Source organism: Mycobacterium liflandii (assembly GCF_022354805.1).
Lineage (GTDB): Bacteria > Actinomycetota > Actinomycetes > Mycobacteriales > Mycobacteriaceae > Mycobacterium > Mycobacterium marinum.
The window spans coordinates 5303228-5418570 of the sequence record NZ_CP023138.1 but is presented as its reverse complement, the minus strand read 5'-3'; the positions used below and the strand labels follow the sequence as shown (position 1 = coordinate 5418570).

Annotated in this window: 75 protein-coding genes, 25 pseudogenes and 1 riboswitch (1 of these 101 cut by a window edge); of the genes and pseudogenes, 55 read left to right on the top strand and 45 right to left on the bottom strand. The window is 64.7% G+C overall.

The window, feature by feature from the left end; translation table 11 throughout:
- Positions 1–191, top strand: partial view of a VOC family protein gene (locus CKW46_RS24000; RefSeq protein ID WP_012395900.1) — the final stretch only. The gene continues 286 nt to the left of window position 1, outside the view; 191 of the gene's 477 nt are visible here — the last part of the coding sequence; the start codon falls outside the window, past its left edge; the stop codon is at positions 189–191.
- A 2-nt stretch (positions 192–193) separates the two neighbouring features.
- On the opposite strand, the gene CKW46_RS23995 is transcribed toward CKW46_RS24000, so the two are convergent.
- Positions 194–781 (bottom strand): TetR/AcrR family transcriptional regulator, encoded by a 588-nt coding sequence (locus CKW46_RS23995; RefSeq protein WP_482052492.1) that lies wholly within the window; start codon positions 779–781, stop codon positions 194–196.
- Between the two features lie 553 nt (positions 782–1334).
- On the opposite strand from CKW46_RS23995, the gene CKW46_RS23990 reads away from it, so the two are divergent.
- Both CKW46_RS23990 and CKW46_RS23985 read left to right on the top strand, forming a co-directional pair.
- Positions 1335–2240, top strand: a complete 906-nt coding sequence (locus tag CKW46_RS23990) for an alpha/beta fold hydrolase (protein WP_482052491.1) — start codon at positions 1335–1337, stop codon at positions 2238–2240.
- Between the two features lie 4 nt (positions 2241–2244).
- On the top strand, positions 2245–3486 hold the full coding sequence (locus CKW46_RS23985; RefSeq protein ID WP_020786265.1) for a WS/DGAT domain-containing protein: 1242 nt from the start codon (positions 2245–2247) through the stop codon (positions 3484–3486).
- A gap of 6 nt (positions 3487–3492) precedes the next feature.
- On the opposite strand, the gene CKW46_RS23980 is transcribed toward CKW46_RS23985, so the two are convergent.
- Both CKW46_RS23980 and CKW46_RS23975 read right to left on the bottom strand, forming a co-directional pair.
- Entirely contained in the window at positions 3493–4098 is a 606-nt protein-coding gene (locus tag CKW46_RS23980) for a MarR family transcriptional regulator (RefSeq protein WP_117436480.1), read from the bottom strand.
- Positions 4095–5660, bottom strand: coding sequence for a pyruvate, phosphate dikinase (locus CKW46_RS23975; RefSeq protein WP_015356874.1), 1566 nt, complete (start codon positions 5658–5660; stop codon positions 4095–4097). The genes CKW46_RS23980 and CKW46_RS23975 overlap by 4 nt, the downstream gene beginning before the upstream one ends.
- Before the next feature lie 172 nt (positions 5661–5832).
- Here CKW46_RS23975 and CKW46_RS23970 point away from each other — a divergent pair, with 172 nt between their 5' ends.
- A complete protein-coding gene (locus CKW46_RS23970; RefSeq protein WP_015356873.1) occupies positions 5833–6342 on the top strand; it encodes a DoxX family protein in 510 nt (169 codons plus the stop codon).
- Between the two features lie 71 nt (positions 6343–6413).
- Positions 6414–8135, top strand: a complete 1722-nt coding sequence (locus CKW46_RS23965) for a DUF3556 domain-containing protein (protein WP_117436478.1) — start codon at positions 6414–6416, stop codon at positions 8133–8135.
- A gap of 77 nt (positions 8136–8212) precedes the next feature.
- Here CKW46_RS23965 and metE read toward each other — a convergent pair whose 3' ends face one another.
- The 4 genes from metE to CKW46_RS23945 all read right to left on the bottom strand — a co-directional run bounded on the left by metE (position 8213) and on the right by CKW46_RS23945 (position 13809).
- On the bottom strand, positions 8213–10504 hold the full coding sequence (gene metE / locus CKW46_RS23960) for a 5-methyltetrahydropteroyltriglutamate--homocysteine S-methyltransferase (protein WP_015356872.1): 2292 nt from the start codon (positions 10502–10504) through the stop codon (positions 8213–8215).
- A 135-nt stretch (positions 10505–10639) separates the two neighbouring features.
- A riboswitch (cobalamin riboswitch) is annotated at positions 10640–10865 on the bottom strand.
- Between the two features lie 55 nt (positions 10866–10920).
- Positions 10921–11571, bottom strand: a complete 651-nt coding sequence (locus CKW46_RS23955) for an SDR family oxidoreductase (RefSeq protein WP_012395891.1) — start codon at positions 11569–11571, stop codon at positions 10921–10923.
- Between the two features lie 16 nt (positions 11572–11587).
- Positions 11588–12430: an SDR family oxidoreductase gene (locus tag CKW46_RS23950; RefSeq protein ID WP_117436476.1), complete on the bottom strand. Its 843-nt coding sequence runs from the start codon at positions 12428–12430 to the stop codon at positions 11588–11590.
- A gap of 104 nt (positions 12431–12534) precedes the next feature.
- Positions 12535–13809, bottom strand: coding sequence for a TetR/AcrR family transcriptional regulator (locus CKW46_RS23945; protein ID WP_041300567.1), 1275 nt, complete (start codon positions 13807–13809; stop codon positions 12535–12537).
- Between the two features lie 519 nt (positions 13810–14328).
- Between CKW46_RS23945 and CKW46_RS23940 the strand changes: the two genes are divergently transcribed.
- The 4 genes and pseudogenes from CKW46_RS23940 to CKW46_RS23925 all read left to right on the top strand — a co-directional run bounded on the left by CKW46_RS23940 (position 14329) and on the right by CKW46_RS23925 (position 21178).
- Positions 14329–15498, top strand: a complete 1170-nt coding sequence (locus CKW46_RS23940; protein WP_012395888.1) for a PPE family protein — start codon at positions 14329–14331, stop codon at positions 15496–15498.
- A 980-nt stretch (positions 15499–16478) separates the two neighbouring features.
- Positions 16479–17682 (top strand): annotated as a pseudogene (locus CKW46_RS23935) (ISAs1-like element IS2404/ISMul1 family transposase).
- A 718-nt stretch (positions 17683–18400) separates the two neighbouring features.
- Complete coding sequence (locus CKW46_RS23930; RefSeq protein ID WP_499018396.1) at positions 18401–19096, top strand: IS110 family transposase; 696 nt, start codon at positions 18401–18403, stop codon at positions 19094–19096.
- A gap of 633 nt (positions 19097–19729) precedes the next feature.
- A complete protein-coding gene (locus CKW46_RS23925) occupies positions 19730–21178 on the top strand; it encodes an aldehyde dehydrogenase family protein (RefSeq protein WP_036451074.1) in 1449 nt (482 codons plus the stop codon).
- A 389-nt stretch (positions 21179–21567) separates the two neighbouring features.
- On the opposite strand, the gene CKW46_RS23920 is transcribed toward CKW46_RS23925, so the two are convergent.
- Positions 21568–22770 carry an ISAs1-like element IS2404/ISMul1 family transposase gene (locus CKW46_RS23920; protein WP_482053470.1) on the bottom strand — a complete coding sequence of 401 codons (1203 nt, stop codon included), beginning with the start codon at positions 22768–22770 and terminating at the stop codon, positions 21568–21570.
- 282 nt (positions 22771–23052) lie between these two features.
- Between CKW46_RS23920 and CKW46_RS23915 the strand changes: the two genes are divergently transcribed.
- Complete coding sequence (locus tag CKW46_RS23915; protein WP_482052490.1) at positions 23053–24819, top strand: PE family protein; 1767 nt, start codon at positions 23053–23055, stop codon at positions 24817–24819.
- Positions 24820–24884: 65 nt separating this feature from the next.
- On the opposite strand, the gene CKW46_RS23910 is transcribed toward CKW46_RS23915, so the two are convergent.
- Positions 24885–27491, bottom strand: coding sequence for a beta strand repeat-containing protein (locus CKW46_RS23910; protein ID WP_482052489.1), 2607 nt, complete (start codon positions 27489–27491; stop codon positions 24885–24887).
- A gap of 65 nt (positions 27492–27556) precedes the next feature.
- Positions 27557–27979: pseudogene (locus CKW46_RS23905) on the bottom strand (PPE family protein); the annotation flags it as partial.
- A gap of 229 nt (positions 27980–28208) precedes the next feature.
- On the opposite strand from CKW46_RS23905, the pseudogene CKW46_RS23900 reads away from it, so the two are divergent.
- Positions 28209–29411: pseudogene (locus CKW46_RS23900) on the top strand (ISAs1-like element IS2404/ISMul1 family transposase).
- A gap of 423 nt (positions 29412–29834) precedes the next feature.
- Here CKW46_RS23900 and CKW46_RS23895 read toward each other — a convergent pair.
- The 3 pseudogenes from CKW46_RS23895 to CKW46_RS23885 all read right to left on the bottom strand — a co-directional run.
- Positions 29835–30284 (bottom strand): annotated as a pseudogene (locus tag CKW46_RS23895) (hypothetical protein); the annotation flags it as partial.
- Between the two features lie 19 nt (positions 30285–30303).
- Positions 30304–31506 (bottom strand): annotated as a pseudogene (locus CKW46_RS23890) (ISAs1-like element IS2404/ISMul1 family transposase).
- 144 nt (positions 31507–31650) lie between these two features.
- Positions 31651–32838 (bottom strand): annotated as a pseudogene (locus CKW46_RS23885) (PPE family protein); the annotation flags it as partial.
- Positions 32839–33377: 539 nt separating this feature from the next.
- Here CKW46_RS23885 and CKW46_RS23880 point away from each other — a divergent pair.
- From CKW46_RS23880 to CKW46_RS23860, 5 genes and pseudogenes are all read left to right on the top strand, one after another.
- A complete protein-coding gene (locus CKW46_RS23880; RefSeq protein ID WP_015356864.1) occupies positions 33378–34526 on the top strand; it encodes a thiolase family protein in 1149 nt (382 codons plus the stop codon).
- Positions 34527–34579: 53 nt separating this feature from the next.
- The gene (locus CKW46_RS23875) at positions 34580–35326 is read left to right on the top strand and encodes an enoyl-CoA hydratase-related protein (RefSeq protein ID WP_238559659.1); all 747 of its coding nucleotides are present in this window, start codon (positions 34580–34582) and stop codon (positions 35324–35326) included.
- Between the two features lie 427 nt (positions 35327–35753).
- A complete protein-coding gene (locus CKW46_RS23870; RefSeq protein ID WP_158420158.1) occupies positions 35754–36299 on the top strand; it encodes a PE family protein in 546 nt (181 codons plus the stop codon).
- Positions 36300–36360: 61 nt separating this feature from the next.
- Positions 36361–37564 (top strand): annotated as a pseudogene (locus CKW46_RS23865) (ISAs1-like element IS2404/ISMul1 family transposase).
- Positions 37533–38867: a hypothetical protein gene (locus tag CKW46_RS23860; protein WP_499019332.1), complete on the top strand. Its 1335-nt coding sequence runs from the start codon at positions 37533–37535 to the stop codon at positions 38865–38867. The pseudogene CKW46_RS23865 and the gene CKW46_RS23860 overlap by 32 nt, the downstream one beginning before the upstream one ends.
- Before the next feature lie 6 nt (positions 38868–38873).
- Here the strand turns inward: CKW46_RS23860 and CKW46_RS23855 are convergent, their stop codons facing one another.
- Positions 38874–39257, bottom strand: a complete 384-nt coding sequence (locus CKW46_RS23855; protein WP_499019365.1) for a hypothetical protein — start codon at positions 39255–39257, stop codon at positions 38874–38876.
- Positions 39258–39272: 15 nt separating this feature from the next.
- Here CKW46_RS23855 and CKW46_RS23850 point away from each other — a divergent pair, with 15 nt between their 5' ends.
- Both CKW46_RS23850 and CKW46_RS23845 read left to right on the top strand, forming a co-directional pair.
- The gene (locus CKW46_RS23850; protein WP_499019330.1) at positions 39273–41636 is read left to right on the top strand and encodes a hypothetical protein; all 2364 of its coding nucleotides are present in this window, start codon (positions 39273–39275) and stop codon (positions 41634–41636) included.
- Positions 41636–42337 carry a hypothetical protein gene (locus CKW46_RS23845; RefSeq protein WP_482052487.1) on the top strand — a complete coding sequence of 234 codons (702 nt, stop codon included), beginning with the start codon at positions 41636–41638 and terminating at the stop codon, positions 42335–42337. The genes CKW46_RS23850 and CKW46_RS23845 overlap by 1 nt, the downstream gene beginning before the upstream one ends.
- A gap of 123 nt (positions 42338–42460) precedes the next feature.
- On the opposite strand, the gene CKW46_RS23840 is transcribed toward CKW46_RS23845, so the two are convergent.
- The 3 genes and pseudogenes from CKW46_RS23840 to CKW46_RS23830 all read right to left on the bottom strand — a co-directional run bounded on the left by CKW46_RS23840 (position 42461) and on the right by CKW46_RS23830 (position 45144).
- Positions 42461–43477 carry an NAD(P)/FAD-dependent oxidoreductase gene (locus tag CKW46_RS23840; RefSeq protein WP_482052486.1) on the bottom strand — a complete coding sequence of 339 codons (1017 nt, stop codon included), beginning with the start codon at positions 43475–43477 and terminating at the stop codon, positions 42461–42463.
- Entirely contained in the window at positions 43474–43983 is a 510-nt protein-coding gene (locus CKW46_RS23835) for an isoprenylcysteine carboxyl methyltransferase family protein (protein WP_015356858.1), read from the bottom strand. The genes CKW46_RS23840 and CKW46_RS23835 overlap by 4 nt, the downstream gene beginning before the upstream one ends.
- Positions 43959–45144: pseudogene (locus CKW46_RS23830) on the bottom strand (type III polyketide synthase). Before CKW46_RS23830 ends, CKW46_RS23835 begins: the two are co-directional and overlap by 25 nt.
- Before the next feature lie 65 nt (positions 45145–45209).
- On the opposite strand from CKW46_RS23830, the gene CKW46_RS23825 reads away from it, so the two are divergent.
- On the top strand, positions 45210–46358 hold the full coding sequence (locus tag CKW46_RS23825) for an NAD(P)H-binding protein (RefSeq protein ID WP_482052485.1): 1149 nt from the start codon (positions 45210–45212) through the stop codon (positions 46356–46358).
- The gene (locus tag CKW46_RS23820) at positions 46355–47074 is read left to right on the top strand and encodes a CPBP family intramembrane glutamic endopeptidase (protein ID WP_015356855.1); all 720 of its coding nucleotides are present in this window, start codon (positions 46355–46357) and stop codon (positions 47072–47074) included. The genes CKW46_RS23825 and CKW46_RS23820 overlap by 4 nt, the downstream gene beginning before the upstream one ends.
- Positions 47075–47079: 5 nt before the next feature.
- Here CKW46_RS23820 and CKW46_RS23815 read toward each other — a convergent pair whose 3' ends face one another.
- Positions 47080–48471 (bottom strand): NAD(P)H-binding protein, encoded by a 1392-nt coding sequence (locus CKW46_RS23815; RefSeq protein WP_482052484.1) that lies wholly within the window; start codon positions 48469–48471, stop codon positions 47080–47082.
- A 72-nt stretch (positions 48472–48543) separates the two neighbouring features.
- Complete coding sequence (locus CKW46_RS23810; protein WP_117435478.1) at positions 48544–49347, bottom strand: enoyl-CoA hydratase; 804 nt, start codon at positions 49345–49347, stop codon at positions 48544–48546.
- 153 nt (positions 49348–49500) lie between these two features.
- Here CKW46_RS23810 and CKW46_RS23805 point away from each other — a divergent pair, with 153 nt between their 5' ends.
- Positions 49501–50598: a CaiB/BaiF CoA transferase family protein gene (locus CKW46_RS23805; RefSeq protein ID WP_011739222.1), complete on the top strand. Its 1098-nt coding sequence runs from the start codon at positions 49501–49503 to the stop codon at positions 50596–50598.
- 57 nt (positions 50599–50655) lie between these two features.
- Complete coding sequence (locus CKW46_RS23800; RefSeq protein ID WP_020726303.1) at positions 50656–51417, top strand: 3-hydroxyacyl-CoA dehydrogenase; 762 nt, start codon at positions 50656–50658, stop codon at positions 51415–51417.
- Between the two features lie 136 nt (positions 51418–51553).
- On the opposite strand, the gene CKW46_RS23795 is transcribed toward CKW46_RS23800, so the two are convergent.
- Positions 51554–51685 (bottom strand): hypothetical protein, encoded by a 132-nt coding sequence (locus CKW46_RS23795; protein WP_020726302.1) that lies wholly within the window; start codon positions 51683–51685, stop codon positions 51554–51556.
- Between the two features lie 381 nt (positions 51686–52066).
- On the opposite strand from CKW46_RS23795, the gene CKW46_RS23790 reads away from it, so the two are divergent.
- Genes CKW46_RS23790 through CKW46_RS23780 form a run of 3 tightly spaced genes read left to right on the top strand, consistent with a single transcriptional unit; the run spans position 52067 to position 55744 of the window.
- A complete protein-coding gene (locus CKW46_RS23790; RefSeq protein ID WP_482052483.1) occupies positions 52067–54409 on the top strand; it encodes an MMPL family transporter in 2343 nt (780 codons plus the stop codon).
- Positions 54410–54416: 7 nt separating this feature from the next.
- Entirely contained in the window at positions 54417–55109 is a 693-nt protein-coding gene (locus CKW46_RS23785; protein WP_117435484.1) for a TetR/AcrR family transcriptional regulator, read from the top strand.
- Positions 55106–55744: a class I SAM-dependent methyltransferase gene (locus CKW46_RS23780; protein WP_011739227.1), complete on the top strand. Its 639-nt coding sequence runs from the start codon at positions 55106–55108 to the stop codon at positions 55742–55744. The genes CKW46_RS23785 and CKW46_RS23780 overlap by 4 nt, the downstream gene beginning before the upstream one ends.
- A gap of 107 nt (positions 55745–55851) precedes the next feature.
- On the opposite strand, the gene CKW46_RS23775 is transcribed toward CKW46_RS23780, so the two are convergent.
- A complete protein-coding gene (locus tag CKW46_RS23775; RefSeq protein ID WP_012395867.1) occupies positions 55852–56568 on the bottom strand; it encodes an NAD-dependent deacylase in 717 nt (238 codons plus the stop codon).
- A gap of 58 nt (positions 56569–56626) precedes the next feature.
- On the opposite strand from CKW46_RS23775, the gene CKW46_RS23770 reads away from it, so the two are divergent.
- Positions 56627–56992 (top strand): Rv1152 family transcriptional regulator, encoded by a 366-nt coding sequence (locus CKW46_RS23770; protein ID WP_012395866.1) that lies wholly within the window; start codon positions 56627–56629, stop codon positions 56990–56992.
- A 9-nt stretch (positions 56993–57001) separates the two neighbouring features.
- On the opposite strand, the pseudogene CKW46_RS23765 reads toward CKW46_RS23770, so the two are convergent.
- Positions 57002–57839: pseudogene (locus tag CKW46_RS23765) on the bottom strand (class I SAM-dependent methyltransferase).
- 14 nt (positions 57840–57853) lie between these two features.
- On the bottom strand, positions 57854–58369 hold the full coding sequence (locus CKW46_RS23760; protein WP_117435483.1) for a DUF1697 domain-containing protein: 516 nt from the start codon (positions 58367–58369) through the stop codon (positions 57854–57856).
- A 147-nt stretch (positions 58370–58516) separates the two neighbouring features.
- On the opposite strand from CKW46_RS23760, the pseudogene CKW46_RS23755 reads away from it, so the two are divergent.
- From CKW46_RS23755 to CKW46_RS23735, 5 genes and pseudogenes are all read left to right on the top strand, one after another.
- Positions 58517–59720 (top strand): annotated as a pseudogene (locus CKW46_RS23755) (ISAs1-like element IS2404/ISMul1 family transposase).
- An 82-nt stretch (positions 59721–59802) separates the two neighbouring features.
- Positions 59803–60246 (top strand): PPOX class F420-dependent oxidoreductase, encoded by a 444-nt coding sequence (locus tag CKW46_RS23750; RefSeq protein WP_117436961.1) that lies wholly within the window; start codon positions 59803–59805, stop codon positions 60244–60246.
- A 22-nt stretch (positions 60247–60268) separates the two neighbouring features.
- Positions 60269–60457: a DUF5302 domain-containing protein gene (locus CKW46_RS23745; protein WP_011739232.1), complete on the top strand. Its 189-nt coding sequence runs from the start codon at positions 60269–60271 to the stop codon at positions 60455–60457.
- Positions 60458–60730: 273 nt separating this feature from the next.
- Positions 60731–60999, top strand: a pseudogene (locus tag CKW46_RS23740) (alpha/beta hydrolase); the annotation flags it as partial.
- 448 nt (positions 61000–61447) lie between these two features.
- Positions 61448–61576, top strand: coding sequence for a hypothetical protein (locus tag CKW46_RS23735; protein ID WP_482052482.1), 129 nt, complete (start codon positions 61448–61450; stop codon positions 61574–61576).
- A gap of 34 nt (positions 61577–61610) precedes the next feature.
- Here the strand turns inward: CKW46_RS23735 and CKW46_RS23730 are convergent, their stop codons facing one another.
- A complete protein-coding gene (locus tag CKW46_RS23730; protein WP_117436962.1) occupies positions 61611–62006 on the bottom strand; it encodes a DUF2510 domain-containing protein in 396 nt (131 codons plus the stop codon).
- A gap of 241 nt (positions 62007–62247) precedes the next feature.
- Between CKW46_RS23730 and CKW46_RS23725 the strand changes: the two genes are divergently transcribed.
- The 3 genes and pseudogenes from CKW46_RS23725 to CKW46_RS23715 all read left to right on the top strand — a co-directional run bounded on the left by CKW46_RS23725 (position 62248) and on the right by CKW46_RS23715 (position 64594).
- On the top strand, positions 62248–62526 hold the full coding sequence (locus CKW46_RS23725) for a transposase (protein ID WP_482052481.1): 279 nt from the start codon (positions 62248–62250) through the stop codon (positions 62524–62526).
- Positions 62412–63266: pseudogene (locus tag CKW46_RS23720) on the top strand (ISAs1 family transposase); the annotation flags it as partial. The gene CKW46_RS23725 and the pseudogene CKW46_RS23720, both read left to right, overlap by 115 nt.
- 125 nt (positions 63267–63391) lie before the next feature.
- Positions 63392–64594 (top strand): annotated as a pseudogene (locus CKW46_RS23715) (ISAs1-like element IS2404/ISMul1 family transposase).
- Between the two features lie 57 nt (positions 64595–64651).
- On the opposite strand, the gene CKW46_RS23710 reads toward CKW46_RS23715, so the two are convergent.
- The 3 genes and pseudogenes from CKW46_RS23710 to CKW46_RS23700 form a co-directional block, all read right to left on the bottom strand.
- A complete protein-coding gene (locus CKW46_RS23710) occupies positions 64652–65218 on the bottom strand; it encodes a hypothetical protein (RefSeq protein WP_142925529.1) in 567 nt (188 codons plus the stop codon).
- Positions 65219–65240: 22 nt separating this feature from the next.
- Positions 65241–65828, bottom strand: coding sequence for a hypothetical protein (locus tag CKW46_RS23705; protein ID WP_142925530.1), 588 nt, complete (start codon positions 65826–65828; stop codon positions 65241–65243).
- Positions 65829–65989: 161 nt separating this feature from the next.
- A pseudogene (locus tag CKW46_RS23700) lies at positions 65990–67192 on the bottom strand (ISAs1-like element IS2404/ISMul1 family transposase).
- 272 nt (positions 67193–67464) lie between these two features.
- Between CKW46_RS23700 and CKW46_RS23695 the strand changes: the two are divergent.
- Together CKW46_RS23695 and CKW46_RS23690 are read left to right on the top strand one after the other, a co-directional pair.
- Positions 67465–68040 (top strand): HhH-GPD-type base excision DNA repair protein, encoded by a 576-nt coding sequence (locus tag CKW46_RS23695; RefSeq protein ID WP_015356844.1) that lies wholly within the window; start codon positions 67465–67467, stop codon positions 68038–68040.
- A 24-nt stretch (positions 68041–68064) separates the two neighbouring features.
- Positions 68065–68211 carry a hypothetical protein gene (locus CKW46_RS23690; RefSeq protein ID WP_003875447.1) on the top strand — a complete coding sequence of 49 codons (147 nt, stop codon included), beginning with the start codon at positions 68065–68067 and terminating at the stop codon, positions 68209–68211.
- A 31-nt stretch (positions 68212–68242) separates the two neighbouring features.
- Here CKW46_RS23690 and CKW46_RS23685 read toward each other — a convergent pair whose 3' ends face one another.
- Entirely contained in the window at positions 68243–69538 is a 1296-nt protein-coding gene (locus CKW46_RS23685) for an Rv1157c family protein (RefSeq protein ID WP_482053468.1), read from the bottom strand.
- On the bottom strand, positions 69498–70124 hold the full coding sequence (locus tag CKW46_RS23680) for a hypothetical protein (protein WP_015356842.1): 627 nt from the start codon (positions 70122–70124) through the stop codon (positions 69498–69500). The genes CKW46_RS23685 and CKW46_RS23680 overlap by 41 nt, the downstream gene beginning before the upstream one ends.
- Positions 70125–70265: 141 nt before the next feature.
- Here CKW46_RS23680 and CKW46_RS23675 point away from each other — a divergent pair, with 141 nt between their 5' ends.
- Complete coding sequence (locus CKW46_RS23675) at positions 70266–71534, top strand: mannosyltransferase (protein ID WP_015356841.1); 1269 nt, start codon at positions 70266–70268, stop codon at positions 71532–71534.
- A gap of 25 nt (positions 71535–71559) precedes the next feature.
- On the opposite strand, the gene CKW46_RS23670 is transcribed toward CKW46_RS23675, so the two are convergent.
- Positions 71560–71844 carry a 4a-hydroxytetrahydrobiopterin dehydratase gene (locus CKW46_RS23670; protein WP_020786298.1) on the bottom strand — a complete coding sequence of 95 codons (285 nt, stop codon included), beginning with the start codon at positions 71842–71844 and terminating at the stop codon, positions 71560–71562.
- 253 nt (positions 71845–72097) lie between these two features.
- On the opposite strand from CKW46_RS23670, the gene CKW46_RS23665 reads away from it, so the two are divergent.
- From CKW46_RS23665 to CKW46_RS23645, 5 genes are all read left to right on the top strand, one after another.
- Positions 72098–72520, top strand: coding sequence for a (deoxy)nucleoside triphosphate pyrophosphohydrolase (locus CKW46_RS23665; RefSeq protein WP_482053467.1), 423 nt, complete (start codon positions 72098–72100; stop codon positions 72518–72520).
- Between the two features lie 251 nt (positions 72521–72771).
- Positions 72772–74658: a translational GTPase TypA gene (typA, locus tag CKW46_RS23660; protein WP_482052480.1), complete on the top strand. Its 1887-nt coding sequence runs from the start codon at positions 72772–72774 to the stop codon at positions 74656–74658.
- Between the two features lie 97 nt (positions 74659–74755).
- Complete coding sequence (locus CKW46_RS23655) at positions 74756–76660, top strand: ABC transporter family substrate-binding protein (RefSeq protein WP_482052479.1); 1905 nt, start codon at positions 74756–74758, stop codon at positions 76658–76660.
- A 210-nt stretch (positions 76661–76870) separates the two neighbouring features.
- Positions 76871–79072 (top strand): PE family protein, encoded by a 2202-nt coding sequence (locus CKW46_RS23650; protein WP_482052478.1) that lies wholly within the window; start codon positions 76871–76873, stop codon positions 79070–79072.
- 187 nt (positions 79073–79259) lie between these two features.
- Positions 79260–80390 (top strand): PE family protein, encoded by a 1131-nt coding sequence (locus CKW46_RS23645; RefSeq protein WP_041299528.1) that lies wholly within the window; start codon positions 79260–79262, stop codon positions 80388–80390.
- Between the two features lie 28 nt (positions 80391–80418).
- Here the strand turns inward: CKW46_RS23645 and CKW46_RS23640 are convergent, their stop codons facing one another.
- Complete coding sequence (locus tag CKW46_RS23640) at positions 80419–81033, bottom strand: TetR/AcrR family transcriptional regulator (protein ID WP_499018375.1); 615 nt, start codon at positions 81031–81033, stop codon at positions 80419–80421.
- Between the two features lie 172 nt (positions 81034–81205).
- Between CKW46_RS23640 and mshB the strand changes: the two genes are divergently transcribed.
- Together mshB and CKW46_RS23630 are read left to right on the top strand one after the other, a co-directional pair.
- Positions 81206–82111: an N-acetyl-1-D-myo-inositol-2-amino-2-deoxy-alpha-D-glucopyranoside deacetylase gene (gene mshB, locus CKW46_RS23635; RefSeq protein ID WP_482052477.1), complete on the top strand. Its 906-nt coding sequence runs from the start codon at positions 81206–81208 to the stop codon at positions 82109–82111.
- 138 nt (positions 82112–82249) lie between these two features.
- Entirely contained in the window at positions 82250–82681 is a 432-nt protein-coding gene (locus tag CKW46_RS23630) for a hypothetical protein (RefSeq protein ID WP_117436694.1), read from the top strand.
- A 29-nt stretch (positions 82682–82710) separates the two neighbouring features.
- Here the strand turns inward: CKW46_RS23630 and CKW46_RS23625 are convergent, their stop codons facing one another.
- A complete protein-coding gene (locus tag CKW46_RS23625; RefSeq protein WP_086085474.1) occupies positions 82711–83577 on the bottom strand; it encodes a PE family protein in 867 nt (288 codons plus the stop codon).
- Between the two features lie 204 nt (positions 83578–83781).
- Here CKW46_RS23625 and CKW46_RS23620 point away from each other — a divergent pair, with 204 nt between their 5' ends.
- The 3 genes and pseudogenes from CKW46_RS23620 (at position 83782) to CKW46_RS23610 (ending at position 89456) form a co-directional block, all read left to right on the top strand.
- Positions 83782–86352 carry a bifunctional FO biosynthesis protein CofGH gene (locus tag CKW46_RS23620; RefSeq protein ID WP_482052476.1) on the top strand — a complete coding sequence of 857 codons (2571 nt, stop codon included), beginning with the start codon at positions 83782–83784 and terminating at the stop codon, positions 86350–86352.
- Positions 86353–86923: 571 nt separating this feature from the next.
- Positions 86924–87142: pseudogene (locus CKW46_RS23615) on the top strand (PE family protein); the annotation flags it as partial.
- A 463-nt stretch (positions 87143–87605) separates the two neighbouring features.
- Positions 87606–89456 (top strand): cellulose binding domain-containing protein, encoded by a 1851-nt coding sequence (locus CKW46_RS23610; protein ID WP_482053466.1) that lies wholly within the window; start codon positions 87606–87608, stop codon positions 89454–89456.
- Between the two features lie 209 nt (positions 89457–89665).
- On the opposite strand, the gene CKW46_RS23605 is transcribed toward CKW46_RS23610, so the two are convergent.
- The 3 genes from CKW46_RS23605 to CKW46_RS23595 form a co-directional block, all read right to left on the bottom strand.
- Complete coding sequence (locus CKW46_RS23605) at positions 89666–89998, bottom strand: hemophore-related protein (protein WP_015356831.1); 333 nt, start codon at positions 89996–89998, stop codon at positions 89666–89668.
- Positions 89999–90209: 211 nt separating this feature from the next.
- Positions 90210–92234, bottom strand: coding sequence for an NADPH-dependent 2,4-dienoyl-CoA reductase (locus tag CKW46_RS23600; RefSeq protein WP_482052475.1), 2025 nt, complete (start codon positions 92232–92234; stop codon positions 90210–90212).
- Positions 92234–92800, bottom strand: a complete 567-nt coding sequence (locus tag CKW46_RS23595) for a PadR family transcriptional regulator (RefSeq protein ID WP_117436696.1) — start codon at positions 92798–92800, stop codon at positions 92234–92236. Before CKW46_RS23595 ends, CKW46_RS23600 begins: the two co-directional genes overlap by 1 nt.
- A gap of 213 nt (positions 92801–93013) precedes the next feature.
- On the opposite strand from CKW46_RS23595, the pseudogene fdxA reads away from it, so the two are divergent.
- Positions 93014–93334, top strand: a pseudogene (fdxA, locus tag CKW46_RS23590) (ferredoxin); the annotation flags it as partial.
- Positions 93335–93376: 42 nt separating this feature from the next.
- On the top strand, positions 93377–94474 hold the full coding sequence (gene dapC, locus CKW46_RS23585) for a succinyldiaminopimelate transaminase (protein ID WP_482053465.1): 1098 nt from the start codon (positions 93377–93379) through the stop codon (positions 94472–94474).
- Between the two features lie 63 nt (positions 94475–94537).
- On the opposite strand, the pseudogene CKW46_RS23580 reads toward dapC, so the two are convergent.
- Positions 94538–97355: pseudogene (locus tag CKW46_RS23580) on the bottom strand (DEAD/DEAH box helicase family protein).
- A 320-nt stretch (positions 97356–97675) separates the two neighbouring features.
- Between CKW46_RS23580 and CKW46_RS23575 the strand changes: the two are divergent.
- The 3 pseudogenes from CKW46_RS23575 to CKW46_RS23565 form a co-directional block, all read left to right on the top strand.
- Positions 97676–98008, top strand: a pseudogene (locus tag CKW46_RS23575) (FAD-dependent oxidoreductase); the annotation flags it as partial.
- A 138-nt stretch (positions 98009–98146) separates the two neighbouring features.
- Positions 98147–99350 (top strand): annotated as a pseudogene (locus CKW46_RS23570) (ISAs1-like element IS2404/ISMul1 family transposase).
- A 17-nt stretch (positions 99351–99367) separates the two neighbouring features.
- Positions 99368–100564: pseudogene (locus CKW46_RS23565) on the top strand (FAD-dependent monooxygenase); the annotation flags it as partial.
- A 34-nt stretch (positions 100565–100598) separates the two neighbouring features.
- On the opposite strand, the gene CKW46_RS23560 reads toward CKW46_RS23565, so the two are convergent.
- From CKW46_RS23560 to CKW46_RS23540, 5 genes and pseudogenes are all read right to left on the bottom strand, one after another.
- Positions 100599–102491, bottom strand: a complete 1893-nt coding sequence (locus CKW46_RS23560) for a PE family protein (protein WP_482052474.1) — start codon at positions 102489–102491, stop codon at positions 100599–100601.
- Between the two features lie 603 nt (positions 102492–103094).
- Positions 103095–104297, bottom strand: a pseudogene (locus CKW46_RS23555) (ISAs1-like element IS2404/ISMul1 family transposase).
- Between the two features lie 119 nt (positions 104298–104416).
- Positions 104417–104590: a PE/PPE C-terminal domain-containing protein gene (locus CKW46_RS23550; RefSeq protein ID WP_499018371.1), complete on the bottom strand. Its 174-nt coding sequence runs from the start codon at positions 104588–104590 to the stop codon at positions 104417–104419.
- 508 nt (positions 104591–105098) lie between these two features.
- A pseudogene (locus CKW46_RS23545) lies at positions 105099–105449 on the bottom strand (PPE family protein); the annotation flags it as partial.
- 126 nt (positions 105450–105575) lie between these two features.
- Entirely contained in the window at positions 105576–106769 is a 1194-nt protein-coding gene (locus CKW46_RS23540) for a PPE family protein (protein WP_482052472.1), read from the bottom strand.
- A gap of 542 nt (positions 106770–107311) precedes the next feature.
- On the opposite strand from CKW46_RS23540, the pseudogene CKW46_RS23535 reads away from it, so the two are divergent.
- From CKW46_RS23535 to CKW46_RS23525, 3 genes and pseudogenes are all read left to right on the top strand, one after another.
- Positions 107312–107635: pseudogene (locus CKW46_RS23535) on the top strand (MFS transporter); the annotation flags it as partial.
- A gap of 735 nt (positions 107636–108370) precedes the next feature.
- Positions 108371–109700 (top strand): annotated as a pseudogene (locus CKW46_RS23530) (PPE domain-containing protein).
- Positions 109701–110654: 954 nt separating this feature from the next.
- Positions 110655–112067: an MFS transporter gene (locus CKW46_RS23525; RefSeq protein WP_252872275.1), complete on the top strand. Its 1413-nt coding sequence runs from the start codon at positions 110655–110657 to the stop codon at positions 112065–112067.
- A 163-nt stretch (positions 112068–112230) separates the two neighbouring features.
- Here CKW46_RS23525 and CKW46_RS23520 read toward each other — a convergent pair whose 3' ends face one another.
- From CKW46_RS23520 to CKW46_RS23505, 4 genes and pseudogenes are all read right to left on the bottom strand, one after another.
- Positions 112231–112503, bottom strand: a complete 273-nt coding sequence (locus CKW46_RS23520) for a DUF6955 family protein (RefSeq protein ID WP_252872276.1) — start codon at positions 112501–112503, stop codon at positions 112231–112233.
- A 35-nt stretch (positions 112504–112538) separates the two neighbouring features.
- Positions 112539–112988 (bottom strand): annotated as a pseudogene (locus CKW46_RS23515) (sulfate adenylyltransferase); the annotation flags it as partial.
- 15 nt (positions 112989–113003) lie between these two features.
- On the bottom strand, positions 113004–113138 hold the full coding sequence (locus CKW46_RS23510) for a hypothetical protein (RefSeq protein WP_265339387.1): 135 nt from the start codon (positions 113136–113138) through the stop codon (positions 113004–113006).
- Between the two features lie 71 nt (positions 113139–113209).
- The gene (locus tag CKW46_RS23505; RefSeq protein ID WP_482052471.1) at positions 113210–114679 is read right to left on the bottom strand and encodes an MFS transporter; all 1470 of its coding nucleotides are present in this window, start codon (positions 114677–114679) and stop codon (positions 113210–113212) included.
- Between the last annotated feature and the right edge of the window lie 664 nt (positions 114680–115343).

Sequence of the window (115343 nt, the reverse complement as noted above, 5' to 3'; positions counted from 1 at the left end):
GCGGTACGGAATCGCAGTGCGGTTGGTGCAAGGACCGGTTCGGCCTGAGCTGGCAGATCGTTCCCGACCGGCTGTATGAGCTGCTGAGCGATCCGGACCCGGCACGGGCGGCAGCCGCAACCACCGCGATGCTCGGCATGCACAAGATTGTGGTCGCCGAGCTGGAAGAGGCGGTGAACGCCGCGGGGTGAGCTCACTCGGTGAGTCGGCCAATCCATTCGATCGTGGCGTCGATGACCGGTTTGACTTGTTCGGGCTCCTCGCATGCCGCAACCATCAGTGACGATTCCTCCATGATCGCCAGCAGAGCGCGGCTGAGGAATTGTCCATGCAGCGACGAGTCGAGTTCTAGCACCGCCATCCAGCTGCGAAAAGCAGACGTCATGCGATCGCGACGAGTGATTCCGAAGTCGGTCGGTCGATCTCCGGAGGCGAGCAATCTGGCTACCCGCCGATGCTCCCAGAGCCCATCGAGGTAAGCCCGTACACCCAGTTCGAAGATGCGACGCCGGTCGGTTTCGTCGCCGGCCTGCTGAAGTGCTTCCTCGATCTTGCCTTCGACGGCGCTGGCCATCTGCTCGAAGATCGCCAGAAACAGTTCGGTCTTACCGCCGAAGTGGTGATAGATGCTGCCGATACTGGCCCCGGAGCTAGCCACCACTTTGGCCATGGTGGCCGCATTGAAGCCTCTGGTGGCGAACACCTCGGTCGCTGCGTCGAGGATCCGGCGCTGGGTGGCGTCTGTTTTGGCCCAGCGGCGCCCGTGCGAGTCGGTCGACATATCTAGAAATTAGCCGCTGGATCATCGTCGTGCGAAGAAATTCATCGCATGTCAGCCCGGCGGTTTGGGATGCAGGCGGGCTCGGTGTGGGCTCGAATGCGCATGCCCAGCGAGTTCGGCCCCAAACGGCCCCCGGATAGGTACCAGACAATCTGGCTGTATCGCGGCCGGCGCGTCGCGCAGCGCCACCCCGGCCAGACCCGGTATCGGAGCGGCCTGGCGTGCCTTTGGGCGGTCACGGACATGCATCCGGTTCGCGCCGTCCCCTGGGGTAACGTGGCGAACACCATCGACTTGGATCCGCCTGCGGGCCGCGATCTCGCCGTCGCGTCGGGCAAGTGCGTAGGCTCAGCGACCGTGCCGGGAGACGACGGCGGTGTCTCCGATCGGTGGTGTTGTCCTCATTCGGCGCCAGTTACGTTGGTGCATACGGGTTGCACGTGGCGAACAGGAGTCAACATGCAAGACGATGCCGCTCGGTGGGTCAGCGGGCCCATCGAGCCAGCCCTCGAAGGTTGTGCCGGCGCCGCGGATGACCACGACAAGGCCCGTGATGCCTGAGCCGCGCTGGATCGATGTGCCCGGGCCCAACGGTGATCTGAAAGCCTTGACCTGGGGTCGCCCCGAGGCGCCGATGGCGTTGTGCCTGCACGGCTTTCCCGACACGGCCTACGGCTGGCGCAAGCTCGCCCCGATTCTGGTCGACTCGGGGTGGCGGGTCGTTGCACTGTTCATGCGGGGCTATGCGCCGTCGGCGATTCCCGCCGACGGGAGCTATCACGTTGGTGCGCTGATGGATGACGCACTGCGGGTGCGATCCGCTGCTGGCGCTACCGAGGGTGACGTGCTGATCGGCCACGACTGGGGCGCCATCGCCGCGGCCGGCTTGGCGGCAATGCCCGACAGCCCGTTTTCCCGGGCCGTCATCATGTCGGTGCCACCGGCGGCCGCGTTTCGCCCGCTGGGCCGGGTGCCCGACCGCGGCCGTCTGGCCCGCGAACTGCCCCACCAGCTCTTACGGAGCTGGTACATCCTCTACTTCCAGCTGCCCTGGTTGCCCGAGCGGTCGGCGTCGTGGGTGCCCCGGCTGCTGTGGCGACGATGGTCGCCCACCTATTACGCCGAGGAGGATCTGCGCCACGTCGACGCTGCCATCGGGACGGCGGAGGGGTGGCGCGCGGCGTTGGGTCCCTACCGGGCAACCATTCGCAACACCCGGCCGCCGGCCCGCTACGCGGAATTGAACCGTTGGTGGACCGAGGCGCCTCAATTGCCGGTGCTCTACCTACACGGTCGTGACGATGGCTGTGCCGCAGTGGCTTTCACGCACTGGACGGAAAGGGTGCTGCCGCCGGGCAGTGAGGTGGCGGTCGTCGAACAAGCCGGTCACTTCCTGCAGCTCGAACAGCCCGAAGCGGTGGCCAAGCTGATCCTGCCGTTCATTGCCCCGCCGGGCTGAACCGGTGGCGGCGCACCCGATGGCGGCCGTCGATGCGCAGTTCTATTGGATGTCGGCGAAAATGCCCAACGATCAATTCCTGTTGTATGCATTCGACGGTCGACCGGCCGAACCAGAGTGCGCCATCGATCAGCTCGTCCGCCGGGCCCGCGCGTGTCCGGAGCTGCGGATGCGCGTCCACGACGGCGCTGTGTTGACCTATCCGCGGTGGCTAGCCACCGACGTCGGGTCCGAACAGGTGGTCCGGCACAACCTTGACGACGACAGCTGGCACGGTTGCCTCGCGGCGGTGGTCGGGCTGGCGCGCGAGCAGCTGGATATTCGGCTGATGTCGTGGCGGGCACATGTATTTGCCCCCGTTAGCGGGATTCCGGGCGTCCAGGCACCGGGCACCGTTGTCGTCGTGCAGGTCGCCCACGCCCTCGGCGACGGCGTGCGCGCCTCGGCATTGGCGGCCCGGCTGTTTGGGCGCCGCGCTCCCATCCCCTCGGCGGAGCCCCGGCGGCGGGGCTTTCTGCCCAGGGTGGCCGCCGATGCGGTCTGTACGCACCGCCGTCTGGTACGTGACACCGAAGCCGGATTGTTGGCACCCGGCGCCGGATCGCGGCCGCTGCGCAGCACCAACGCCAGGCCCGAGGGCGCCCGCGAGCTGCGCACATTGGTGCGACATCGCTCCCAGATCTGCGGTCCGACAGTCACGGTCGCGGTGCTGGCCGCGGTTTCGGCCGCACTGTCACGGCTACCCGACGGGAACGCCGAACAGTTGGGCGCCGAAGTCCCGATGGCCAAACCGGGACTGCGGCAAGCAAACAACCACTTCGGCAACATCGTTGTCGGGTTGTATCCGCAGCTCGAACGCGGCGAGCGGATGCATCGAATCGCCGCCGATCTGGCCAACGCCCGTCGTCGCATGCAGCATCCGGCGGCCAGCGCGTCCGATCTCGCCTTTGCGAGGGTCCCCGCCGCATTGTTGCGCTGGGGGGTAAGCCAATTCGATGCGGACATGCGGCCGGATCAGGTGGCCGGAAACACGGTGGTGTCCAGCGTGCACCGCGGCGCTGCCGATCTGAGCTTCGGGGAAGCTGCGGTGGTGCTCACGGCCGGGTATCCGGCGCTGTCACCGGTGATGGGGCTGACCCATGGCGTGCACGGCATCGGCGACACCATTGCGGTCAGCGTCCACGCGGCACAGTCAGCGGTGGCCGACATCGACTCCTACCTGGAACTCCTTGACCAGGCCTTGTAGCGAAAACTACTGGGCGTCACCGGATCTAGCCGCCTGCTCGCGGGTCAGCCCGACGGCCAGGATTAATTCTTCGTGCAATTCGAACCACACCGAGTGGTAGGAGTCGATGAGCGGGCGGGTCAACCAGGCGGTCTCGCCGGCCTTGACCCTGCCCAGCGCCGCACTCAACTTTCTCGAGTAAGCATGCAGCCGCGGCAGCTGTGTCGCCGCGGTCGCAATGATCGGCTCCACCCGCTGGTGCACATCATCAAGCTGGGCCAGGATTGCGGCGTCATAGTCGGCGTCGTCATGGCTGTTCGGTTTGCCGCCTCGGAGCTGCCACTCTGTCACCAGAGCCTTGAAATCGGCATTCACGGAACGAAAGTCGCTGTAGACGTTGGCCAGTGTGGTCGCGTCCGCCGCGTTGCGTTCCTCGGTCAGCAATTCGCTGAGCCGGACCCGGCCCTCGGGACTGATGCGCAATGTGGTGTCGCCGACCAACAGGTTTGCCGCGGTCAGCCGCGCGACCGTGTCCGCGACTTCGGCCAGGTCCAGGCTCACCGTCTCGGCAAGGTCGGGCGGGCTCACCCGCCCCTTCAACCTGATTGCTTGCAGTATCGCCAATTCCGTCATAGACCGTCCTGCACACGTAGCGCGTTCAACATGGTGATCAGCGGTGCGTCCGAGACGACATCGGTGTAGCCGGCGGCCATCGCGGTCAGCACCCCAGCCTCGGAAGGATCGTCGAGCTTGGGGTAGTCGCCGCTCGCATGCGCGCGCAGCGGGCTGATCTTCAGCGCGATCGTCGTGAGATCGCGTAGCTCGGGTGTGTCGTCCTCCGACCACGCGGACGGCGCCAAAATGCCCTCGCGCACTTCGCCCGTGTAGCCGTCGACGGTAATCCGCTTGCCGGCCAACGAGGCCGCAACCCCGTCACCACAACCGACCACCGCCACCCGGCCGAGCTCACGGCTGACCACCGCAGCGTGGCTGGCAGCGCCACCGATCTCGGTGACGATGCCCTGCGCGGCAAGCATCCCCGAGACGTCTTCGGGCCTGGTGTGGTCACGCACCAGGATCACCTGCTCGCCCCGGTCGGCGGCGTCCAGCGCCTCGTCCACGTCGGTGTAGGCCAGGCCCGCGGCCACTCCCGGGCACGCCGGCAGGCCCTTTGCCAAAAGCGATGCGGCCAAACGCTCTTCCGGCTGCAGCGTGGGCAGCAAGAGGGTCTCCACTTGGGTGGGGGTGATTCTGCGCAGCGTCTCGGCATCGTCGATCAGGCCGGCACCGCGCAGTTGCAGCGCCAATCGCACCGCAGCCTGCGCGGACCGCTCGGCGGATCGCGTCTGCAGCAGCCACAGCTTTCCGCTTTCGACGGTGAACTCGACTTCTTGCACCTCGGCCGCGAGCCGTTCCAGGCCGCGCGCGGCATCCAACAATTCGAGGTAGATCTTCGGCAGTCGGTCGCGCAGGGCGGTGATCGGTTCTACCTTGAGCAGACCCGAGACGACGTCATCACCCTGACCGCCGGGTAGCCATTCGCCGAACGGTTCGCTGGCGCCGGTGATCGGATTGCGCGACGACAGCACCCCGGCGCCGGAATCGGCGCTGCGGTTGCCGAACACCATCGCCTGAACCACGACAGCGGTGCCGCCCTGGTCGTCGAGACTGTTGTGGTTGCGGTAGGCGATGGCGCGCGGAGAGTTCCAGGAGGCGAACACGGCGCCGATGCCAGCACGTAGCTGCTCGTAGGGGTCGTCGGGGGGATCACTTCCCGCCACGATTCGCCGATACATGCGGGTGAACCGGCGCCTGGTGTCGCGCGCGAAGTCGCCGGTGCCGGGGGAGGCCAGGGCCTGCTCGACGGTGTCGTTCATGCCCAGGTCCAAAATTGTGTCCATCATGCCGGGCATCGACTGGTTGGCTCCCGAGCGCACACTGACCAGCAGCGGATGCGGCCCGCTGCCGAAGGTGCGTCCCGTCTCGGCCTCCAGCCATCTGATCCGGTCCACGACGTCGTCCCAGATCGCGTCCAGTGTTGGTGCTGGATCCGCCAGGTAGCGCACGCCCACTTCGCTGGTGATGCAGAAGGCAGGCGGCACCGGCAGATTGTTCCGGCGCATTGAGTCGATACCGTGGCCCTTGTTGCCCAGGACCTCCCGAGGCTGATGTGCGCGGCCGTCCAGTAACACCACGGCGGGGCCGGTGAACGGGATGCCCCCGGCTCGTGAGAAACGAGTCGTGGTGCACCCCCTTGTGGTCTTCGGCAAACTCCCAGAACGCTCGCTATGTTTCCACACGGTTCAGTAGCGTCCGCGGCTCGGCGCTGCTGTTGTGGGATGCGCCGAATGATCTAGGTTTGCACTCATGGCTCCCTACGATGTCGGATTACTGATCCTTCGGCTGGTGCTGGGCCTCACAATGGCCGCGCACGGATTCAACAAGTTCTTCGGCGGCGGCCGGATTCCGGGCACGGCACGATGGTTTGAAAGCATCGGCATGAAGCCCGGAAAGTTTCACGCCACGGTGGCCGCGATCACCGAGGTATCCGCGGGCTTGGGACTTGCGGCCGGCCTGCTCACTCCGATCCCGGCGGCGGGCTTTGTCTCGCTGATGTTCGTCGCGGCCTGGACCGTGCACCGAGCCAACGGATTTTTCATCGTCAAAGAGGGCTGGGAGTACAACCTGGTGCTCGCCCTCAGCGCCGTCGCGGTGGCCACGATCGGTGCTGGAAAACTGAGCCTGGACTGGGTGATATTCGGGAACAACTGGCTCAATGGCTGGCCGGGTTTGGTGGCATCGCTTGGGCTTGGGCTGGCCGGGGCCTTCGGCCAGTTGCTGATCTTTTACCGGCCGCCGGCTCGGCAGGCCGGATAGCCGACGGGCGCAAACCCGGCTTGCCGTGGCTGCGCGGCGAAACACTAGAACACGTTCTAGTGTGTGAAACCATGGGATTTCTCAAGCCCGTGCTGCCGCAGGTCGACATTGTCGAATGGGGCAAGGGCACCCGCAGTGAAAAGATCCGCCCGATGGCCCGCCATTGGGCCGAGGTCGGCTTTGGCACTCCGGTCGTGATGCACCTTTTCTACGTCGGCAAGATCCTGCTCTACATCCTGGTGGGCTGGCTGATCGTGTTCAGCACCAAAGGAATCGAAGGATTCACCGACGTCAAGTCGTGGTACACCGAGCCGATCGTGTTCCAGAAGGTCGTGCTCTACACGATGCTGTTCGAGGTCGTCGGGCTGGGCTGCGGGTTCGGCCCGCTGAACAACCGGTTCTTCCCGCCCATGGGCTCGAGCTTGTACTGGCTACGATTCGGCACCATCCGGCTGCCACCCTGGCCCGAGCGCGTCCCGTGGACCGCGGGGACCAAACGCAAGCCGGTGGATGTCGCGCTCTATGCGCTGTTGTTGATCATGTTGGTGACGGCGCTGTTCACCGATGGCTCCGGCCCGATGCCGGAGCTGGGCAGCAAGGTGGGGCTGCTGCCGATGTGGGAGATCGTGATGATCCTGCTGCTCCTGGCGATGGTGGGGCTGCGCGACAAGGTGATCTTCCTGGCCGCCCGCGGTGAGGTCTACGGGACGCTGACGGTCACCTTTCTGCTCGGCGGGATAGACATGATCGTGGCCGCCAAGCTGGTGTTCCTGGTGATCTGGATGGGTGCGGCGACCTCCAAGCTCAACTGGCACTTCCCATTCGTGATCTCCACGATGATGTCCAACAACCCCTTGTTCCGGCCGCGCTTCATCAAGCGGATGTTCTTTGCAAAGTTTCCCGACGATCTGCGGCCCGGATTGCTGTCACGCATGCTCGCGCACCTCAGCACTTTCATCGAAATGTTCGTTCCCGTGGCGTTGTTCCTGTCGCACGGCGGCTGGCCGACCACCGCGGCGGCGATCGCGATGGTCTGCTTCCACCTGGGAATTCTGACGGCGATTCCGATGGGGGTACCGCTGGAGTGGAACGTATTCATGATCTTCGGCGTGTTGGCGCTGTTCGTCGGCCATGCTGACCTCGGCCTAACCGATGTGAAAAGCCCTGTGCCGGTAGCGATTCTGTTTGCCGTGGTGGCAGGAATTGTCATCTTGGGCAACTTGTTCCCGCGCAAGATCTCGTTTCTGCCCGGGATGCGTTATTACGCCGGCAACTGGGACACCACGTTGTGGTGCATCAAACCCTCGGCTGACGCCAAGATCAAGCGGGGGATCGTCGCAATCGCCAGCATGCCGCAGGCTCAGCTGGAGCGCTTCTACGGCAAGGACCGGGCGCAGATCCCGATGTATCTCGGATACGCGTTCCGCGCCATGAACACTCACGGCAGGGCGCTGTTCACCTTGGCCCACCGGGCAATGGCCGGCCAGGACGAAGACGACTATGTCATCACCGACGGGGAGCGGATCTGCAGCACCGCCGTCGGCTGGAATTTCGGCGACGGACACATGCATAACGAGCAACTCATCGCCGCGATGCAGCAGCGCTGCAACTTCGAGCCGGGGGAGGTGCGTATCGTGCTGCTCGACGCGCAACCGATCCACAAGCAGACTCAGGCCTACCGCCTGGTGGATGCGGCCACCGGCGAATTCGAGCGGGGATGGGTGCGGGTCTCGGACATGGTGACGCGACAGCCCTGGGCCGACGACGTACCAGTCCAGGTGCAGTCGGAGTAAGGCCGTCGAGCGTCGAGTGTGACGCCACTGCGAGATTTCATCGCGAAACTCGCAGTGGCGTCACACTCGACAGACCCCTACGCCTCGGGTCGTACTTTCTGTGCGGCGGCGACCATGTTCTGCAGGGACGCCGTCACCTCATCAACGTTGCGGGTCTTGAGCCCGCAGTCGGGATTGGCCCAGAGCCGCCCAGCCGGAACGGCTTTCAAGGCGGCACGTAGCGAATCCGCCATCTCCTCGGCGCTGGGCACTCGTGGTGAGTGAATGTCGTAGACGCCGGGGCCCACACTGTTGGCAAAACCGATCGCATTCAGATCGTCGAGCACCTCCATGTGGGAGCGTGCCGCCTCGATGGAGGTGACGTCGGCATCAAGGTCCGCGATGGCCCCGATCACCTCACCAAATTCCGAGTAGCACAGGTGAGTGTGGATCTGGGTCGAGTCGGCAACTCCGGACGTCGCCAAGCGGAAAGCGGCTACCGCCCAACGCAAGTACACATCCTGCTCGCTGCGCCGCAGTGGCAACAATTCGCGCAGCGCCGGCTCGTCGACCTGGATCACCGCGATGCCGGCCGACTGCAGGTCCACGGTCTCATCACGAATGGCCAGCGCCACCTGATTGGCGGTATCGGGCAGCGCCTGATCGTCACGCACGAAAGACCACGCCAGGATGGTGACCGGGCCGGTCAGCATGCCCTTGACCGGCTTGGCGGTCAGCGACTGCGCGTAGCTGATCCAGTCGACCGTCATCGGATGGGAGCGCGCGACGTCACCGTAGAGAATCGGCGGACGCACGCAGCGGCTGCCGTAGGACTGGACCCAGCCATTCTGAGTGGCGAAGAAGCCGTCCAACTGCTCGGCGAAGTACTGCACCATGTCGTTTCGTTCCGGCTCACCGTGTACCAGCACGTCGAGTCCCAGCTCTTCCTGTAGGGCGATGACGTCGGCGATCTCTTTCTCCATCCGGCGCGCGTACTCCGCCTCGTCGATCTCGTCGGCGCGCAGTGCCGCACGGGCGGTTCGGATCGCCGTGGTCTGCGGATAGGAGCCGATCGTCGTGGTGGGTAGCGGCGGCAGCTGTAGCCGTGCCTCCTGGCTGAGTCGGCGTGTGGCGGCATCGCCCCGATGCACACCCGAGGCGAGGATGGCATGGATGCGGGCCCGCACCTGCCCGTTGTGCAGCCGTGGATCCTTCTTGCGGGAGGCCACCGCTTCGTTGGACGCCGCGATCTCAGCGGCGACCGCCTCGCGCCCCTCGCGCAGAGCGCGGGCCAGAACCGCGACCTCGGCCACCTTCTCCGCGCCAAATGCCAGCCAGCTGCGCAGGCTAGCGTCCAGGTCGGTCTCGGGCTCCAACGAGTACGGCACATGCAGGGTCGAACACGACGTGGACACCGCGATGCTGGCTGCCGAACCAAGCAGGGTCGCCAGCCGGCTCAACGCCGCCTGCAAGTCGGTGCGCCAGATGTTGCGACCGTCGACGATGCCGGCTACCAGCGTTTTGTCGGCCAGCTCAGGAGCCGCGACGATGGACGCGATCGCGGTGTGCGCACCGGCAACCAGGTCGACGCCGATCGCCTCGATGGGGGTACGGGCCAGCGCCCCCAGCGCGGCGCCCGGGTCGCCGAAGTAGGTAGCGACATGAATGGCCGGCCGGTTGGCCAGTGACCCCAGCGCGGTGTACATCCGTTCGGCAAGCGCGGGCGCGTCGGGGCAGATGTCGGTCACCAGCGCCGGTTCATCCAGCTGTACCCATTGGGCACCGCTATCGGCGAGCAGTGACAATAGCTCCGAATAGATCGGCATCAGCTCCTCGAGCCGCCCTATCGGCGCGGATGCGCCGTCGACGGCCTTGCTGAGCAGCAGGAAGGTGACCGGGCCGATGACCACGGGCCGTGCCGGGATGCCGAGCTCCTGCGCCTCTTTCAATTCGGCGAGCACCTTGTCGGGATGCAGCCCAAACCGGGTGTCCGGCCCGATCTCGGGGACCAGGTAGTGGTAGTTGGTGTCGAACCACTTGGTCATCTCCAAGGGCGAGACCTCAGCATTGCCCCGCGCCGCGGCGAAGTAGCGGTCCAGGTCGTCGCAGATCCCGGCTACTCGGGTGGGCAAGGCGCCCAACAGAACTGCGGTGTCAAGCATCTGGTCGTAGTAGGAGAAGGTGTTCACCGGAACTGAGTCCAGACCGGCCGCGGCCAGGTCGGTCCAGGTGTCGCGACGCAGGGTGGCGGCGACGGACTCCAACTCTGCTCGGTTGGTGCGTCCCGCCCAATAGCCCTCGGTTGCGCGCTTGAGTTCGCGGCGCGGACCAATACGGGGAGAGCCGGTAATGGTTGCGAAAAATGGTTGCTGGCTTACTAGCTGAGTCACAGCGCGTCCTTCAATTGACGGGGTGATCACCGCCCTCGGACGCACAACCGACCCGACTGCGCCATGCTTTGACCGCACGAGCACAACCGCTTCGGCCGAACGCCCATTCCACGAGGCGATGAGCCGCCGGGCGCGGCGCGCCCGGCACAACTGGCAGGTCTTCGGACTCGCAGGCGCGCACCCGGTGGTGCTCCTAGTGGCCGTCGCTTCCCAGTCGTGAAGGACCAGTGCTTGTTTCGTTCATGACGGCGGTCGTTCCCGCATACCGCTGCGGGACAGTTCCGGATTCTCACCGGATTCCCTCTTACGACGCATCGTTGATGCCTCGCTCGATGCCGACACCGCGTGGGGCGATGACGGCAGACCAGCTGCGTGGTCCAGGTTACTCTGCCGCCCCGCGGTCGCGTACTGGCCGGTTAGTCTGCCAATGCCGTGGCGATGGGCACATCGCCGTTGTTGAAGTCGATGGTCCGGCCGATGGTTGAGTCGTCGTTGAGCGTGGCGGCGATCACCCGCGCGACATCGGCGCGCGAGACCGTGGCTTTGCCGCTCTTGCCCGTGCCAATTGAGATCCGCCCGGTCGCCGGTTCCATGGTGAGCCGGCTCGGCCCCAGCACGGTCCAGTCCAGGTTGCTGGCACGCAAATGGGCGTCCGCGGCCGCCTTCGCCTGCGCATACGGGAAGAACGAATCATCAACCGATACACCATGATTAGGGCCGGCGCCGAAATAGGAGACCATCACAAACCGCTGCACACCCGCCCGCGTCGCGGCATCGATGACTCTGATGGCGGCGTCGCGGTCGACGGCATAGGTGCGCGCTGGATTGCCGCCGCCCGCGCCGGCGGAGAACACCACCGCATCGTGCCCGGTCAGCAGTCCGGCCAGCGCGGCGGTATCTAGCCCTTCGATATCGGCTTGCACCGGTGTGGCGCCCGTTGCGGCGATGTCATCGCGGTGGTCGGGGTTGCGGAAGACCGAGCTCACCTGGTCGCCCCGGTCGGCCAGGATGTGCCCCAGTAGCAGAGCGACCTTGCCGTGGCCACCAAAGACAACAACACGCGTCATAGCAGCGACGCTACCGCTAGGGCATCGGGACGCGGCCCATGATGAGGTCGATGATGGGCTTGCCTGGCGGGTAGGCGCCGGTCAGTGACGATATGGTGTGCCCGTAGTCCACCAATAGCGTGATCCCGCTGATCCCGAAGGCGGCCGCGCTGTTGAGGAACACCATCACGTCGCCCATCTGCTCCGGGGTGTGCACTTTGGAGCCGGTCTCGTCGCGGTAGTCCTGCGCGAAGGTGAGCCACAGGTCGGCATTGGCTTGCGCCAACGGGGTATCGGTGGGGCCTGGGCAGATGGCGTTGATGCGGATCCCCCTTTTCAGCAGGGGATAGGCCCTGGTCGCCACGTAGGCATTGATGGCTTTCTTGCTGAAGCCGTAGTGAATGATGCCCTCGGCTTCATGCGCCGATACCCAGTCCTGGGCCGCTCCATAGTCAGGAGTGGCCAGGAACTCGGTCAGCCGCGGCAGGTCGTTCTCCCAGCCCATGCCCGCGACCGACGAGATGAAACAGACCGCCGATCCCGAAGGAAGCTGGTCATTGGCCAGCAGGCGGTCGATCAGATGGCGGTGGCCGATGAAATTGATCTTCATCAGGTCTGGTCCGTCTGCGACACCGGCCGCGGAGAACACCGCATGGACCGGCCCGCCCAGCCGCTCGACAGCGGAGTCGATGGATGCCGGGTCGCGCAGATCAACGCTCAGCGTCTGGGCGGCGTCATAACCCACCGGCGCGTAGTCCATCACGATGACTTCGGCGCCGAGTTCGGCCGCTGACTTGGCGGCCGCGGCGCCCATCCCGGTGGCGCCGCCGACGATCAGCGCTCGTTTGCCGTCGTACCGCAACCGATCCACAACTGTCATCAAGGTCCCTTTCCCCGGCCCCGGTTACCCGCCTCACTCTAAGGGGAACATATATTTGGTTCAATAGCGCAGTTGGTTCAATCGCGCCGGAGAAAGCGGTGCCGCTACTGGCCGCGCACGGCGACGCCACGCAACACCGTGTCACGGGCGTGAATGAGCGCCGCACGGGTGCCGACGAAGTGCAAGATGTTCTCCGGTATCCACTGCAAACCGATGACGCATCGGGCCAGCATCGTGATGGACGGCGGTTCGATCTGTATTTCTTCGGACCGCAGACCTTCGGACAGAAGCGATTTCATCTGTCGCAGCCGCGCGGCGTAGAGCCACCCCGGGTTGGGAGTATCCGGTGGCGACTGTCTCATCCACGCAAGCTGAATCCGGAACTCGTCGGAAAACTGATCCAGCGCATTGATATTCACCCAGCTAAGCGCGTCCAGCTTCTCGATCGGCGTCGCGTTCGAGCGCAGCACGGCGACCCAGCCCGCTTCGACCTTGTGTCCGAACGAACGCATGATTGACGCCAGCAGCTTGTCTTTGGATCCGATCACCCGGTACACAGTCCCGGTGCCAAGTCCGGACGCAGATGCGATGTCTCTGATCGTGGTGACTTCGTAACCCTTGCGCCCGAACTCCATTCGTGCCACCGCCCGAACGTGGGCGGCCTTGTCACTGGGATCGGCGTCCTTTTCGTCGATCCATGTCGCGATCACGTCGTTTGCTGCGGACAGCGCATTGGAACCGTCCAGATCCACGTCGGTTGGTGCGTGGCTTGCCAAGCCTTGCAGAATGGTTCGGCACATCAACCCGGAGACCTGGTCGGCGGATGCGTTGCGACGCATCATGTCCAGACCTACTTGCAGCATTGTTTGACAGATCCGGTCGGCCAACGTGGGGAGGTCGATTTCGGTCCTGATGTAGCCGCTCCACCGCCCCGCGCGCAGCGTTTGCAGCATGGCTTCTTGTATCGCTAGCGGACGTTGCGACGTCAGCTTCATCAGTTCGGGATCCGCGCTGGGGCCCTCGTAGAACGACATCTGAAGCGCGGCCCGATGCGCTACCGCACAGTTGGCGATCGCGGCTCCCAGTTGGGTGATCTTCTCGGCCACGGTTCGCGAATCGGGTTGGTCCAGCTTCGCTTGCCAGCTTTGCCCGATCTGATGTAAGTCGTCCTGATAGCGGCGGATCAGTTCGATCAGGATCGCCTCTTTGGACTCGAAATGGTGATAGAGGCTGCCCGGCAGAATGCCTGCGGCGTCAGCGATTTCCTGCAGCGACGTCCGCAAACCCGACGAGGCTATCAACGCCGCTGCGGTCTGGAGAATCTCGGTCCGGCGCGTCCCGGAGTCGTCCGTCCCGGCCTGATCTCGGTGATCAGCCATCCACCGGCTTTTCGCCGCTGCATTGACCTTCGCCATAGGCTACCGGTGTATGGGTCGGCAGAATTGCGACCTAGCAAACATATGCCTTCGTCCCTCCTGCCAACCAAATTTTTGTTAAATCTAGCAGACTGGGTGCTCGGGCAGTGGTCACGAGCGTGCCGGTGCGGGCCGGCTGCCCGGTCCTGTCGAACTGCCGGTTGGCTGCGCGATCGGCTTGCAGCGACGTGCGCCAGGGGCGGCCCGGCCCGTGGTTCGATCTTGCTGACTGCGCTGGCGCGGCGTAGCCGGCGCACGCCCGGTGAGAGGGCCCCGGCCGAGCTGACAGCGGCTTGGCGGGCTATTGACAGCAGGGTCCCATGTGAAAGCCCGGACGCCGGCGCCGACCCCGTCCTAGCATCTGGCCGTATTGGCAATTGTCGCCGAATGGCGACTGTTGCCTCGGGGGTCAAACGCAGTTGCGGAGGTTGTCGACAGGCGAGTTGTCCGGGGCGTTGGGGCGGCTGAACGGTTTGGGGTGTGATGATGTTGGACTTTGCTTGGTTACCGCCAGAGATAAATTCGACTCGGATATTCTCCGGCGCGGGCTCGGGGCCGTTGTTCGCCGCGGCGTCGGCCTGGGAAGGGTTGGCGCAGGATCTGTATGCGTCGGCGTCATCATTTGATTCGGTCGTCTCGGGGCTGTCCAGTGGGTCTTGGTCTGGTCCGGCGTCGGTGTCGATGGCGGCCGCCGCGGCGCCGTATGTGGGCTGGCTGAGCGCAGCGGCGGGCCAGGCCGAGTCGGCGGCCAATCAGGCTCGGACGGCGGCGACGGCGTTTGAAGCCGCACTGTCGGCGACCGTGCACCCGGCTGCCGTCACCGCCAACCGGATGTCGTTGGTGTCGTTGGTGGCAACCAATATTTTGGGCCAGAACACACCCGCGATTGCGGCCAACGAATTCGACTACCTGGAGATGTGGGCCCAGGATGTTGCGGCCATGGTGGGTTATCACGGTGGGGCGTCGTCGGTGGCCGCCGCCCTGGTGCCGTTCAGTCTGCCGCCCGTGGACCTGGCTGGATTGGCATCCCAGATCGGAACGCAGGCGTTCGGGATGGTCACATCCGCGTCCTCGGCGCTCGCCACACCGGTGCAAAGCGTCATGGCGGCCGTTCCGACGGCGCTGACGACGCTGCAGTCATTGCCACTGCAGGATGCGTCGATGCTGATGTACCCGTTCAGCATGGCGATGTCACCGCTGATGAACCTGATGAGTAGTTCGCTGCGCGGGTCGACCGCCGGGGTGGCCGGCGCAACCGCCGCCGGAATCCCCGCGAGCGCAGCGAAGTTGGTGGACGCACCGGTTAGTGGCGTGAAGGCGATGGGCGGGGCGGGGCTGGGTTCATCGATTTCGGCCGGGTTGGGCAAAGCGCGGATGGTCGGCGCGGTATCGGTTCCGCCGACCTGGGAGGGATCGATGCCCACGCGGATGGCTAGCTCGGCGATGTCGGGGTTGGGCGCGGCCGGTGTCGCCAATGAGGCTGAGATGGCCGCGGCGGGACGACCCGCCGGAATGCCGATGATGCCGATGCCGATGGGTGCGGGTGCCGGTGCCGGTGGCGGGATGCCCGGTGGAATGCTGGGCCGAGGCGGTGCCAGCCCGAACCCAATACAGTCCCGGCCTAGCGTGGTGCCGAGGACGGGAATCGGATAGCGCGCCGATCCAATCGGAGTCCTCGGAGTCGAGGTCTGGCCTCAATTTTTCGTCGAGGGTGATGTCGGTCGAACTCGGCGATCTCGATGCGTTCGGTCTCGGACACAAACCGTGAAGAGATGACCGTGGTGGTCAGGGGCCAGGGGCCAGGGGGCACGACCCGTACCTGCCGTCTTTTCGGTGCACCCTGATGCCGTTGCGCCAGTTCCGGCTCGTCGAGCGACTGATGCCAACTTCACATGCGACCTTGTGTCGCTCCACCTGTGAAGTGCCTTCCTGTCAGGATCTTTGAAGCGTAGAGAATTTCATCATCCCTTGCACGACAGGAACTTTCGCAAATCTACACTCCGAAACTCGCAACGTTTCACGAAAAATCCAGGCTAGGCGTGGTCGCAACACTTTTCTAGGTTCTAGAGGTTGTGCCGGCATCATCGCGTCGGGTGAAAATGGGGCCGGAACGTCGTCCGCAGTCGGTCAAGCATCAGCGGTTCATGGAGTTGGGGGCTCGCGGCTGGAGCGTGCGTGCTGCGGCCCGCGTAGTCGGTGTTTCCCGGTCCGCAGCGACGAACCGGACGCGGGGTTGCAAGACTTGCCGCAACGGCGTCGCTGTCGGGTTCGTCCCGCCGCTGGATCGTCTGCCGGTCCGGCAAGTCAGCTCGCGATACCTGTCTCGGGACGAGCGGATCGAGATGGCCGATCTGCGCCAGTCGGGGCTGAGTCTGCGGGCGATCACGGGGCGGGCATGCAGTGATCGGCGTAGGTCTTGTGGCGGGTGCCGGCCGGTGTCATGGTGACGCCACACCATGCGGCCGAGGTGTGATCCACTATGGTCCGCCCCAGGGCTCCGGCGTTGTTGATTAGCAGGCTTGTGAGCTGGGTTGATGATCTTTGGTGCCGCGCTATTGGGGCCGGAGTGTAGGCACGGGCTATCTGGAGAACGATCGAGTTGGTTACTGTTCGTCGTTGGTCTGGAGTTGCCCGTGCCTACCGTTTCAGTATTGCCTGTGTCGTCGGTTCCAGAGGTGTTCGACCGCTGGAGTCCTGGTGAGCGCAGTGAGCTCATCGGATCGGAGTTTCTCGGTGTGTTGGCCTCGGTGCTAGACCCGAGGGACCCACGCGGTCGGAGGTATTCGCTGGTGGCTTTGTTGGCGATCGCGGTTCTGGCCACTGCCGCGGGGATGCGCGGCTATGCTGGTTTTGCCACATGGGCGGCCACCGCTCCCGATGATGTGTTGGCCTAATTAGGGGTCCGGTTCCGGCGGCCCAGTGAGAAGACCTTTCGCGCTGTTTTGTCTCGGCTAGACCCCGCCGACCTCAACGCCAGGATGGGCAGTTACTTCACTGCACACGTGGCCAGCAGCGACCCCAGTGGATTGGTGCCGATCGCGTTGGACGGCAAGATGCTGCGTGGTGCCTTTACGCGCCAAAGCGACAGCCACGCATCTCGTGTCGGTGTTCGCCCACCGTGCCCGATTGGTGCTCGGTCAACTCGCTGTCGCCGAGAAAAGCAATGAAATTCCCTGCGTACGTGCCCTGCTCACGCTGCTGCCGGGTAGCTTGCGGTGGCTGGTCACCGTGGATGCGATGCATACCCAGGTCGTCACCGCGAAGTTGATCTGCGCCACCTTGAAGTCGCACTACCTGATGATCGTCAAGTCCAACCAAGCCAAAATACTTGCGCGTATCACCGCGCTGCCCTGGGCCGAGGTGCCCGCAGCCGCTACCGACGACTCCCGCGGCCACGGCCGTGTCGAGACCCGCACCCTGCAAATCATCACCGCTGTACGAGGAATCGGCTTCCCCTACGCAAAACAAATCATCCGGATCACTCGTGAACGCTTGATCACCGCCACCGACCAGCGCAGCGTGGAGGTGGTCTATGCCATCTGCAGCCTGCCGTTCGAGCACGCCCGCCCTACCGCGATCATGACCTGGATGCGTCAACACTGGGGAATCGAGAACAGCCTGCACTGGATACGCGACGTCACCTTCGACGAAGACCGTCAAAGGGCACATACCGGAAACGGCGCACAGGTCCTAGCAACGCTACGCAACACCGCGATCAATCTGCACCGCCTCAACGGCGCCGACAACATCGCCGAAGCCTGCCGGATCACCGCTTTGACCGCCAACCGCCGCCTAGACCTCCTCAATCCACAATTCCCCAGCTCACAAGCCTGCTAATCAACAACGCCGGAGCCCTGGGGTCCGCCCCAGGCTGATGGCGCTGGTCTCGCCGGGAATCAGCCAATGACTTTGCTCCGTCGCTTGGTCTCCGCAAAAGGAGCAATCAACAAGATTCGAATGTCGAACGCGACCCTTGCGTTCGACCGGAACTTTAACCAACGATCAATATCGCAATTCTCAATCAGCGGTCGATTCGCCAGCGGGCGGCCATTCCGAGGGAGCCGTCCCAGCGTGGCGCAGGGATATCCATACCCGCCGATTGGGGTGATCAGGGCCTTACGACAGCCCTCGAAACACCTCGCAAACAACTTGCGAAGGGCTATCTGTTGATAGGGCTGCAACGTTTCGCCTTTGGCGCCGACGTCGAGCGTAAGACATGTTTAACCATGCTCGTGCACCTATTCCCGTGACCACGGCCACCGCCGGAAGCGCACGGTCAAGAACGGCTCGGTCCTGGCCGGCTATGGCACACTCATGATGAAGAACGCACTGGCCAACACGATGCCAACCCTGACTGTTCAGCTCGTCCAGTCGCTGAACTGGAATGCATAGTCATAAAGGATTTCCCTGTGCCTGAAATTCGTTCATATGATAGCGCGCACTCGTATTGTGGAATCGTTTGGGGCGCGGAAGTTCACGACGTTGGGGCGGTCGATGACGTTGGACGAATAGTGCTGCGGAAACGAGTTCAGAGCGACCTGCGGGACTCACCCATTTGTTGACGCTGCTAGCTCGAGCCGGTGACAGTCCACACCATCCGATACCCCTAGCGGCCGAAGTCGACCGCAGGTTATGGGTGATAGCTCTGCGCTCCGCCGGCCGTCCCATCTACTCCATCGATGCGCTGGCGTCCGCGCGATATCACACAAGTCACGCAGTGTCGGCAGCCAAATCCGCCAACAGCGGCCCGGTGCTGCTCGCGAACATTGTGCGCACCAACCAGGCCGCCCTCCGGCCGCTACCGCCTTATACCGGGCCGCCTGATGCTCTTGGAGCGCTGGCTCGAGACCTACAAAACGCGGTATGGCTGCGTCAGCAGCTTGAGAATCGGATCGTCGACCTGCTCATGGACTTCTACCCAGCCGCCATCGCCGCCTTCGCTGACCCCCTCCAAGGCGGGCTGGTCCGTCGCGATGCTCGTATGCTCCTATCCGTCGCACCGAACCCGAACCGGGCCGCCGCGCTGACAACAAGCAGGCTGCGCCACCTGCTCCGCAATGCCGGCCGTCAACGTCATGTCGACCGCGACGCAGAGCGGCTGCGGCAGGTCTTCACCGCAACCTACCCACAGCAGCCGACCCATGCCGAGACGGCGATGGGAATTCGGCTGGCAGGGCAATTGGCGCAGCTAGAAGCCGCGTGCATCACCGTTGATCGACTCATCGAGCAGGCCACCGCCCAGTTTGGCTGACTGCCAGGACGCCTTGTTGTGCAGGTGTCCCAGCAGATGCCGTTCCCGAGCAATGAACTTCGCTCCGATATGGCCGCTTCTTCGTTTCTGTCGGCGGCCACGGAGAAGTCCCGATGGGTAGCCGGCCGAACGTGGACTGGGCCGGTCTCGATCGCGGTTTCCCCAACGGAGTCCCCAGTAGCTCCGCCGTTTCTGGCCGTGCATTGAATACGCCCGGACTGGATGCCTACCTCGGAACAGATATTTGGTCAATCAGGACGTCGGGCTGGAAACGACGACGAGCGACCAATTGATTGGCGACCCCATTGAGTTCGGATCGTCTGACGCGCTTGGGCCTGCTGGCCTCGGCTATCGCGGCTCGTAGGCTGCGAGTATGCCCGGCCGTCACGGGGATTTGATCTGGAGAAATAGCGGTCCGGTTTCATCGATGCCGGTCTGCGGGACACGCGGTAGGCCCGGACGCCCGCATGTTCGTGGTTGCCAACCGGCTGCTTTGCGGTAAGGCTTTCTATAGGGTGGCTCGGCTATTGCTGAGCATCCCGCCTCCCGGCGCTTCGCGGAGCGCCCCACCTATAGAGAGCGACAAACATGGCTGACACCACCGAGGCTGTCGAAGTTCGGTTCGAGTCCAAGATGATGATCGACGGCAAGCTCGTCGATGGCCAGGCCGGCACCTTCACCAACATCAACCCGGCCACCGAGGAGCCGCTAGGGGAAGTCGCCGACGCGTCGAAGACCGATATGCACCGGGCCATCGATGCCGCCCGGCGGGCGTTCGATGAGACCGACTGGTCAACCAACCGTGCGTTGCGCAAGCGCTGTCTCGAACAACTCCAGGAGGCCATCGAGGCCGAACGGGAAGAGCTACGTGAAGAACTCATCCTCGAGGCCGGGGCGCCTCGCGCGATTACCTTCGGACCTCAGCTGGATGCGCCGCTAGCCGACGCGCTGCGCTATCCCGTCAAGCTGATCGACGAATACCCGTGGGAAACCGACCTGGGTGACGTGCTGGTCAGTATCACGGGCCAAATGACCACCCGCAAAGTCTGGCGGGAGCCGGTCGGGGTGGTCGGTGCGATTGTGCCGTGGAATTTCCCGTTCGAGGTCACCATCAACAAACTCGGCCAGGCGCTGGGCACCGGTAACACCGTGGTACTCAAACCGGCGCCCGACACCCCGTTCAACGCGACCCGCCTGGGCCGACTGATCGCCGAGAAGACCGACATACCACCGGGAGTCGTCAGCGTGGTTACCGCCTCGGACCACCTGGTGGGGGAGGAGCTCACCCTCTCGCCCAAGGTGGACCTGATCTCGTTCACCGGCTCGACCGGCGTCGGGAAACGGATCATGGAAAAGGGCGCGGCCACCATGAAGCGGCTGTTCTTGGAGCTGGGCGGTAAGTCGGCCACCATCGTTTTGGAAGACGCCGAATTCGGCTTGGCATGCGCGATCGGTATCGCACCCTGCATGCACGCCGGGCAGGGCTGTGCCAACCCGACCCGGATGCTGCTGCCGCGATCGCGCTACGACGAGGGGGTGGCGATCCTCAAGAGCATCTACGACAACGTTATGCCGGGAGATCCGCAGGACCCCGCCACGCTGTGCGGCCCGGTGATCTCGGACAAGCAACGCAAACGCGTGCTTGGATACCTCAACAAAGGTGTCGAGGAAGGAGCCACCTGCCTGGTCGGCGGGCCGGATGCCCCGACCGGATTCGACCGGGGATTTTATGTGAGGCCAACGCTTTTCGTCGACGTCGACAACTCTATGACCATCGCCCAGGAGGAGATCTTCGGCCCGGTGCTGTCGGTGATCCCGTTCGACACCGAAGAGGACGCGATCCGGATCGCCAACGACAGCGTGTACGGATTGGCCGGCAACGTGATGTCGGGTTCGTTGGAGCATTCGCTGGCGGTAGCCCGGCGGCTGCGGGCCGGCTTCATCGGCGTCAACGGTGGCGCCCCCTACGGGGCCGATACACCGTTCGGCGGATACAAAGACAGTGGCGTGGGTCGTCAAAACGGTGTCGCTGGATTCGACCAGTACACCCAGATCAAATCGCTGGGCTACCCGGCCGGATAGGGAGGAGCGATTGCGGTCCGTTCTAGAGGATCGCATCGGCCGGCAGCTCTCCAGGCCACGGGTGGCCGGTCTCGCGCCAATAGCCGCGGCATCTAGGCCAATTCAAGCAGTGTTGAGAATTCATAGAGGGCTTGGCTGTTTAATCGATGCACGGTGCCCCGCCATGACCACGGAAAGGACGAACCGACTGACGGCGATGGACGTCGATCGGGTCGGTCCGGTTGTCGACGCGAGAACGACAACCAAACCCTGACATCGGCCGGGGAGGGACACCGGCGGAAGACGGATCAGTACCCACAACGAGAACTCTTGAATATTGATGTTCGACTGCGAGTCAAGGCTTTTGGCCAAGGACGTAACCACGTATGCCAGGGCTCCGGCGTTGTTGATTAGCAGGCTTGTGAGCTGGGGAATTGTGGATTGAGGAGGTCTAGGCGGCGGTTGGCGGTCAAAGCGGTGATCCGGCAGGCTTCGGCGATGTTGTCGGCGCCGTTGAGGCGGTGCAGATTGATGGCGGTGTTGCGTAGCGTTGCTAGGACCTGTGCGCCGTTTCCGGTATGTGCCCTTTGACGGTCTTCGTCGAAGGTGACGTCGCGTATCCAGTGCAGGCTGTTCTCGATTCCCCAGTGTTGACGCATCCAGGTCATGATCGCGGTAGGGCGGGCGTGCTCGAACGGCAGGCTGTAGATGGCATAGACCACCTCCACGCTGCGCTGGTCGGTGGCGGTGATCAAGCGTTCACGAGTGATCCGGATGATTTGTTTTGCGTAGGGGAAGCCGATTCCTCGTGCAGCGGTGATGATTTGCAGGGTGCGGGTCTCGACACGGCCGTGGCCGCGGGAGTCGTCGGTAGCGGCTGTGGGCACCTCGGCCCAGGGCAGCGCGGTGATACGCGCAAGTATTTTGGCTTGGTTGGACTTGACGATCATCAGGTAGTGCGACTTCAAGGTGGCGCAGATCAACTTCGCGGTGACGACCTGGGTATGCATCGCATCCACGGTGACCAGCCACCGCAAGCTACCCGGCAGCAGCGTGAGCAGGGCACGTACGCAGGGAATTTCATTGCTTTTCTCGGCGACAGCGAGTTGACCGAGCACCAATCGGGCACGGTGGGCGAACACCGACACGAGATGCGTGGCTGTCGCTTTGGCGCGTAAAGCACCACGCAGCATCTTGCCGTCCAACGCGATCGGCACCAATCCACTGGGGTCGCTGCTGGCCACGTGTGCAGTGAAGTAACTGCCCATCCTGGCGTTGAGGTCGGCGGGGTCTAGCCGAGACAAAACATCGCGGAAGGTCTTCTCACTGGGCCGCCGGAACCGGACCCCTAATTGGGCCAACACATCATCGGGAGCGGTGGCCGCCCATGTGGCAAAACCAGCATAGCCGCGCATCCCCGCGGCAGTGGCCAGAACCGCGATCGCCAACAAAGCCATCAGCGAATACCTCCGACCGCGTGGGTCCCTCGGGTCTGGCACCGAGGCCAACACATCGAGAAACTCCGATCCGATGAGCTCGCTGCGCTCACCAGGACTCCAGCGGTCGAACACCTCTGGAACCGACGACACAGGCAATACTGAAACGGTAGGCACGGGCAACTCCAGACCAACGACGAACAGTAACCAACTCGATCGTTCTCCAGAGAGCCCGTGCCTACACTCCGGCCCCAATAGCGCGGCACCAAAGATCATCAACCCAGCTCACAAGCCTGCTAATCAACAACGCCGGAGCCCTGCCACGTATGCGGACCTGCATGCGGGGCGGGGCGTTCGTGGTCTCGTGGCGCCGGAAGAAGTTGAGATCCGCAGCGCTGCTCAGCTTGTGACCGTGTCCGGCGTGCTATGCCCAGTTCCAGAGTTACGGAAGGATTGGCAGTGATCGATCTGCTCGCGAGCCCACAGGCGATGACCGCAACGGCTACGGAAGTGGCTGAAATAGGTTTGGCGATCAATCAAGCTGATCTGGCGGTGGCAGGGCCAACAACCGGCCTGGCTGCGGCGGCCGCCGACGAGGTGTCTGAGGCCATAGCGACGCTGTTCGACAACTACGCCCAGGGGTACCAGGCGGTCAGCCGGCAAGCGGCGGCGTTTCACGATGCGTTTGCGCAGACGTTGTTCGCGGCCAGCGACTCCTATGTGCGCGCCGAGGCGGCGGCCGTGAAGGCGCTTGCGGGGCTCACCGAACCAGTCGCGAACCTGTTCGCGCCGGTGCTCAGCGGCCCGGAAAGTGTGGCGGCATCAGCGACGGCGTTGCTGTCAGGGGCTCCTCTGAAATCCGTTGAGGCCGCGTTGATCCTGAGTGAAAGTGGTGTGCCGACACCTTCGGCAAGCTACATCAGCGACGTCTACACCAAGTACGTCGAGCCGAATTTCCCCTCTGCGACCGCTCCGCAAGGCGTATCCACCCCCAACGGGCTATACCCGTTTACTGGCATCAAGGATTTGACCCTGGACATATCGCTGGCCCGGGGTGCAACGATACTCAACGACGCGATCCTGCAGCAGCTCGCTGCCCTGCCCGCCGGGAGTTCCGTCGCTGTTTTGGGCTACTCCCAAAGCGCGGTGCTGTCCTCGCTCGTGATGCCGAAGCTCTTGGCCGAAGGCGTCACGAGTTCACAAGTCAATTTCGTATTGCTCGGCAACCCAATGAATCCCAACGGCGGCGTGCTTGCTCGGTTCCCCGACCTCACGTTGCCGAGCTTGGGTTTCACGTTCTACGGTGCGACTCCAGACAATGCTTTTCCGACCGTCAGTTACACGCTCGAATACGACGGCTTCGCCGACTTCCCGCGCTACCCGATCAACTTGCTTGCCGACATCAACGCAGTTATGGGTATCCCGTTCGTGCACGCTGACTATCAGCATCTTACGCAGGCGCAGCTCGACTCAGCCGTTCAGTTGCCCACCGAGGGCCCAACCCAGGGCACGTACTACATGATTCCAACTGAGCACCTGCCGTTGCTGGCGCCGCTGCGCTTCATCCCCTACGTCGGCGACCCGCTGGCTGAACTGCTGGAGCCAAATCTGAGGGTGCTGGTGAACTTGGGTTATGGCGACCCGGCCTACGGCTACGACACCGGGCCAGCTAATGTGCCCACACCGTTTGGCTTGTTCCCGCCGGTCAGCCCGCTCACGGTGGCCGAGCACCTAGCCGCGGGGACGCAGCAGGGAATCGTCAACTCGGGCGCTGCGCTCCAAGCCCAGAGGCCGCCCAGCATTCCGCTATCGGACATAGCGCACACATTGACGGCGAATCCGCCATGGGCAGGTACGCCGGCGTTGCCGCCTTCGACATCTCCGGCCTCATCAATCGAGGACTTCATCTTGGCGGTGCAGCCGGCGAATAGCTCGATCTCGCGTGGCTTCGTCAAGACGCTCTCGACGGCCTACGCGACATTGCTGCCGACCACGGATATCGCCAGTGAGCTTGTATTCACTCTGCCCAGCTACAACCTCAACCTGTTCCTGGACGGAGTGATCCAGGCAATCAACGGCCAGCCCATAGAGGGACTGATCAACGCGATCGGCAATCCGATCGCCGCCAGCACGGGACTGATCACACTTGCCGGCGGATTCCAGTTGATAGTCATCTCGTACGCACTCGACACGATCCTGTTCGGCACACCACATCCGCTTCCCTGACCCGCGGGAGATCCCGCACCATCGCAGGGTTGCCGTGGCGTAGCGGCGGCGCGCGGCCCGGGGGGCTAGTTGAAGAACCCCGATTGGTCGGGGTTGGCATTGAATCCTCCGGAGCTGTTGTTGCCCGAGTTGGCCACGCCCGAAGTCGCGGTAAGGAGGCCGTTTGTGGCCGAGTTGGCGATGCCCGCGGTCCGGAAACCGGTGTTGAACAGGCCGGTGTTGAAGCTGCCGGTGTTGTTGATTCCCACGCTTTGGCTGCCGCCAGCGTTGAGCAGACCCGAGTGACCGCTGAACAGCGCGCTCGTGTTGGCGTTGTGGAAACCGGAGTTCGTGTCGCCGGTGTTGTTGAATCCTGAATTGCCGCTTCCGTTGTTTCCGAAACCGGAGTTTGTGACGGCCTGGTCGGCCGAGCTGCCGAACCCCGTGTTGAGGTCGCCCGAGTTGATCCCGCCGGTGTTGGTGTTGCCGGAGTTGCCCCACCCGGTGTTGTGGTCGCCCCCGTTGAAGTCGCCGGTGTTCAGGGTGCCTGAGTTGAAGCTGCCGGTGTTGTAGGAGCCGGAGTTTCCGGCGCCCATGTTTGCCGCGCCCGCGTTTCCGAAGCCCATGTTGCGGTCGCCGGCGTTGCCAAAGCCGAAGTCGGCGCTGCCGGCATTGCCAAAGCCGGTATTCGTGGATCCGGCGTTCCACAAACCGGTGTTGGTGTCACCGGAGTTCGCCAGGCCGAAGTTGGCGTCGCCGGAGTTGAAGAAGCCAACATTGTTGTCGCCCGAGTTGAACAACCCGATGTTGTTGTCACCGGTATTGCCGAAACCGAGGTTTCCGGCACCCGAGTTCAGCGCGCCGATGCCGACCAGGTTGTCGCCGGTGAGCCCGAAGCCGATGTTGTTGCTGCCGTTGTTGCCCAGGCCAAGATTGTTGTTACCGAAATTGCTCAACCCGACATTTGAGTTGCCGTGGTTGCCGCTACCGAAGTTGGTGGAGCCGGCGTTGCCGCTGCCCAGGTTCGTGTTTCCGGCGTTGCCGCTGCCCAGGTTGGCCTGTCCGATATTGCCGAATCCGAAGTTGGCGTCGCCGGTGTTGCCACTGCCCAGGTTGTAATCGCCGATGTTGCCCAAACCGAGGTTGCCTACGCCGGCATTGCCGATGCCCAAGTTGGGAGCCGGTAGGTCTAATGCGGGCAACCCTGACGTCGTCGCGGCGGCCAGGCCGTCCGTGCCGGTGAGCACAAGACCAGAGGTGCCGAAGAAGCCGGACTGCTCGTCGCCGGCGTTGAATACACCCGAGCTGCCGTTGCCGGAGTTGAACAGTCCCGAGGTGTAGGGGAACACGGCGTCGCCGCTGGAGTTCCCCGCTCCGGTGTTGAATGTCCCGTTGTTGAACAGACCGAAGTTGTCGTCGCCCAAGTTGCCGATGCCCGCATTGGTATTGCCTGAATTGTTGATACCGGAGTTAACGGTCCCGCCCGCGTTCAGGAATCCGGAATTGCTGTTGGTGCTGTTGAAGAACCCGGAACTGAAGCTGCCGGTATTATTGAAGCCCGAATTTCCGGAACCGGCATTCCGGAATCCAGAGTTCGCTACGGACTGGTCCTCCGGACTTCCCATTCCTGTATTGAGGTCACCAGAGTTGAAGAAACCCGTATTGGTGAAACGCGAGTTGCCCAGTCCGGTGTTGTGGCCGCTCGAGTTAAAGTATCCGGTATTCATGCTGCCGGAATTGAAGTCGCCAGTATTGAAGTTGCCCGAATTGAAACTTCCCGTATTGAGCAGGCCCGCGTTGCCGAGGCCCACATTCGAAGAGCCGCCGTTTCCGGCGCCCACGTTGTTGACGCCAGAATTGCCGAAACCAAAGTTGCTCAGGCCGGAGTTCCCGAAACCGGTGTTGGTATCGCGCCCGTTCCAGAAGCCGGTATTGATATCGCCAGCGTTCTCGAACCCGAAATTTCCGCTTCCGGAGTTGAAAAATCCGATGTTGTTGTCGCCGGAGTTGAAGAAGCCAATGTTGTTGGTGCCGGAGTTTCCAAAACCGAGGTTCCCGGCACCCGAGTTGAGTGCGCCGATGCCGATCAGATCATCGCCGTTGAGGCCGATGCCGATGTTGTTGTTCCCGTTATTGCCGAGTCCAACGTTGTTGCTGCCGAAGTTGCCGAAGCCCACATTGGAGTCGCCCGCGTTTCCGCTGCCCAGGTTCAGTGAGCCAGTGTTGCCGCTGCCGAAGTTCGTGCTGCCGTTGTTCCCGCTACCCCAGTTGAGGGAGCCGAAGTTTCCGAGGCCCAGGCTTGAACTACCGGCGTTGCCCCAGCCGAAGTTCGCGTCGCCCACTGCATTGCCGAAGCCAAAGTTGAGGCTGCCCAAGCGGTTTCCGCTGCCGAAGTTGATGTTGCCGGTGTTGCCGCTGCCCAGGTTTGCGTTGCCCGCATTTCCGCTGCCCAGGCTGGCGTCGCCGATATTTCCGCTGCCCAGGTTGAACGATCCGGTGTTGCCGCTGCCCAGGTTGTAGTCGCCGATGTTGCCGACACTTAGGTTCGCGAAACCGATGTTGCCGATGTGCAGAACCGGGAACCCAACCGCGGCCGCGCCGGGCAGCGCTGCGGCGGCCGCGGGCCCGGGCGGAGGCAGTGCCGTCGTGGCCCCGCCACCCGGTTCTGCAGGGTGCGCAATGCCTGCTGCCACGGTGCCAGCTGCGCGGCCACCGCTGAGGCTCCACTGTGATAGCCCGCCATCGCTGCCACGTCCTGGGCCCACAGCTGATCGTATGCGGCCTCGGTCGAGGCGATGGCAGGGGCGTTCTGGCCGAACAGGTTTGACACGACCAGCGAGACCAACTGATTGCGGTTGGCCGCCACTAGCTCGGGATGTGCCGTCGCCGCTTGCGCCGCTTCAAAGACGGCAGCGGCCGCGTTAGCCTGGGCGGCCGTCACCGCGGCGCGCGCCGCTGCGGTACCCAGCCAGCTCGCATAAGGTCTGGCCGCAGCGGCCATCGCCGTCGCCGCTGCGCCCTGCCACGCCTCGCCCACGAGTCCCACGGTGATCGCGGAGAATGACTGGGCTGCTGAAGCCAGGTCGGCGGCCAGCGCGTCCCACGCCGCCGCGGCGGCCAGTGTTGGGCCGACCCCGGCGCCGGCGAATATTCGTGCCGAATTGATCTCGGGCGGCAACATCATAAAGTTCATCACGACACCCCTTCGGTGTTGATCCAGGCCGACGTCGGCAACGGAAACCAGCAGCGGCCGGCCCTGCGTCTCCCCAGGGCTCCGGCGTTGTTGATTAGCAGGCTTGTGAGCTGGGTTGATGATCTTTGGTGCCGCGCTATTGGGGCCGGAGTGTAGGCACGGGCTCTCTGGAGAACGATCGAGTTGGTTACTGTTCGTCGTTGGTCTGGAGTTGCCCGTGCCTACCGTTTCAGTATTGCCTGTGTCGTCGGTTCCAGAGGTGTTCGACCGCTGGAGTCCTGGTGAGCGCAGCGAGCTCATCGGATCGGAGTTTCTCGGTGTGTTGGCCTCGGTGCCAGACCCGAGGGACCCACGCGGTCGGAGGTATTCGCTGATGGCTTTGTTGGCGATCGCGGTTCTGGCCACTGCCGCGGGGATGCGCGGCTATGCTGGTTTTGCCACATGGGCGGCCACCGCTCCCGATGATGTGTTGGCCTAATTAGGGGTCCGGTTCCGGCGGCCCAGTGAGAAGACCTTCCGCGCTGTTTTGTCTCGGCTAGACCCCGCCGACCTCAACGCCAGGATGGGCAGTTACTTCACTGCACACGTGGCCAGCAGCGACCCCAGTGGATTGGTGCCGATCGCGTTGGACGGCAAGATGCTGCGTGGTGCTTTACGCGCCAAAGCGACAGCCACGCATCTCGTGTCGGTGTTCGCCCACCGTGCCCGATTGGTGCTCGGTCAACTCGCTGTCGCCGAGAAAAGCAATGAAATTCCCTGCGTACGTGCCCTGCTCACGCTGCTGCCGGGTAGCTTGCGGTGGCTGGTCACCGTGGATGCGATGCATACCCAGGTCGTCACCGCGAAGTTGATCTGCGCCACCTTGAAGTCGCACTACCTGATGATCGTCAAGTCCAACCAAGCCAAAATACTTGCGCGTATCACCGCGCTGCCCTGGGCCGAGGTGCCCGCAGCCGCTACCGACGACTCCCGCGGCCACGGCCGTGTCGAGACCCGCACCCTGCAAATCATCACCGCTGCACGAGGAATCGGCTTCCCCTACGCAAAACAAATCATCCGGATCACTCGTGAACGCTTGATCACCGCCACCGACCAGCGCAGCGTGGAGGTGGTCTATGCCATCTGCAGCCTGCCGTTCGAGCACGCCCGCCCTACCGCGATCATGACCTGGATGCGTCAACACTGGGGAATCGAGAACAGCCTGCACTGGATACGCGACGTCACCTTCGACGAAGACCGTCAAAGGGCACATACCGGAAACGGCGCACAGGTCCTAGCAACGCTACGCAACACCGCGATCAATCTGCACCGCCTCAACGGCGCCGACAACATCGCCGAAGCCTGCCGGATCACCGCTTTGACCGCCAACCGCCGCCTAGACCTCCTCAATCCACAATTCCCCAGCTCACAAGCCTGCTAATCAACAACGCCGGAGCCCTGTGCGTCTCCCCAACCGTCCACAGCCCGGAATGCGGCTATCCGGCGTGCCTTCTGCCAATAGCGCTGTGCTCGTAGCCCCGTGTGTAAGCCACGCGGTATTGGCAACGTAATACGAAGTCCGTCGTGATTTTTGGCTTTTCGCCGATTTCTTACTGTTTAAGTGAGGGGTGCAATTAATGGAAAGTAATTCTAGTTTCGATAAACTAATAAACTAGAGTTCTATTCTAGCTTTATGTTCGAGGCCTTCGATGGGGTGTGCGGAGATCCCGCACGCAGTCTGGGCAGGGGTAATGGCGTCGTTGCGCGTAAGTCCGGCGCGCCCGGTGTGGTGCCGAGTAGGCGGGCGGATCTCTCGGTGGCAAATACTGGAATTGGAATCTGATTTAGGGCGAAGTGACGATGGCTAGTTGTTGAAACCGGACTGATCGTCTCCAGAGTTCAGGGCGCCCGAGCTGTTGGTGCCCGAAATCAGTAGGCCCGAGCTGTCGCTGCCCGAGTTGGCTATCCCCGTGTTGAAGGTCCCGGTATTGAATATTCCTGTGTTATTGCTGCCTGAGTTGCTGAACCCGACGTTGGTAGCGTCACCGGAATTGCGCACTCCAGAGTGGCCGTTCGCAGAGACGCCGGTGTTGCTGTTCTGGAAGCCGGAGTTGCCGTCACCAGAGTTGAAGAAGCCGGAGTTGCCGCTTCTGGAGTGGCCAAAGCCGGAGTTCGGTCCGGCTTGTGTGTCGGGACTGCCGATGCCGGTGTTCAAGCCGCCCGAGTTGTAGCCACCCGTGTTGACGTTGCCCGAGTTTTCCCAGCCCGTATTGGTCTCACCCGCGTTGGAGAAGCCCGTGTTGTAGGTGCCCGCAGGGCTCCGGCGTTGTTGATTAGCAGGCTTGTGAGCTGGGGAATTGTGGATTGAGGAGGTCTAGGCGGCGGTTGGCGGTCAAAGCGGTGATCCGGCAGGCTTCGGCGATGTTGTCGGCGCCGTTGAGGCGGTGCAGATTGATCGCGGTGTTGCGTAGCGTTGCTAGGACCTGTGCGCCGTTTCCGGTATGTGCCCTTTGACGGTCTTCGTCGAAGGTGACGTCGCGTATCCAGTGCAGGCTGTTCTCGATTCCCCAGTGTTGACGCATCCAGGTCATGATCGCGGTAGGGCGGGCGTGCTCGAACGGCAGGCTGCAGATGGCATAGACCACCTCCACGCTGCGCTGGTCGGTGGCGGTGATCAAGCGTTCACGAGTGATCCGGATGATTTGTTTTGCGTAGGGGAAGCCGATTCCTCGTGCAGCGGTGATGATTTGCAGGGTGCGGGTCTCGACACGGCCGTGGCCGCGGGAGTCGTCGGTAGCGGCTGCGGGCACCTCGGCCCAGGGCAGCGCGGTGATACGCGCAAGTATTTTGGCTTGGTTGGACTTGACGATCATCAGGTAGTGCGACTTCAAGGTGGCGCAGATCAACTTCGCGGTGACGACCTGGGTATGCATCGCATCCACGGTGACCAGCCACCGCAAGCTACCCGGCAGCAGCGTGAGCAGGGCACGTACGCAGGGAATTTCATTGCTTTTCTCGGCGACAGCGAGTTGACCGAGCACCAATCGGGCACGGTGGGCGAACACCGACACGAGATGCGTGGCTGTCGCTTTGGCGCGTAAAGCACCACGCAGCATCTTGCCGTCCAACGCGATCGGCACCAATCCACTGGGGTCGCTGCTGGCCACGTGTGCAGTGAAGTAACTGCCCATCCTGGCGTTGAGGTCGGCGGGGTCTAGCCGAGACAAAACAGCGCGGAAGGTCTTCTCACTGGGCCGCCGGAACCGGACCCCTAATTAGGCCAACACATCATCGGGAGCGGTGGCCGCCCATGTGGCAAAACCAGCATAGCCGCGCATCCCCGCGGCAGTGGCCAGAACCGCGATCGCCAACAAAGCCATCAGCGAATACCTCCGACCGCGTGGGTCCCTCGGGTCTGGCACCGAGGCCAACACACCGAGAAACTCCGATCCGATGAGCTCGCTGCGCTCACCAGGACTCCAGCGGTCGAACACCTCTGGAACCGACGACACAGGCAATACTGAAACGGTAGGCACGGGCAACTCCAGACCAACGACGAACAGTAACCAACTCGATCGTTCTCCAGAGAGCCCGTGCCTACACTCCGGCCCCAATAGCGCGGCACCAAAGATCATCAACCCAGCTCACAAGCCTGCTAATCAACAACGCCGGAGCCCTGTATTGCTGCCCGAGTTGAAGAAGCCGACGTTGTTGTCGCCCGCGTTCCCGAAGCCCATGTTGCCTATGCCGGCGTTCAGGCCGCCGATGCCGATCTGATTGCTGCCGCTGAGCCCAAACCCGATGTTGTTGCTGCCGTTGTTGCCGAAGCCCAGGTTGTTGGTGCCGAAGTTGCCGAAGCCGATGTTGGAGTCACCGTTGTTGCCGCTGCCGATATTGAAGGAACCGTTGTTCCCGGTGCCGAAGTTGTAGCTGCCGGCGTTGCCGCTACCGAAGTTCCCATCGCCGAAGCGGTTCCCGAAACCGATGTTTCCACTGCCGAAGCGGTTGCCGCTACCGAGGTTGAGATTTCCTGAGTTTCCCGAACCGAAGTTGGTATCGCCCAAGTTCCCGTTACCGAAATTGAAGAAACCGTTGTTTCCGTTACCCAGATTTACGTTGCCGGTGTTGCCGCTGCCCAGGTTCCCGTTGCCGATATTCCCGCCGCCCAGGTTGGCTGAGCCAGTGTTTCCGCTGCCCAAGTTGTTGTTGCCGATATTGCCGATGCTCAAGAAGTTCCCGCTGCCGTTGTTGCCAATGCCCAGCGCCGCGGCCGGGCCGGACGCGAGTGCAGCTGCCGCTGACGCGGCCGGTCCAGTTGTGGCCATTGCGGCGACCCGGCCCGGTAGGGCCTGTATTGCCTGCTGCCACGGTGCCAGTTGCGCGGCCACGGCCGACGCACCGCCGTGGTAGCCCACCATCGCTGCCACGTCCTGGGCCCATAGCTCTTCATAGGTAGATTCGGTGGCGGCGATCGCCGGCGCGTTCTGGCCAAACAGGTTGGAGAGCACCAGCGACACCAGCTGATTGCGGTTGGCCAGCACCAACTCCGGGTGCACGGTGGCCGCTTGCGCCGACTCAAATACCGCCGCGGCCGCCTTGGCCTGCGTGGCAGCGCCCAGCGCCCGAGTTGCTGCCGCGCTCAGCCAACCGGCATACGGTGCGGCCGCTGCCGCCATCGCGGCGGCAGCGGGCCCCTGCCAGGATCCGCTCGCTAACCCCGAGGTGACCGACGAAAATGCCTCAGCTGCCTCGCCCAGCTCGGCGGCCAGTCCGTCCCAGGCCGTGGCGGCCGCCAGCGTTGGGGCTGATCCGGCGCCGGTGAACATCAGCGCCGAGTTGACCTCCGGAGGCAACATCATGAAGTTCATCAGGTCTTCCCTTCTCCGCTGGCCGCACACTCGGAGACGGCCGCTATATTCGCGAAATCACAAACCCCGCAAGCTGCCTCGCGTGCATCTGAATCGTCCGTCCCCTGTCTGCCAAGCACACCGCGACCTCCCATAGCCGGATTAGGTTGCGGCTGGCGGCCATTGCGGGTGCGGCCGCAGAAACTGCAGTTTCGCCCGCATACGACATCGGGCCAATCCCGTCACACCTTATGCGCGTTGGCAGACAAGACACTATGATAATTGCGGGACGACATTTGCGTTTTCGCCAAAGCGCCTATCTTTGTGTCGCCGCGGGCGAAGCCTGTGAAATTTTGCGCGACTCGACGCGCGCGTCCGAGACCAATTGCCCCAGGGGCTGCTCGCCCGACGGCGTGGTGCAAGGGAGTTCGGTGCCGTCGCGGTGCGCCGGCTGAACTACCCCGGTCGGGCGCCGTCCACCCGCCTGGGCTTCAATAGATTGAAGATCAATGTGTTCCTGAAGTGCCTGACGTACGGAAAATGTCAAAGGAGACATCATCATGGCTGAAGCCGTCATCGTAGAAGCGGTGCGCTCACCGGTCGGCAAGCGCAATGGCGCGCTATCCGGCGTACACCCCGCGGATCTATCTGCGCAGGTTCTCAACGGACTGGCTGACAAGGCCGGCATCGACCCGGAGATCGTGGATGACGTCATCTGGGGCTGCGTCATGCAAGCTGGGGAGCAGGCGCTCGATATCGCCCGCACCTCGCTGCTGACGGCCGGCTGGCCCGAAACGGTCCCGGGCGTGACGGTCGACCGCCAGTGCGGTTCGAGTCAGCAGTCGGTGCACTTCGCCGCGGCTGGCGTGGTGGCCGGGCACTATGACGTCGTCGTCGCCGGCGGGGTGGAGTCGATGTCGCGAACCCCTATGGGTTCTTCGCTGGCCAATGGTGGGCGGCCGTATTCGCAGACCTTCCTGGAACGCTATGACGGCCGCATCCCTAACCAGGGCCTTGGTGCCGAGATGATTGCCGAGCAGTGGGGATTGAGCCGAACCATGCTCGACGAGTTCTCCTTGATGTCGCACGAAAAGGCAGCTGCCGCGCAAGATTCCGGGGCATTCGATGATCAGATCGTCGGCATCAAGGACCAGGATGGCAACCCCGTACTCAAGGATGAAGGTATCCGGCGCGGAACGCCGATGGAAAAGATGGCGGCGCTGAAGCCGGCGTTCAAGGAAGACGGCGTGATCCATGCCGGTAACTCGTCGCAGATTTCCGATGGTTCGGCGGCACTGTTGTTCATGTCCGCCGAAAAGGCTAAGTCGCTGGGGATGAAGCCGATTGCCAAGGTACACACCGCGGTACTTGCGGGGGCCGACCCGGTGATCATGCTGACCGCGCCGATCCCGGCAACCCAGAAGGTGCTCAAGCGATCCGGGCTCAGTATTGGCGACATCGGGGCATACGAGGTCAACGAGGCATTCGCTCCGGTTCCGCTGGCCTGGCTGCGTGACATCGGCGCCGACGAGAACCGGCTCAACCCCAACGGGGGTGCGATTGCGTTGGGTCACCCGCTGGGAGGATCGGGTGCTCGGCTGATGACCACGCTGCTGTACCACATGCGGGACAACGGAATTCGCTATGGTTTACAGACGATGTGCGAGGGTGGTGGTCAAGCCAACGCCACTGTCTTGGAGCTCTTGTGACAGACGCCGGTGACGACCAGCCCGCCGGGCTGGTCGAACACCGCGGCAATGTCATGGTCATAACGATCAACCGGCCCGAAGCCCGTAACGCCATCAACGGGGCGGTCAGCGTCGCGGTCGGAGATGCGCTGGAATCGGCGCAAAATGACCCCGAGGTCCGCGCCGTGGTGATCACCGGCGCCGGCGATAAGTCGTTTTGTGCCGGAGCTGACTTGTTGGCCATCTCGCGGCGGGAGAACATCTACCACCCCGACCACAACGAGTGGGGTTTCGCGGGCTACGTCCATCATTTCATCGACAAGCCCACCATCGCGGCAGTCAACGGCACCGCCCTATGCGGCGGCACCGAGCTGGCGCTTGCCAGCGACCTGGTGGTGGCCGACGAACGCGCCAAGTTCGGACTGCCCGAGGTCAAACGGGGGTTGATCGCGGCCGCCGGGGGAGTCTTTCGGATCGTGAACCAGCTGCCCCGCAAGGTGGCGATGGAGATGTTGTTGACCGGCGAGCCGATCACGGCATCCGACGCCTATGAGTGGGGCCTGATCAACCAGGTCGTCAAGCAGGGGGCGGTGCTGGATGCGGCCCTGGCATTGGCCGCCCGGGTCACCGTGAACGCGCCGCTGTCGGTGCGGGCGAGCAAGCGCATCGCCTACGGGGTCGACGACGGAGTTGTCGCCGATGAAGAACGGGGTTGGGAACGCACTATGCGCGAGATGCGATCCCTGATTCGATCCGAAGACGCCAAAGAGGGGCCGCTGGCGTTTGCGCAGAAGCGGGAGCCGGTCTGGAAGGCGCGCTGAAGCGCGCGACGACATCGGATGCGGCCGGACGGGTTTGGCTGGGCCGCTTTGGGTCCGTGTGTCGAGTGAATCTCTACGGGGTGGGCTAGTCGTGGCGCCCCGTTTGCCCGGGCGCACCGCCATGGCTTGATCGGGATTTCGTCTCAGCCCTGGCGGTGTGACTTCTACAGGTGAAGCGGCCCCGGTTTGATGTTCTGGTGCGTTCGGTACCTCGGTGTGTGCGATCTGTGTGACGGCAGACCGGTTGTCCTGTTTGGTGTTTCGGCTCGGACTTTGTCGGTGGGTGGGCGGTTGGGGGTCCGCTAGTCGTCTGCGGGTCCCTGCGGCTTGTGGCGGGTGATCGCGCGGTTTTGTTGTGAATGTATTGAGGTCGCGGTTGTTGGATCGCCTTGCTGGGTCTCTGTCGCTTGGGGAAGGCGGTTGTGAGGTGTCGTTTGTGTGGGTGAGTCCGGAGTTGGTGAGTGCGGCTGCGGCCGATGTGGCCGGTATCGGGTCGGCGGTGGGTGCGGCGAACACTGCTGCGGCGGCGGCCACTACCGAGTTACTGGCTGCTGGTGGTGACGAGGTGTCGGCGGCGATCGCGGAGTTGTTCGGCATGTACGGGCGTGACTATCAGCGGATCGCTGTTGGGGCGGCGGGATTTCACGCTCGGGTCGCGGCGCTGTTGGGTGCGGGGGCAGATTCCTATGGGTGGGCTGAGTCCTCAGGTGTGCTGTCGTTGCAGGGTTTGCAGCGCGATGTCTGGGGGATGGTCAACGCTCCTACGCAGATGTTGTTGGGGCGACCGCTGATTGGTGATGGTGCCGACGGGGGCACTGTGGGTGGGGTGGGGCAGTCGGGTGGGGCTGGTGGGTTGTTGTGGGGCAATGGTGGCGTGGGTGGGGTGAGTACCAGGGCTCCGGCGTTGTTGATTAGCAGGCTTGTGAGCTGGGTTGATGATCTTTGGTGCCGCGCTATTGGGGCCGGAGTGTAGGCACGGGCTCTCTGGAGAACGATCGAGTTGGTTACTGTTCGTCGTTGGTCTGGAGTTGCCCGTGCCTACCGTTTCAGTATTGCCTGTGTCGTCGGTTCCAGAGGTGTTCGACCGCTGGAGTCCTGGTGAGCGTAGCGAGCTCATCGGATCGGAGTTTCTCGGTGTGTTGGTCTCGGTGCCGGACCCGAGGGACCCACGCGGTCGGAGGTATTCGCTGATGGCTTTGTTGGCGATCGCGGTTCTGGCCACTGCCGCGGGGATGCGCGGCTATGCTGGTTTTGCCACATGGGCGGCCACCGCTCCCGATGATGTGTTGGCCTAATTAGGGGTCCGGTTCCGGCGGCCCAGTGAGAAGACCTTCCGCGCTGTTTTGTCTCGGCTAGACCCCGCCGACCTCAACGCCAGGATGGGCAGTTACTTCACTGCACACGTGGCCAGCAGCGACCCCAGTGGATTGGTGCCGATCGCGTTGGACGGCAAGATGCTGCGTGGTGCCTTTACGCGCCAAAGCGACAGCCACGCATTTCGTGTCGGTGTTCGCCCACCGTGCCCGATTGGTGCTCGGTCAACTCGCTGTCGCCGAGAAAAGCAATGAAATTCCCTGCGTACGTGCCCTGCTCACGCTGCTGCCGGGTAGCTTGCGGTGGCTGGTCACCGTGGATGCGATGCATACCCAGGTCGTCACCGCGAAGTTGATCTGCGCCACCTTGAAGTCGCACTACCTGATGATCGTCAAGTCCAACCAAGCCAAAATACTTGCGCGTATCACCGCGCTGCCCTGGGCCGAGGTGCCCGCAGCCGCTACCGACGACTCCCGCGGCCACGGCCGTGTCGAGACCCGCACCCTGCAAATCATCACCGCTGCACGAGGAATCGGCTTCTCCTACGCAAAACAAATCATCCGGATCACTCGTGAACGCTTGATCACCGCCACCGACCAGCGCAGCGTGGAGGTGGTCTATGCCATCTGCAGCCTGCCGTTCGAGCACGCCCGCCCTACCGCGATCATGACCTGGATGCGTCAACACTGGGGAATCGAGAACAGCCTGCACTGGATACGCGACGTCACCTTCGACGAAGACCGTCAAAGGGCACATACCGGAAACGGCGCACAGGTCCTAGCAACGCTACGCAACACCGCGATCAATCTGCACCGCCTCAACGGCGCCGACAACATCGCCGAAGCCTGCCGGATCACCGCTTTGACCGCCAACCGCCGCCTAGACCTCCTCAATCCACAATTCCCAAGCTCACAAGCCTGCTAATCAACAACGCCGGAGCCCTGGGGTGAGTACTAATCCCGGTGCTGTGGGTGGTGCGGGCGGCTCGGCGGGTCTGATCGGTGCTGGTGGCGCTGGTGGCGCTGGTGGCCGTGGTGGTGCGGGTGGGGCTGGTGGTGTGGGAGGTCGTGGTGGCTGGGTGTTCGGAGATGGTGGGTCCGGGGGTGTTGGTGGTTCCGGTGGTGTGGGTGTTGTTGGGGGTGTTGGTGGTGGTACGGGTGTGTTTGGCGGTGGTGGTGCGGGCGGTGCTGGTGGTGTTGGCGGTGGGACGGGCGGGTCCGGTGGCAATGGTGGGTGGTTGATCGGTGCGGGTGGAATTGGTGGCGATGGTGGGGCGGGTTTTGCTGGTTTGCCGGGTGGCTTTGCTGGCGGTGACGGTGGTGCTGGTGGCTTCGGTGGTGGCGGTGGCTTGTTTGGGGAGGGTGGCGCAGGAGGCGCCGGTGGTGTGGGCGGCGCGGGTACTAGCGGTGGGGATGCGGTTGTTCCCGGTGGTGTCGGCGGTGTCGGTGGATCTGGTGGGGCTGGCGGGGCCGGAGGCTCTGGTGGTGGCGCTGGCGGGCTGGGTACCGCCGGTGATGGTGGTGTTGGAGGTGTTGGTGGCGTTGGTGGTGGCGGTGGTGTCGGGGCTAGTGGTGTGGGCCATCAGCTTGCTGGCGGTGCGGGTGGCGCGGGTGGCGCGGGTGGCGCGGGTGGCGCGGGTGGCGCGGGTGGCGCGGGTGGTGCCGGTAGTGCGGCCGGTGCTGGAGGTGCAGCCGGCCAGGGACGTGGCGGCACGGTTGGCGCTGCAGGTGTTGGTGGCACTGGTGGTGTAGGTGGTGATGGTGGTGCCGGGGACTCCGGTGCGGCTGCGAGCGTTCCGGGCGGTGCCGGGGGCACCGGGTGGGCCGGTGGCGCCGGCGGTGCTGGCGGCGCCGGGGGTGCGGCCGCAGCTGGTGGTACTGCGGGTGTTGGCGGCGCCGGTGGTGATGGTGGCGCCGGTGGTGTGGGTGCCGAAGGGGCTGCAGGTGCAGGTGTTGTCGGTGGTGGTGCTGGCGGTGATGGCGGGGCCGGGGGTGCGGCCGGAGCCGGTGGCAGCGGCGGCGGGGGCATTGGGGGTGGAAAAGCCGGAACCGGCGGCGGCGGTAACGGCGACACCTACAGCACTGGCGGTGCCGGCGGGATCGGCGGGGCCGGTGGCGCGGCCGGTTCAGCCGGTGGCGCGGGGGCCGGTTCAGGCGGCGCCGCCGGTAGTGCCGGTAGTGCCGGTAGCGGCGGCGATGGCGGTGCTGGTGGCGCCTCGGGTCCTTAATTGGGCTCAAACCTTGGTTACGCCGGCGGTGTTGGTGGTGACGGTGGTCAAGGTGGCCAGGGTGGGGCCGCCGTCGGCGGGCTTGCCGGAGCCGCCGGTAGCGGTGGTAACGGAGGCGCCGGCGGCGCCAGCGCAGTCGCCCTCGTAGGCGGTGCGGGCGGCGCGGGCGGCCAGGGTGGCACGGCCGGCGACGGCCCAGGCGGGGTGGGAGGTCATGGCGGTAGCGGCGGCTCCGGGGGTATCGGCGGGACCGGCGGCGACGGGTACCAGTCGGGTGACGTCGGCGGCCAAGGTGGCGAAGGCGGCGCCGGAGGGGCAGCCGGGGCTGGCGGTGAGGCCGGGGCCCAGGGACTGGCTGGCGCCGGCGGTACTGGCGGCACCGGTGGGCAAGGCGGAACCGGGGGCATCGGAGCTCAAGGCAGCAACGGGCACGGGGTCGGAGGGCGCCCGGGTACGGCCGGCGCTGTCGGGGGTGCTGGTGGTGCAGGCGGCCAAGGTGGTGCGGCCGGGTTGGATGGCACAGCTGGTGATGGTGGTGTTGGTGGCACCGGTGGGCGTGGTGGTGCTGGTGGTGCTGGTGGTGACGGGGCTGGCGGTGTGGGCCATCAGCTTGCCGGTGGTGCGGGTGGTGATGGTGGTGCCGGTGGTGCGGCCGGAGTCGGAGGTGCCGCCGGCGCCGGCAGTGGCGGCGTGGTTGGTGCGGCGGGTACCGGTGGTATCGGTGGCGCCGGGGGCGCCGGGGGTAATGGCGGGGCCGGGGATACCGGTGTGGCTGCGAGCACCCCGGGCGATCCCGGGGGCGTTGGTTTTGCCGGGGGTGCTGGTGGTGCTGGGGGCGCTTCGGGCGTGGGGGGTGTCAACGGTGTTGGTGGTGCCGGTGGCGACGGCGGGACCGGTGGTGCTGGTGGCGCCGGCGCTGGTGGGGATCGCACCGACGGTGGTCGAGGTGGTGTGGGTGGCGCCGGAGGCGATGCCGGGGCTGGGGGCGTGACCGGTGCCGGTGGTAGCGGCGGCGGGGTGGGCAATGCCGGAGTTGGTGGCGCGGGTGGCGTTGGCGGGGCTGGCGGTGCGGGCGGTGCGGCTGATGGGCCGGGCTTGTTCGGCTATGACGGCGGCGCCGGCGGTGCCGGCGGGATCGGTGGCGCGGCTGGCGTTGGTGGGAGCAACGGTGCCGGCGGTACTGGCGGTGCCGGTGGTGTTGGCGGTGTGGGTGCTGATAGTGGGTTGGCGTCGAGGCCCGGCGGGGCCGGTGGCGCTGGTGGCACCGGCGGTGCCGGGGGTGGGGCTGGATCCGGTGCTGGTGGCCTGGGTGCCGGTGGTGACGGCGGGACCGGCGGTGCCGGTGGTCTGGGCGGTCGCGGTGGCGCTGGTGGTTCGAGCACGACCGTGGCTGGTGCCGGTGGTGGCGGCGGCCGGGGCGGGGATGGCGGGAGTGCCGGTGGCGGCGTAGGCGGCGGCGGTGTGGGCGGTGCGGCCGGGTCTGGTGGTGCCGGCGGTGCTGGTGGCAGGGGGATCGATAGCTACGCGGCGGCCGGTGGGCGTGGTGGTGATGGCGGTGCGGGCGGTATCGGTGGAGGTGGGGGCCTCTCCGGGATCGGTGGTGCGGCGCCCAGGGCGGTAGCGGTGGTGCGGCCGGTACTGGTGGGGATGTTGGTGGTAGTCCCGGCGAGGTGGGCGGGGCCGGCGGCGGTGGCGGCTTCGGAGGTGCCGGTGGTGCGGGTGGTGTCGGTGGCGGTGCTGGCGGTAGCGGTGGTGTCGGTGGTAGCGGTGGCAACGGTGGTTTGGGCGTGGCTACCGGTGGTGCTGGTGGTGTCGGTGGCCAGGGCGGGGCTGCCGGGGCCGGCGGGGCGGCCGGTGCCGGGGCCACCGCGGCCGGTGCCGGCGGGGTCGGTGGTCTTGGTGGCGACGGCGGTAACGGTGGCAACGGAGTCAGGGGCGCCGCTGGTGTCGCCGGTGGTGATGGCGCCGTTGGCGGTGGCGGCGGTGCAGGCGGTGCGGGCGGTCAAGGCGGGGCCGGCGTCACCGGCGGCAGCGCCGGCGCCGGCGGCCAAGGCGGCAACGGAGGACTCGGCGGTCCAGGTGGCGACGGGGGTAGCGCGGTGCGCTATCAGAGGGTCGGGGGTGCCGGAGGTGTCGGCGGTGTCGCCGGGGCCGACGGCGGCGGGGCAGGAGGCTCCGGGTGGGCTGGCGGCGCGGGCGGTGCTGGCGGGCAGGGCGGGGCCGCCAACGGTGGTGTGGCCGGTGACGGCGGTAACGGTGGTGTCGGTGGTGTCGGTGGCAGAGGCGGGGACGGGGCCAACGGCGCCCCCGGCGGCGGGATCGACGGCACCGGTCGCCCCGGTGGCGCAGGGGGGCAAGGGGGTTCCGGTGGCAGGGCTGGCTTTGGGGGAGCCGCCGGCGCGGGCGAAGGCGGCGAGTACGGCGCTGCGGGTGTTGGCGGAAACGGGGGCGACGGTGGTGCTGGCGGCCGCGGCGGCTACGGGACCACTGGTTCGGGCGGTCTCTTCGGTGGCAGCGGCGGTCACGGGGGCGTCGGCGGAATCGGCGGCAACGGTGGTTCCGCCGCGGCCGGGGGCGTCAACGGTAACGGCGGCAACGGCGGTATCGGCGGGAACGCTGGCGATGCCGGCAGTGGCGCCAATGGCAGCCTGCTATATCACGCTGGGGACGGCGGGAATGGCGGCAGTGGCGCCATCGGTGCGGCAGCCGGCGGGGCAGGAGGTGCCGGCGGCAATGGTGGGACCGGCGGCAATGCTGGCATTGGCGTAATGCGCGGCGCGTCTACACCCGCGTTGGCCGGCGACGGCGGGGTCGGAGGTCCCGGCGGCTTGGGTGGCGTCGCCCGCTCCGTCGGTGGCGTGGGTGGCGTCGGCGGCGACGGTGGCAGCGGCGGAACCGGCGGCATCGGCACCACCGGCAACTCTGCAACCAATGGCTATGGCGGTGCTGGCGGTGCTGGCGGCGCTGGCGGAGTTGGCGGCAATGGCGCCTTTGCTGCATTGGGCACGGGCGGTGCCGCCGGTAGTGGCGGTGGCGGCGGCACCGGTGGCGCCGGAGGCGTGAGCGATTCTCCCACCACATCGAGATCTGTCGGCGGTGCCGGAGGCGTAGGTGGCGTCGGCGGCAATGGCGGTATTGGTGGCAACGGGCAGATCGGCGGCGACGGTGGTAGCGGAGGGGCTGCCGGTGCGGGCGGCGCAGGTGCACAGAATCTGACCCGCAGCATCCAGTCGGCCAACTTCGGTGGTGCCGGCGGCGCCGGCGGTGTCGGTGGTTTCGGAGGGGGCGGCGGCGATTGCAGTGTGCCTCTTTCGCCTGGAAACGGTGGCGACGGCGGGAACGGTCAGCCTGGCGGGCCCGGAGGCGCCGGCGGTGGGGCTGCCTCCGGCGGCGCGGGCGGATATGGCCAATTAGGTAATGGGGCCGCCGGCGCCGATGGCAATAACGGCACCCCCGGCGCGGACGGCTGACAGTGAGCTGCCGAGGAGATCGGCCCGATCTGGATTCGGGCGGGCAACGATGGCTTTGGTGGCGCCGGAATGACCGGTGGCCGGGGTGCGCAGCGTCGGCCTGGTGTCCGCCTGACTGGGCCGTCAGCTTGCCAGGATGTTTACCCCATACCGGAACACCAGGGGTAACAGTGCGCATGCTGGCACGATGGCACGGCGCGCCGGGCGTGGCGCACTGGCCAGCACCAGCCCGCGCGTGAGCCAGCGGTAGCTGCGCGTAACCCCATGCCACGCAGCCTCATACGACGCCGGGTCATTGTCGGCGATGGCGCGCACCGCGGCGGCCGCTTGCTTGACGGCCAGGCTGATGCCCTCACCGGTCAGCGCGTCTTCGTAGCCGGCGGCATCGCCGACCAGCAGCACGCGTCCGGCGACGCGGCGCGAGACTACCTGTCGCAGCGGGCCGCAGCCCCTCGCGGCCCCGGGACTGGCGCCCCGTAGCTGCTGTGCAAGCCATGGGAACCAATCGATTTCAGGTCGCTGACGGGACAAGATCGCCACCCCGACCAGATCCGGTTCTACCGGGGTGACGTACGCCTCGCCCCACGGAGACCAGTGCACTTCGACGAACTCCGACCAAGCCGGCACACGGTAGTGCCGGCGCACGCCGTAGCGTCGTGGAGTACCGGCCGTCGCCGTTATTCCGACCGCGCGTCGTACCGCGGAATGCAGGCCATCGGCTGCCACCAACCATTTGGCGCGCACACCCGCGGCGGTCACGCCGTGCGCGTCTTGGACGACATCGGTTACCCGCGTTCTGATCCATTCCGCATCTTGCTCTTTGGCGCGGGCCGCCAGCGTTGCGTGCAATGTGGTGCGGCGCACGCCCCGGCCCGGCCCGGTGCGAAACCGCGCCTCGGCCCGGCGCTGCTGGCTTACATACGCGATGCCCTGGAACGGGACGCCGGCTGGGTCCACATCGAGGGACTTCAGCTCCGCCAGACCACCCGGCATCAGTCCCTCGCCGCACGCCTTGTCGATCGGGCTCTCCCGCGGGTCTCCGACGATGACCGAGAGCCCCCGTTTTCGTGCGTTCAATGCGGTGGCGAGTCCGCCGGGGCCACCGCCGACGACCAGCACGTCGGCGTCGTAGGTCGTCATGAGTAGCCCAGCACGGAGTTCTCCACCCGCAACCGCACGGTCAGCAAGATGGCGTTGGCCACGGTGAAGCTCAGCGCGGTCACCCACGCGGTGTGCACCAGCGGCAGGGCAAACCCTTCGGCCACCACTGCAACATAGTTCGGGTGGTGCAGGAACCGGTAGGGCCCTTTTTGCACCAGCGGTTCGTCGGGCAGCACGATCACCCGGGTGTTCCAGCGTCGCCCCAGCGACGTCACACACCACCAGCGCAGACCCTGGCTGAGCACCAGCACGGCCACCATCGGCCAGCCGAGCCATGGGATGAACGGGCGATGCAGGGCCCAGGGTTCGATGACGCAGCCCACCAGCAGCAGCGAGTGCAAGACAACCATCACCACGTAGTGTGGTTGGCCAAACTCCTTGCCGCCCTGGGCAAAAGACCAGCGCGCATTGCGCTGGGCTATCACCAGCTCGGCCAAGCGTTCGACGACGATCGCCAGAATCAGCAGGTAATACGGACTTGCCACGTCAGCAACACTAGTTCAGAACAGAACGCGGGGCCCATCGCGATCATCAGTCCGATCGAACCGGCCGGCGGCGGGTCGGCCAGGTTGGCCCGCAATACATCCAAAATGGACACCGAAGAAAGATTTCCGTTGTTGCGTAGCGCGTTTCGTGTGTGAGCGAGGGCATCTTCGGGTAGCCCCAGCACGGTCTCAACGGCCTCGATCACGCGGGGCCCGCCAGGATGGCAGACCCACGTCGTCACATCCTCGGGGTCAACCCGTGGTCGGCCAGGAAACTGCGGACGTCCTCGCCCAGGTACTTCTCGGTGACAGTGGCGACGTCGACCGACAAAACGATTTGAAAGCCGCTGGTGCCGATCTTCCAGCCCATGACGTTCTCGGTGTTGGGGTAGATCCGGCTGCGGGTGGCCAGCACTCGAGGGCCGGCATATCCGTTTGACGCCGCACCGGCCCCCGAACTCGGTGCGCCCCCTTGGTGACCACGGCCGCGGCGGCGTCGCCGAACAGGCTGGAGGCAACCAGATTTGCCACCGAGTTGTCGTGGCGCTGAATCGTCAGTGAACAGAGTTCCACCGCGAGCAGAGCGCCCACCTGATCGGGGAATCCGCGCAGGTAGTCATGCATGCGGGCCACCCCGGCGGCACCGGCCACACAGCCCAGACCGAACAACGGGATGCGTTTGACGTCTTCGCGCAACCCCACTCGGTGAGCCAGTCGCGCCTCCAGGGTGGGTACGGCAAGACCAGTGACGGTGGTGGAGAAAATGACATCGACTTCGGAGGGCCTGAACTTTGCTTCGTCCAGCGCCGCCCGCAGGGCCTGCTCGCCCAAGTCGAGAGCGACGTCGACGAAGGCGTCGTTGGCCTCGGTAAAACCGCTGAGCTCGGCATAGCGTTCCAGCGGCAATGCGGTGTGGCGGGCCTCAACCCCGCTGCTGAGCGCGAACCGGCGAAACTCCGGACCGGCGAACTCGGTGAGCGCCCCGATCGCCTCGGCCTGGTGGTAGCGGTTCGGCGGGAACTTCACGGCCACCCCCGCCACATGCGGATCTGTCTTCGAGGTTTGCGTGCCCGCTGGCCGCTGCAAGTTGAAGCACGATGATCTACCCCCGGTGAATGTGTTCATGTGGTCAGTCACGTTGTCGCTTCCGGATCGGTTCAGACCGGCTCCTGCCGGATGGCCCGGCTTCCCCGCGGCCCCACCGTCTCGGGTCTAGTGTCGAAACCATGCGGATTCTGGTGACCGGCGCCACCGGCTACGTGGGATCCCGCTTGGTTACCGCGCTGCTGGCCGACGGCCATGAAGTGTTGGCGGCCACCCGAAACATGGCGCGACTCAGTCGCTTAGCTTGGTTCGACGACGTCACCCCGGTAATCCTCGACGCGACGGACCGGGCCTCGGCGCAAGCCGCGATGAATGCCGCGGGTGAGATCGACGTGGTCTACTACCTGGTCCACGGCATAGGCCAACCGGATTTTCGCGACCGGGACAAAACCGCCGCCGCCAACCTGGCCGTCGCTGCCCGTGACACCGGGGTGCGGCGCATCGTTTACCTGGGCGGATTCGTCCCCGAATGTGAAGCGCTATCCCAACACCTGTCCAGTCGGGCCGAGGTCGCCGAGGCACTGGCCGTCGACGATGGCGCGGAACTGGTGTGGCTGGGCGCGGCAATGATCATCGGAGCCGGCTCCACGTCGTTTGAGATGCTGCGCTACGTCGGGGATCGATTCCCCGTCCTGCCGATGCCGGACTGGATGTACAACCCGATCGATCCGATCTCCATCCGAGACGTTCTGCACTATCTGGTGGCCGCCGCCGACGTCGACCAGGTACCTGCCGGTGCCTACGACATCTGCGGCCCCGACACCACGTCGTACCGCGAGCTACTCAAGACGTATGCGCGCATCCGCGGCAGATGGCATGCCGCATTGCCGGTCGGCAGGCTCGATACCGCGGTAGCGTCCCGGATCACGGCGGTCACCCTGCCGGTCCCGCATGGTCTGGTCGCAGACCTGGTGGAATCGCTGGATCACCCGATGCGGGCATCCGGGGCCGGCCTGCAAGACAAGGTCCCCGAGCCACCAGGAGGACTACTGAGTATCGAAGATGCCATTACGTTGGCGCTGGCCGGCCACGCGAACGGGCCCCCGTTGCCCGTCGACGCCCTGACAGATCCCCACCAACTCGCAGCCACCGATCCGGTGTGGGCCGGCGGTGACGCGCTGCGAATTCGCCGGATCGCCGAGACGATGACGCCGCCCATCGCACGTCCCACTCTGCGATGGGTGAACATCGTCCCGGGTCCACTGGCCGGTGCGTTACGAAGCAGCCTCGACATCCTGATCGCCCTGACTCCGAAAGTTCTGTTCGCATGAGCCAATCAACAGCGCCCCAATTCAGCGCCATCGACGACATTCGCCGCGCCATCACGAATGTGGCCGTGCCACACCATGAGGCGCCTTCGGTGGTGCTACGGCGCCGCATCGTCGTCGGTGTCGTCCTGGTGATCGGCGCGGTGGTGATGGGACTGTCGATGAGGCGCCAGCCGGGGGAGTCGACCTTCTACTGGCTGACGCTGACCCTGGCCGCGGTATGGGCGCTGGGCGCGCTGGCCTCCGGCCCCCTGCATCTGGGTGGCATTCGCTGGCGCGGTCGCAACCAGCGCCCGGTGATCACCGGGACCACCATCGGTCTGCTGCTGGGCGGCATCTTTGTGTTGGGTGCCTTGGTTGTCCGTAAGATTCCGGCCGCCACCGAGCTGATAGTCCGCGTGCTGCAGTTTGCCAGCCAGGGATCGTTGTTCCTGGTCGTGGTGATCACCCTGATCAACGGGATCGCCGAAGAGATGTTCTTTCGCGGCGCGCTCTACACCGCGTTGGGTCGGTTCTATCCGGTGGCCGTTTCGACCGTCGTATACATCGGGGCCATCATGGCCAGCGCCAACCTGATGCTCGGCTTTGCCGCTGTCATCCTCGGCGGTGTGTGTGCGTGGGAACGGCGCTCTACCGGCGGAGTGCTGGCACCGATCCTCACCCACCTGGTCTGGGGGCTCATCATGGTGCTCGCGCTGCCACCGTTGTTTGGGGTCTGACCCCGTTATCGGTCGGCGGCGGTGACGTCGCGTGCCAGTGCGCGCAGCGCGGCGGCGTGGAGGTGGCGCAGCACCAGCCAGGACAGCCGGCCGGGAATCCCGCGGGGAAAGAAGATCGCCCGCTGGTGGTAGCTGCTGCCGGCGGTGCCTCGCGGTGTGAGCGTCACCTCCAACCACGTTGGCCCAGGCACGCGGGTGCCCGCGCCCAGTCGCAGTGTGGTTGGCGTGCGCTGCGCGACCCGCCACCGCGGTGCGCGGTGCCGACGCCGTGGTGCGAGCGCCAGCGAGTACCACCTCCGGCTATTGATGGCGCGCTCGGTCGCTTTCCAAACAGCTTCGGGTGCAGCAGTTGTCGTCGCGTCGCGGACATCGGTGTACACGATTTCGCCGGCCCACCGCGGGTCGCTGGGCAGTGGCTCGGCCGGTTCAGACTGCAGGGAGGCCCATGTGGCGTCGGGAAGCCCGTGCGCGGCACGGTTCAGTGCCAATTCGACCGCACGACGGTAATTGGTCAGGCCCCCCGCCGGTGGCGCGATGATGGTGTCGATGTCGGAGTTGCGCATCACCGCGTCACATTCGAGCGATTCGATCAGCGGCCGGGCCAGGCCCGGAGGAATGGGGGTCACCGTGCCAACCCACAAGCTAGCGATCGTCGGCGTCAGAAACGGCAGCACGATCAGGTAGCGCCGATGCAGCCCGGCGACCTCCGCGTACACCCGCATCATGTCGCCGTACTCGAGCACGTCGGGGCCGCCGACGTCCCACGTTCGGGCCCTGGCGGTGTCGGGCACCGTGGCCGTGGCCGCGGCGACCAGGTAGTGCAGCACGTCACGAATGGCGATCGGCTGAATCCGGTTGTGCACCCACTTGGGTGTGGTCATCACCGGCAACCGGTCGGTGAGGTGCCGGATCATTTCGAAGGATGCCAATCCGGATCCGACCACCACCCCGGCTTGCAGCACGATTGTCTCGATGCCGGAACCAATCAGCGCATCGCCAACGGCCTTGCGTGATTGAAGGTGCGGCGAAAGCTTGCTCTGCTCTGGATGTAGCCCGCTCAGGTACACCACCCGGCGCACTCCGCTGCGCCGCGCGGCGAGTACCACGTTGTGGGCAGCGCGGGCTTCCTCGTCGGCGAAATGCTTTGCCGAGCCCATCGAATGGACCAGATAGTAGACAACGTCCATCCCGGCGAAGGCCGCCTCCAGCGAGTCGGTGTCGCCCAGATCGCCGCGCACCACCTCTGCCCGGTCCCGCCACGGAACGTCCGCCAACTTGCCCGGATCGCGGGCCAACGCTCGCACCCGGTGGCCCTCGTCGAGCAGTCGTGGAACCAGCCGGGCGCCGATGTAGCCGGTCGCCCCGGTTACCAGGCAGTTCACCTGTCCAGCCGACATCGGATCTCCATTCTGTCCCCATGTCTTATTCGGATCCGGTGTTGCTGAGGATTGCCGATTCAGCTCAACGGATCAGGAGTCGGTGAAGGTTGGGGTGCGGCGCTGCTGGAATGCGCGGGCGCCCTCGGCGAAGTCGGGTGATCGCAGCAGCGCCGACTGGCCCTGGAATTCGCGATCGAGGGTGCGATCCAACTCGGTGAGTGTGGCCGCGTTGATGGAGTCCTTGGTCTTGGCAAACGCCACCGCCGGGCCGGACAGCAATCTCGAGATCACCGCATCCATTTCGTTTTGGAAGTCCGCGACGGGATAGACCGCGCTGACCAGGCCGTAGGACAGCGCCTCGGTGGCCGGCAACCGCTCGGGCAGCAGGGCCATCCGCATCGCCCGAATCCGGCCGATCGCAGCGGCGATCAATGCCGAGGCTCCGCCGTCGGGCATCAATCCGATCTTGGTGAACGCGAGCAGAAAATAGGCGCTCTCGGAGGCCAGCACCAGATCGCACGCCAGGGCTAGTGAGACACCGACCCCGGCGGCGGGTCCGTGGACCACGGCGACAACCGGATGCGGCAACGCCGTGATTGCCCGCACCGCCCGGTTGATCTCGGTGAGGCTGGAAGTGCTGGTCTTGCGGCCCATATCCTGGGCGCTCATCCCGGCCCCGGAGCTGAACCCGCGACCCGTTCCACCCAGGCGCACCACTCGCACTCGCGAATCGGTAGCCGCGGCCTCCATCGCGTCAGCGATCCCGGCCATCACCTCAGGTGTCAACGAATTCAGGCTTTCGGGACGGTCGATCGTCACCGACAGCACCCCGCCGCGCAGCTTGACCTCGAGGCCGGCGACTGGCGCCAGGGTTTCGATCCTGGTATCCGGCATGGGGCTCACCCTAGGTCACCGGGGGCGTGGCCGAGACGGCGTTGGTGGGCGAGGTGGGCCGGACGGGGTGGATTTCCGCGGCCTGCGAAGATGCCATTTGTCGGGTGTTCGGCCCGGGCGAGATCGTCAGAGTGGACGAAAGGTCGGTACATCATGTCGGGACCGCTGAACGGATTGCGGGTCGTTGAACTGGCTGGGATCGGACCGGGCCCACACGCCGCGATGATTCTCGGGGATCTCGGCGCCGACGTGGTGCGCATCGACCGTCCATCGTCCTCTGCCGGGGGGCGCGGGGGCGGCGTGAAGGACGCCATGCTGCGCAACCGACGGATCGTGACCGCCGACCTGAAGTCCGACCAGGGGCGCGAACTTGTCTTGAAGCTCGTCGCCAAGGCCGATGTCTTGATCGAGGGCTACCGGCCCGGGGTCACCGAGCGGCTGGGCCTCGGCCCGCAAGACTGCGCCAAGGTGAATGACCGGCTGATCTATGCCCGGATGACGGGTTGGGGTCAAGCCGGTCCGCGCAGCCAGCAAGCCGGTCACGACATCAACTACATCTCGCTCAACGGCATCCTGCACGCGATCGGCCGGGTCGGCGAGCGGCCGGTGCCACCGCTGAACCTGGTCGGCGACTTCGGGGGCGGTTCGATGTTCTTGCTGGTCGGCATCTTGGCGGCACTGTGGGAGCGGCACAACTCGGGCAAGGGCCAGGTGATCGACGCCGCGATGGTCGATGGGTCCAGCGTGCTGGTGCAGATGATGTGGGCGATGCGGGGGATCGGCATATGGAGCGACGTGCGGGGCACCAACATGCTCGACGGCGGCGCGCCCTACTACGACACCTATGAATGCGCCGACGGCGGCTATGTCGCCGTCGGCGCCATCGAGCCGCAGTTCTACGCGGCGATGCTGGCCGGGCTGGGTTTGGATGCGGTGAACCTGCCCCCGCAAAACGACGTCGCCCGCTGGCCGGAACTGCGGGCGGTGCTGACCGAGGCGTTCGGCAGGTACGACCGCGATCATTGGGCCAAGGTGTTCGCCGATTCGGACGCCTGCGTGACCCCGGTGCTGTCGTTCGGCGAGGTGCACACCGAACCGCATATCGCCGAGCGGAACACCTTCTACGAAGGCGATGACGGCGGGCCGCAGCCGATGCCGGCGCCGCGGTTCTCACGCACCGTGCCGAGCCGGCCGCGCCCACCGGCCGCACCGCTGACGGACGTCGAAGCCGTCTTGAGCGACTGGGCATAGTCCCAACCAACCAGTAGGTTGGTTGATTTTGAGCGGAGAAATCGAGGAAGGATTCGCATGGAGATCAGGGACGCCGTTGCCGTCGTCACCGGGGGCGCGTCGGGGCTGGGCCTGGCGACCACCAAGCGGCTGCTGGACGCCGGGGCTCAGGTTGTGGTGCTCGACATCCGGGGTGAAGACGTGGTTGCTGATTTGGGCGACCGGGCACGGTTCGCGGCGGCGGATGTGACCGACGAGGCCGCCGTCGCCAGTGCGCTGGATCTGGCCGAAACGATGGGCACGCTGCGCATCGTCGTCAATTGCGCCGGGACCGGTAACGCGATACGCGTGCTGAGCCGCGACGGCGTCTTCCCGTTGGCGGCGTTCCGCAAGATTGTGGACATCAACCTGGTCGGGAGTTTTAACGTGCTGCGGCTGGCCGCCGAGCGAATCGCCAAAACCGAACCCGTCGGCCCCAATGCGGAAGAGCGCGGCGTCATCATCAACACCGCCTCGGTGGCTGCATTCGATGGCCAGATCGGCCAGGCTGCGTATTCGGCGTCCAAGGGCGGCGTGGTTGGTATGACCCTGCCGATCGCCCGCGATCTGGCCAGTCATCGCATCCGGGTGATGACCATCGCGCCCGGACTGTTCGATACCCCGCTGCTGGCGTCTTTGCCCGAGGAGGCCAGGGCGTCGCTGGGTAAGCAGGTGCCGCACCCGTCCCGGCTGGGAAACCCCGACGAATACGGGGCGCTGGCTGTGCACATCATTGAAAACCCGATGCTCAACGGGGAGGTCATTCGTTTGGATGGCGCGATCCGGATGGCGCCGCGCTAAGGGCCGTTAATAACGATGAAAGCCCCCCGCACAGGCGGGGGGCTTTCATCAATAGACGCGAATTGGTTATCGACGGAACCAACGGCTGACGGCTGGTTCGGCAATTAGTAACCGTGCAAGCATGCCCATGGTGTGCTCAGCTCGCCGTAGGGAGGGGGTGCCACTCTTCAACCTGCTCCGAGGTCTCGCCTTCCACCAGCATGTCGCCGTGGTAGAGAGCCTCGAAGTCGGCCTTAATGACATCGGCACTCGAGTCGTCGATCCACATGACACTGAGCGTAGAAGTCGCCATTAAGGAATCATTGAGTCACGATTCGGAAAATCGTGGCAATTCTTACCGGTGGGTAGGGTGCCGATGCCGAAGTGCTCGCCAGCCGCTTTGGGCAGGCCCGACGGTATGCCGTAACTCGGGGGCCTGGCCAGCGGTCGAGAAACATCGGGAAGCAAATGTGTCGCTACCGGTGGCGTCGCCGGGCGTATCGCGGTTTGTCCGCATCTCGGTTTGTCCGCGGCGCGGTGAACCGTCGGGGCGTCGGGCCTCGTGACTACGGCAGGTGTTGTTTGACGCCCTTAAGTTATCGCTGATAAGTTACCGCGGATATGGTGCAGCCGCCCGGGACGGCTGCACTCGCGGTGGAGGGGACGCACGATGTTGCAGGGGATCGCTCGACTTGCCATAGCAGCGCCGCGTCGAATCATCGGGGTGGCGCTGCTGGTTTTTATCGCAGCAGCGGTCTTCGGCATCCCAGTCGCCAACAGTCTGTCTCCCGGCGGTTTCCAAGATCCCAACGCCGAGTCGGCTCGCGCCATCAAGGTGCTCGCCGACAAGTTCGGCCAGAGCGGTCAGCAAATGCTGATTCTGGTGACCGCTCCCGGCGGCGTCGGCACGGAGCGGGCGCGCGCGGTGGGCACCGACATTGTCGCCGAGTTGAACCACTCCCCACTGGTATTCAACGTGTCCTCGCCCTGGACGGGGCCGTCGGCTGATCCCAAGAGTGCTCCCGACTTGGTGAGCAAGGACGGCAAGTCCGGGCTGATTGTGGTCAACATCAAAGGCGGCGAAAGCAACGCGCAGAAAAATGCGCAGACCCTCGCCGACGAGATCGTTCACGATCGCGACGGCGTCACCGTCCGCGCCGGTGGTTCGGCGATGGAGAACGCGCAGATCAACAAGCAGAATCAGGACGACCTGCTGGTCATGGAGTTGATCGCGATTCCGCTCAGCTTCCTGGTGCTGGTCTGGGTATTCGGCGGGCTGCTGGCGGCCGCGTCGCCGATGGCGCTGGGTGCGCTGGCCGTCGTCGGTTCGATGTCGGTCTTGAGGCTGGTGACGTTCACGACGGACGTCTCGATCTTTGCCCTCAACCTCAGCACGGCGCTGGGGTTGGCGTTGGCCATCGACTACACGCTGCTGATCATCAGTCGCTATCGTGACGAGCTCGCCGAGGGCAGCTCACGCGAGGAAGCTCTGGTCCGGACCATGGCGACTTCCGGCCGCACGGTGTTGTTCTCGGCGGTCACCGTCGCGCTGTCGATGTCGGCGACCGTGGCTTTTCCCATGTACTTCTTGAAATCGTTCGCCTACGCCGGCGTGGCCACGGTGGCCTTTGTCGCGACGGCGTCGATCGTGGTGACACCGGCCGCGATCGTGTTGCTGGGGCCGCGGCTGGATGCCTTGAATGTGCGCCGGCTGGCGCGCCGGATGTTGGGCCGTCCGGAACCCCAGCACAAGCCGGTAGATCAACTGTTCTGGTATCGGTCGACCAAATTCGTGATGCGCCGGGCGCTTCCGGTCGGCTTGGCTGTTGTTGCGGTGCTGGTGATATTGGGACTTCCGTTCTTCTCGGTGAAGTGGGGCTTCCCGGATGATCGGGTGCTGCCTGCCACGGCGTCCTCGCATCAGGTCGGTTACGAGTTGCGCACCAACTTCGCACACGATCTCGCGATGGCCGTTCCGGTGGTCGTGCCTGACGTGCACGGTCTGGTCCCAGCCGACCTGGACGGCTACGCCGCCGACCTGTCGCGAGTGCCCGACGTGGCATCTGTGACCGCCCCCAGCGGGACGTTCGTCAACGGAAGTCGGGTGGGGCCGCCGGCGGGTGCTACCGGATTTTCCGATGGCAGTGCCTTTCTGACCGTGGACAGCACCGCGCCGCTGTTTTCCCACGCCTCAGACATCCAGCTCAAACGGTTGCACCAGGTGACCGGCCCGGCCGGCCGGACCGTCGAGATGGCCGGTGTGGCGCAGGTCAACCGGGACAGCGTGGACGCGGTGACCGAACGACTGCCGCTGGTGCTGGGTCTGATGGCCGCCATCACCTTTGTCCTGTTATTCCTGCTCACCGGCAGTGTCGTGCTGCCCGCCAAGGCGCTGATCTGCAACGTGCTCTCGCTGACCGCGGCGTTCGGTGCGCTGGTCTGGATCTTCCAAGACGGTCATCTGGGGGCACTGGGCACGACCCCGAGCGGGACCCTGGTGGCCAACATGCCCGTGTTGTTGTTCTGCATCGCGTTCGGGCTGTCCATGGACTACGAGGTGTTCCTGGTCGCGCGAATTCGGGAGTACTGGCTGGCTTCGGGGGCCGCACGTCCGGCGACCCCGAGCCCGGCCCAAGCCCACGCCGCCAACGACGAGAGTGTGGCGCTTGGATTGGCACGCACCGGGCGGGTGATCACCGCGGCCGCGTTGGTCATGTCGATGTCGTTCGCCGCGCTGATCGCCGCGCACGTGTCCTTCATGCGAATGTTCGGCTTGGGACTGACGCTCGCCGTGGCTGCCGACGCGACGCTGGTCCGGATGGTTCTGGTGCCCGCGTTCATGCATGTGATGGGCAGGTGGAATTGGTGGGCTCCCAAACCCCTGGTGTGGCTGCACCAGCGATTCGGTATCAGCGAGACCGGCGCGGTTGGGGATGCTGACGCCGCCGCCACCGAGGCTGCGGACCGCCGCGACCGGCCGACCATCCCGGCGGCGCTGAGTGGTCGTGGATAGCGTGTCGATGGCACGCTTGCGACGTGCACGTGCGCCGCGTGGATCAGGTGACCTGCTGCGCCACGAGATCCTGGATGCGGCCACCGAGTTATTGCTGCAGACGCGCCAGTCCAGGGCCGTGTCCATCCGGTCTGTAGCCGAGCGGGTCGGGGTCACACCGCCGTCCATTTACCTGCATTTTCAAGACAAAGATGCGCTGTTGGATGCGGTGTGCGCCCGCTATCTGGCACGACTCGATGAGGAAATGGAGCGGGCGGCGATGGGCCACACCTGCGTGGTGGAGGTGCTGCGAGCCCAGGGCCTGGCCTATGTGCGGTTCGCTCTGCAGACCCCGGAGTTGTATCGGTTGGCCACCATCGGTGAGTGGCGCTCGGGCAGCAACGTGGATAGCGCCCTGGACAGCTCGGCTTTCCGGCATATGTGCGCCTCGGTGCAGGCGATGATGGACGAAGGCATCTACCGCGCCGACGACCCCACCACCATCGCGCTGGAATTGTGGACGGCCGCGCACGGGGTGGCGGCCCTGTTGATTGCCAAGCCACACCTGCCGTTCGGCGATGTCGCGGCCTTTACCGACCGCGTGCTGGGCGCAGTCCTGTGTGGCCACATGGTGGCGGGTCTAGTCGGCCCGCAGGCCACGTCTCGCGACCTCATGGATTGGGTCGTGCAGCATCGCCCGTCGGAGGAGTCACGCGTATGACATCGCTCGCCAAGAACATAGATCACCCATTTTTCGCCCGGATTTGGCCGTTCATCGTCGCGCACGAGGCCGAGCCGGTGCGTGCGTTACGCCGAGAGAATCTGGCCGGCCTATCTGGGCGGGTCCTCGAGATCGGCGCCGGTATGGGGACAAACTTTGCGTTCTACCCGCAGACGGTGACCGAGGTGGTTGCCGTGGAGCCGGAGCCCCACCTGGCGCTTAGGGCCCGCGCGGCCGGCGAAGATGCGCCTATTCCGGTTACCGTGACCGCTGATACGGCCGAGCAGTTCAGCGATCAGGACCCGTTTGACGCGGTGGTTTGCTCGCTGGTGCTGTGCTCGGTCACCGACCAGCTCGGGGTGTTGCAGCACCTGCGTTCGCTGCTGCGCCCGGGCGGGGAGTTGCGCTACCTCGAACACATTGCCAGTGCCGGCGCCCGTGGGCGGCTGCAGCAATTTGTCGACGCGACCTTCTGGCCCCGGATTGCCGGAAACTGCCACACGCATCGTGACACCGAGCGCGTGATCAAGGCTGCTGGATTCGACGTGGAGAGCACGCGACGGGAGTGGACATTGCCGACGTGGGCGCCGGTCCCGGTGGCCGAGTTGGTGTTGGGCCGGGCCCGCCGTCCCTGATCGGGTGCCGTGACTGCGCCTTGCCATGTGTGAGGGCGCACTGGCTCAACAGGCCGATTCAGCGGCTATGGCGTGAATTTGTGAACCGACCGCGCTGCGGGTGTAGCTCAATCGCGCAGCAGCGCGGGCAGCCGCTCCAGCAGTCCGGGCAACGCTTGACTCGCCGACTCGCGTACACAAAGCGTCGCGCTTCGCGACAGCGGCGTGGGCTCTGGGTTGACCTCGATCACGATCTTGCCGCGCGCCAAAGCCAACTCCGGTAGACCGGCCGCGGGGTAGACGATCGCAGACGTGCCCACCACCACCATCACATCGGCAGCCTCGGTTGCCTCGACGGCGCAGTGCCACGGCCCCTCCGGCAGCGGCTCGCCGAACCACACGATGTCGGGGCGGATCAGTCCGCCGCAGCCGCAGACCGGCGGTTCGACTTCCAGTGCGGGCTCAGGCATCTGGGGCAACGAGTCCGTGTAAGGCTTATTGCAACGGGCGCAACGGAATTCAAAAAGACTGCCGTGCAGGTGGTGTACCGGTGTGCTGCCGGCGCGTTCATGCAGATCGTCGACATTTTGCGTGACAACACTGACTTCGGCGTGATCTTGCCACTCGGCGATCGCTTGGTGGCCGGGGTTGGGTGCGACGTCGGCTACCAGATAATGCCGCCACAGATACCAGCCCCACACCCGCTCGGGGTTGCGTTCCCAGCCCTGTGTGCTGGACAGCTCGTACGGGTCGAAGCGGGCCCACAACCCGTTCTTGTCGTCACGGAACGTCGGTACTCCGCTTTCCGCGGAGATGCCCGCGCCGCTGAGCACCGTCACTCGCATCCCACAAAGATAGCCGTGCTTGACCGGATACTGGGCAATACTGGGTGATACTGGGATTGTGGAGCTTCGGGATTGGCTACGGGTCGACGTGAAGGCGGGCAAACCGCTATTCGATCAACTCAGAACCCAGGTTATCGACGGTGTGCGAGCGGGCGCGCTGCCGCCCGGCACCCGCCTCCCGACGGTGCGCGATCTGGCCGGGCAGCTTGGTGTTGCCGCCAACACGGTGGCCCGCGCGTATCGAGAGCTCGAGTCGGCCGCAATTGTCGAAACACGGGGCCGCTTCGGCACCTTCATCTCTCGGTTCGACCCGACCGACGCGGCGATGGCGGCCGCGGCCAAGGAATACGTGGAAGTGGCCCGCGCGCTGGGGCTGACCAAGTCCGATGCGATTCGCTACCTCACCGCCGTGCCCGACGACTAACGGCGTTCGCTAGCCGAACTCCAGCAGAGTCAGGCACGGGCGCAACGAGTCCAGGGCCGGCAACCGGTAGACCGTCGACAGCGCGGCGTTGAACATCAGGCCGCGCCCAGCAGGCAGCTGCACGTCCCGGACCGCCCGAATGCCTGGAATCGTGTTCACCAGGTCCGCGGCTTGAGCCACGGACAGGCTGAACGGCATTGGCGGGATCTTGTAGCGGATCGAGGTCCGCATGCCCAGGCGGGTGAACAAGGAGAACCAGCGCGGCGGCAGATCAAAGAGCATCTGAGCGCCGGGAAATCTGCTTGGCGCACTGGGCGATCAGATCCAGCGCCTGATCCGGCTCCAGATACATCAGCAGTCCCTCGGCGGTGATGAACACCCCACCGGAGGTGTCGACGGAGTCCATCCAGCCGTAGTCCAACGCGGACTGCGCGCACACCGATACCCGTGGTGAATTGGGTAGCAACCGCTTTCGGATGTCGATGATCGGCGGCAAATCGACTGTCAGCCAACGGAATTTCTTGCCGGGAAGGGCTGAATCCAAACGCCAGAAACTGGTCTGCAGGCCCTCGGCCAGCGCCACCACGGTGGCCGAGGGGTGCTTATTCAGGTAGGCCAGCGCTCGAGTATCGAAGGCCAGGGCCCGCAGTGCGATGTCTTGGCGGGTAGGGCCGAATTTCGCGAAGTCAAAGTCGATGGAGTCGACCAGCCTGACTGCCATCGGATCCTCGATGATCGGGTCACGGCGGCGCGCCTCTGCGGCCCTGGCGTTGAGCGTCAGCAGGGCGGTCTCCGAGACGCCGGTGAGGGCGACCTTTTGTTGGGCGAATTCGTCGGCAGGGGTCATTGGAGCAAACCTACCTACCGCAAGACCTTGTCCAGCGTGCGCAGGTTGCGGGTGATGGTCGAGGCCTTGTAGCGCTTCTTGCCCATGGTGCGGCCGATGGTGCTGTCCAGCATGGCGCCCTTGGGCACCTGCCAGTAGATGACGCCATCGCCGCGGTGGATCTTCTCATTGGCGCCGGCGGTCAGCGCGGCCAGTTCATCAAGCACCGAGTCGTCGGACACGAACGTCACGTAGGACTGCAACCCGTCGACTTCTCGTTCGAACGGATACGCCTCGTTGATGGTGCGTACCGTCTCGATGTCGTAGACAAGCACCCAGGCGTCGTAGCCGAACTTGTTGCGCAGCGTGCTCTCCGCGCTCTGCCGCACCGTCGTGGCATCACCGGGTGCCTCCAATAGCACATTGCCGCTGGCCAGGGTGGTGCGCACATTCGTAAATCCGGTATCGGTCAGGGCGGCGGTCACCTCGGCCATTTTCAGGTTGACGCCCCCGAAGTTGACGCCGCGCAGGAAGGCCGCGAATTGGGTCATGATTCAGGGCTCCGGCGTTGTTGATTAGCAGGCTTGTGAGCTGGGTTGATGATCTTTGGTGCCGCGCTATTGGGGCCGGAGTGTAGGCACGGGCTCTCTGGAGAACGATCGAGTTGGTTACTGTTCGTCGTTGGTCTGGAGTTGCCCGTGCCTACCGTTTCAGTATTGCCTGTGTCGTCGGTTCCAGAGGTGTTCGACCGCTGGAGTCCTGGTGAGCGCAGTGAGCTCATCGGATCGGAGTTTCTCGGTGTGTTGGCCTCGGTGCCAGACCCGAGGGACCCACGCGGTCGGAGGTATTCGCTGATGGCTTTGTTGGCGATCGCGGTTCTGGCCACTGCCGCGGGGATGCGCGGCTATGCTGGTTTTGCCACATGGGCGGCCACCGCTCCCGATGATGTGTTGGCCTAATTAGGGGTCCGGTTCCGGCGGCCCAGTGAGAAGACCTTCCGCGCTGTTTTGTCTCGGCTAGACCCCGCCGACCTCAACGCCAGGATGGGCAGTTACTTCACTGCACACGTGGCCAGCAGCGACCCCAGTGGATTGGTGCCGATCGCGTTGGACGGCAAGATGCTGCGTGGTGCCTTTACGCGCCAAAGCGACAGCCACGCATCTCGTGTCGGTGTTCGCCCACCGTGCCCGATTGGTGCTCGGTCAACTCGCTGTCGCCGAGAAAAGCAATGAAATTCCCTGCGTACGTGCCCTGCTCACGCTGCTGCCGGGTAGCTTGCGGTGGCTGGTCACCGTGGATGCGATGCATACCCAGGTCGTCACCGCGAAGTTGATCTGCGCCACCTTGAAGTCGCACTACCTGATGATCGTCAAGTCCAACCAAGCCAAAATACTTGCGCGTATCACCGCGCTGCCCTGGGCCGAGGTGCCCACAGCCGCTACCGACGACTCCCGCGGCCACGGCCGTGTCGAGACCCGCACCCTGCAAATCATCACCGCTGCACGAGGAATCGGCTTCCCCTACGCAAAACAAATCATCCGGATCACTCGTGAACGCTTGATCACCGCCACCGACCAGCGCAGCGTGGAGGTGGTCTATGCCATCTGCAGCCTGCCGTTCGAGCACGCCCGCCCTACCGCGATCATGATCTGGATGCGTCAACACTGGGGAATCGAGAACAGCCTGCACTGGATACGCGACGTCACCTTCGACGAAGACCATCAAAGGGCACATACCGGAAACGGCGCACAGGTCCTAGCAACGCTACGCAACACCGCGATCAATCTGCACCGCCTCAACGGCGCCGACAACATCGCCGAAGCCTGCCGGATCACCGCTTTGACCGCCAACCGCCGCCTAGACCTCCTCAATCCACAATTCCCCAGCTCACAAGCCTGCTAATCAACAACGCCGGAGCCCTGGGTCATGATTCGATTGCACCAGGCCGTTAGGGAACCGCGCACGGCAACGTAGGCTTTCGGGCATGGGACGCCAGGTCTTCGACGACAAGCTGTTGGCTGTAATCAGCGGTAACTCCATCGGAGTGCTGGCCACCATCAAACATGACGGACGTCCGCAGCTGTCCAACGTGCAGTACTACTTCGACGCCCGCAAGTTGGTGGTGCAGGTATCGATCACCGAGCCGCGGGCCAAGACCCGTAACCTGCGTCGCGACCCACGTGCCTCGATCCTGGTGGACGCCGATGACGGGCGGTCCTACGCGGTCGCGGAAGGCACCGCAGGGCTGACGCCTCCCGCCGCGGCACCCGATGACGAAACCGTTGAAGCGCTAATTGCCTTGTACCGCAACATCGCTGGGGAGTATCCGGATTGGGACGAGTACCGCGAAGCGATGGTCACCGATCGACGGGTGCTGCTGACGCTACCCATCTCGCACGTATATGGCCTGCCCCCAGGTAAGCGGTAACCGGCCGGGATAAGCTGCCGGTATGGCTGCATCGAAGTCCCCGGAAAGCTCCGCCCCGGACGACGACAACAAACGCAAGTTCCGGGAAGCCCTCGAACGCAAGATGGCGAAGTCCTCGGGGGCGACCGACCACAAAGACGGCGGTGGCAAGAAGCCGCGGGTGCATGGGCCCGTGGAGAACCGCCGGGAATTTCGGCGCAAGAGCGGATAGCCGCAGCCCCGGCAAACTGGCACCAAATGCCGGACTTGGGCGCCTCGCCGCGACCCAGTCGTAGACTGGCCGGGTGCCGAAGCTGTAGCTTGTCCAAGATCCGGCCGCCGACGCGCTGTTGGAATCGAATCCATTCGAGTTGCTCGTGGGGATGCTGCTCGACCAGCAGTAGACCTTGACAACTGCGCTACGCATTCTGCTCAGCACCTGTGACCAGGACACGCGTAGCGTCAAACGCACACGACGTGTTCGTCTATGTCAAGGGTTGCTGGTATTCCACACGATCAGGCGCGAGCAGCATTCGACAGCTTCGTCCAGTTATGGACCACCGGCACAACGGCGGGCCGTCGTGCGCCCTTACTTCGACGCCCCGACGAGGTTGGTCTGGACTGTGAGGACGTCTTCTTTCCGTCTGTGGACGGCGTTTCGCGGGAGGGTTAGTTCATGCCTGCCGACTCAGACCGGCTGATCATCCACAACCACTTCGTGCCGGGTACCGCTACGGTTACCCGGGCCATCGTCCCGAGTTCGGCGGCTTGGGCGCTTCGACGCGGAGAGCCCATACGCTGCGCCTGCGACATTCGTAGGCTGATACGTGGAAGCAGTTACAGGAGGCGGCCGGGCTTCGAAAGATCGGTCAGCGAACGCCGACCGCATCGACCAACCCGATACTCGGCGTTGGATTCTGCGGGGCTTCTCTTGCTCAACAGATCACCCGACGCAAGCAGAAGGAGTCGACAACTGGCACTGCCCCAACGCACCACACGACTACATGGTGGCTTCGAACCGCCTTCTTCGCGGTGACCAACGGGCTAACCCGATGCTGCACGCAGCGGGTGTCTCCGTTGGGGATTGGATGATCCGGAACATGGCCGAACGGGCGGTCAGATGACCACATCCAAATGAACCGCCTCCGGCACCTCGCCAAAATCAGTCCAGGTAACCGCTTGCGGGAAGGTGGTAGCGCTTCCGCCTTGGCTGGCCGACAGGATGATCGCCGATGGCCGCGCCAAAGCAGCTATGATCCGGATCGTTCATCTAGACGATTGGGCGGAGACAGAAGTCATAAACCCCGGTCTGGTTGTTGTCGAGAAGTTCGACCTGAACAGCGTGTGGTGAGACGCTGACCAAGAGTGGCCAGCAAGTAAGGACCCTAGCGGTCGAATATGTGCGTCAGTTCTTCGCGCTTCTTGGCGATCTCGTTCTCTATATAGAGGGCATTCGCGAGAGAACCTGCCAAGACCAGGGCAGCCACGACACGGACCCATGTTGCAGCGCGCAAGAAGAATGCAACAGCCGTGCCTGCTGCCACGACACCGACCCCGGTCCAGACTGGACCCGAACCGGACATGAGGCTGACTGACTGCATCGACATCACGAGCCCAACGAGGACAAGCACACAGACGCCGATCGCAACCGCAGTTTTCTTGTGCTTATCGGCAGCTCCTGAAGCGGGCGGCCCGCTCCATGCGGTGCCGTCCCAGTAGATCTGTTTCTCAGGGTTCGATGGGTCGGGATACCAACCCGGCGCGGGTAGGGGCGCGGCCATTTCTGCTCCTTCTCCCGAAGGTCCCAGCAACCTAAAGTTCGAGGTCGAACGACATTGCCGAGGTGGCATGACAAGTCGTTAGACCCAGCTACGAGTGTGGGCGTTCACCCGCTTACAGGGCAACTGGTTCGCAAATATCGACCATCCCAGTTTCAGGGTTTGCTACCGACTTGGAGCCAACGCGCTCTTCTTCCTCCCAGGGCTCCGGCGTTGTTGATTAGCAGGCTTGTGAGCTGGGTTGATGATCTTTGGTGCCGCGCTATTGGGGCCGGAGTGTAGGCACGGGCTATCTGGAGAACGATCGAGTTGGTTACTGTTCGTCGTTGGTCTGGAGTTGCCCGTGCCTACCGTTTCAGTATTGCCTGTGTCGTCGGTTCCAGATTGCCTGTGTCGTCGGTTCCAGAGGTGTTCGACCGCTGGAGTCCTGGTGAGCGCAGCGAGCTCATCGGATCGGAGTTTCTCGATGTGTTGGCCTCGGTGCCAGACCCGAGGGACCCACGCGGTCGGAGGTATTCGCTGATGGCTTTGTTGGCGATCGCGGTTCTGGCCACTGCCGCGGGGATGCGCGGCTATGCTGGTTTTGCCACATGGGCGGCCACCGCTCCCGATGATGTGTTGGCCTAATTAGGGGTCCGGTTCCGGCGGCCCAGTGAGAAGACCTTCCGCGCTGTTTTGTCTCGGCTAGACCCCGCCGACCTCAACGCCAGGATGGGCAGTTACTTCACTGCACACGTGGCCAGCAGCGACCCCAGTGGATTGGTGCCGATCGCGTTGGACGGCAAGATGCTGCGTGGTGCTTTACGCGCCAAAGCGACAGCCACGCATCTCGTGTCGGTGTTCGCCCACCGTGCCCGATTGGTGCTCGGTCAACTCGCTGTCGCCGAGAAAAGCAATGAAATTCCCTGCGTACGTGCCCTGCTCACGCTGCTGCCGGGTAGCTTGCGGTGGCTGGTCACCGTGGATGCGATGCATACCCAGGTCGTCACCGCGAAGTTGATCTGCGCCACCTTGAAGTCGCACTACCTGATGATCGTCAAGTCCAACCAAGCCAAAATACTTGCGCGTATCACCGCGCTGCCCTGGGCCGAGGTGCCCACAGCCGCTACCGACGACTCCCGCGGCCACGGCCGTGTCGAGACCCGCACCCTGCAAATCATCACCGCTGCACGAGGAATCGGCTTCCCCTACGCAAAACAAATCATCCGAATCACTCGTGAACGCTTGATCACCGCCACCGACCAGCAGGGCTCCGGCGTTGTTGATTAGCAGGCTTGTGAGCTGGGTTGATGATCTTTGGTGCCGCGCTATTGGGGCCGGAGTGTAGGCACGGGCTATCTGGAGAACGATCGAGTTGGTTACTGTTCGTCGTTGGTCTGGAGTTGCCCGTGCCTACCGTTTCAGTATTGCCTGTGTCGTCGGTTCCAGAGGTGTTCGACCGCTGGAGTCCTGGTGAGCGCAGCGAGCTCATCGGATCGGAGTTTCTCGGTGTGTTGGCCTCGGTGCCAGACCCGAGGGACCCACGCGGTCGGAGGTATTCGCTGATGGCTTTGTTGGCGATCGCGGTTCTGGCCACTGCCGCGGGGATGCGCGGCTATGCTGGTTTTGCCACATGGGCGGCCACCGCTCCCGATGATGTGTTGGCCTAATTAGGGGTCCGGTTCCGGCGGCCCAGTGAGAAGACCTTCCGCGCTGTTTTGTCTCGGCTAGACCCCGCCGACCTCAACGCCAGGATGGGCAGTTACTTCACTGCACACGTGGCCAGCAGCGACCCCAGTGGATTGGTGCCGATCGCGTTGGACGGCAAGATGCTGCGTGGTGCTTTACGCGCCAAAGCGACAGCCACGCATCTCGTGTCGGTGTTCGCCCACCGTGCCCGATTGGTGCTCGGTCAACTCGCTGTCGCCGAGAAAAGCAATGAAATTCCCTGCGTACGTGCCCTGCTCACGCTGCTGCCGGGTAGCTTGCGGTGGCTGGTCACCGTGGATGCGATGCATACCCAGGTCGTCACCGCGAAGTTGATCTGCGCCACCTTGAAGTCGCACTACCTGATGATCGTCAAGTCCAACCAAGCCAAAATACTTGCGCGTATCACCGCGCTGCCCTGGGCCGAGGTGCCCGCAGCCGCTACCGACGACTCCCGCGGCCACGGCCGTGTCGAGACCCGCACCCTGCAAATCATCACCGCTGCACGAGGAATCGGCTTCCCCTACGCAAAACAAATCATCCGGATCACTCGTGAACGCTTGATCACCGCCACCGACCAGCGCAGCGTGGAGGTGGTCTATGCCATCTGCAGCCTGCCGTTCGAGCACGCCCGCCCTACCGCGATCATGACCTGGATGCGTCAACACTGGGGAATCGAGAACAGCCTGCACTGGATACGCGACGTCACCTTCGACGAAGACCGTCAAAGGGCACATACCGGAAACGGCGCACAGGTCCTAGCAACGCTACGCAACACCGCGATCAATCTGCACCGCCTCAACGGCGCCGACAACATCGCCGAAGCCTGCCGGATCACCGCTTTGACCGCCAACCGCCGCCTAGACCTCCTCAATCCACAATTCCCCAGCTCACAAGCCTGCTAATCAACAACGCCGGAGCCCTGTTCTTCCTCCCTGCAAACATTTCGCGCCGAGCTCTTGTCAAAGCTGGGGCGTGAGACTCGCCAGATTGGCCGTATAGTGAAAAAGGTTGCGGTTTCCATTAGTCTCTCTGCGGACGACCTTTTTAAATAGCTCAAGTAGCTCAGGTGGAATTCCAGAGACGTTACCCGTTTTCGACTCATCGACAAAGACGGGCGCCCCGAACACTGTTCGACCCGCAAAGAGTATCAAGTCTTTGCGTCCTTCAGGGGTGGGTATCTTCTCGGCGAACGCTCCAACGGAAATTATCTGCACGAAGGACACTTTTGCCCAACGGCTGAGAAGTCGATAGTGGGTAGATATTCGGGCGGCGTATGCGGCGATTCCTATCAATGGGAGTGTCAATGCGAATCGAAATAGCGTGTCTTGCCATTGAGCTGAAACTGGAGAGGCAATGATGAACATCCCCGATCCGATCGTCGCAAACAAGCAGCCAATTGCAAGTAAAGTCCACCGGGTTGCGGACTTTCCGTCCTTATCGGCCAGTCCCTTGAAGTGAGCACTCAGCGTGGCTGCCCCACCAAGTCCGGCCGCTTCTTCGGCCAGTTTGCTTGCCCGTATTGCCACTGCGGCTGCCTCGTTCGCAATCTCAACGGCGGTCCCGGCGGCTAGGGCCTGTGAAATCGTTGGCCGCTATCTGCAATTCGTCCGACCAGGCGCGCATAGCTTGGCTGAGTTTCGGGTCCATATTTGGATCGAAGGTATTCATTGAGACCCTGCCGCGCATGCGACTCGTCCACGCAATTAGGAAATTTATCAGATCTTTCTTTGTTGGACATTTATCCGCATCTGATGCGCAATTCAAAAAATATGCCAAATGCTCTCGAAATTCTCTTATCGAGGCATCGTCAATCCACATCACGAGGTAGTTTATTTGCTCTTGTTTCGCCGGCCCAGAAACATGTTTCACTGGGCTCTCAAATAGCAGGCGTAAGAGCGCGCTTGCGAGATTTCGAATCGCGAGGCTCGTTGTAAGATCGAAACTCGAAACGAGTTTTGTCGTCAATGGATCTTTGTCTTGTTCACGACTTGGATCGCGTAATGTGTCAAATAGATCCAGGAATTTTTTCAGCGCCTCGTAGGAACTTAACCGATCCTTAGCCGTCTCTTCTGGGACTATTCCATAGCCGTAAGCCCAATGTGGTGTTGGCTCATCCTGGGTCGCCGAGGTCGACATCATTTCACGATAGGGACCGTGCTAAGTCCGATGTGAGCGACGCGCCGTGCGCAATCAGCTCGTCGGCTGGATCGGTTGATGGGTGTGGTGAAGGAACTTGCCCACTACCGTTTGGCGATGATCGACATCTCGTCCCTGGCCCAGGGCTCCGGCGTTGTTGATTAGCAGGCTTGTGAGCTGGGGAATTGTGGATTGAGGAGGTCTAGGTGGCGGTTGGCGGTCAAAGCGGTGATCCGGCAGGCTTCGGCGATGTTGTCGGCGCCGTTGAGGCGGTGCAGATTGATCGCGGTGTTGCGTAGCGTTGCTAGGACCTGTGCGCCGTTTCCGGTATGTGCCCTTTGACGGTCTTCGTCGAAGGTGACGTCGCGTATCCAGTGCAGGCTGTTCCCGATTCCCCAGTGTTGACGCATCCAGGTCATGATCGCGGTAGGGCGGGCGTGCTCGAACGGCAGGCTGCAGATGGCATAGACCACCTCCACGCTGCGCTGGTCGGTGGCGGTGATCAAGCGTTCACGAGTAATCCGGATGATTTGTTTTGCGTAGGGGAAGCCGATTCCTCGTGCAGCGGTGATGATTTGCAGGGTGCGGGTCTCGACACGGCCGTGGCCGCGGGAGTCGTCGGTAGCGGCTGCGGGCACCTCGGCCCAGGGCAGCGCGGTGATACGCGCAAGTATTTTGGCTTGGTTGGACTTGACGATCATCAGGTAGTGCGACTTCAAGGTGGCGCAGATCAACTTCGCGGTGACGACCTGGGTATGCATCGCATCCACGGTGACCAGCCACCGCAAGCTACCCGGCAGCAGCGTGAGCAGGGCACGTACTCAGGGAATTTCATTGCTTTTCTCGGCGACAGCGAGTTGACCGAGCACCAATCGGGCACGGTGGGCGAACACCGACACGAGATGCGTGGCTGTCGCTTTGGCGCGTAAAGCACCACGCAGCATCTTGCCGTCCAACGCGATCGGCACCAATCCACTGGGGTCGCTGCTGGCCACGTGTGCAGTGAAGTAACTGCCCATCCTGGCGTTGAGGTCGGCGGGGTCTAGCCGAGACAAAACAGCGCGGAAGGTCTTCTCACTGGGCCGCCGGAACCGGACCCCTAATTAGGCCAACACATCATCGGGAGCGGTGGCCGCCCATGTGGCAAAACCAGCATAGCCGCGCATCCCCGCGGCAGTGGCCAGAACCGCGATCGCCAACAAAGCCATCAGCGAATACCTCCGACCGCGTGGGTCCCTCGGGTCTGGCACCGAGGCCAACACACCGAGAAACTCCGATCCGATGAGCTCGCTACGCTCACCAGGACTCCAGCGGTCGAACACCTCTGGAACCGACGACACAGGCAATACTGAAACGGTAGGCACGGGCAACTCCAGACCAACGACGAACAGTAACCAACTCGATCGTTCTCCAGATAGCCCGTGCCTACACTCCGGCCCCAATAGCGCGGCACCAAAGATCATCAACCCAGCTCACAAGCCTGCTAATCAACAACGCCGGAGCCCTGGTCTCTGGCCATCTTTCCGGCCGGTTCGTCTAGCAGGGCATGCTGCACTCGGAAGTAGCAACCGTCTTTGGCGCCACTCGTCGCTGTCCAGGGTGTCCTCCGATCTAGGGGTTGTCCTACAGTCGACGTGTGAACCTCTGCCTAGCGCAGGACCCCGAGGCCGATGAACTCTTATCCTACAACCCGTTCGCACTGCTGGTCGGGATGTTGCTCGACCAGCAGGTTCCGATGGAAACGGCCTTTGCCGGCCCCAAGAAGATCGCCGTTCGGATGGGTGGTCTGGATGCCGGCGACATCGCCGACTACGACCCGGACAAGTTCGCCGCATTGTGTTCGGAAAAGCCTGCAATACATCGCTTTCCGGGATCGATGGCCAAACGCGTCCAGACGCTGGCCCAGATCGTGGTGGACCGCTACGGCGGGGATGCGGCCGCGATATGGACCGCCGGTGAGCCCGATGGCAAAGAATTGCTGGGCAGGCTCAAGGGGCTACCCGGGTTCGGTGAACAAAAGGCGCGGATCTTTCTGGCGTTACTGGGCAAGCAGTACGGCGTGACGCCCGAGGGCTGGCAGGCGGCGGCCGGTGACTACGGCCAGCCCGGCACCCACATGTCGGTGGCCGACGTTGTCGACGCCCGTTCGCTTGGTCAGGTGCGATCGCACAAGAAACAGATGAAGGCAGCGGCCAAGGCGGCAAAGCAGTAGGTAGTAGGAGGGAAGGGCGACAACGTGAAGACACACATAACGTGTCCGTGCGGCGAAGCCATCGTCGGAAAGGACGAGGACGAGTTGGTCGAGCTCACGCAGGCCCACCTCGCCAGCGTTCACCCGGGTCTCGAATACGACCGAGACGCGATCCTGTTCATGGCGTACTGAGGCTCGCGTCTCGGCCGACTCAACGGTGGTGCTAGGGCACCACCGTTGAGCCGATGGTGGGCATGAACTGGCATTGCCGTTCTTTGGTGGTGACCTGCCCGAAGATCGTCGACATGATGCTGCCCGAACCGGTGTCGGCAATCCCGGTCAACGTTGTGGGCCCCTCCGGATTGATGTCGGAGCGCGGCTTGAGCGTCACGCTTCCGGATTTGCCGGAGCTCAGGTTCACCCAGGTGACGTTCAACGGCAGCCGCTGCACCTCGGCGGGGCCGGGGGTGCCGACCGCGGTGAACACATAGGCGGTCTGGCCGGGCCCGGGGCCGGGCGTCGGGATGGTGGCCGGGCCCGCAACCGAGAGGGCGGTGGCGATGATGTTGCTACCGTCCGCCAGGCAGTTCGTGCCGATCGAGGGGTACATGAAGTCCTGCGTGGGCGGGGCGTCAGGGCCAAAGCCCGGTGCCGCGGCCGGTGCCGGCGCGGGTGCCGGTGCGGGTGCGGCCGCTTCGGGTGCGGGAGCGGCGGCGGGGGCAGGAGCCGGAACGGGCGCAGGTGCGGCCACGGGTGCGGCCGGCGGTGCGGCGGGGGCAGGTGCCGGCGCTGGTGCGGCCGCGGCCGGTGCTGGTGCGGGTGCCGCGGGTGCTGGTCCCGGTGCCGCCGCGGGTGCTGGCGCGGTGCCAGGCGCCGACGCGGGAGCTGCGGCCGCGGGTGCCGGCGCGGACGCGGGCGGTGCGCCGGCCGGCGCCGCTACCGGTGCTGGACCCGCTGCATGCGCGGGATCGATACCCGCGGGCAGATGTGCGAGTGTCCCAGGCTCGGCGCCCGGGGCCGGCACATGCGGCACCGGGGCACTGGCCGGCGGGGCGACCTCAACCGGGGCGGCGGCCGGAGCCGGCACGCCTAGCGGAGGTGATCCGGGGGCCGGGTTCACCGGCTCCTGGACGAACTGGTTGACCGACGACGCGACGTTGCGGGATTCGGTCGGGGCCGCCGGGTTGTGCGCAAATGCCTGCGCAGCTGCCATCAGCAACTGCGTCGCCTGCTCGGGATTGCCGGCCGCTTGCTGGATTATCGGACTCAGTTGAGCCAACGCCGGCAGACCCGGTAGCTGTGGGTTGGGGTTGGGGTTGGGCTGCGGCGCCGCCGGGTCGGCTGCCGCGGGCGGGCAAAGCCCGAACGCGGCAGCCGAGGTGACGACGACGGCGGCCAAACCTTTGGACAGACTCCAAGTGCTTGCCACGTAATTTCTCCCGGTCCTAGATGATGGTTTTAGCCGTCGGACGAGACGCTCAGGGCAGGGCCGCGAGCAACGTCTGGGGCTGGTTTGCAGGTGCGGCCGGCGCAGCGCCGGGGGCCGGGAGTCCCGGAATGGCGCCCCCGGTCAGCCCCGGCAGAGCGGCCTGAGCCAGACCGGGAATTGCCGACGCCAACCCCGGAAGTGCGGCCGCTGGTGCCGCCGGAGCGGCGGGTGCCGGTGCGGTGAGCCCCGGGATCGGGGCGTTCACCCCGGGGATGGACGGCGTTACCGCCGTCGCGGGGGACGGCGCAACCGGCGCGGCCGGCGCGGTAATCCCCGGAATCGGGGTGTTCACGCCGGGAATCGCCGGGGTGACCGCCGGGGCGGTCGCCGGGGCGGCCGGGGCCAGCCCGGGCAGCACCGAGCCGAGGCCGGGTGCTGCGGGCACCGGCTGCGGAGCCTGCGGGGCGCCGAGCAACGGCGTGGTGCCCAGGGCCGTCGCCAGGTTCTGCAGGATTTGGGGCGCATTAGCGGCCGAGCTGATCAGCTGCTGCGGGATGTTGGGAGCAGGAGCCGGCGCCGGCGCCGGGTCTGCATGGGCGATTCCGCCCGTCAGTAGTGCAGCGGACGAACCGACCAAGACGGCGGCGGCGCGTACGTACGTCCAGATGGTTGGCATGACTCTCCCTGGTTATTAGTGACAGGTCCCGGGTGATGGTTGGTAGTGACAGGTCCCGGTTGCCGAAGCTATCGCGGTACGGATGTGACTCAAGTGACACGTGTGGCATTTATTTGATCGTTATGGATACGAGCGATAGCGGTGACCGGTCACCTGGGCAATTGGGTCGGCACTAGAGTCGGTCGCATCGACACGACCTCGGCCGCCCCGGCGGCAAGCACCACTCGGCACAAGGCGGTATCGCCGAAGGTCTGGGGGCGCCGTGGCGCGCCGTTGCTGCTGGTGTTCAGCGTCGCCGCGCGACTCGCCTGGACCTACCTGACGTCCAACGGAGCGAACTTTGTCGACCTGCATGTCTATGTCGGCGGAGCGGCGGCCCTTGGCCATCCCGGCAGCCTGTACAGCTACGTTTACGCAGATCAGACGCCTGACTTTCCGCTGCCCTTCACGTATCCGCCGTTTGCGGCGGTCGTCTTCTACCCGCTGCATCTGCTGCCTTTCGGGCTGGTCGCATTCCTGTGGCAGCTCGCTACCATCACCGCGTTGTACGGCGCGGTCCGGATCAGCCAGCGTCTGATCGGCGTGCCGGCCGAGCGCGGTCACCGCGCCGCGATGGTGTGGACGGCGGTCGCCATCTGGATTGAGCCGCTGCGCAGCACCTTCGACTACGGGCAGATCAACGTCCTGCTGATGCTTGCGGCGCTGTGGGCGGTTTACACCACGCGATGGTGGTTATCGGGCCTGTTGGTTGGCGTAGCGGCGGGCATCAAACTGACGCCGGCGATCACCGCCGTCTATCTGGCCGGCGTCCGGCGCTGGCGTGCCGCGGTGTGTTCGGCGATCGTGTTCCTTGTGTCCGTCGGTGTGTCGTTGCTGATCGTGGGTGGTCAGGCTCGCTACTACTTCACCGATTTGCTGGGAGACGCGCACCGGGTCGGGCCCATTGCGACGTCGTTCAACCAGTCCTGGCGCGGCGCAATCTCGCGAATCCTCGGCCATGACGCGGGCTTTGGCCCGCTGGTGTTGGCCGCCATCGCTGTCACGGCGGTGCTGGCGGTCCTGGCCTGGCGAGCGCTCGAGCCCGCCGATCACCTGGGCAAGCTACTGGTAGTCGAACTTTTTGGTTTGCTGCTCTCGCCGATCTCGTGGACCCACCATTGGGTGTGGTTGGTGCCGTTGATGATCTGGCTTCTCAGCGGCCCGCTGCGCGATCGGCTCGGCGCGCGGATCCTGGGTTGGGGTTGGTTGGCGCTCACCGTCATCGGCGTGCCGTGGTTGCTGAGTTTCGCCCAGCCGACCATCTGGCAGATCGGCCGACCCTGGTACCTGGCGTGGGCCGGACTGGTCTATGTGGTGGCAACGCTGGCGACCCTCGGCTGGATTGCGACGACGCGTCAGCGGGCGCGCTAGTCCCGGTCGCGTGGCGAGGTGCTGGTCAGTCGCCGACGATGCCGTTGATGTCGCGGGCCATGTCGATGTCGTTTTGCGTGATGCCGCCCGCCGAGTGCGTAACGAGTGCGAAAGTAACTGTCCGCCAACGGATATCGATGTCCGGGTGATGGTCCTTGCTTTCCGCGTGCTCGGCCACCCGGCGCACGGCATCGATCGCATCGAGAAAAGTTGCAAACTTGATGGATCGGCGCAGCGCTCCATCGGCCCGTTGCCAGCCGTTGAGGCCGGGCAGTTCGGCGTCTACTTGCTCATCCGTTAACACAGCCATGTGGCCAACGGTACGCCGTGGGTTCATGGGTGCTGCCTAGCCCATCCGGGTTCTGCGGCATCGGGATCGGTGTGTCAGTTCGTCGTTGCGCGCCATCATGTTTGGCTTGCCCAAGCCGGCTTGGCGCGCAGTCAAGGCTGCGGTGGCGCAGGGCTGGGCCGTGTTGGGGCAACACGGCTTCGGTCGGATCGCAGTCCGCCGGATCTGGGAAGTGGCGCTGCCGGGTCGACTCGGCGAGATACCGTCACTGGCGATGCCGAATCAGCCGAATCAGATCGTCGTTGCCGGAGCCATCATCTGCGGCGCCACCGTATTGGTGGCGCAGCGGGTCCGGCCGCCGGAGCTGGCCGGTCGATGGGAGCTTCCCGGCGGAAAGGTTGCTGGCGGCGAGACCGAGCCTGCCGCGCTGGCTCGCGAGCTGGTCGAAGAACTCGGACTCAGCGTCGACGATGTCGCGGTCGGCGAGCGGTTGGGGGCCGACGTTGTGCTGGATGAAAAGACCGTATTGCGGGCATACCGGGTGCGTTTGCTGCGCGGGCACCCATGCGCGCGCGACCACCGTGCGTTGCGCTGGGTGACGGCCGATCAACTAGACGATGTCGACTGGGTACCGGCCGATCGGTGCTGGCTTGCCGACCTGGACCGGGCGCTGCGGCCAGCCCCGCCGACGGGTTAATCGGCCGCCTGCCACGCCCTGATCGGGATGGTGTTGCTCACGCTGTGACCCGTAGCCGGTCGGTGCCCGATGTGGCCGCGCGAAGTGGTTCGGTGTCGCTACCGCGCGGGTGGTAGGCCCTTTTTGGCCGATTCCCGGGGCTCACCGGGGGCGACACGCCGAGCGCGACAGCCCGAACCGGGGGCTCGATCAACGGGTCGACTCACCGGCCCAGTTCGCCTTCCGCTGCCTGCGCTGCCACAATCACCGACGTGCTATTCCGCAATGTCGCCATCGTCGCTCACGTCGACCACGGCAAAACCACCCTGGTTGACGCGATGTTGCGGCAATCCGGTGCCCTTACCGAACGCGGTGAAGTCCAGGAACGTGTCATGGACAGCGGTGACCTGGAAAGGGAAAAGGGCATCACCATCCTGGCCAAGAACACCGCCGTGCACCGACACCATCCGGATGGAACGGTGACGGTGATCAACGTCATCGACACCCCGGGCCACGCCGACTTCGGCGGCGAGGTCGAGCGCGGGTTGTCCATGGTGGACGGGGTGCTGCTGTTGGTCGACGCGTCCGAGGGCCCGCTGCCACAGACCCGGTTCGTGCTGCGCAAGGCGCTGAGCGTGCATCTGCCGGTGATCCTGGTGGTCAACAAGACCGACCGGCCTGATGCCCGCATCAAAGAGGTGGTCGAGGCCAGCCACGACCTGCTGCTCGATGTCGCGTCCGATCTCGATGACGAGGCGGCCGCGGCGGCTGAGCATGCGCTGGGGCTGCCGACGCTGTACGCATCGGGGCGCGCGGGCATCGCGAGCACCATCGAGCCGGCCGATGGTCAGGCGCCCGACGGCACCAACCTGGATCCGTTGTTCGACGTCCTGTTCGAGCACGTTCCGCCGCCGCAAGGCGACTCCGAGGCTCCGCTGCAGGCCCTGGTCACCAACCTGGACGCGTCGGCCTTCCTCGGCCGGCTCGCCCTGGTCCGCATCTACAACGGCAAGCTGCGCAAGGGCCAGCAGGTGGCTTGGCTACGCGAGGTGGACGGGGTGCCCGTGGTCACGAGCGCCAAGATCACCGAATTGCTGGCCACCGAGGGTGTCGAGCGCAGCACCACCGACGAGGCGGTTGCCGGGGACATCGTCGCTGTGGCGGGGTTGCCGGAGATCATGATCGGCGACACGCTGGCCGACCCGGACTATGCGCATGCCCTGCCGCGCATCACCGTCGACGAACCGGCCATCTCGGTGACGGTCGGCACCAATACCTCGCCGCTGGCCGGGAAGGTTTCCGGGCACAAGCTGACGGCCCGCATGGTCCGAGGCCGCCTGGACACCGAACTGATCGGCAACGTCTCGATCCGGGTCGTCGACATCGGGCGCCCGGATGCCTGGGAAGTGCAGGGGCGCGGTGAACTTGCATTGGCCGTGCTGGTTGAGACGATGCGCCGGGAGGGCTTCGAACTTACGGTAGGCAAGCCGCAGGTGGTCACCAAGACGATCGACGGCCAGCTGCACGAGCCCTTCGAGGCGATGACCATCGACTGTCCGGACGAATTCGTCGGAGCCATCACCCAGCTGATGGCCGGGCGCAAGGGCCGCATGGAAGAGATGACGAATCATGCCGCCGGTTGGGTCCGGATGGACTTCATCGTGCCCAGCCGCGGGTTGATCGGCTTTCGCACCGATTTCCTCACCCTGACGCGGGGGACCGGCATCGCCAACGCCGTGTTCGACGGTTACCGGCCGTGGGCGGGGGAGATCCGGGCCCGGCACACCGGGTCGCTGGTGTCGGATCGTTCCGGGGTCATCACCCCCTTCGCGCTGCTCCAGCTTGCCGATCGAGGTCAGTTCTTCGTGGAGCCCGGCGAGGACACCTACGAGGGCATGGTCGTCGGCATCAACCCGCGGGCCGAGGACCTCGACATCAACGTCACCCGCGAGAAGAAGCTGACCAACATGCGGTCATCGACCGCGGACGTGATAGAGACGCTGGCCAAGCCGCTCGAGCTCGACCTGGAGCGGGCCATAGAGTTCTGCGCGCCCGACGAATGCGTCGAGGTGACACCGGAGGCCATCCGGGTTCGCAAGGTCGAGCTGGACGCCACCTCGCGGGCTCGCAGCCGGTCCCGGGCCAAGGCCCGAGGTTAGCTTGGGGGCGCCCCGCGAACGTGAGCGTGACGCCAGTGCGAAATCCGGTTCGGTTTTTCGCAGCCGCATCACGCGCGAGGACCGCCTCGATACCCTGGTGGGTGTGTTCAGCCCAGTACGCCGCGTTTGCCTGACGGTCGGTGTGCTGATCACAGCGCTAGGTGTGGCGCTGTCTGGTTGTACGGTGAGTCCGCCTCCGGCGCCGCAGAGCACCGACACGACCCACAACACCCCACCGCCGCCGCATCCGACCCAGATCATCATGGGCATCGACTCGATCGGCGCGGGGTTCAACCCGCACCTGCTGTCCGATCTGTCGCCGGTGAACGCGGCGATCAGCGCGTTGGTGCTGCCCAGTGCGTTCCGGCCGGTGCCGGATCCGAACTCGCCGACCGGCTCGCGCTGGGATATGGATCCCACCTTGCTGGTGTCCGCGGAGGTGACCGGCCAATCGCCCTTCACGGTCACCTACAAGATCCGTCCGGAAGCGCAATGGACTGACAACGCGCCGATCGCTGCCGACGACTTCTGGTACTTGTGGCGGCAGATGGTCAGCCAGCCTGGTGTCGTTGATCCGGCCGGCTACGACCTGATCACCGCCGTCCAATCACTGGAGGGGGGCAAGCAGGCCGTCGTCACCTTCGCGCAGCCCTACCCGGCCTGGCGAGAGCTGTTTGACAACCTGCTGCCAGCGCACATCGTCAAGGACGTTCCGGGCGGTTTCGCCGCGGGGCTGGCGCGCACCTTGCCCGTCACGGGCGGGCAGTTCCGGGTGGAAAACATCGACCCGCAGCGCGACGAGATCTTGATCGCCCGCAACGACCGCTATTGGGGACCTCCGGCCAAACCTTCCCTGATCCTGTTTCGCCGTGCCGGGGCGCCTGCGGCGCTGGCCGACTCGGTGCGCAACGGCGACACGCAGGTGGCCCAAGTTCACGGTGGGTCGGCCGCGTTCGCCCAGTTGTCGGCCATTCCCGACGTGCGGACCGCCCGGATCGTGACCCCGCGGGTCATGCAGCTCACGCTCCGGGCAAATCAGCCCAAGCTGGCCGAAGCGCAGGTGCGCAAGGCGATTTTGGGTTTGCTCGATGTTGACCTGCTCGCCGCTGTGGGGGCTGGCAGCGACAACACCGTCACCTTGGACCAGGCCCAGGTCCGTTCACCGAGTGACCCGGGCTATGTACCGACCGCACCGCCGGCGCTGAGTACCTCCGCAGCATTGGCGCTTCTTGAAGGAGCCGGTTACCAGATCGAGAGCAACACCTCGGTTTCGCCGGCGCCGCCGGGGCCGGGGTCCACCACCACGCCGGTCAGCACGGGGCCGCCGGAAGTCATCCGCGGCGGCATCAGCAAGGACGGCAGACAGCTGACGCTGGTCATCGGGGTGGCGGCCAACGACCCGACGTCCGTGGCTGTCGCCAACACGGCGGCCGACCAGTTGCGCAACGTGGGGATCGCGGCCTCCGTACTGGCGTTGGACCCGGTCACGCTCTACGGCGACGCCCTAAACGACAACCGGGTCGACGCGATCGTGGGCTGGCACCAGGCCGGCGGAAACCTCGCGACATTGCTGGCGTCGCGCTATGGCTGCCCGGCGTTGCAGACCACGGAGGTCTGGGAGCCGACGATACCGGCGAACACACCCGCAGCAACCACGGGTTCGATGCCGTCTGCGGTGCCCAGCGCCGTCACACCGGTGCCGCCCGCGCCCAGCGAGCCACCCGGCCCGAACGCACTGTTTCGGGCGCCGTCGAACCTCACCGGCATTTGCGACCCCAGCATCCAGTCGAACATCGATGCCGCACTCAACGGCACCAAGAACATCAACGACGTGATCACCGCGGTCGAGCCGCGGCTGTGGAACATGTGGACCGTGTTGCCGATCCTGCAGGACACCACCATCGTTGCGGTCGGCCCTAGCGTTCGGAATGTCAGCTTGTCTGGCTCGGTGCCGGTCGGCATCGTCGGTGACGCCGGCCAGTGGGTGAAGACCGGCCCCTAGCTTCCGCCGTTGCTCCCGTAAAGCTATGGGAAATGGCCATTTTCGCTTTCTTTCTGCGCTCTATTGGGCCAATCATCAACGGATTGTGCAGAAACCGCGCAGTCGCCGCCCACATCGCGATACGCTCCGCTCAGGGCTGCCCTGATCGGGCCGGGGATGGCCAGCAATCAAGCTAGCGAAGCCATTGAAGCCGTGGTGGGGAGGCCCGAAATGTCTTTTGTATTTGCGGAACCGCAGTATTTGAGTTCGGCAGCAACCGATTTGGCAAGTATTGGCTCGACGATAGACACGGCGGGCAGCGCCGCAGCGTTGGCGACCGCCGGTGTGATCCCGGCAGGTCTCGATGAGGTGTCGGCGGGCATCGCGGCCTTGTTCGGTGCACACGGCCAGGCATATCAGGAGCTCAGCGCCCGGGCGGCGCTGTTTCACGATGAGTTTGTCCGAGTGCTCAGTGCCGGCGCGGACGCTTATGCGAGCAGCGAAGTCGCCAATGCGCAAGCGGTGCTGGCGGCCGGGCCGGGCGGGCTCTTTGAACAGGTTGGCCGGGTGCAGGCTGGCTTCACCGCCAACCTGGTCAGCGGCGAGCTCGCGTTCAACCAGGCGCTGGTCGCCAACGAGGCGGCCGTGATTGATGCGGTTGGCGGCGCCAACAGCTTGGTCGGAGGGGTGATCTACGGCGGCTTCAACGCCACCAACTTGGTGGTGGGTACCGGCCAACAATTCGTGAACACCCTTGTGGGGGAGCAGATTCCGGCGAGTCTGAGCACCAGCTTGCTGCTCGGTGGACAGGTGCCCGGTGCTCAGATCGGTGCCGGCCTCTCTGGAGTGGTGCAGACCGGCCAGTCGCTGGCCGGCAGTTTCAACGCTGCGCTCTCGGGCATGGGAACTCAGCTGAGCGCCGCTTTGAGCGGGAGCCTCAGTGCTGGGCTCCCGGACCTGTCGAGCCGGGGGGCCCAGCTCGGCGCTGGGCTGTCGGGCGACTTGAGCGCAGGACTGCCCAGTGTTTCCGGGCTGGTGCAGACGGGGCAGGTGCTGGCCGGCAGCTTCAACGACGCCGTCGGCGGGCTGGGTTCTCGGGTGGCCGGTGTCCTGTCGGGCGCCGTCGGCGGGGAGCTTCCAGACTTGTCCGGGCTGGTGCAAGCCGGGGCGGTGCTGATGGGCGGTGTTGGCACTGCCCTTTCGGGTTTGGGCGCTCAATTGAGCGCGGCCTTGTCCGGGAGTTTGGGTACGGCAGTGCCCGGCCTCTCTGCGCTGATCCAAACCGGTGAATCACTGGCCGGCGGCTTCAACGCTGCGCTTGGCACGTTGGGCACCCAGGTGAGTGGGATGTTGTCGGGCGGCCTGGGTGGTGGGTTACCGGGGCTTGCCGCGCTGATCCAGACCGGTGAGTCGCTGGCGGGTGGTTTCGGCACCGGACTCACCGGGTTCATGGGCGGTGTTGACGTGCTGGGCAACTTGGGTGGTGAGCTGTCCGCTGTGGGCGCTCAGTTCAATGCCGCCGTCGCGGCGGGATTGACCGGTGACTTCTCCGGGTTCCCGGTACTGGTGGACACCGTGTCAGGCCTGCCCGGTGCGGTGCTCGCGCAACTGGGTCAAGCCCAAAACGGGGTATTGGCCGGTTTTGTCGACGGCCAGCTCGCGTTCAACCAGTCCTTGGTTGCCAATGAGGTTGCGCTGCAACAGGCCTTGTTCGGCACCGATGCGGCGCTCAACGGCGCGGTCAACCACGGGTTCAACGCGGTGAACCTACTGGTGGGTACGGGAGAGCAAGCCGTCAATGCCGTGCTGGGTGCCCCGACGCCGGCCAGCTTTACCGGCAGCCTGCTCGTCGGCGGCTCGCTCGAGGGCGACATACCGACCGGTGGTCTGCCTGGTGTGGCGCACCAGTTGCTGTTGCTCAACGCGGCTTTGGGAGGCCCAGCACTGGTCGATGCGTCGTGGTTGAGCCAGTTCGGCCAAGCCCAAGCGGCTTTCAATGCTGATGTGCTCAGCGGTCAACTGGCCTTCAACGAATCACTGGTCACCAATGAGATGGCTTTGCAGCAGGCGATTTTCGGCACCGACAGTGCCCTCAATGGCGCGGTGAACCACGCCTTCAACATGGTCAACTTCACTCTGGGTGCGGGACAGCAGAGCGTCGACGCGCTCTTGGGTGTCCCGGTGCCCGCGGACTTCACCGGCAGCCTGCTGGCCAGTGGTTCGGCCGATGCCTTCGGTGGCGTGACGACCGGTGGCTTGCTCGGTGCGGTGGAGCAGAAATTCCTGATGGATGGGGCCTTCCTGAGCGTCTTCGGTGTTCCGATCCAGGTGACACTCGACGGCCGCCTGCCGGAGCTGATCGGTCAGCTGACCGGCTCCGCCTCGGGTGGTGTTGAGGTAGGGACCGAGGTCGGTGGTGAAATTCCTGAGTAGCTATCGCTAGGGGCGCTATCGTGGCGGCACCAACGTTGATGTGCGTCAGATGTGAATATTTCTGGATCAATTGGTGAAAACCCGGCATGTCTGCACCGGAGCGGGGCTATGCTCTGTGCATTCGCACTAGCCGCACGACCGGGCTGTGCGCTCAGTGGTCGTGCGCTTGAACCGGTGGTGATGCACGATGTCGCTCTTGACAACCGCTCCGCAAGTACTGACCTCGGCTGCAACAGATTTGGCGGGTATTGGTTCGACGATCAATGCGGCCGGCACAGCGGCGGCGGTGGCGACGACGAGAGTGTTACCGGCGGCCGCCGACGAAGTGTCGACGGCAATCGCCGCGTTGTTCGATGCGCATGGCCAGGCCTATCAACGGCTCAGCGCGCAGCTTTCGGAGTTTCACGATCAGTTCGTGCGAACCTTGAACGCGGGTGCGCAAGCCTATGCCGGCGCGGAATCGGCCAATGCCTCGCCACTGCGGGCAGTGGCTGCAGCCGCGGCGTCCTCGAGCCCCTTGGAGCAACTCGAGCAGCTGCAGATCAGCTTCAACACGTCCCTGGTCAACAACGAGCTCGCGTTCAACCATGCGCTGGTCACCAACGAGGTCGCGCTCGAGAAACTAATCTTTGGTACCGACAGTGCTCTCAATGGGGCACTCAACCGGGGCTTCAACGCGGGCAATCTGTTGTTGGGAACCGGCGAGCAAACCATCAACACCCTCCTGGGTGCTCCGGTGCCAACGAACTTCACCTCCAGTCTGCTGCTGGGCAGTTCGGCTCAGGTGTTCAACGACGGCCAGATCGGCGGCCTGCTCGGCGCCTTCGACCAGAGCCTGATGGTTCCCACCGACTTGGTTGGCATCTTCGCGGGCAGTGGGTCGCTGCTGCCGTCGGCGTCAAGTGTGTTCCCGGCCGCTGCACAGGCGCTGTCAGCAAGTCCGGTAGGTGATTTCATGGAGCAGCTGGACGCGGCTCAGATTGGCTTCAACACCGCAATGGTGAATAATCAGCTCAGCTTCAACCACGCCCTGGTCGCCAACGAAGTGGCGTGGGAGCAGAGTGTCTTCGGTACTGATAGTGCCCTCAATGGTGCGCTCAACCGCGGCTTCAATGTCGCCAACCTGCTCATTGGAACGGGCGAGCAGGCCGCAAACACCCTCGTTGGTGCGCAGGTGCCGGCAAACTTCACCTCTAGCCTGCTGCTCGGCAGTTCCTCTCAGGTCTTCAATAGCGGCGAGATCGGCGGTCTGGTGGGCGCCTTCGATCAGAGCTTGGTGATGGGCGCCGACTTGGTCGGCTTGATCACTGGCGCATAGGTACAACCCCGCGGTTGTGTGCGTTCGTTCAGCTGTCCGACGGCGCGGTGCGCTTGGGGGGGATGACCGTGTCGACGATGAGTGCCAATTCCCGCCGATTCGGCGGCGTCCCGGTGAGGATGAAGTGCTGGTTCATCAACGCGGGCCCGATGCGTGCGGTAAACGGGGTAACGGTGTCGGGATCCAGGTCACCTTCGCGGATGGCGGCCCGCAGAACCGAATCGATGATCTTGAGTCGCGGATGGACCACGGAGTTGGCGAAGATGGCACGCAGTTCGGGCTCGTGTATCAGCTGGCCGATGGCCACCAGGCCCGGGAACTCGGTCTTGCCGGCGAGGACATCGCGGTGTGCGGTGAAGACGGTCAGCAGGTTCTCTCGAGCTGACCGGCCGGGGCGCGGTTCCGGGGGTGGCGGCACCGCATATTGCAGCGCGGCCTGGACCAGGTCATGTTTGCTCGCCCAACGCCGATACAGCGCGGCCTTGCCGGTCTGGGCGCGCGCCGCGATCCCTTCCATGGTCAGCCTGCCGTAGCCGACTGCGATGAGCTCGGCCAGGGTGGCCGAATACAAGGCCCGTTCGAGTACCTCGCCGCGTCGCCGGCTCCGGTAGGGGGTTAACGTGGGTTCGGACAGCTGCGCCATCATTCAATAGTAGCCGTTAGCGTCTCTTATTTCTCGGAATCGAACGCAATTGCGTTGTTGACGCTTGTCACTGCAAATATTACAAGCGGCCTACGCGTTTCTGGACGGGCCGCGTGGCCGGGATGGGCCGCGGCCGTGTGTGTGGCGGGTAGGGAAGGCGGGGAAGGAATCCATGCCTGAGACACCGCGCCTGCTGTTCGTCCATGCACACCCCGACGATGAGAGCCTCAGCAACGGCGCGACGATCGCCCATTACGCCGCGCGCGGGGCGCAGGTCCACGTCGTCACCTGCACCCTGGGTGAAGAGGGTGAGGTTATCGGCGACCGATGGGCCCAACTTGCGGTCGATCACGCCGACCAACTCGGCGGCTACCGCATCGGTGAACTCACCGCGGCATTGCAGCGGCTGGGGGTCGATGCGCCCATCTACCTTGGTGGTGCGGGCCGCTGGCGGGACTCGGGCATGGCTGGCACCGAGCAGCGGAGTCGGCGCAGATTCGTCGACGCCGACGACCGGGAGGCGGTCGGGGCGCTCGTCGCGATCATTCGGGAGCTGCGCCCGCACGTCGTGGTGACCTATGACCCCGACGGCGGCTATGGCCACCCTGACCACGTCCAGGCACACGTCGTCACCACTGCCGCGGTGGCCGCGGCGGGCTCGGTGGGCGACTGCGATTACCCGGGTGACCCCTGGGTGGTGCCGAAGTTCTACTGGACCGTCTTGGGGCTGAGCGCGTTCCTGGCGGGCCGGCAGGCGCTGACGCCCGACGATCTACTGCCGGAGTGGGTGCTACCGCCCGAAGACATCCCCTTTATCTACCCGGACGAGCGCATCGACGCCGTCGTGACCGGCGATTCGGACGCGCGGGCGGCCAAGATCGCCGCGCTTGCGGCGCACGCGACCCAGGTCACCGTCGGCCCGACCGGACGCGCGTGTGCGCTGTCCAACAACATGGCGTTGCCGATTCTGGCCGATGAGCACTATCTGCTTGTCGCTGGTAGGGCGGGGGCCCGCGACGAGCGTGGCTGGGAAACAGATCTGCTTGCTGGTCTGGGCTTCACCGGGTTTGGCACGTAGGCTGCCAATCAGGCAGCCATGGAAGGAAACCCGTATGGACCCCGACCTGGACCCCAACTTGCAGCATTGGCAGGACAGGCTGGACAGTCTGCAGTGGGTCATCGGTTCGATCCTGTCCCAGATCGATAGCGTCCCGACCTGACCGCAACCCAATCGCGCGTCGTCTCGAGTGAAGAGGTCGGCGCAATCGATCCCGCGATACGTGCCGTAGTGCTGACGTTGTTGGCCGTGGACGGCGTCCTGTCTGCATTGATGGGGGCTCTGCTGCTGCCGACCTACTTGGGTTCGGTGCCCTTTCCGATCAGTGCACTGATCAGCGGACTGGTCAACGCCGCGCTGGTTTGGGCGGCCGAGCGATGGACCACATCGCATCGGGTGGCGGCGCTGCCGTTGTGGACATGGCTGGCGACCGTGGCGGTGCTGAGCTTCGGTGGGCCCGGCGACGACGTGGTGCTCGGTGGGCGTGGAGTGATGGCCTACGGCGCGCTGATCCTGATCGTGCTGGGGGCCCTGCCGCCGGGATGGGTGCTCTGGCGGCGCCAAGTCCGCGACCGCCCCAACGGCGCCTAGCCGCGCGGACCGAGGCGGTGCTCAGCTGCTCAGAACGGCAGCGGCGGGAACGGCGGGAAGAAGTTCCGTATCCAGTTGATCTCGGTTTGGATGAATTGGTTGACCGACGCCGTGGTCGCCGACCAGAAGTTGCTCAGCCCCTGACTGAACGTGATGGTGCCGTCTAGCCAGTCGAGCGTATTGAACAGGCCACTTTGCACTATCGGCTCAAAAAGGTAGTAGAAGAAATTGATCTGAGGCGCCAGGATGCCGATCCATGGCACCCAGCCCACCGCCCACGAGGCGAGGTTGAAGCCGTACTGCACCCACGGCTCGACGGCGAGGTAGAAGTTCTGGATGGCGGTGGCCACCGACACGGGCAGGATTGCTGCCGGCGCGGCGGCGGCGCTGGCGATCGGTCCCAGCAGCGAGCCCGAGGCCGCCGCGGTGGCGGCGCCGCCCGTCGGCGCCAGCGCCAACATGCTGGCGTTGGCGCCCAGCGCGTTGGAGCCGGCGCCCGCGAAAACACTCTGGACCTTGCTCACCGCGTTGGCCACGATGCCGCCCTGGCCCATCAGCGGCTGCCCGAGCAGCTTCTCGGCGGGGCTGTTCACCGCACTCAGCAGGGTCTTGGCGGCGTTGGCCTCGGCGGATGCATAGGAGTTGGCGCTGGTGTTCAACGCCGCGGCGAATTGGTCGTGAAAGGTCGAGAGCTGCGAACTGAGCCGCTGGTAGATCTCGCCATGTGACGAGAACAGAGCCGCGACCTGGGCTGATACCTGGTCGCCGGCGGCTGCGAGCACTCCGGTCGTCGGAGCCGACGCTGCGGCGTTGGCCGAGCTGATGGTTGTACCAATACCGGCTACATCCGAAGCGGCTGCCGTCAGCGCCTCCGGCACGGCGGCCACATACGACATGGCGTAACACCCCCTGCTGTACCTACTTGGCTGCTAGCGTATCGCGATCGGCGGCGGTTCGCCCCGGACTCACCAAACACATGGCGCGTGCTGGTCCGTCGAGTGCCGGCCCGGCCCTGCCGCTACTGTTGCGCATATGGCACCCGCCAAGGCTCGAATTGTGGACGCACGGATGAAATCGGGGCGTGGGGAAGTTACACCAACGTGCCGCTGACCTCGCGCCAGGAGCCCACCGCCCTGCCCAGCCCCGTCGTTCCGCCCAAGCCCAGTGCATCGGCGCTGCGGCGGGTACTACGGCGCGCGCGAGACGGTGTTGCGCTCAACATCGACGAGGCCGCCGTCGCGATGTCGGCGCGCGGCGACCAGCTGGCTGAGCTGTGTGCCAGCGCGGCCCGAGTGCGTGACGCTGGTCTGGAATCGGCCGGACGCCACGGCACGGGCGGTGGTCTGCCGATCACCTATTCGCGCAAGGTATTCATCCCGGTCACCCATCTATGCCGTGACAACTGCCACTACTGCACGTTCGTCACCGTCCCGGGCAAGCTGCGGGCCCAGGGCGCCGGAATGTATCTGGAGCCCGACGAGATCCTCGATATCGCACGGCGGGGGGCCCAACTCGGCTGCAAAGAGGCCCTGTTCACCCTTGGGGATCGTCCCGAGCAACGTTGGCCAGAGGCGAAGGAGTGGTTGAGCGAGCGCGGGTATGACACCACGCTGGCCTATGTGCGGGCCATGGCGATCCGGGTGCTCGAAGAGACCGGGCTCTTGCCGCACTTGAATCCGGGGGTGATGAGCTGGTCGGAGATGTCGCTGCTCAAACCGGTGGCGCCGTCGATGGGCATGATGCTGGAGACGACGTCGCGGCGGCTGTTCGAAACCAAAGGCCTCGCGCACTATGGCAGCCCGGACAAAGACCCGGCGGTGCGGTTGCGCACTCTGACCGACGCCGGTCGGCTTTCCATACCGTTTACCACCGGTCTGCTGGTCGGCATCGGTGAGACGCTGGCCGAGCGGGCTGACACGCTGCATGCGATTCGTAAGTTGCACAAAGAGTTTGGCCACGTCCAGGAAGTGATCGTGCAAAGCTTCCGGGCCAAGGAACACACCGCAATGGCAGCGGTTCCCGACGCCGGAATCGAGGATTACCTGGCGACGGTCGCGGTCGCCCGGCTGGTGCTCGGCCCGGGAATGCGCATTCAGGCGCCACCGAATCTGGTTTCCCAAGACGAATGTGTGGCGCTGATCGGTGCCGGTGTCGACGACTGGGGTGGTGTGTCGCCGCTGACGCCCGACCACGTCAACCCCGAGCGGCCGTGGCCCGCATTGGACGACCTGGCCGCCGTGACTTCGGGAGCGGGCTACGAACTGGTGCAGCGGTTGACCGCGCAACCCAAGTACGTGCAGGCGGGGGGCGCCTGGATTGACCCGCGGGTGCGCAGACATGTTGTGGCGCTGGCTGATCCGGCGACTGGTTTCGCACGTGAGGTCAACCCGGTGGGTCTGCCGTGGCAGGAGCCTGACGATGTCGCGTCGTCGGGTCGGGTGGATCTCAATGCGGCGATCGACACAGAGGGACGCTGCACCGAGGCGCGTAGCGACCTCGACAGCGCTTTCGGTGACTGGGATGCGGTCCGTTCACACGTGCACGAGCTGGCCGCCCGTGGTCCCGAACGCATCGACACCGATGTCCTGGCCGCTCTGTGTTCCGCCGAGCGTTCTCCCGCGGGCTGTTCCGACGAGGAATATCTTGCGCTGGCCACCGCTGACGGGCCTGCCTTGGAAGCTGTTGCCGCGCTTGCGGATTCGCTGCGACGCGATGCGGTCGGTGACGACGTGACCTTTGTGGTCAACCGCAACATCAACTTCACCAACGTTTGTTACACCGGCTGCCGATTCTGCGCGTTCGCACAGCGCAAGGGCGACGCCGACGCCTATTCACTGTCGGCGGACGAGGTCGCCGATCGCGCCTGGGAAGCCCACGTGGCCGGAGCGACCGAGGTGTGCATGCAGGGGGGCATCGATCCCGAACTTCCGGTTACTGGCTACGCCGACCTGGTGCGCGCGGTCAAGGCTCGGGTGCCCTCGATGCACGTGCACGCGTTCTCTCCGATGGAGATCGCCAACGGTGTGACCAAGAGCGGGCTGAGCATCCGCGAGTGGCTGACCGCTCTGCGTGAGGCCGGTCTGGGCACCATCCCAGGCACCGCCGCCGAGATTCTGGACGACGAGGTGCGTTGGGTGCTCACCAAGGGCAAGTTGCCGACGTCGCTGTGGATCGAGATCGTGAGTACCGCGCACGAGGTGGGGCTGCGGTCGTCATCGACCATGATGTACGGCCACGTCGACAGCCCGCGGCACTGGATTGCCCACCTCAATGTGCTGCGCGATATCCAAGACCGCACCGGCGGGTTCACGGAATTCGTGCCGTTGCCGTTCGTGCACCAGAACTCGCCGTTGTACCTGGCTGGCGCGGCCAGGCCGGGCCCCACTCATCGCGACAACCGCGCGGTGCATGCCCTGGCGCGGATCATGCTGCACGGCCGCATTCCCCACATCCAGACCAGCTGGGTCAAACTTGGTGTCGAGCGCACTCGAGTGATGCTCAGCGGCGGCGCGAACGACTTGGGCGGGACGCTGATGGAGGAGACGATTTCGCGGATGGCCGGTTCCGAACACGGATCGGCAAAGACCGCTGCCGAACTTGCGGCTATCGCCGCGGGGATCGGTCGGCCGGCGCGCCAGCGCACCACAACGTACGCTTCGTTGGCCGCCTAGCGAGTCGCCGGCACCCGGTGGTTTCCTCCGGAGATTACGTTAATGGGCGCCGCGCCGACTGCTGTGGAGTTATACTGCCGCGCAAGCTATTAGAGTTGTCCGCGGATATCGTCGGACATTTGCACGCCGCTGCGCCGAACGCGCGTAGCGGGCATCGCGGCTGGGCAATCACGAGCTCGGCGGAAGTAAGCTCAATCGCGTGCGGTGTCATCTGTCGCCGATGTGTGTTCGCGCGCACCGCACTCAGGAACGGCACTCATCTCCCTCATGGGAACTGATCGACTGGACTGCGGCGGGCGTCCGCAGGTAGATGGCATTGCCGTGCAGGAAGTTTGAGTGTTTGCCCCGATTGGCGCGATGCTTGCCAGGGTGGCTGCTAGGGCAGCGCGGAGTCGGGGCACTCGCGGGCGGTTGTCGTGTTGGTAAACCCGGGCAATGTGCCGAGTTTGTCGAATAACCGACAAAAGTGCGCCGGGCCTTGTCGGCTGAGAATGTCGATGTTAACAATAGACGCTTCAACACTTCTCAATACCTAGCTGGGTCGTGGCACACCGATCGGCAAGGACGGATTATGTCTTTTTTGATCGCAACTCCCGAGTTATTTATCAGGGCAGCAACGAATTTGGAGGCTGTTGGCTCGGCGGTGAATGCAGCCAATTCGGCGGTGAGTTGGACGGAGAAGGTGGCCGCAATGGCTGCCGACGAGGTTTCGGGAGCCGTCGCATCTTGGTTCGGCGGGTTTGCCCAGGAGTATCAAACGGCGACCGCTCAAGCGGGGGCGTTTCACGAGCGCTTCCTGCAGACCTTGGCGGCGAGTGCGGCATCCTATGAGCACGCCGAAGCGGCCAACATCTCCTCGATATCTGGCATCCTTCGATCACTGATGGGTGGTGTTGGCGCGCAGGGTGATTCGGTTGCGCAAACCGGTGGCGGCGGCAACACCGGTCAGGCGGCCGAGGGCGCAAGTAGCGGGCAAGCCGCCGCCAGTGGTGGGGCGGTGAGCCCGAATTCCATCGCTGCTGGTGCGACCAACACCGCGACCGGCAGCGCTGTGATGAGCGGAGGAACCGGCAACGGCGGGACCATCAGTGGTGGTGGCGCTGCCGGCAGTGGTGGCGCCAGCGGTGCGACGACCGCTGCCGCGACCGGCAGTGGCGAACTTGGTGGAAGTGGTGGCGTCGCCGCGCTGAGTAGCGGAGCCGCTACCACCGCCGCAGTCAGTAGCGCCAGCACCGGAGACGGCGGCGTACTCGCTGACATCGCAATGGGACAGCGGTTTCATCGGGCGCTATACGATCACGAACTCGGCGGATACTGCGGCGAGCGACTGGCAGGTCGAATTCGATTTACCTGCAGACGAATCCATTACCAATGTGTGGAATGGGCAGCTCGTCCAGTCTGGCACGCACTACACGGTGACGCCTGAGTCGTGGACACAGACGATCGAGCCGGGCGGGTCGGTCACCGTTGGCTTCCAGGGCGCGCAGACTGGGTCTTACTCGGAGCCTACGAATCTCATCGTCAACGGAGTATCCGTTGGCGGCGGGGGTTCCGGGGACGGCGGTGGCACTGGCACCGGCGGTACTGGCAGCGGGAGCGGCGGGACCGGTGATACGGGTGGTACGGGGAGCGGTACTGGTGATACCGGGGGAACCGGAACCGGAACCGGTGACACGGGCGGCACCGGTGACACGGGCGGCACCGGCACCGGCACCGGTGACGGCACCGGCACTGGCGATGGTGGTGACACTGGTGGAAGTGGTACCGGCGGCACGGTCGGCGACGGAGAGGTTGCCGCAACGTACACGGTGACATCGCAGTGGGACAACGGGTTCGTTGCGAACTACACGATCAGCAATTCCGGGGATAGCGCGCTGACTGACTGGCAGGTCGAATTCGATTTGCCTGCAAACGAATCCATTACCAGCGTGTGGAGCGGGCAGCTCACGCAGACTGGCACGCACTACACCCTGACTCCGGAGTCCTGGACGCAAACGATCGAGCCAGGTGGTTCGGTCGTGGTGGGCTTCCAAGCGATGCACACTGGCGCCTATTCCGAACCGACGAATGTTCTGGTTAACGGACAACCTGCCAGCGGCGGCGGCACCGGTACCGGTGGTGGCACCAGTACCGGTAGCGGCACCGGCACTAGCACCGGCGGTGCCACGGTGGGTGAGTTTTCTCCATACGTCGATATGACCCTTTGGCCGAAGTTCGACTATGCGAGTGCAGCCAACGCGGGAATCGATGACGTCACACTGGGTTTCATCGTCACCGGTGCCGATGGCAATCCGTCCTGGGGCACTTTCTATTCGCTGGACGACCCGTGGATTACCTCCGCGATGGCCGAGATGCAGCAAAACGGTATCGACCCAACCATCTCCTTCGGTGGCGCAGCCAACCAGCCGCTCGCTGTTTCGGCTCCCAACGCGACCGCGCTAGCGTCGGACTACAAATTGGTCACCGACACCTACGGAATCTATAAGTTGGACTTCGACATTGAGGGTGCGGCGTTGTATAACGTTCCAGCACTGACCAACCAGGCCCAGGCGATCGCCATGCTGCAGGCGGAGCAGGCCGCTGCCGGGACCCCGGTCCAGGTTTCCTACACCCTTCCCGTGATGCCGACGGGTCTGACCTCCAACGGGGTGCAAGCATTGCAGATCGCCATCGACAATGGCGTGGATGTTGGCCGCGTGAACATCATGACCATGGACTACTTCGACCCCAGCCTGCAGTACGAGGGCAGGATGGGTGACTACGCAATTCAAGCCGCCGAGAGCGTCCACGGCCAGTTGATGACGCTGTATCCGTCGATGTCCAGCGAGGACGCGTGGGCGATGATCAAGGTGACACCCATGATCGGCGTCAACGACGATCCGAGCGAGGTCTTTACCCTCGCCGACGCCGAAAAGCTGCCTGCTTTCGCCGATGAGAACAACCTCGGCGGGCTATCCATGTGGTCGGCAAATCGCGATTTCCCGGGAGCGGTGGGGCAGCTGTCGAATACCAGCAGCGGAGTGAGCCAACAGGCGTGGGATTTCAGCGAGATCTTCGATGAGTTCGGGGACGATGCCGCCGCCGAGCAGGCCGCTTTGGACTGACCCGACCCCGGCACTCCGCAGGCACCGGATGAGATCCGCAATCACGCTGACGAGAGGTCGCAGCGGCGACGGCGCGATGAGAACGGCTACGGCTGCCCAAAAACAGCGCGACACCTAGCGCTCAGACGTCAGCGATAAACGCGGAAGCCCTCGCGAGCGCTAGGTGACGTGGTGTGCGGCCCCCGAAACGTGGGAGGCGCCTAATCCGCTCAGTAGTTGTTGCAGGACGAGGCGACTGACTCGACCAGCCCGACGTACTGCGACGCCCCAGGCATGGCCTGCAGCTGCGCGGCCATCTGCGCGCGCCGCGGCGGCGGCGACGCGAGGAACGAATGCAGCCAACCCTGCGCCACCGGCGAGGCGTTGAACTGCGCGGCGGCCCCAGGGTCGGTGGCGTTCAGCGCCGCCATCACCTGGCCGTAGTTGCAGGTTGTGTTGATGACCGTATCCAGTGGGCTTGCGGATGCGACCCCCGCGCCGACGCTCAACGACAACGCGAAAGCACCAGCGGCGACATCCAGTCCCGTTAACGACAGCCTCATTTTGTGGACACCTTCCCCAGCTATTGCACCGCCAACGCGGCGACGACATCTGCCCAGCGGTTGCCGCCTTTGAATCAAGACTAGCAGGCCCCGCGGGTTTGCTCCTATCAAACTTTGTATCGGAGGACTCTCTCCGGCTATAACTATCCGCAGTTCAGGGCCGTGGTTGGGGCAGTTTCACCGTAGGCGAAATGGGGTAGCCGGGTAGCCATCACAGGCGGGCGGCAAGCTCGGTGCCCTGTTTGATGGCGCGTTTGGCGTCCAACTCCGCGGCCAGTGCCGCACCGCCGATGATGTGTGGGTCAACGCCGTTGCTGCGCAGGTCGGTCTCCAGGTCGCGCACCGGTTCCTGGCCCGCGCAAATCACCACGCTGTCCACCGCAAGCAGCTGCGGCCGCTGCCGGTCCGGGCCAAAACTGATGTGCAGGCCGTCGTCGCTGATCCGCTCGTAGTTCACCCCGGAGAGCTGCTGAACCCCTTTTGCCTTGACCGAAGCGCGGTGCACCCAGCCGCTGGTCTTGCCCAGGCGCTTTCCCTGTGGCCCCTTGGTGCGCTGCAGCAGATACACCTCACGGGCCGCCGGAGTCGGCAGCGCCGTGGTCAGGGCGCCGCGGGCCTTCTGTGGATCGACAACGCCCCACTCGGCCTTCCATTCCTTGAGGTTCAGGGTGGGCGACGATTCGGTGATCAGGAGTTCGGTGACGTCAAACCCGATGCCGCCCGCGCCGACGACAGCCACGCTCGGCCCGACCGGCTTGGCGCCGGTGATCGCCTCGGTGTAGGTCAATACCTTGGCGTGCGCAATGCCGGGGATGGCCGGTATCCGGGGTGCCACGCCGGTGGCCAGCACCACCTCGTCGTAGCCGGTCAGCTCGTCGGCCGTGGCCCGGGTAGCCAGCCGTACGTCGACGCCGTGCTTGGCCAACATCGTGGAGAAATACCGAATGGTTTCGTTGAATTCCTCCTTACCCGGAATGCGACGGGCCAGGTCGAACTGGCCGCCGATGAAGTCGTTGGCCTCAAACAATGTCACCCGGTGGCCCCGCTGGGCGGCGGCGACCGCCGCCGCCAGGCCGGCCGGGCCGGCCCCGACGACGGCCACGGTGCGGGCACGTTGGGTGGGGGACAGCGTCAACAGCGTTTCGTGTCCGGCTCGGGGGTTGAGCAGACAGGACACCTTCTTCTTGACGAAGACATGATCAAGGCAGGCCTGATTGCACGCGATGCAGGTGTTGATCTCGTCGACCCGGCCGGACTGCGCTTTGAGCACCCATTCCGGGTCGCTCAGCATCGGTCTGGCCATCGATATCAGCGCCACGTCGGTGTCGGCCAGGATCTGCTCGGCGGCCTGAGGCATGTTGATCCGGTTGGATGTCATCACCGGGATGCTGACCTGCTCGGCTACCGCATTGCTGATGTCGACGAACGCGCCGCTGGGCACCGAGGTGACGATCGTTGGAATTCGCGCCTCGTGCCACCCGAAACCGGAGTTGATGATCGTGGCACCGGCTGATTCCAGTTCGGTTGCCAACGCCACGATTTCGTCCCAGCTCTGGCCGCCCTCGACATAATCGGCCATCGACATCCGGTAGCAGATGATGAAGTCGGGGCCGACCGCGGCGCGGGTGCGCCGGACGATCTCGACGGGGAATCGGCGGCGTTTGGCCGGTGTCCCGCCCCACGAGTCGGTGCGCTTGTTGGTTCGGGGCGCCAGAAACTGGTTGAGCAGATACCCTTCGCTGCCCATGATTTCGACCCCGTCGTAGCCCGCTTCTTGGGCCAGCTGTGCGCATCGCGCGAAGTCCGCGATGGTGGCTTCCACGCCGCGCGAGGTCAGTTTGCGCGGCCGAAACGGATTGATCGGGGCCTTGATCGAGGAAGCGCTGACCGAAAGGGGTTGATACGCATAGCGTCCCGCGTGCAGGACCTGCAGCAGGATCTTGGCGTCCGCGTCGTGCACCGCACCGGTGATGCGCCGGTGCCGCCGGGCCTCGGCCGGCGTCACCAGTTCGGAGGCGAACGGGTAGAGCCAACCGGTGCGATTGGGTGCGTACCCGCCGGTGATCAGCATTCCGACGCCGCCGCGGGCCCGCTCGGCGAAGTACTCGGCGAGTCGGTCGGTGTCCTTGGGCCGGTCCTCCAATCCGGTGTGCATCGAACCCATGACCACGCGGTTACGCAGTGTGGTGAACCCGAGATCCAACGGAGACAACAGATTTGGGTAGGGACTGGTCATCATTTCTCCTCGAGTGCTTGAGCTACCTCCCCGAGCCATTCGATGGCACTTTCTTCGGCCCGGATTCCGCCGCGCAGCACGACGTACTGATGCAACGCGGCGCCACTGAGTGCCGACGGATCCGGAAAGCTGTGCTTTTCGATTCCGCGGTAGGTGTCTAGCGCCTGGACACGTTCGGCGCGCAGCGCGGTGACTTGGCTGCGCAGCGTTTCCCTATCGCCATAGACGGCACCGCGCAGCTTGACCGCGATGTCGCGAGTGCTGCTGTCGGTCAGCGCGCTCGCGCGGCCAGGACGGGTCGGGCTGGGTGGCTCAGCGATCCAGCGGGCCAACTCCTGGCGGCCATTGTCGGATACCGAATAGACCTTCTTATCGGGTCGGCCGTGCTGGACCACGGGCTTGGCATGCACCCAGCCGTTGCTCTCCATCAACCGCAATGTGCGATAGATCTGCTGGTGGGTGGCGGTCCAGAAGTGTCCGATGGAGCGATCGAATCGGTGGGCCAGTTCATAGCCCGAGCCGGCCTGTTCGGACAGCGATACCAATATCGCGTGTGGTAGTGCCACCCGCGCAGCATAGATCGCACCCCGGGGTGCTATGCAACTAGGTGCATATAGGCGGCGGACCCCGACGAGCGTGCCAATTAGTTGTGTTGTATATGCAACGTCTAGTATCAGTAACCGAACGCTCGGCCTAACCGTGGCTCGGAAGAAGCCCGGGTCCAGGCGAGTAACAGCCCACATCAAGCAGTACTCAAAGGACACGTTGAGGAGACGTCCGTGACGTACACGATCGCCGAGCCTTGCGTCGACATCAAGGACAAGGCATGCATCGAAGAATGCCCGGTCGACTGCATCTATGAAGGTGCCCGGATGCTCTACATCCACCCCGACGAATGCGTCGACTGTGGAGCCTGCGAACCGGTCTGTCCCGTCGAAGCGATCTACTACGAAGACGATGTGCCTGAGCAGTGGAGCCAGTACACGCAGATCAACGCAGATTTCTTCGCAGAACTTGGCTCTCCCGGCGGCGCCGCCAAGGTCGGTATGACCGAGAACGACCCCCAGGTGGTCAAGGATCTGCCGCCGCAGGGCGAAGAAGGAAGAAGACTGAGCGGGCCACTAGATCCCCGGAGCCGCAGCTTGCGCGTTTCAGCGTCACTACCGGAATTCCCCTGGGACACGTTGGCCGAGGCGAAAGCGCGGGCCGGGGCGCATCCGGACGGCATCGTCGACCTCTCCGTCGGTACCCCGGTGGATCCCGTCGCGCCGCTGGTCCAAGAAGCGCTGACGGCCGCCGCCTTCTCGCCGGGCTATCCCGCCACCGCGGGCACCGCTGGCCTGAGGGAATCCGCAGTGGCCGCCTTGGCTCGCCGGTACGGCATCACCGAGCTGGCCGAGTCGGCGGTCCTGCCGGTGATCGGCACCAAGGAGTTCATCGCCTGGTTGCCGACACTGCTGGGTCTGGGGTCCGCGGATGCGGTGGTGGTTCCGGAGCTGGCGTACCCGACCTATGAGGTGGGTGCGCGGCTGGCGGGCGCGCGGGTGCAGCGGGCTGACTCGTTGACTCAGTTGGGCCCGCAATCGCCGGCCCTGCTGTATTTGAACTCTCCGAGCAACCCCACCGGCCGTGTGCTGGGCATGGAGCACCTGCAGAAGGTAGTCGAGTGGGCGCGCGGACGGGGCGTCATCGTGGCCTCTGACGAGTGCTATCTGGGCTTGGCCTGGGATGCCCAGCCGCTGTCGGTGCTGCATCCGGCGGTTTGCGGTGGCGATCACACCGGGTTGCTGGCAGTGCACTCGCTGTCGAAGAGTTCGTCGTTGGCCGGGTACCGCGCGGGTTTTGTCGCCGGGGATCCGGAACTGATCGCCGAGCTGCTGGCGGTGCGCAGACATGCCGGGATGATGGTGCCGACGTCGGTGCAGGCCGCCATGGTCGCAGCCCTGGACGATGACGATCACGAAAAGCAGCAGCGGGAGCGATATGCGCAACGACGTGCGGTGCTGCTGCCGGCGTTGACCTCCGCGGGGTTCAGCGTCGACCATTCCGAGGCTGGCCTGTACCTCTGGGCGACGCGCGGCGAAGGATGCCGGGACACGGTTGCCTGGCTGGCCGAGCGCGGCATTCTGGTTGCCCCCGGTGAGTTCTACGGTCCGGCGGGGGCCCAACACGTGCGGGTGGCGTTGACCGCCACCAAGGAGCGGATCGCCGCCGCGGTACGGCGGCTGGGCGAGCCGTGACCGCACCCGTAATCACGGTGATCGGGCGCGCTCGATCTGACAAGATCTGACAACGGCGCCGGCTCACCGCCAGGTCGTGCGCAGCTGCGTGGTCACCGACAGCGGGTTGTCGCCGCGGAACAGATCGAGAATCGCCTGGCCCTCCGGTGAATCCGCCGGCAGCTGTCGGGGCGGGCCGATGTGACGTCGCCACGACTGAGCCAGGCTTTGCCTGCGATCTTTGCGTCGGGCAAACCACCTCGGTACCGCGTGCCAGGCGATCGCCCCGGGCAGCGGAAGCCCCATGGCGGCGCGGGCGGCGAAGATTCCCCGGGCGAAACGCCCGGACGGCGGTGTGAGGATCTTGCGCCCGATCAGGTAGCGCGGTTCGGTCAGCGGCGCGAGCAGCTCATCGAGGGCTTCGGTAAACCGGCGAGACTGCTCGGTGGGCACATCGCCCAGCTCGCACCGGATCCATCCGTCCTGATCCGAAGTCATCCGCAGCGCTTCGGACCCCCTTTCGGCGCCGCCTGCCGCGTTGAGCCCATCGGCGACGGCGGCGGCGAGTTGTTCGAGAGCGTTGGGTGCGTGGGCGAGGCGGCGACTTTCGGCGGCGGCGGCCGTCGCCAACAGTGCGGCGCCCGCTGCCATGATGCCGCCCGCGGTGGTGGCCCCCGCCAGCGGACCGAAGTTGACCGCGGTGACGGCGGCGCCGGCACTGGCACCGATGGCCGAGACGCCGGCAAGCGCACCCCTGGCAAACCGCGCCGGACTGGGGTGACCCGGTACCGGCGGGGTCAATGCCGAGGCCGCGATGCGGGGTGCGGCGACGCCAAACGGGTGCGCGGCTCTTACTCGGATGGTCGCGACATCGATACCTTCATAGGGCTCGCCGATCCGCCACCAGGTCCTCGCTTCGGCCCGTTGGCTGGCGCGTTGCAGGGCGCGCGCGGTGATGGCCTGGGCATCGGCGGCCGGTGGACTGTATGGGGACAGCGCCGGGTCGCAATGCGTTACCCCGGATTCGATGAGCCCCTGTGGGCTGGCCGCGTAGTGCCCGTCGTGCTTGCGGACCAGCCGCAGGTAGTCGGCCTCCCCGCGGATGTTCGGTGGTGAAGCAGCAGACCGACCAGTTGTTGGCGACTTTCTGAGCGTCGTTGGGGTCCTTGCGAATTGCCCGGCCCCGCATCTGCGTGATCGCAGCTTGGGTGGTTGCACTCGTCAGGTCGATGTTGACGTTGACCGCCGCGCAATCCCATCCCTCTCCGAGCAGCGCGCGGGTGCCGATCATGACGCGGGAATGTCCGGCCAGGAAGTATTCGGTAGCCAGCGCCACCCAGGTTCGGGGCGTGAAGGTGCCGCCACCGCGCAGCGTCCGCAGGGCGGGTTGGGTGTCGAGTGGCTCGGCGGTCACGAGCAGGCCGCGCTCGGCGCAGAAGTCGACCAGCTGTGTTGCGATCGCGGCCGGGCAGGCGAAGGTTTGGCCGGTCACCAAAAGCGCGTTGAGGGGGCTGTTCCGCCGGCTGTCGGACGCCGCGAGCATGGCGGTGACCAGCTGGGCCGAACCCGACTGGTTGCTCAGCGGCGCACCCTTCAGCGACGTCGGGAGGGTGCCTGACATCGATTCGAAGTCGCACAACACCAGCGCCCGCAGTCCCGATCCCAGGACGGCGTCTTCGGTGTCGAGGATGTGTGTGGTGGCGGCGATCTTCGACTCCGACAGTGCGCACACCCGATCTACCGGGGAGGTGGCCACTCGTACGCCGCGACTGGTCAGCCGGTAGCCCAAGCCGGGTAGCACCCGCTTGATCGCGGCAAGTGCCTGCGCGTCGCGTGGATCGTCGCTTTGCTGCAGGTGCCCGACGCTGAAGTCGGTCAAGGCAATGACCCAATCTTGGGCATCGGGGGGAACCCGGTGTTGTTCGCGCAGGCGGGCACCGTCGGGCAAGGGAATCAGACCGTCGTAGGCGAAGCGCAGACCGCTGCAGGCGAGATCGGGCTCGGCGCGTTCGAACGTCGACCAGGCGATCTGATTGCCGTCACGTGTTGATCTGTCCACGATCCGGGTACGCAGCCAGGAGGCCAGCGACATGCTGCCCACCTGTTGGTCGATGAGTGCCAGCATGAGCTCGGCGAAGCGAGCCCGATGGGTTGCCACCCAGGCCTGTTCCTCCGGCGTCGGTTCGGTGAGATAGATCAGCTCCTGATAGGGCGCGAGGTCGCCCTCCTTGACCAGAGCGGGTGTTGGAACCGCGAAGTCGGCGGCGCCGAATAACTCGTCATGCAAGGTGTGCTGCCAGGCGGTGAGTTCTGTTACCGGGGTTGCGGTGAGCCCGATCAGTGCGGTTTGCGGGCCCAGGACCGACCCGAGCGCGGCGACAAGCGCACCCCAAGTGGCCAGCAGGTGATGGCATTCGTCGAGCACCAGCGTCCAAGGGCCCAACGTTGCCGCCCGCTCGATCAACGCCCTGCCGTTCGGGTGCAACAGCTCCAATAAGGCCTGCTGGTCACGGCTGCGCAGCACTTCTCGCCGGACGGCCGAATCCGTTTCGTCGTCGATGACCGCAAGGGACTGGTAGGTCAGCACGTTCATCGCCGACGCCAGGTCGCGCTCGGTTCCACACCTGGCCGCGGACGGGTCCGTCGAGGGAAAGCGTCCATCCCAGGTGGCGGCCCACTGTGCCTGTACCGCCGTGTTGGGCACCAACACCAGGGTGCGCCGGCCCAGCCGGCGCGCCGCTTCCAGTCCGATCATTGTCTTCCCGGCACCTGGCGGCAGGACCAGATAGCACCGGTTGTCCCCGCTGGCGACGTCAGCGTCAAACGCGTCCAACGCTTGCTGCTGATAGACCCGCCAGGTACCGGCGAAGCTCCTCGATTCAAGATCCTGGCGCGGCTCCACGAGAGCCCACCCTAGCCAGCGGTGTGTGCGGGTCACTGGCAATCGGCACGCATCGTGGCGACCGCCGGCCGTGGAGACGCTCCCGGGCCCGCCCATTTGTTGGCACCGCTACCCGATGACCCGCTGGACGCGACTGACGGCAAGGGAAAGTGGCAAGCCCTAGTTGCCCCCCACTCTCAATTTATAGGGCACTGGGGGCTTGCGGCAAGACCGGGGGTGGGGCGCAAAATCGCTGGCCAAGACCGGGATCTGTGGGAATTGGGGGTTGCGAAATGCCAAAGCCGTCGTCGCCGGATCGATCGCGAAACGGGCTCGAACCGATGGCTGACCATGCGGTGGTGGTTGTCGGTGCAGGACCGACAGGGCTGATGTTGGCAGGTGAGTTGGCGTTGGCAGGGGTTGACGTTGCCGTCGTCGAGCGACGGGTCAGCCAGGATCTGGTTGGCTCGCGTGCCGGCGGCCTGCATTCACGCACCATCGAGGTTCTTGATCAGCGCGGCATCGCCGACCGGTTCCTCGCGCAAGGTACTGCCACGCAGGTCGCCCGATTTGCCGCAATCCCGTTGGACATCAGCGACTTTCCCACCCGACACAACTATGGCCTGGCGTTGTGGCAAAACCGCATTGAGCGGATCCTCGCCGAATGGGCAGGGCTCCGGCGTTGTTGATTAGCAGGCTTGTGAGCTGGGTTGATGATCTTTGGTGCCGCGCTATTGGGGCCGGAGTGTAGGCACGGGCTATCTGGAGAACGATCGAGTTGGTTACTGTTCGTCGTTGGTCTGGAGTTGCCCGTGCCTACCGTTTCAGTATTGCCTGTGTCGTCGGTTCCAGAGGTGTTCGACCGCTGGAGTCCTGGTGAGCGTAGCGAGCTCATCGGATCGGAGTTTCTCGATGTGTTGGCCTCGGTGCCAGACCCGAGGGACCCACGCGGTCGGAGGTATTCGCTGATGGCTTTGTTGGCGATCGCGGTTCTGGCCACTGCCGCGGGGATGTGCGGCTATGCTGGTTTTGCCACATGGGCGGCCACCGCTCCCGATGATGTGTTGGCCTAATTAGGGGTCCGGTTCCGGCGGCCCAGTGAGAAGACCTTCCGCGCTGTTTTGTCTCGGCTAGACCCCGCCGACCTCAACGCCAGGATGGGCAGTTACTTCACTGCACACGTGGCCAGCAGCGACCCCAGTGGATTGGTGCCGATCGCGTTGGACGGCAAGATGCTGCGTGGTGCCTTTACGCGCCAAAGCGACAGCCACGCATCTCGTGTCGGTGTTCGCCCACCGTGCCCGATTGGTGCTCGGTCAACTCGCTGTCGCCGAGAAAAGCAATGAAATTCCCTGCGTACGTGCCCTGCTCACGCTGCTGCCGGGTAGCTTGCGGTGGCTGGTCACCGTGGATGCGATGCATACCCAGGTCGTCACCGCGAAGTTGATCTGCGCCACCTTGAAGTCGCACTACCTGATGATCGTCAAGTCCAACCAAGCCAAAATACTTGCGCGTATCACCGCGCTGCCCTGGGCCGAGGTGCCCACAGCCGCTACCGACGACTCCCGCGGCCACGGCCGTGTCGAGACCCGCACCCTGCAAATCATCACCGCTGCACGAGGAATCGGCTTCCCCTACGCAAAACAAATCATCCGGATCACTCGTGAACGCTTGATCACCGCCACCGACCAGCGCACCGTGGAGGTGGTCTATGCCATCTACAGCCTGCCGTTCGAGCACGCCCGCCCTACCGCGATCATGACCTGGATGCGTCAACACTGGGGAATCGAGAACAGCCTGCACTGGATACGCGACGTCACCTTCGACGAAGACCATCAAAGGGCACATACCGGAAACGGCGCACAGGTCCTAGCAACGCTACGCAACACCGCGATCAATCTGCACCGCCTCAACGGCGCCGACAACATCGCCGAAGCCTGCCGGATCACCGCTTTGACCGCCAACCGCCGCCTAGACCTCCTCAATCCACAATTCCCCAGCTCACAAGCCTGCTAATCAACAACGCCGGAGCCCTGGCCGAATGGGTTGCCGAGCTGCGGGTTCGGATCTATCGCGGATGTGAAGTCACTGATATCACCCAGGACGACAACGGAGTCGACATCACGCTGTCTGATGGCCCGCCATTGCGTGCGGAATACGTCGTGGGGTGCGACGGAGGACGTAGCCTGGTCCGCAGGGCGGTTGGTATCGACTTCCCTGGCTGGGATCCGACAACGAGCGCGCTGATCGCCGAAGTCGAGGTGGCAGTCGGGTCCGAATCGGGCCCGAACCTCGGCCCGGTCCGCCACGACGCCCTCGGCGTCCACGGCTTCACCAGGTTGCCGGACGGTGGTCCGCTACGGGTGGTGGTGACCGAGCGGCAGCTCGATGCCGGCGGGGAACCCAGCCTGGGCGATCTCAGCGCGGCGCTCACCGCCGTGTACGGCACCGACTACGGGATTCACAGTCCCACTTGGATTTCCAGATTCACCGATCTGACGCGGCAGGCCGCGACGTACCGACAGGGACGCGTCCTGATCGCCGGCGATGCCGCACACGTGCATGATCCAGTCGGCGGGCAGGGCCTCAACACGGGCGTCCAGGATGCGGTGAATTTGAGATGGAAGCTGGCCCAAGTGGTCAATCGCAGGTCGCCGGAAAGCCTTCTCGACACCTACCATGCCGAACGCCATCCGATCGTCGCCCGCGTGCTACGCACCACGATGGCCCAAGTCGCGCTGCGTCGTATGGACGACCGCAAAAAAGCGTTGAGCGACACCATTTCCGAGCTCCTCATGATGGAGGAGCCGCGAAAAAGGTTTGCCGCGATGATGTCCGGGCTAGACATTCGTTATGACCTCGGTGGGGGACACCCGCTACTCGGTCGCCGCATGCCCGATCTGGACCTGGCTACCTCCGATGGCCCGCGGCGGGTCTTCACCTACCTGCATGCGGCCCGGCCGGTGCTGCTCAACCTCGCTGAGCCCGGCCGCTTCGACATCGCGGGATGGCAGCATCGAGTCCTGCCGATTGACGCGAAATATGCTGGTGTCTGGGAGCTTCCGGTACTAGGCGCGATCGCTGCTCCGGATGCGGTGTTGATTCGACCCGACGGGTATGTCGCCTGGGTAGGAGATGACCTCACCGACCGTGGACTCTTCGATGCGCTTACCGCCTGGTTCGGGCGCCCAGCGGTCCCGAGCCCGCGACTGCGGGCATCGGCACCCTGATCAACCACTATGCGGGGTGCGCGCTCGGCAGGTATCAGGCCATGCCGCCGGGATCACCGGGTTCCCCGTCGGTCCCGTTCATGCCGTCGGCGCCCGCACTTCCGGTGCCCGCACGCCCGCTCGATCCGGGGTCACCCCCCTGCCCGCGCAGGCCACCAGTTCCGCCGGAGCCCCCGGCGGCGTTGCTGCCAGCGCTACCGGCGGCGCCTAGCAGGCTGCCCGAACCGCCCTCGCCGCCGGCGCCGCCATCGCCACCGTGGCCGCCGACTCCACCGTGGCCGCCGACTCCGCCGTTGCCAATAATGCCGTCGTAGGACAGGTTGTCGCTGTTGCGCACGCCGCCGTTGCCGCCGAGGCCGTCTTGTGCGCCGTCGCCGCCCACCCCGCCGGTCCCACCGAGGCCGCCGTCGCCGCCGGCGCCGCCAAGACCGGCCAGCAGACCGGCGCGGCCGCCTGCACCGCCCTGTCCGCCGGCGCCACCGTCACCACCCAGCCCGCCGTCACCGCCGATGCCCCCGGTGCCGCCATCGCCGCCGCTACCTCCCGCGGGAATCTTCTCGCCGAATGGGCCGTGGCCGCCGTTGCCGCCGTTGCCCGCTACGCCGCCATTGGCACCAGCTGCGGCCGCTCCGCCTTGGCCGCCCAGGCCGCCGGCGCCGCCGGCGCCGCCATCGCCGGCCAGCAGTCCGCCGTTCCCGCCGGCTCCGCCCTGGCCACCGCTACCGCCCGCTTGCCCGTTGCTGCCGGAACCGCCATGGCCACCGTCGCCGCCGGCACCGCCAGTGCCGGGGCTGGGAGTGAAGAAGCCACCACTACCGCTGTCGCCGCCTTTGCCGCCGTTGCCGCCGGTACCGCCCACCGCACCGGCGCCGCCGTCGCCGCCGGCGCCACCGTTATTGCCGTCACCGCCGGCGCCCCCCGATGTTGCGGACCCACCCGAAAAGTTGTTGGCACCGGCGCCGCCATTGCCGCCACCGCCGCCGGTGCCGCCGAGCGCGCCGGGGCCGCCGTCTCCGGCGAGGGCACCGTCGCCGCCGGTACCTCCCGATGCCGTCGATGTGCCGGGGCTGCCCTGGCCGCCGGAGCCGCCGTCGCCGCCCTCTACCCCGGTCACGGTGCTTGAATCACCCGGACCGCCGTTTTCTCCTACCTCGCCGCCCGTGCCCGAGGTTGCCTGACCGGTCGGGGATACCGGGCCGGGATTGACGGCGTCGGGACCTTGTGCACCCTGTCCGCCCTGCCCGCCGGCGCCACCGGCGCCGAACAGTCCGGCGCTGCCGCCCGCCCCGCCGTTGCCGCCGGTGCCGCCGACCACCATCGCGGTCCCGCCGTTTCCGCCCGCACCACCATTGCCGAACAGCATCCCGCCGGATCCGCCGACGCCGCCGGTGGCACCCGCGCCGCCGGCCCCACCGGCCCCACCGTTGCCGATAAACCCGGCGGCGCCGCCATTGCCGCCGGTCTGCCCGGCGGCCCCGGTCGCGCAGGCCCCGCCGTTACCCCACAGGATTCCGCCGGCACCACCGTTACCGCCCGGCGTCGTGGCGTTGGCGCCGTCACCGATCAGCGGCCGGCCGAACAGCGACTGCGCGGGCGCATTGATCGCGTTGAGCGTCAGGTCTTGTAGGGCCTGCAATGGAGATGAATTGGCGGCCTCGGCGGCCGCATACGCCCCGGCCCCGGTGTTGAGCGCCGACATGAACCGGGCATGGAAGGCCGAAGCCTGCGCGCTGATTGTCTGATACCCCAGGGCATGCTCGTCGAACAGCGCCGCGATGGCGGCTGACACTTCGTCGGCGCCGGCTGCCAGCAGGCCGGTCGTGGGCAGGGCCGCCGCCGCGTTGGCCATCTCGAGGTTTGACCCAATGGTCGCCAATTCCGAGGTCACCGCCGCCATAGTTTCTGGCACTGCGAATACGAAAGACATCCAACACCTCCGCAAACGTTTGTCTGTTCGAGCCAGCCCCCGAGTGTCTTGATGGCCCGGACTGCTGCAGCTTATCCACAATCAAGACGTCCGCACTGCCATTAACGGAAAATTCATATGACCAAAGTTTTTCAGTCTAATTAATTTGTCACATGATGATTTTTTCGTTGAATGTTGTCAATTCATTCATTGTATTCATAGCTGCTCAACTTAGGGTTCAGGATGATCGTCACGTCCCGGATGCGCGCCGGTGCCTGGTGGTTGCCGCTGGTCCGTTCGGCCAGCGCTGGTACCCAATAGGCGGCCGATTGACAGTGCCCGCGAACCATGTGGACTGCCGAATCATTATGTTTAGAAGCTACTTTCGGGCAGTCGGCCAGTGTCCAGCGGGTGTGGTGCTCCCGCGAGGGCAGCAGATCTCGGCCGCTAACCGCCGAAGGCGGGACGGGGCATCCTGAATGCGCGGCGCCCGTTGCGCAGCACCACGCTGTCCATTCGACTTTGCGAGCCTGCCGTTGGCGCGGCACCCAAGATATTTGCCCCCGGATTATCGGCCGTCATTGTCGCAGCTTGGGGGTTTATTCAGGGCTCCGGCGTTGTTGATTAGCAGGCTTGTGAGCTGGGGAATTGTGGATTGAGGAGGTCTAGGCGGCGGTTGGCGGTCAAAGCGGTGATCCGGCAGGCTTCGGCGATGTTGTCGGCGCCGTTGAGGCGGTGCAGATTGATCGCGGTGTTGCGTAGCGTTGCTAGGACCTGTGCGCCGTTTCCGGTATGTGCCCTTTGACGGTCTTCGTCGAAGGTGACGTCGCGTATCCAGTGCAGGCTGTTCTCGATTCCCCAGTGTTGACGCATCCAGGTCATGATCGCGGTAGGGCGGGCGTGCTCGAACGGCAGGCTGCAGATGGCATAGACCACCTCCACGCTGCGCTGGTCGGTGGCGGTGATCAAGCGTTCACGAGTGATCCGGATGATTTGTTTTGCGTAGGGGAAGCCGATTCCTCGTGCAGCGGTGATGATTTGCAGGGTGCGGGTCTCGACACGGCCGTGGCCGCGGGAGTCGTCGGTAGCGGCTGCGGGCACCTCGGCCCAGGGCAGCGCGGTGATACGCGCAAGTATTTTGGCTTGGTTGGACTTGACGATCATCAGGTAGTGCGACTTCAAGGTGGCGCAGATCAACTTCGCGGTGACGACCTGGGTATGCATCGCATCCACGGTGACCAGCCACCGCAAGCTACCCGGCAGCAGCGTGAGCAGGGCACGTACGCAGGGAATTTCATTGCTTTTCTCGGCGACAGCGAGTTGACCGAGCACCAATCGGGCACGGTGGGCGAACACCGACACGAGATGCGTGGCTGTCGCTTTGGCGCGTAAAGCACCACGCAGCATCTTGCCGTCCAACGCGATCGGCACCAATCCACTGGGGTCGCTGCTGGCCACGTGTGCAGTGAAGTAACTGCCCATCCTGGCGTTGAGGTCGGCGGGGTCTAGCCGAGACAAAACAGCGCGGAAGGTCTTCTCACTGGGCCGCCGGAACCGGACCCCTAATTAGGCCAACACATCATCGGGAGCGGTGGCCGCCCATGTGGCAAAACCAGCATAGCCGCACATCCCCGCGGCAGTGGCCAGAACCGCGATCGCCAACAAAGCCATCAGCGAATACCTCCGACCGCGTGGGTCCCTCGGGTCTGGCACCGAGGCCAACACATCGAGAAACTCCGATCCGATGAGCTCGCTACGCTCACCAGGACTCCAGCGGTCGAACACCTCTGGAACCGACGACACAGGCAATACTGAAACGGTAGGCACGGGCAACTCCAGACCAACGACGAACAGTAACCAACTCGATCGTTCTCCAGATAGCCCGTGCCTACACTCCGGCCCCAATAGCGCGGCACCAAAGATCATCAACCCAGCTCACAAGCCTGCTAATCAACAACGCCGGAGCCCTGGGGGTTTATTTCCGGCCGGGCCAGTGGCGTATTTGTCGGGTCAGCGATCGGACTAGCCGTTGCCCAGCTCTGCGGAACCGACAATTTGCCGACCGGCACCGCTTCGCCGAATTTTGCCAACACGGTGCCGCCAAGATTGGCCGCGCCCACCGGTCGGAGTCCAGCTGTGCCCGGCCGTACCCCGGTGGGGCCGGTCTGCAGGTCCGTTCGGTACAGCCCGGTGCCGGCGCTCATCGCCGAGGTAGTGGTACGGCTGAAGGCGGCGGCGAGGTTCGCAGGGCCGGTCAGAGTGTTGACGTTGTCGAGTGCCGTGAGCGGTGCAGATGCCAATGGGGACACGACCGATGAAACAGACGTCGGACTCGCTGCTGTCGCGCTGGTTGTGTTGGTCGCATTCGCGGAGTACCCGGACGCCAGGGCCTGCAATTGTTGCGGCACAGCGGAGATCAGCGCTGCCCGTGCTTGCCCCGGGACGAGATCTGAGGCCTGGGCTACCGCGGTCGCCTGGCCGGACTGTCCGCCGTCGGACGTGATCCGCGGCGGCCGGCCAAATGGAGTCAATATGGTTGCGGCCGAACAGGATGCGGCGTACCCACCACATGGTGGCGGCGTCTTGGGCCCACATTTCGGCGTAGGCGGCCTCGGTCGCAGCGATGGCCGGCGTGTTCTGCCCGAAAAAATTGGTTGCGATCAGTGTCGCCAACTGAATTCGGTTGGCGGAGACGATCGGCGGGGGAACGGTAGCGGTGAAGGCCATTTCGAACGCCACCGCGGCCCCGCGAGCCTGACTGGCGGTTTGCTCAGCCTGTGCGGCCATCGTCGTCGCCCACGCCACGTGCGGCATCACCGCGGCGGCGACCATCAATGCTGTTGCACCGGAACAAGTCTGGCCCAGTAGTTCGGCCAGTACCGAAGAAGTGCCGGACGCGTAGAGCTCCAGTTGAGCGGCGACTGCGTCCCAGGCGGATGCGGCCGCCAGCAACGGTCCGGATCCCGGACCGGAATACATCCTGGCCGAGTTGATCTCGGGCGGTAGCGCCCCGAAATCCGACATCGGCGTTCCTTTCTCAACGGTCGGCCGGTCGAATCCGCGGGCCGCGGTCGCGGCGATCGCTTAGAGCTCAGGGGCCGGGGGCTAGCCGCCTAGGGAAGGACGAGGCATCTTGAATTGGCGCGCCCCGACCCGCAGCATGTTGTTTACCGTCGGGCGCAGCACCGATGCTGTCGCGCCGGCGCCCGCGGGCGGCACGTCATTCCACATGTTCGTCGCCGGGATCTCCTGCCACGATGGGCCGCTGTCGAGTTCGGCGTCCGAGAGCCAGTGCGGGTCGGCAATGGCCGAGGCCGCCGGGTTTGTCGCCGCCCAGCTCTGCGGAACCGACAATTTGCCCAACGTTGTTGAGGTGCCCGCGCTCGCCAGCACCGGGCCACCGGAGCCGCTCCAACCTGCCCGTGCCGCCTCGGTACTGACTGCCGAGGTGGCCGCCTTGGCGGCATCGTGACTCGCCTGGATAGCCGACCGGTAGATGCCGCTGTAGCCGCTCAGTGCCGAGGTGCTGGTTCGGCTGAAGTTCGAGGCCAAACTAGCGGGGCCGGTGAGGGTGTTGAAGGCGCTGAAGGCGCTGAGCACGGGTGTGGACGCTGAGGATGCGGCTGAACTTGAAGATCCGGCTTGGGCGAGGCTCTGCAATTGTTGGGGCACGCCCGACATCAGCTGGGACAGCACCGCCTGCACGTTTCCGGGGGCTGAAGCGCCGGCGGCCTGGTCCACCGCTGCGGCCTGGGCGGTTTGGCCGGCGGGCACGGTCGTAGTTGGCGGCTGGGTGAATTGCGTCAGCAGGGTCGCTGCCGAGGACGATGAAGCGTAGCCGTACATGGCGGCGGCATCTTGAGCCCACATTTCCTGGTAGGCCGCTTCGGTTTCGGCGAGCCTGGCGCTGTTCTGACCGAAGAGGTTGGTGAGAATCAGCCCGGCCAATTCGGCGCGGTTGGCCGTGACAAGTGTTGGTGGCACCGTCGCCGCGAAAGCGGATTCGTAAGCGGCGGCCGCCGTACGAGCCCTAGGGGCGGTTTCCTCGGCCTGGACCCCTGCGGCGGTCATCCACGACACGTAGGGGGTGACCGCGTTGGTCATCGCAACAGCGGCACCGCCAGACCAGCTTTCGCCGTGCAATCGGGTGATCTCCGACGCGTAGCCGCGGGAAACGGAATCCAGGCCATTGGCCAGCACATCCCATGCCGCGGCGGCCGCCATCAAGGGTGTCGAACCCGGCCCCGAATACATCCTGGCTGAGTTGATTTCTGGCGGCAGGGCCCCGTAATCCAGCATTAGTTTGCCCCCTACTCGTCGGCTCTTGGAGACCGGGACCGAATGCCCCTGCGATCCGGGTGCTCGATCGCCACGTCAGTGGTTTTCGTGTTCTGAATGCAGCGAGTTTCACCACGCATCAGACGAATACGCGATCAGCGCGCTTTACCGGCCGACTCGATGGCATGACATCTCGACAATGCGGGCGGCGTGGACCCAGCCGTCTTGATGCATGTCGACGAAAACTCAACGATCATTTGGCATCCTCCGCGTCACGTCCGGCGGCGCAATTGCGCAGCCGGAAACCGAACTGTTCCGCAGGACCGTTGGCCGTCGATGACCGCAGTTATGGCGAGCCCCACCGCCATTGCACGTCGATTTTTACTCAACGCGATTTCACCGTCTGTTAATCAGTCAAACCGAACTCCTGGTGCCCGACAACTCGAAGATTGCTATGCACAGGAGATTTCCAGCAGATTGCACCAGTTCGCCCAGGCAGGCCGCCGGCGCTTCGGGCCCCGGAGTCTGGCACGGCGGCGTTGGAATCCGGGCGTGAGCGGGTCGGGCACGAAGCTCCGTATCTGGTGTGTGCGGTCTACCTGGTACTGCTTGCCATCGCCGGACTGGGTGCGGCGCTGTTCATGGACAACCTGACCCACGTCATCGAGTTAGCCCACGTCCGCTCGGTACTCGAGGTGCCCGATTCGTGGGGCATCGCGCTGCTCTATTTGTGCTGTTCGGGTTCGTTCTTGGGTTTCGCGTTCGCTTTCGGCGAGGTGCTTGGGCACAACTTCGCTGCCGCGGGAGAATCCCATGCGCAAGCCTCGCTGCATGCCGCAGAGATCGCGTTCATCGGGCCGCTGCTCGGGTCGTTGTCGGTGCTCGTGCCACCGTAGGCGCCGTCGGTCGCAGCAACGGCCGGCGTGTTCTACCTACCGTTAGCCACTGCTACGGCTGAATCGGCGATATCGAGTCTGTAGGTCAAGGTCGTCTCTGCATGCAAGTGGGCCGGGTGTCCTCGGTACAACGGACCGGAGTTGGTTTCCCAAGGCTTACAACACTTCTGTGCGAATAGGACCGGGATGGTCTACATCCGGCCGCCTCAAAAGTGGGCTGGAATCGGTAAACGGGGACTCGCCAGACTCGCTTTTGGTCATGATCACTCGGACGTGGGTGATACAGGCGTTATGAAAAATCTATGAGTGAATAGCGTTTGCCCAGGAAGGCTTGCGCCGGCTCCGGATGGCTTAGGTAACGTCCACGCTGGAAGTGTCGTGAAGCTTTCGGGCCAACGCTGATCGGTGCAGGCGCGAGAGGTGCTTCGCGGGTGATTGGTATCGCCGATGGTCCTGGCGTGGTGTCGAACGGCACATGAATAACGTTGCAAGGCACAGGAATGGATGGCGCTGGTCAAGCTGGACGCAATGAGAATGATGTCGCCGGCCGTGCCGGCCGATCGGTTAGGGGTCGACGGCGACGATCATTTGAGCACCAGCCGATGTAGATGCGGAGGCGGGGCGCGTATCGCTTGAGTAAATGGTCTCTGCGGCGTTGCTGGACCGAATCACGGGTCCTGCGTTGGGTGTAGAGATGCGACGACGAGTAGTTCCAGGAGGGCTTTGATGGCGGCGTCTGTTTGGATGGCTTCGCCGCCGGAGGTGCATTCGGCGTTGTTGAGCGCGGGCCCGGGCCCCGGCCCATTGTATGAGGCCGCGACGGCATGGACGGCACTTTCTGCCGAACACGCCTCGGTAGCAGAGGAGCTCACCACCTTGCTGGGTGGAGCGGCCGCCGCGTGGGAAGGCACAAGCGCGCAGAGCTATGTCGATGCGCACGCGCCGCATTTGGCGTGGTTGACCACCACCAGCGCCGACTACGCGGCGACGGCGGCCGAGCACGAGGTGGCGGCCGGGGCCTACACCAGTGCGCTGGCTGCGATGCCGACACTGGCGGAGCTGGCCATCAACCACACCACCCACACGGCGCTGTTAGCGACCAATTTCTTTGGGCTTAACACCATCCCCATCGCGGTCAACGAAGCCGACTACGTGCGGATGTGGATCCGTCGTCTCGGGCACGACACTGGCCTCGATGCCCCACACCACACCAGCCCCGCCCATACTCAAAGCCCAGATCGGCACAACCAGCGCTCTGGCGGCGACCGGCCAACCCGGCATACTCTCGCTTTTTTGGGATGGCATTCTGCTGCTCTTGCAAGTTCCTGGCGAACTTCTCGCCCTCCTTCTGGCGGGACAATTTCTGCCGGCCCTGGTGCTTGCCCTGCTGGCCGTGGGTGCAATCTTTCTGCTTCCGGTTGCGCTTGTCTTGGACATTCTCACAGCCTTTCCCATTTTGGTTCAGATACTGGCTTGGCTGATAGCGTTGTCCGTCGCGCTTGCCGTGCTGCTCTCTCCTTTGATCGCGGTTTTAGCGGCACTGTCCGCGGTTTTAGCGCCACCGGTTTCGGCGGTGTTTCTTGCGTCGGGGATTGCCACGGCTGTGGCGTTGACCGGCACTGAGCGCGGCTTATCGGCTGCGTTCGATATTGATATCGCCCGAAACCTCCCATTGCTGCCAAGCTTGTACGCGCAGCCAGCAACTTTGCCCACCGGGCCCGCCAACGCGGGACTGGCAACAGCGAGTGCCGCCCCCGTTGCTGCACATACCGCGACAGCCTCGTCGGCGAATCAGCCTTTTGCAATGGAACCGACGGGCAATCGACCGTCGGGCACCATGCCGGAAACCCTGCTGACATCGGCGCCAGCTGCCGCATCGCTAAGCCCGGTAGCTGCGGCGATGTTCGGTGAACACCAGGTGCGGACACTGGGCTTCGCGGGAACCTCCCCTACGGAGTCTCTTCAATCCCCAGCCGGGATAGCGGTTCTCGAACCCAGCCATCACGGCGGAGACCCACAACTGCCGATGCTGCCCACCACCTGGGGCCCCAGCTAAACCAACGGCTGGTCCTGCCCTAATGGCGATGCCAACCCGTGGTTCACCGACCTGGCCCCGGCCGAGGAGCGCCGCGCTCAAGCCGTCCACCCGGCCAGTTATTTCGGAATCTGCCGACCGGAGCCCCGATTGCGTTGTGGTCGTGTGACATACGGAACTACTTGGCTCAGCGAAGTGGAGCTACCATCTACGTCTGGGCGCCTTGGACATCTTCTCGCGCTACGTCGTGGGCTTGTGTCGTGCTTCCGGCCCCGGAGTCTGGCGCGCCGGCGTTGGAATCCGGACTCGTGCAGGAGAACAGAACTCGGGCTGGGAGGTCAATAATATCTGGCCATGAATTGGCCCGGCGGCCTCTCGGAGAATCAGGGTGTGAGCGGGTGCATACGGTCGCTGGATGTACCGATCCAGTCTGCTGGAAATCTCCTGTGCATGCGCCGTATCGAGTTGTTGAGCGCCCCGAATTCGGTTTGACTAGTTGGACCAGCTAGCAATCTTTTTTCGACCCAAGATGGCGGTGGGGCTCGCCATAACCGCGCGTCGATTATCGACGGCCAACGGTCCCTGCGGAACAGATCAATATTCGGCTTGCCAAACATGCGGGCGACATGTGACGCGGAGGATGGCAAGTGTTCTTACAGTTTTCGTCAACATGTGCTGACGGGTTGTTTAGGCCGGCCTCGGGCGCGGCCGGATCATCGGCGGGACTCCCCGCGGCGACGGCCCGGTATGCTTGGACGCGCCCGAAGCGGCATCCGGCGGTCCAAGAACAGCCCTCGTGTCGGTACATCTCCACGCGCTGTGTGCGGGCAAGCCCGGTGTGGTAGCGAAATGGCAACAACTCCAGCGGTTTTCGATGAAGAGACCGACTCCCCGATACGCCCTGCGTTGGACTCCCGGGCAACTAGTAGTGATTCGATGATTCACCCGACGTCGTCTGTGAAAGGTAACTACCGCATGGCGCCTACCCATCGCATCGCAGATTGGGATCCTGAGGACGTATCGGCCTGGAATGCCGGCAATAGTGTCATCGCTAGGCGAAATCTCATCTGGGCCAACGTGACCGCACATGTGGGCTTCTCGATCTGGTATCTGTGGTCGGTCATGATGCTGTTCATGCCGCAGTCGGTCTACGGTTTCTCGACCGGGGACAAGCTGCTGCTGGGCGCCACAGCCACGTTGGTCGGAGCGCTGGTGCGTATTCCCTATGCGATGGCAACCACGAGATTCGGTGGCCGCAGCTGGGCTGTGTTCTCGTCAGCCGTGTTGTTCATCCCCACCATCGGGGCGGTAGTGCTACTGGCCAACCCGGGTCTGCCGTTGTGGCCGTATCTGGTGTGTGCGGCGCTTACCGGCCTGGGGGGTGGCAACTATGCCGCCTCGCTATCGCACGCTGAAGCGTTCTACCCTCAGCGTCTGAAGGGGTTCGCCTTGGGGCTTACCGGTGGCTTGTCCAACCTGGGGTCGGCGGCCATTCAGGCGGTGGGCCTTGTGGTCTTGGCCACCGCCGGGCACGAAGCTCCGTATCTGGTGTGTGCGGTCTACCTGGTACTGCTTGCCATCGCCGGACTGGGTGCGGCGATGTTCATGGACAATCTGACCCACGTCATCGAGTTAGCCCACGTCCGCTCGGTACTCAAGGTGCCCGATTCATGGGGCATCGCGCTGCTCTATTTGTGCTGTTCGGGTTCGTTCTTGGGTTTCGCGTTCGCTTTCGGCCAGGGGCTTCAGCACAACTTCGCTGCCGCTGGAGAATCCCATGCGCAAGCCTCGCTGCATGCCGCAGAGATCGCGTTCATCGGGCCGCTGCTCGGGTCGTTGTCGCGCATCTTCGGCGGCAGGCTGGGGGACCGGGTAGGAGGTGGTCGTGTCACCTTCGCGGCGTTGGCGGCGATGATCGTGGCCGGCGGATTCCTGGTCGCGGTCAGCACCCACGACGATCTCACCCGTGGCCCCAACGGCCAGGTGACGGGCACCACAATGATCGGCTACATCTGTGGCTTCATCGCGCTGTTCATCTTCTGCGGCGTCGGCAAGGGGTCGGTCTTCAAGTTGATCCCCTCGGTGTTTCGGGAGCGCAGTCGTTCGCTGAATCTCGACGGGGCTCAACGCCGCCACTGGGAGCGCGTGATGTCGGGTGCGCTGATCGGATTCGCCGGCTCCCTCGGGGCGCTGGGGGCAATGGCGATCAACCTGGTGTTGCGCCAGTCCTACGTGAGTACGGGCACGGAGACACCCGCGTTCTGGATCTTCTTGCTGTGCTACATCGCCGCCGCAGCACTGACCTGGGTTCGGTATGCGCGTCCGCGCGGGGTGTTGTTGCCAGCCGCTGCGCCACTGCCGGCCGCGGCTGAGGTTCCCGTCACGTAAAAGCCCGCGTCCGAACCGGTTTGGATCAATGATGTGGTGGCCACTCGTTTGCAAGACCGCTTGATTCAGCGGGTCTGGTCCGCTGATCGTCGGTAACGGCCGCGGCCCCGCCCCCAGATGGAGGCGGGGCCGCGGCGTTACCCGGCGACGGGGCTGTGGGAGGCTATGCCTCCTCGAGGAAGCGCCCCGTGACGTCAGAACCCGTCGACCGCATGGTGATCGACAGGTTTAGCAACTTGTCCTTGGCCTGCTTTGGCAGCAACTCGATAGAGCGGGTGGTCGCAGAGTCGTACTTGGCCGACCCATACCGCTGCAGGATGAGATCTTTTTGCTCTTCCGTGGTGGAGATCGCCAGGAGTTTCATGCCGGCAAATGCTTCCTCGGCCAATTGCGCCATCCCCGCCTGCTCTAGGGCTGCTAGCCGCTCGTCGTTGATCTACACATTGATCTTGATGGCTCCAGCGGTTTTGTTCATGCGTCGAATTCCTCCAATTGTTCCAGCTCGAAGACCGGCATTCTGTCGTTCAGATAGCTTTCGCTGACAAAGGGCGAACCTTGTCCGTGCTTGGCCGCACAGTCCATCACCACTTCGAACACTTCGTGGCGCATCACTCGCTGCGTCGGTTTGACTTCGTCGGTCAGGATGCTTCGAATGACGCTGCCGCTGAAACTCTGCGCCTTCGAATCATGGCCGCACAGGGCGGAGTTGGTGACTTCCATGCATCCCGGGCAGTACCAGTTTTCCCGGAGGAATACCGGTTTGATCGATAGCTCGTCCCGGTGTTGCTTGAGCAAATTCTGTGCATCATAGGGGTCGTAGAAGTCGCCGACACCGGCGTGGTCGCGGCCGAACATGTGATGTGTGCACCCGAGATTCGTCCTGAGAATCGCGTGGAAGATGGCCTCTCGGAGCCCTGGGTGACCGGTGAGGTGTCGTCACCGTGATCGGCCTTTCTCGGTCACCTCCGGATTCTGGCGATACTTGAGAGTCAGCTTTCCGGCCTCGACCGCGATGGCGGTGACCTGCTCAAGATGTTTATCGGCCAACGCCGTACTGACTGCTTCGTACACTATGCCTCCCATTGCGTGGTTATTCCCCTCCTCGGCTTGGCGGCATCGGATATGCCACCCCACGATCTAGTTCAGGTCGTGATCGACTCCGCCGCGGTTGGTTCGGCGGCCGACTCTGCCGACGGCTGGGGTGCGGATGCCGGAAGTGGAGCGGGCTGGCCCGCCGCACCGGCGGCGGTTTCCGTCGGCCGCACGTAGCGCACCCAGGTCAGGATGGCCGCGCCGATATAACACGCGAAGAAGATCCAGAATGCGGGCGTTTCCGTGCCGGTGCTGACGTAGGACTGCCGCAGTGCCATGTTGATCCCGACCCCGCCCAACGCGCCGAAGGAACCGGCGAACCCGATCAGGGCTCCGGACCGGACTCGTGCCCAGTGGTGGCGTTGGGCAGTGTTCAGGCTCAGCCCGCGGCTGCGTTCCTCGAACACCGACGGAATCAGCTTGTACACCGCGCCCTTGCCCGCTCCGCAGACGATGAACAGCGCGATAAAGCCCACGATGTATCCGGCCATCATGAAGCCGGTCACCGGATCGCCGCGCTCCTCCGCCGCGTCGGCGTAGATGCTGACGCCGACCAAGAATCCGCCGGCCAGGATCGCCGCAGAGAAGACGGTGAGAGTGACGTGACCACCGCCAAAGCGATCGCTGAGCTTGCCCCCGACGATCCTTGCCAGTGAGCCCAACAGGGGACCGATGAACGCGATTTGGGCGGCGTGCAGTGACGCATGCGCCTGGGTTTCCCCGGCTGCCGCGAAGTTGTGCTGCAGCACCTGGCCGAACGCGAACGTGAAGCCGAGGAACGAGCCCGACGCGCACATGTAGAGCAGCGAGATCGTCCACGAATCGGGCACGGTGAGAATCGACCGCAGGTTGTTCAACGACAGACCGGTGCGGTGGGCTACCACGTCGTCCATGAACAATGCCGCACCGATGCCGCCAATGGTCAGCAGCACCAAATAGATTGCGCATACCCAATAGGGAGCCGCGTGGCCCGCGGTGGCCAGGACAACGAGTCCGACCATCTGGACGGCGGCAGATCCGAGGTTGGCCATGCCGCCGGTCAAGCCGAGCACAAAGCCCTTGAGTCGTTGCGGAAAAAGGCCGTCGACCTTGGCCAGTGAACCCGAATAGTTGCCGCCCCCTAAACCGGTGAACGCGGCACACACGAGGTAGGGCCACAGCGGCAGGCCCGGGTGAGCCAGCAGCACGATGGTTCCGAGGGTGGGGATCAACAGCACAAGTGAGGAGATTGTGGTCCAGGTGCTTCCGCCAAACCAGTTGGCCGTCATCGCATATGGGATGCGCACCAGCGCTCCGACCAATGATGCGGTGGCGTCCAGCAGTAGCTTGTCGCCGGTGGTGAAACCGTAGATGGACTGCGGCATGAACAGCACCATCACCGACCAGAGGTACCAAACCGAAAAGGCGATGTGCGCATTGAGGACTAACCAGGTCAGGTTCCGGCGGGCAATCGCATAGTTCCCGTTTGCCCAGGCCACCGTGTCTTCTGGATGCCAGTCAGTGATGCGCGAGCGCGCCATAGGCTGCGAACCTTTCGGGTTGATGGTGGACGGCGATCGGCGATGCCGGGGTGCTTGCCTTGGGCTGTGCCGCGCCGAAAGGCAATCGAGCGTCCAGCGGGTTGGCGTCGGTCTCAGCGACGGGAACCCGGGGAATGCGCACGTGGGCAGGCGTTGTCCCGCACGGGAGTTGCATGAATTGCTTGACAGCAGTATATGCGCGGCCGAATTCGCCGCAGTCGAGCTGCTTGCCGAAGTCGTGCGAGCCGAAGTTGTGCGAGGGGGCCGGCGCAAGTGCGACGCGGTGCCGACCGTAGTCGAGTATGAAAAACCAACGGTCACAAGGCCCCCTTCCCCGCGTCACAGGTGGCTGCACAATTGGCAGCCACGTATTGACTGTTCCGCAGGGACCGTTGGCCATCGCTTTCGCGACGGGCGGTTATGGCGAGCCCCACCGCCGTTATGCGCCGCAATCGCCCCGGCGCACCTTTATAACGTCCTTGAAGCTATAGGTTGACAGTTAAACCGAGCTATGGTGCTTCGACAACTCGACCGGGGGGATGCACAGCAGACTTCCAGCTGACTTCATCGGTATGTCCAGACTGTGGGTGTGGCTTTCCGGGCAGGGCGCGGCTACGGTGCGATCGACGATGGCCGCGTCGTGCCGCAACTCCGCGTCGGGGTG

Bases quoted from the DNA above. Each gene is read 5' to 3' on its own strand.
- CKW46_RS23995 (WP_482052492.1), bottom strand. From the start codon at position 781: ATGTCGACCGACTCGCACGGGCGCCGCTGGGCCAAAACAGACGCCACC.
- CKW46_RS23990 (WP_482052491.1), top strand. From the start codon at position 1,335: ATGCCTGAGCCGCGCTGGATCGATGTGCCCGGGCCCAACGGTGATCTG.
- CKW46_RS23980 (WP_117436480.1), bottom strand. From the start codon at position 4,098: ATGACGGAATTGGCGATACTGCAAGCAATCAGGTTGAAGGGGCGGGTG.
- CKW46_RS23970 (WP_015356873.1), top strand. From the start codon at position 5,833: ATGGCTCCCTACGATGTCGGATTACTGATCCTTCGGCTGGTGCTGGGC.
- CKW46_RS23965 (WP_117436478.1), top strand. From the start codon at position 6,414: ATGGGATTTCTCAAGCCCGTGCTGCCGCAGGTCGACATTGTCGAATGG.
- CKW46_RS23955 (WP_012395891.1), bottom strand. From the start codon at position 11,571: ATGACGCGTGTTGTTGTCTTTGGTGGCCACGGCAAGGTCGCTCTGCTA.
- CKW46_RS23950 (WP_117436476.1), bottom strand. From the start codon at position 12,430: ATGACAGTTGTGGATCGGTTGCGGTACGACGGCAAACGAGCGCTGATC.
- CKW46_RS23945 (WP_041300567.1), bottom strand. From the start codon at position 13,809: ATGGCTGATCACCGAGATCAGGCCGGGACGGACGACTCCGGGACGCGC.
- CKW46_RS23940 (WP_012395888.1), top strand. From the start codon at position 14,329: ATGATGTTGGACTTTGCTTGGTTACCGCCAGAGATAAATTCGACTCGG.
- CKW46_RS23925 (WP_036451074.1), top strand. From the start codon at position 19,730: ATGATGATCGACGGCAAGCTCGTCGATGGCCAGGCCGGCACCTTCACC.
- CKW46_RS23880 (WP_015356864.1), top strand. From the start codon at position 33,378: ATGGCTGAAGCCGTCATCGTAGAAGCGGTGCGCTCACCGGTCGGCAAG.
- CKW46_RS23875 (WP_238559659.1), top strand. From the start codon at position 34,580: ATGGTCATAACGATCAACCGGCCCGAAGCCCGTAACGCCATCAACGGG.
- CKW46_RS23845 (WP_482052487.1), top strand. From the start codon at position 41,636: ATGCGCGGCGCGTCTACACCCGCGTTGGCCGGCGACGGCGGGGTCGGA.
- CKW46_RS23840 (WP_482052486.1), bottom strand. From the start codon at position 43,477: ATGACGACCTACGACGCCGACGTGCTGGTCGTCGGCGGTGGCCCCGGC.
- CKW46_RS23825 (WP_482052485.1), top strand. From the start codon at position 45,210: ATGCGGATTCTGGTGACCGGCGCCACCGGCTACGTGGGATCCCGCTTG.
- CKW46_RS23820 (WP_015356855.1), top strand. From the start codon at position 46,355: ATGAGCCAATCAACAGCGCCCCAATTCAGCGCCATCGACGACATTCGC.
- CKW46_RS23815 (WP_482052484.1), bottom strand. From the start codon at position 48,471: ATGTCGGCTGGACAGGTGAACTGCCTGGTAACCGGGGCGACCGGCTAC.
- CKW46_RS23810 (WP_117435478.1), bottom strand. From the start codon at position 49,347: ATGCCGGATACCAGGATCGAAACCCTGGCGCCAGTCGCCGGCCTCGAG.
- CKW46_RS23805 (WP_011739222.1), top strand. From the start codon at position 49,501: ATGTCGGGACCGCTGAACGGATTGCGGGTCGTTGAACTGGCTGGGATC.
- CKW46_RS23800 (WP_020726303.1), top strand. From the start codon at position 50,656: ATGGAGATCAGGGACGCCGTTGCCGTCGTCACCGGGGGCGCGTCGGGG.
- CKW46_RS23795 (WP_020726302.1), bottom strand. From the start codon at position 51,685: ATGTGGATCGACGACTCGAGTGCCGATGTCATTAAGGCCGACTTCGAG.
- CKW46_RS23790 (WP_482052483.1), top strand. From the start codon at position 52,067: ATGTTGCAGGGGATCGCTCGACTTGCCATAGCAGCGCCGCGTCGAATC.
- CKW46_RS23785 (WP_117435484.1), top strand. From the start codon at position 54,417: ATGGCACGCTTGCGACGTGCACGTGCGCCGCGTGGATCAGGTGACCTG.
- CKW46_RS23780 (WP_011739227.1), top strand. From the start codon at position 55,106: ATGACATCGCTCGCCAAGAACATAGATCACCCATTTTTCGCCCGGATT.
- CKW46_RS23775 (WP_012395867.1), bottom strand. From the start codon at position 56,568: ATGCGAGTGACGGTGCTCAGCGGCGCGGGCATCTCCGCGGAAAGCGGA.
- CKW46_RS23760 (WP_117435483.1), bottom strand. From the start codon at position 58,369: ATGACCCAATTCGCGGCCTTCCTGCGCGGCGTCAACTTCGGGGGCGTC.
- CKW46_RS23750 (WP_117436961.1), top strand. From the start codon at position 59,803: ATGGGACGCCAGGTCTTCGACGACAAGCTGTTGGCTGTAATCAGCGGT.
- CKW46_RS23745 (WP_011739232.1), top strand. From the start codon at position 60,269: ATGGCTGCATCGAAGTCCCCGGAAAGCTCCGCCCCGGACGACGACAAC.
- CKW46_RS23735 (WP_482052482.1), top strand. From the start codon at position 61,448: ATGATCGCCGATGGCCGCGCCAAAGCAGCTATGATCCGGATCGTTCAT.
- CKW46_RS23730 (WP_117436962.1), bottom strand. From the start codon at position 62,006: ATGGCCGCGCCCCTACCCGCGCCGGGTTGGTATCCCGACCCATCGAAC.
- CKW46_RS23725 (WP_482052481.1), top strand. From the start codon at position 62,248: ATGATCTTTGGTGCCGCGCTATTGGGGCCGGAGTGTAGGCACGGGCTA.
- CKW46_RS23705 (WP_142925530.1), bottom strand. From the start codon at position 65,828: ATGTCGACCTCGGCGACCCAGGATGAGCCAACACCACATTGGGCTTAC.
- CKW46_RS23680 (WP_015356842.1), bottom strand. From the start codon at position 70,124: ATGCCAACCATCTGGACGTACGTACGCGCCGCCGCCGTCTTGGTCGGT.
- CKW46_RS23670 (WP_020786298.1), bottom strand. From the start codon at position 71,844: ATGGCTGTGTTAACGGATGAGCAAGTAGACGCCGAACTGCCCGGCCTC.
- CKW46_RS23665 (WP_482053467.1), top strand. From the start codon at position 72,098: ATGCCGAATCAGCCGAATCAGATCGTCGTTGCCGGAGCCATCATCTGC.
- CKW46_RS23650 (WP_482052478.1), top strand. From the start codon at position 76,871: ATGTCTTTTGTATTTGCGGAACCGCAGTATTTGAGTTCGGCAGCAACC.
- CKW46_RS23645 (WP_041299528.1), top strand. From the start codon at position 79,260: ATGTCGCTCTTGACAACCGCTCCGCAAGTACTGACCTCGGCTGCAACA.
- CKW46_RS23640 (WP_499018375.1), bottom strand. From the start codon at position 81,033: ATGGCGCAGCTGTCCGAACCCACGTTAACCCCCTACCGGAGCCGGCGA.
- mshB (WP_482052477.1), top strand. From the start codon at position 81,206: ATGCCTGAGACACCGCGCCTGCTGTTCGTCCATGCACACCCCGACGAT.
- CKW46_RS23625 (WP_086085474.1), bottom strand. From the start codon at position 83,577: ATGTCGTATGTGGCCGCCGTGCCGGAGGCGCTGACGGCAGCCGCTTCG.
- CKW46_RS23605 (WP_015356831.1), bottom strand. From the start codon at position 89,998: ATGAGGCTGTCGTTAACGGGACTGGATGTCGCCGCTGGTGCTTTCGCG.
- CKW46_RS23600 (WP_482052475.1), bottom strand. From the start codon at position 92,234: ATGACCAGTCCCTACCCAAATCTGTTGTCTCCGTTGGATCTCGGGTTC.
- CKW46_RS23560 (WP_482052474.1), bottom strand. From the start codon at position 102,491: ATGTCTTTCGTATTCGCAGTGCCAGAAACTATGGCGGCGGTGACCTCG.
- CKW46_RS23540 (WP_482052472.1), bottom strand. From the start codon at position 106,769: ATGCTGGATTACGGGGCCCTGCCGCCAGAAATCAACTCAGCCAGGATG.
- CKW46_RS23525 (WP_252872275.1), top strand. From the start codon at position 110,655: ATGGCGCCTACCCATCGCATCGCAGATTGGGATCCTGAGGACGTATCG.
- CKW46_RS23505 (WP_482052471.1), bottom strand. From the start codon at position 114,679: ATGGCGCGCTCGCGCATCACTGACTGGCATCCAGAAGACACGGTGGCC.